This is a genomic window from Pseudomonas sp. A25(2017) (assembly GCF_002001065.1).
GTDB classification, from domain to species: Bacteria; Pseudomonadota; Gammaproteobacteria; order Pseudomonadales; family Pseudomonadaceae; genus Aquipseudomonas; species Aquipseudomonas kilonensis.
The window spans coordinates 57,672-173,014 of record NZ_MUOA01000061.1 but is presented as its reverse complement, the minus strand read 5'-3'; the positions used below and the strand labels follow the sequence as shown (position 1 = coordinate 173,014).

General features: G+C 59.9%; 95 protein-coding genes, 3 tRNA genes, 1 other RNA gene and 3 pseudogenes (2 of these 102 cut by a window edge). 42 read left to right on the top strand and 60 right to left on the bottom strand.

Annotated elements, in window-relative coordinates; genetic code table 11:
- The 3 genes from B0E42_RS14435 to kdgD form a co-directional block, all read right to left on the bottom strand.
- Nucleotides 1-1,019, bottom strand: partial view of an MFS transporter gene (locus B0E42_RS14435; RefSeq protein ID WP_077506701.1) — the 5' portion only. Its footprint begins 352 nt before the window's first position; only the first 1,019 of its 1,371 coding nucleotides appear in the window; its start codon is at nucleotides 1,017-1,019; the stop codon falls past the left edge of the window.
- Between the two features lie 84 nt (nucleotides 1,020-1,103).
- Entirely contained in the window at nucleotides 1,104-2,549 is a 1,446-nt protein-coding gene (locus B0E42_RS14430; protein WP_018601859.1) for an aldehyde dehydrogenase family protein, read from the bottom strand.
- Nucleotides 2,550-2,677: 128 nt separating this feature from the next.
- On the bottom strand, nucleotides 2,678-3,589 hold the full coding sequence (gene kdgD / locus B0E42_RS14425) for a 5-dehydro-4-deoxyglucarate dehydratase (protein ID WP_003177964.1): 912 nt from the start codon (nucleotides 3,587-3,589) through the stop codon (nucleotides 2,678-2,680).
- A gap of 368 nt (nucleotides 3,590-3,957) precedes the next feature.
- Between kdgD and B0E42_RS14420 the strand changes: the two genes are divergently transcribed.
- Nucleotides 3,958-4,311: a hypothetical protein gene (locus B0E42_RS14420; RefSeq protein WP_077506700.1), complete on the top strand. Its 354-nt coding sequence runs from the start codon at nucleotides 3,958-3,960 to the stop codon at nucleotides 4,309-4,311.
- Nucleotides 4,312-4,537: 226 nt separating this feature from the next.
- Here B0E42_RS14420 and B0E42_RS14415 read toward each other — a convergent pair whose 3' ends face one another.
- The 4 genes from B0E42_RS14415 to B0E42_RS14400 all read right to left on the bottom strand — a co-directional run bounded on the left by B0E42_RS14415 (nucleotide 4,538) and on the right by B0E42_RS14400 (nucleotide 9,065).
- Nucleotides 4,538-5,284 (bottom strand): FadR/GntR family transcriptional regulator, encoded by a 747-nt coding sequence (locus B0E42_RS14415; protein ID WP_018601868.1) that lies wholly within the window; start codon nucleotides 5,282-5,284, stop codon nucleotides 4,538-4,540.
- A gap of 144 nt (nucleotides 5,285-5,428) precedes the next feature.
- Entirely contained in the window at nucleotides 5,429-7,156 is a 1,728-nt protein-coding gene (locus tag B0E42_RS14410) for an ABC transporter ATP-binding protein/permease (RefSeq protein ID WP_053179958.1), read from the bottom strand.
- Nucleotides 7,157-7,248: 92 nt separating this feature from the next.
- Nucleotides 7,249-7,809, bottom strand: coding sequence for a response regulator transcription factor (locus tag B0E42_RS14405; RefSeq protein WP_003177957.1), 561 nt, complete (start codon nucleotides 7,807-7,809; stop codon nucleotides 7,249-7,251).
- A complete protein-coding gene (locus B0E42_RS14400; protein ID WP_018601873.1) occupies nucleotides 7,806-9,065 on the bottom strand; it encodes an ATP-binding protein in 1,260 nt (419 codons plus the stop codon). Before B0E42_RS14400 ends, B0E42_RS14405 begins: the two co-directional genes overlap by 4 nt.
- A 364-nt stretch (nucleotides 9,066-9,429) precedes the next feature.
- Between B0E42_RS14400 and B0E42_RS14395 the strand changes: the two genes are divergently transcribed.
- Complete coding sequence (locus B0E42_RS14395; RefSeq protein ID WP_077506699.1) at nucleotides 9,430-10,155, top strand: SIMPL domain-containing protein; 726 nt, start codon at nucleotides 9,430-9,432, stop codon at nucleotides 10,153-10,155.
- Between the two features lie 240 nt (nucleotides 10,156-10,395).
- Nucleotides 10,396-10,563 carry a nucleoid-structuring protein H-NS gene (locus tag B0E42_RS30215; protein ID WP_139353156.1) on the top strand — a complete coding sequence of 56 codons (168 nt, stop codon included), beginning with the start codon at nucleotides 10,396-10,398 and terminating at the stop codon, nucleotides 10,561-10,563.
- Between the two features lie 333 nt (nucleotides 10,564-10,896).
- Here B0E42_RS30215 and B0E42_RS31150 read toward each other — a convergent pair whose 3' ends face one another.
- On the bottom strand, nucleotides 10,897-11,100 hold the full coding sequence (locus B0E42_RS31150) for a nucleoid-structuring protein H-NS (RefSeq protein WP_156331379.1): 204 nt from the start codon (nucleotides 11,098-11,100) through the stop codon (nucleotides 10,897-10,899).
- A 312-nt stretch (nucleotides 11,101-11,412) separates the two neighbouring features.
- Between B0E42_RS31150 and B0E42_RS31770 the strand changes: the two are divergent.
- The 9 genes and pseudogenes from B0E42_RS31770 to B0E42_RS14350 form a co-directional block, all read left to right on the top strand.
- Nucleotides 11,413-11,606: pseudogene (locus tag B0E42_RS31770) on the top strand (ABC transporter substrate-binding protein); the annotation flags it as partial.
- A 341-nt stretch (nucleotides 11,607-11,947) separates the two neighbouring features.
- Nucleotides 11,948-13,573 (top strand): ABC transporter substrate-binding protein, encoded by a 1,626-nt coding sequence (locus B0E42_RS14385; protein WP_018604499.1) that lies wholly within the window; start codon nucleotides 11,948-11,950, stop codon nucleotides 13,571-13,573.
- 397 nt (nucleotides 13,574-13,970) lie between these two features.
- A complete protein-coding gene (locus B0E42_RS14380) occupies nucleotides 13,971-15,572 on the top strand; it encodes an ABC transporter substrate-binding protein (RefSeq protein ID WP_077506698.1) in 1,602 nt (533 codons plus the stop codon).
- A gap of 173 nt (nucleotides 15,573-15,745) precedes the next feature.
- Nucleotides 15,746-17,119 carry an OprD family porin gene (locus tag B0E42_RS14375; RefSeq protein WP_018604496.1) on the top strand — a complete coding sequence of 458 codons (1,374 nt, stop codon included), beginning with the start codon at nucleotides 15,746-15,748 and terminating at the stop codon, nucleotides 17,117-17,119.
- A gap of 75 nt (nucleotides 17,120-17,194) precedes the next feature.
- Nucleotides 17,195-18,790, top strand: a complete 1,596-nt coding sequence (locus tag B0E42_RS14370; RefSeq protein WP_077506697.1) for an ABC transporter substrate-binding protein — start codon at nucleotides 17,195-17,197, stop codon at nucleotides 18,788-18,790.
- Between the two features lie 74 nt (nucleotides 18,791-18,864).
- On the top strand, nucleotides 18,865-19,875 hold the full coding sequence (locus B0E42_RS14365) for an ABC transporter permease subunit (RefSeq protein ID WP_014336601.1): 1,011 nt from the start codon (nucleotides 18,865-18,867) through the stop codon (nucleotides 19,873-19,875).
- Between the two features lie 10 nt (nucleotides 19,876-19,885).
- Nucleotides 19,886-20,797: an ABC transporter permease subunit gene (locus tag B0E42_RS14360; protein ID WP_077506696.1), complete on the top strand. Its 912-nt coding sequence runs from the start codon at nucleotides 19,886-19,888 to the stop codon at nucleotides 20,795-20,797.
- Nucleotides 20,798-20,807: 10 nt separating this feature from the next.
- Entirely contained in the window at nucleotides 20,808-21,776 is a 969-nt protein-coding gene (locus B0E42_RS14355) for an ABC transporter ATP-binding protein (RefSeq protein WP_014336599.1), read from the top strand.
- Nucleotides 21,776-22,756 carry a peptide ABC transporter ATP-binding protein gene (locus tag B0E42_RS14350; protein WP_014336598.1) on the top strand — a complete coding sequence of 327 codons (981 nt, stop codon included), beginning with the start codon at nucleotides 21,776-21,778 and terminating at the stop codon, nucleotides 22,754-22,756. Before B0E42_RS14355 ends, B0E42_RS14350 begins: the two co-directional genes overlap by 1 nt.
- 178 nt (nucleotides 22,757-22,934) lie before the next feature.
- Here the strand turns inward: B0E42_RS14350 and B0E42_RS14345 are convergent, their stop codons facing one another.
- Nucleotides 22,935-23,204: a hypothetical protein gene (locus B0E42_RS14345; protein WP_053179968.1), complete on the bottom strand. Its 270-nt coding sequence runs from the start codon at nucleotides 23,202-23,204 to the stop codon at nucleotides 22,935-22,937.
- A gap of 970 nt (nucleotides 23,205-24,174) precedes the next feature.
- On the bottom strand, nucleotides 24,175-25,758 hold the full coding sequence (locus B0E42_RS14340) for a peptide chain release factor 3 (RefSeq protein ID WP_018611329.1): 1,584 nt from the start codon (nucleotides 25,756-25,758) through the stop codon (nucleotides 24,175-24,177).
- Between the two features lie 331 nt (nucleotides 25,759-26,089).
- Between B0E42_RS14340 and B0E42_RS14335 the strand changes: the two genes are divergently transcribed.
- The 6 genes from B0E42_RS14335 to B0E42_RS14305 all read left to right on the top strand — a co-directional run bounded on the left by B0E42_RS14335 (nucleotide 26,090) and on the right by B0E42_RS14305 (nucleotide 34,414).
- Nucleotides 26,090-26,806: an ABC transporter permease gene (locus B0E42_RS14335; RefSeq protein ID WP_018611332.1), complete on the top strand. Its 717-nt coding sequence runs from the start codon at nucleotides 26,090-26,092 to the stop codon at nucleotides 26,804-26,806.
- A gap of 26 nt (nucleotides 26,807-26,832) precedes the next feature.
- A complete protein-coding gene (locus B0E42_RS14330; RefSeq protein ID WP_077506695.1) occupies nucleotides 26,833-27,735 on the top strand; it encodes a glycine betaine ABC transporter substrate-binding protein in 903 nt (300 codons plus the stop codon).
- Nucleotides 27,736-27,750: 15 nt separating this feature from the next.
- Entirely contained in the window at nucleotides 27,751-28,404 is a 654-nt protein-coding gene (locus B0E42_RS14325) for an ABC transporter permease (protein WP_018611336.1), read from the top strand.
- The gene (locus B0E42_RS14320; RefSeq protein ID WP_053185680.1) at nucleotides 28,401-29,558 is read left to right on the top strand and encodes a betaine/proline/choline family ABC transporter ATP-binding protein; all 1,158 of its coding nucleotides are present in this window, start codon (nucleotides 28,401-28,403) and stop codon (nucleotides 29,556-29,558) included. Before B0E42_RS14325 ends, B0E42_RS14320 begins: the two co-directional genes overlap by 4 nt.
- A gap of 541 nt (nucleotides 29,559-30,099) precedes the next feature.
- On the top strand, nucleotides 30,100-31,263 hold the full coding sequence (locus B0E42_RS14315; protein WP_018611340.1) for a type III PLP-dependent enzyme: 1,164 nt from the start codon (nucleotides 30,100-30,102) through the stop codon (nucleotides 31,261-31,263).
- A 625-nt stretch (nucleotides 31,264-31,888) separates the two neighbouring features.
- On the top strand, nucleotides 31,889-34,414 hold the full coding sequence (locus B0E42_RS14305) for a sulfite reductase flavoprotein subunit alpha (protein WP_139353158.1): 2,526 nt from the start codon (nucleotides 31,889-31,891) through the stop codon (nucleotides 34,412-34,414).
- Between the two features lie 153 nt (nucleotides 34,415-34,567).
- On the opposite strand, the gene B0E42_RS14300 is transcribed toward B0E42_RS14305, so the two are convergent.
- From B0E42_RS14300 to ptsP, 4 genes are all read right to left on the bottom strand, one after another.
- Nucleotides 34,568-36,109, bottom strand: coding sequence for an alkaline phosphatase (locus B0E42_RS14300; protein ID WP_077506692.1), 1,542 nt, complete (start codon nucleotides 36,107-36,109; stop codon nucleotides 34,568-34,570).
- Between the two features lie 190 nt (nucleotides 36,110-36,299).
- Nucleotides 36,300-38,045, bottom strand: a complete 1,746-nt coding sequence (locus tag B0E42_RS14295) for a PTS fructose-like transporter subunit IIB (RefSeq protein ID WP_077506691.1) — start codon at nucleotides 38,043-38,045, stop codon at nucleotides 36,300-36,302.
- Nucleotides 38,046-38,059: 14 nt separating this feature from the next.
- Complete coding sequence (gene pfkB / locus B0E42_RS14290; protein WP_018612826.1) at nucleotides 38,060-39,001, bottom strand: 1-phosphofructokinase; 942 nt, start codon at nucleotides 38,999-39,001, stop codon at nucleotides 38,060-38,062.
- Complete coding sequence (gene ptsP, locus B0E42_RS14285; protein WP_077506690.1) at nucleotides 39,001-41,865, bottom strand: phosphoenolpyruvate--protein phosphotransferase; 2,865 nt, start codon at nucleotides 41,863-41,865, stop codon at nucleotides 39,001-39,003. Before ptsP ends, pfkB begins: the two co-directional genes overlap by 1 nt.
- A gap of 288 nt (nucleotides 41,866-42,153) precedes the next feature.
- Between ptsP and cra the strand changes: the two genes are divergently transcribed.
- Both cra and B0E42_RS14275 read left to right on the top strand, forming a co-directional pair.
- Entirely contained in the window at nucleotides 42,154-43,149 is a 996-nt protein-coding gene (gene cra / locus B0E42_RS14280) for a catabolite repressor/activator (RefSeq protein WP_014336586.1), read from the top strand.
- 20 nt (nucleotides 43,150-43,169) lie between these two features.
- The gene (locus B0E42_RS14275) at nucleotides 43,170-43,946 is read left to right on the top strand and encodes a TatD family hydrolase (RefSeq protein ID WP_024618443.1); all 777 of its coding nucleotides are present in this window, start codon (nucleotides 43,170-43,172) and stop codon (nucleotides 43,944-43,946) included.
- A gap of 150 nt (nucleotides 43,947-44,096) precedes the next feature.
- Here B0E42_RS14275 and B0E42_RS31765 read toward each other — a convergent pair.
- The 4 genes and pseudogenes from B0E42_RS31765 to B0E42_RS14255 form a co-directional block, all read right to left on the bottom strand.
- Nucleotides 44,097-44,669 (bottom strand): annotated as a pseudogene (locus tag B0E42_RS31765) (methyl-accepting chemotaxis protein); the annotation flags it as partial.
- Nucleotides 44,670-46,354: 1,685 nt separating this feature from the next.
- Entirely contained in the window at nucleotides 46,355-47,191 is an 837-nt protein-coding gene (gene ampE, locus B0E42_RS14265) for a regulatory signaling modulator protein AmpE (protein ID WP_077506689.1), read from the bottom strand.
- Nucleotides 47,188-47,748, bottom strand: a complete 561-nt coding sequence (gene ampD, locus B0E42_RS14260) for a 1,6-anhydro-N-acetylmuramyl-L-alanine amidase AmpD (RefSeq protein WP_018612836.1) — start codon at nucleotides 47,746-47,748, stop codon at nucleotides 47,188-47,190. The genes ampE and ampD overlap by 4 nt, the downstream gene beginning before the upstream one ends.
- Nucleotides 47,749-47,812: 64 nt before the next feature.
- Nucleotides 47,813-50,026, bottom strand: coding sequence for a DUF1631 domain-containing protein (locus B0E42_RS14255; protein ID WP_077506688.1), 2,214 nt, complete (start codon nucleotides 50,024-50,026; stop codon nucleotides 47,813-47,815).
- A 226-nt stretch (nucleotides 50,027-50,252) separates the two neighbouring features.
- Here B0E42_RS14255 and nadC point away from each other — a divergent pair, with 226 nt between their 5' ends.
- The gene (nadC, locus tag B0E42_RS14250; RefSeq protein ID WP_018612840.1) at nucleotides 50,253-51,101 is read left to right on the top strand and encodes a carboxylating nicotinate-nucleotide diphosphorylase; all 849 of its coding nucleotides are present in this window, start codon (nucleotides 50,253-50,255) and stop codon (nucleotides 51,099-51,101) included.
- A gap of 38 nt (nucleotides 51,102-51,139) precedes the next feature.
- Here nadC and B0E42_RS14245 read toward each other — a convergent pair whose 3' ends face one another.
- Nucleotides 51,140-51,445, bottom strand: coding sequence for a DUF6388 family protein (locus B0E42_RS14245; RefSeq protein ID WP_018612842.1), 306 nt, complete (start codon nucleotides 51,443-51,445; stop codon nucleotides 51,140-51,142).
- Between the two features lie 306 nt (nucleotides 51,446-51,751).
- On the opposite strand from B0E42_RS14245, the gene B0E42_RS14240 reads away from it, so the two are divergent.
- Entirely contained in the window at nucleotides 51,752-52,300 is a 549-nt protein-coding gene (locus B0E42_RS14240) for a hypothetical protein (RefSeq protein WP_018612844.1), read from the top strand.
- A gap of 9 nt (nucleotides 52,301-52,309) precedes the next feature.
- Here the strand turns inward: B0E42_RS14240 and B0E42_RS14235 are convergent.
- From B0E42_RS14235 to rlmE, 16 genes are all read right to left on the bottom strand, one after another.
- Nucleotides 52,310-52,385, bottom strand: a tRNA-Thr gene (locus tag B0E42_RS14235).
- A gap of 125 nt (nucleotides 52,386-52,510) precedes the next feature.
- The gene (gene pnp, locus B0E42_RS14230) at nucleotides 52,511-54,616 is read right to left on the bottom strand and encodes a polyribonucleotide nucleotidyltransferase (protein ID WP_003197725.1); all 2,106 of its coding nucleotides are present in this window, start codon (nucleotides 54,614-54,616) and stop codon (nucleotides 52,511-52,513) included.
- Between the two features lie 194 nt (nucleotides 54,617-54,810).
- On the bottom strand, nucleotides 54,811-55,080 hold the full coding sequence (gene rpsO / locus B0E42_RS14225; RefSeq protein WP_018612847.1) for a 30S ribosomal protein S15: 270 nt from the start codon (nucleotides 55,078-55,080) through the stop codon (nucleotides 54,811-54,813).
- A gap of 143 nt (nucleotides 55,081-55,223) precedes the next feature.
- Entirely contained in the window at nucleotides 55,224-56,141 is a 918-nt protein-coding gene (gene truB, locus B0E42_RS14220; RefSeq protein ID WP_018612849.1) for a tRNA pseudouridine(55) synthase TruB, read from the bottom strand.
- A gap of 3 nt (nucleotides 56,142-56,144) precedes the next feature.
- Nucleotides 56,145-56,546 (bottom strand): 30S ribosome-binding factor RbfA, encoded by a 402-nt coding sequence (gene rbfA / locus B0E42_RS14215; protein WP_003177871.1) that lies wholly within the window; start codon nucleotides 56,544-56,546, stop codon nucleotides 56,145-56,147.
- A gap of 159 nt (nucleotides 56,547-56,705) precedes the next feature.
- Nucleotides 56,706-59,234 carry a translation initiation factor IF-2 gene (gene infB, locus B0E42_RS14210; protein WP_018612853.1) on the bottom strand — a complete coding sequence of 843 codons (2,529 nt, stop codon included), beginning with the start codon at nucleotides 59,232-59,234 and terminating at the stop codon, nucleotides 56,706-56,708.
- 27 nt (nucleotides 59,235-59,261) lie between these two features.
- Nucleotides 59,262-60,743 carry a transcription termination factor NusA gene (gene nusA / locus B0E42_RS14205; protein WP_003177868.1) on the bottom strand — a complete coding sequence of 494 codons (1,482 nt, stop codon included), beginning with the start codon at nucleotides 60,741-60,743 and terminating at the stop codon, nucleotides 59,262-59,264.
- Between the two features lie 59 nt (nucleotides 60,744-60,802).
- Nucleotides 60,803-61,261 (bottom strand): ribosome maturation factor RimP, encoded by a 459-nt coding sequence (gene rimP / locus B0E42_RS14200; protein WP_024617718.1) that lies wholly within the window; start codon nucleotides 61,259-61,261, stop codon nucleotides 60,803-60,805.
- A 140-nt stretch (nucleotides 61,262-61,401) separates the two neighbouring features.
- Nucleotides 61,402-61,478: transfer RNA gene (locus B0E42_RS14195), tRNA-Met, on the bottom strand.
- Between the two features lie 97 nt (nucleotides 61,479-61,575).
- Nucleotides 61,576-61,661: transfer RNA gene (locus tag B0E42_RS14190), tRNA-Leu, on the bottom strand.
- A gap of 21 nt (nucleotides 61,662-61,682) precedes the next feature.
- Entirely contained in the window at nucleotides 61,683-62,066 is a 384-nt protein-coding gene (secG, locus tag B0E42_RS14185; protein ID WP_025211789.1) for a preprotein translocase subunit SecG, read from the bottom strand.
- 4 nt (nucleotides 62,067-62,070) lie between these two features.
- The gene (tpiA, locus tag B0E42_RS14180) at nucleotides 62,071-62,826 is read right to left on the bottom strand and encodes a triose-phosphate isomerase (RefSeq protein ID WP_018612860.1); all 756 of its coding nucleotides are present in this window, start codon (nucleotides 62,824-62,826) and stop codon (nucleotides 62,071-62,073) included.
- Between the two features lie 66 nt (nucleotides 62,827-62,892).
- Nucleotides 62,893-64,230: a phosphoglucosamine mutase gene (gene glmM / locus B0E42_RS14175; protein WP_018612862.1), complete on the bottom strand. Its 1,338-nt coding sequence runs from the start codon at nucleotides 64,228-64,230 to the stop codon at nucleotides 62,893-62,895.
- Between the two features lie 16 nt (nucleotides 64,231-64,246).
- Nucleotides 64,247-65,098: a dihydropteroate synthase gene (gene folP, locus B0E42_RS14170; RefSeq protein WP_077506687.1), complete on the bottom strand. Its 852-nt coding sequence runs from the start codon at nucleotides 65,096-65,098 to the stop codon at nucleotides 64,247-64,249.
- A gap of 8 nt (nucleotides 65,099-65,106) precedes the next feature.
- A complete protein-coding gene (ftsH, locus tag B0E42_RS14165; protein WP_018612866.1) occupies nucleotides 65,107-67,017 on the bottom strand; it encodes an ATP-dependent zinc metalloprotease FtsH in 1,911 nt (636 codons plus the stop codon).
- Nucleotides 67,018-67,217: 200 nt separating this feature from the next.
- Entirely contained in the window at nucleotides 67,218-67,850 is a 633-nt protein-coding gene (rlmE, locus tag B0E42_RS14160; RefSeq protein WP_003177853.1) for a 23S rRNA (uridine(2552)-2'-O)-methyltransferase RlmE, read from the bottom strand.
- 105 nt (nucleotides 67,851-67,955) lie between these two features.
- On the opposite strand from rlmE, the gene B0E42_RS14155 reads away from it, so the two are divergent.
- Nucleotides 67,956-68,264, top strand: coding sequence for a YhbY family RNA-binding protein (locus B0E42_RS14155; RefSeq protein WP_003177852.1), 309 nt, complete (start codon nucleotides 67,956-67,958; stop codon nucleotides 68,262-68,264).
- Between the two features lie 10 nt (nucleotides 68,265-68,274).
- Here the strand turns inward: B0E42_RS14155 and B0E42_RS14150 are convergent, their stop codons facing one another.
- The 8 genes from B0E42_RS14150 to grpE all read right to left on the bottom strand — a co-directional run bounded on the left by B0E42_RS14150 (nucleotide 68,275) and on the right by grpE (nucleotide 78,752).
- Nucleotides 68,275-68,679, bottom strand: coding sequence for an MFS transporter (locus B0E42_RS14150; protein ID WP_077506686.1), 405 nt, complete (start codon nucleotides 68,677-68,679; stop codon nucleotides 68,275-68,277).
- Nucleotides 68,680-68,707: 28 nt separating this feature from the next.
- Nucleotides 68,708-69,184, bottom strand: coding sequence for a transcription elongation factor GreA (greA, locus tag B0E42_RS14145; protein WP_027911987.1), 477 nt, complete (start codon nucleotides 69,182-69,184; stop codon nucleotides 68,708-68,710).
- A gap of 2 nt (nucleotides 69,185-69,186) precedes the next feature.
- Nucleotides 69,187-72,408 carry a carbamoyl-phosphate synthase large subunit gene (gene carB / locus B0E42_RS14140; protein WP_014336571.1) on the bottom strand — a complete coding sequence of 1,074 codons (3,222 nt, stop codon included), beginning with the start codon at nucleotides 72,406-72,408 and terminating at the stop codon, nucleotides 69,187-69,189.
- Nucleotides 72,409-72,513: 105 nt separating this feature from the next.
- Nucleotides 72,514-73,650, bottom strand: coding sequence for a glutamine-hydrolyzing carbamoyl-phosphate synthase small subunit (carA, locus tag B0E42_RS14135; protein WP_018612875.1), 1,137 nt, complete (start codon nucleotides 73,648-73,650; stop codon nucleotides 72,514-72,516).
- A 255-nt stretch (nucleotides 73,651-73,905) separates the two neighbouring features.
- Nucleotides 73,906-74,712, bottom strand: a complete 807-nt coding sequence (gene dapB, locus B0E42_RS14130) for a 4-hydroxy-tetrahydrodipicolinate reductase (protein WP_014336570.1) — start codon at nucleotides 74,710-74,712, stop codon at nucleotides 73,906-73,908.
- A 9-nt stretch (nucleotides 74,713-74,721) separates the two neighbouring features.
- Nucleotides 74,722-75,846, bottom strand: coding sequence for a molecular chaperone DnaJ (gene dnaJ / locus B0E42_RS14125; RefSeq protein WP_014336569.1), 1,125 nt, complete (start codon nucleotides 75,844-75,846; stop codon nucleotides 74,722-74,724).
- A 321-nt stretch (nucleotides 75,847-76,167) separates the two neighbouring features.
- Nucleotides 76,168-78,120, bottom strand: coding sequence for a molecular chaperone DnaK (gene dnaK, locus B0E42_RS14120; RefSeq protein ID WP_256211756.1), 1,953 nt, complete (start codon nucleotides 78,118-78,120; stop codon nucleotides 76,168-76,170).
- 65 nt (nucleotides 78,121-78,185) lie between these two features.
- Nucleotides 78,186-78,752, bottom strand: coding sequence for a nucleotide exchange factor GrpE (gene grpE, locus B0E42_RS14115; RefSeq protein WP_018612879.1), 567 nt, complete (start codon nucleotides 78,750-78,752; stop codon nucleotides 78,186-78,188).
- Nucleotides 78,753-78,993: 241 nt separating this feature from the next.
- On the opposite strand from grpE, the gene recN reads away from it, so the two are divergent.
- The gene (recN, locus tag B0E42_RS14110; RefSeq protein ID WP_077506685.1) at nucleotides 78,994-80,667 is read left to right on the top strand and encodes a DNA repair protein RecN; all 1,674 of its coding nucleotides are present in this window, start codon (nucleotides 78,994-78,996) and stop codon (nucleotides 80,665-80,667) included.
- 75 nt (nucleotides 80,668-80,742) lie between these two features.
- Here recN and fur read toward each other — a convergent pair whose 3' ends face one another.
- Complete coding sequence (gene fur, locus B0E42_RS14105) at nucleotides 80,743-81,147, bottom strand: ferric iron uptake transcriptional regulator (protein WP_003197684.1); 405 nt, start codon at nucleotides 81,145-81,147, stop codon at nucleotides 80,743-80,745.
- A gap of 97 nt (nucleotides 81,148-81,244) precedes the next feature.
- Between fur and B0E42_RS14100 the strand changes: the two genes are divergently transcribed.
- Complete coding sequence (locus tag B0E42_RS14100) at nucleotides 81,245-81,772, top strand: outer membrane protein assembly factor BamE (protein ID WP_053178149.1); 528 nt, start codon at nucleotides 81,245-81,247, stop codon at nucleotides 81,770-81,772.
- Between the two features lie 60 nt (nucleotides 81,773-81,832).
- Here the strand turns inward: B0E42_RS14100 and B0E42_RS14095 are convergent, their stop codons facing one another.
- Genes B0E42_RS14095 through B0E42_RS14085 form a run of 3 tightly spaced genes read right to left on the bottom strand, consistent with a single transcriptional unit; the run spans nucleotide 81,833 to nucleotide 83,986 of the window.
- A complete protein-coding gene (locus tag B0E42_RS14095) occupies nucleotides 81,833-82,135 on the bottom strand; it encodes an RnfH family protein (RefSeq protein ID WP_077506684.1) in 303 nt (100 codons plus the stop codon).
- Entirely contained in the window at nucleotides 82,132-82,575 is a 444-nt protein-coding gene (locus B0E42_RS14090) for a type II toxin-antitoxin system RatA family toxin (protein WP_024617726.1), read from the bottom strand. Before B0E42_RS14090 ends, B0E42_RS14095 begins: the two co-directional genes overlap by 4 nt.
- Before the next feature lie 7 nt (nucleotides 82,576-82,582).
- Nucleotides 82,583-83,986 (bottom strand): sodium-dependent transporter, encoded by a 1,404-nt coding sequence (locus B0E42_RS14085; protein ID WP_077506719.1) that lies wholly within the window; start codon nucleotides 83,984-83,986, stop codon nucleotides 82,583-82,585.
- A 118-nt stretch (nucleotides 83,987-84,104) separates the two neighbouring features.
- On the opposite strand from B0E42_RS14085, the gene smpB reads away from it, so the two are divergent.
- On the top strand, nucleotides 84,105-84,587 hold the full coding sequence (gene smpB / locus B0E42_RS14080) for an SsrA-binding protein SmpB (protein ID WP_003197663.1): 483 nt from the start codon (nucleotides 84,105-84,107) through the stop codon (nucleotides 84,585-84,587).
- A 113-nt stretch (nucleotides 84,588-84,700) separates the two neighbouring features.
- Here smpB and B0E42_RS14075 read toward each other — a convergent pair whose 3' ends face one another.
- On the bottom strand, nucleotides 84,701-85,468 hold the full coding sequence (locus B0E42_RS14075) for an FCD domain-containing protein (protein WP_018612898.1): 768 nt from the start codon (nucleotides 85,466-85,468) through the stop codon (nucleotides 84,701-84,703).
- 263 nt (nucleotides 85,469-85,731) lie between these two features.
- Between B0E42_RS14075 and B0E42_RS14070 the strand changes: the two genes are divergently transcribed.
- From B0E42_RS14070 to B0E42_RS14035, 8 genes are all read left to right on the top strand, one after another.
- Nucleotides 85,732-87,426 (top strand): lactate permease LctP family transporter, encoded by a 1,695-nt coding sequence (locus tag B0E42_RS14070; RefSeq protein WP_018612900.1) that lies wholly within the window; start codon nucleotides 85,732-85,734, stop codon nucleotides 87,424-87,426.
- A 150-nt stretch (nucleotides 87,427-87,576) separates the two neighbouring features.
- Entirely contained in the window at nucleotides 87,577-88,401 is an 825-nt protein-coding gene (locus B0E42_RS14065; RefSeq protein WP_018612901.1) for a (Fe-S)-binding protein, read from the top strand.
- The gene (locus B0E42_RS14060; protein ID WP_077506683.1) at nucleotides 88,398-89,855 is read left to right on the top strand and encodes a LutB/LldF family L-lactate oxidation iron-sulfur protein; all 1,458 of its coding nucleotides are present in this window, start codon (nucleotides 88,398-88,400) and stop codon (nucleotides 89,853-89,855) included. Before B0E42_RS14065 ends, B0E42_RS14060 begins: the two co-directional genes overlap by 4 nt.
- Nucleotides 89,852-90,523, top strand: a complete 672-nt coding sequence (locus tag B0E42_RS14055; protein WP_018612904.1) for a lactate utilization protein — start codon at nucleotides 89,852-89,854, stop codon at nucleotides 90,521-90,523. The genes B0E42_RS14060 and B0E42_RS14055 overlap by 4 nt, the downstream gene beginning before the upstream one ends.
- A complete protein-coding gene (locus tag B0E42_RS14050; RefSeq protein WP_077506682.1) occupies nucleotides 90,520-93,387 on the top strand; it encodes an FAD-binding and (Fe-S)-binding domain-containing protein in 2,868 nt (955 codons plus the stop codon). The genes B0E42_RS14055 and B0E42_RS14050 overlap by 4 nt, the downstream gene beginning before the upstream one ends.
- Nucleotides 93,388-93,483: 96 nt before the next feature.
- Nucleotides 93,484-93,774 carry a hypothetical protein gene (locus tag B0E42_RS14045; protein WP_018612910.1) on the top strand — a complete coding sequence of 97 codons (291 nt, stop codon included), beginning with the start codon at nucleotides 93,484-93,486 and terminating at the stop codon, nucleotides 93,772-93,774.
- Nucleotides 93,775-93,870: 96 nt separating this feature from the next.
- Nucleotides 93,871-94,266: a transfer-messenger RNA gene (ssrA, locus tag B0E42_RS14040) on the top strand.
- A 693-nt stretch (nucleotides 94,267-94,959) separates the two neighbouring features.
- Nucleotides 94,960-96,318 (top strand): DUF4041 domain-containing protein, encoded by a 1,359-nt coding sequence (locus B0E42_RS14035; RefSeq protein ID WP_077506681.1) that lies wholly within the window; start codon nucleotides 94,960-94,962, stop codon nucleotides 96,316-96,318.
- Between the two features lie 334 nt (nucleotides 96,319-96,652).
- Here B0E42_RS14035 and B0E42_RS14030 read toward each other — a convergent pair whose 3' ends face one another.
- The 12 genes from B0E42_RS14030 to B0E42_RS13975 form a co-directional block, all read right to left on the bottom strand.
- Complete coding sequence (locus tag B0E42_RS14030; RefSeq protein WP_077506680.1) at nucleotides 96,653-97,447, bottom strand: hypothetical protein; 795 nt, start codon at nucleotides 97,445-97,447, stop codon at nucleotides 96,653-96,655.
- 100 nt (nucleotides 97,448-97,547) lie between these two features.
- Nucleotides 97,548-98,525 carry a GTP pyrophosphokinase family protein gene (locus B0E42_RS14025; protein ID WP_077506679.1) on the bottom strand — a complete coding sequence of 326 codons (978 nt, stop codon included), beginning with the start codon at nucleotides 98,523-98,525 and terminating at the stop codon, nucleotides 97,548-97,550.
- A complete protein-coding gene (locus B0E42_RS14020; protein WP_077506718.1) occupies nucleotides 98,522-99,616 on the bottom strand; it encodes a nucleoid-associated protein in 1,095 nt (364 codons plus the stop codon). The genes B0E42_RS14025 and B0E42_RS14020 overlap by 4 nt, the downstream gene beginning before the upstream one ends.
- A 704-nt stretch (nucleotides 99,617-100,320) precedes the next feature.
- Complete coding sequence (locus B0E42_RS14015) at nucleotides 100,321-100,605, bottom strand: DNA-binding transcriptional regulator (RefSeq protein WP_053178128.1); 285 nt, start codon at nucleotides 100,603-100,605, stop codon at nucleotides 100,321-100,323.
- Complete coding sequence (locus B0E42_RS14010) at nucleotides 100,595-100,912, bottom strand: transcriptional regulator (protein ID WP_077506678.1); 318 nt, start codon at nucleotides 100,910-100,912, stop codon at nucleotides 100,595-100,597. The genes B0E42_RS14015 and B0E42_RS14010 overlap by 11 nt, the downstream gene beginning before the upstream one ends.
- Nucleotides 100,913-101,069: 157 nt before the next feature.
- Complete coding sequence (locus B0E42_RS14005; protein ID WP_077506677.1) at nucleotides 101,070-101,438, bottom strand: RidA family protein; 369 nt, start codon at nucleotides 101,436-101,438, stop codon at nucleotides 101,070-101,072.
- A gap of 26 nt (nucleotides 101,439-101,464) precedes the next feature.
- On the bottom strand, nucleotides 101,465-102,697 hold the full coding sequence (locus tag B0E42_RS14000; protein WP_077506676.1) for a D-amino acid dehydrogenase: 1,233 nt from the start codon (nucleotides 102,695-102,697) through the stop codon (nucleotides 101,465-101,467).
- Nucleotides 102,697-104,124 (bottom strand): amidase, encoded by a 1,428-nt coding sequence (locus tag B0E42_RS13995; protein ID WP_077506675.1) that lies wholly within the window; start codon nucleotides 104,122-104,124, stop codon nucleotides 102,697-102,699. Before B0E42_RS13995 ends, B0E42_RS14000 begins: the two co-directional genes overlap by 1 nt.
- Before the next feature lie 4 nt (nucleotides 104,125-104,128).
- A complete protein-coding gene (locus B0E42_RS13990) occupies nucleotides 104,129-104,812 on the bottom strand; it encodes an amino acid ABC transporter permease (RefSeq protein ID WP_077506674.1) in 684 nt (227 codons plus the stop codon).
- Nucleotides 104,809-105,465 (bottom strand): amino acid ABC transporter permease, encoded by a 657-nt coding sequence (locus tag B0E42_RS13985; RefSeq protein WP_053178122.1) that lies wholly within the window; start codon nucleotides 105,463-105,465, stop codon nucleotides 104,809-104,811. Before B0E42_RS13985 ends, B0E42_RS13990 begins: the two co-directional genes overlap by 4 nt.
- Nucleotides 105,465-106,253 carry an amino acid ABC transporter ATP-binding protein gene (locus B0E42_RS13980; RefSeq protein WP_077506673.1) on the bottom strand — a complete coding sequence of 263 codons (789 nt, stop codon included), beginning with the start codon at nucleotides 106,251-106,253 and terminating at the stop codon, nucleotides 105,465-105,467. The genes B0E42_RS13985 and B0E42_RS13980 overlap by 1 nt, the downstream gene beginning before the upstream one ends.
- Nucleotides 106,254-106,331: 78 nt before the next feature.
- Nucleotides 106,332-107,201 (bottom strand): ABC transporter substrate-binding protein, encoded by an 870-nt coding sequence (locus tag B0E42_RS13975; RefSeq protein WP_077506672.1) that lies wholly within the window; start codon nucleotides 107,199-107,201, stop codon nucleotides 106,332-106,334.
- Nucleotides 107,202-107,359: 158 nt separating this feature from the next.
- Between B0E42_RS13975 and B0E42_RS13970 the strand changes: the two genes are divergently transcribed.
- From B0E42_RS13970 to bcsA, 8 genes and pseudogenes are all read left to right on the top strand, one after another.
- Nucleotides 107,360-108,388: a GlxA family transcriptional regulator gene (locus B0E42_RS13970; protein ID WP_256578307.1), complete on the top strand. Its 1,029-nt coding sequence runs from the start codon at nucleotides 107,360-107,362 to the stop codon at nucleotides 108,386-108,388.
- A 156-nt stretch (nucleotides 108,389-108,544) separates the two neighbouring features.
- Nucleotides 108,545-108,657, top strand: a pseudogene (locus B0E42_RS31760) (LysR family transcriptional regulator); the annotation flags it as partial.
- A gap of 403 nt (nucleotides 108,658-109,060) precedes the next feature.
- The gene (locus B0E42_RS13965; protein WP_077506670.1) at nucleotides 109,061-110,602 is read left to right on the top strand and encodes a BcsE family c-di-GMP-binding protein; all 1,542 of its coding nucleotides are present in this window, start codon (nucleotides 109,061-109,063) and stop codon (nucleotides 110,600-110,602) included.
- Nucleotides 110,599-110,790, top strand: coding sequence for a cellulose biosynthesis protein BcsF (bcsF, locus tag B0E42_RS13960; protein ID WP_018612952.1), 192 nt, complete (start codon nucleotides 110,599-110,601; stop codon nucleotides 110,788-110,790). Before B0E42_RS13965 ends, bcsF begins: the two co-directional genes overlap by 4 nt.
- Complete coding sequence (bcsG, locus tag B0E42_RS13955) at nucleotides 110,777-112,405, top strand: cellulose biosynthesis protein BcsG (RefSeq protein ID WP_077506669.1); 1,629 nt, start codon at nucleotides 110,777-110,779, stop codon at nucleotides 112,403-112,405. The genes bcsF and bcsG overlap by 14 nt, the downstream gene beginning before the upstream one ends.
- Nucleotides 112,375-112,617: a cellulose biosynthesis protein BcsR gene (gene bcsR / locus B0E42_RS13950; RefSeq protein WP_053178112.1), complete on the top strand. Its 243-nt coding sequence runs from the start codon at nucleotides 112,375-112,377 to the stop codon at nucleotides 112,615-112,617. Before bcsG ends, bcsR begins: the two co-directional genes overlap by 31 nt.
- Nucleotides 112,614-113,336: a cellulose biosynthesis protein BcsQ gene (bcsQ, locus tag B0E42_RS13945; protein WP_018612957.1), complete on the top strand. Its 723-nt coding sequence runs from the start codon at nucleotides 112,614-112,616 to the stop codon at nucleotides 113,334-113,336. Before bcsR ends, bcsQ begins: the two co-directional genes overlap by 4 nt.
- Nucleotides 113,333-115,343 carry the 5' portion of a UDP-forming cellulose synthase catalytic subunit gene (gene bcsA / locus B0E42_RS13940; protein WP_018612959.1) on the top strand. The gene runs 584 nt beyond the window's last position, so the window shows 2,011 of its 2,595 coding nt (coding positions 1-2,011); the start codon lies at nucleotides 113,333-113,335; its stop codon lies off the right edge, out of view. Before bcsQ ends, bcsA begins: the two co-directional genes overlap by 4 nt.

Here is a 115,343-nt window from a genome sequence, read left to right as displayed (position 1 = left end):
ACGTAGTTGCACGCGACGATACTGCTGGACACCAGCAGGCCGGCGATGATCGGCGTCTTGCGGGCGAAGGTCAGCGAGTGGCCCTTGCGCAGCAGGTAATCGGAAATCACCCCGCCCAGCACGCCGCCGATAAAACCGCAGATCGCCGGCAAGGACGCGATGAAACCGGCCTTGAGGATGGTCATGCCGCGTTCCTGCACCAGGTACACCGGGAACCAGGTCAGGAAGAAGTAGGTGATGCCGTTGATGCAGTACTGGCCCAAGTACACGCCGAGCATCATGCGGTTGGTCAGCAGTTGGCGGATGTAGTCCCACTTCGGACCGTCGGCTTTCTTTTCCTTTTCCTTGCCCTTGTCCTGGTCCATGTCGACCATCGCGCCGTTGGCGGCGATGTGATTGAACTCGGCCTCGTTGATCATCGGGTGCTGGCGCGGACCGTAGATCACTTTCAACCAGATCAGCGAGAACACGATGCCAATCACGCCCATCACGATGAACACGTGCTGCCAGCCGAAACGGTAGACGATCCAGCCCATCAGCGGTGCGAACAACACGGTGGCAAAATACTGCGCCGAGTTGAAGATCGCCGAGGCGGTGCCGCGTTCTGCGGTCGGGAACCAGGCGGCGACGATCCGTGCATTGCCCGGGAAGGACGGCGCTTCGGCCAACCCCACCAGAAAGCGCAGCATGAACAGTGCAACCACGGCCGTGGACATGCCGAATTCACCGACATAGCCTTGCAGCACGGTGAACAGCGACCAGGTGAAAATGCTCAAGGCATAGATTTTTTTCGACCCGAAACGATCGAGCAGCCAGCCGCCGGGAATCTGCCCGGCCACGTAGGCCCAGCCGAAGGCGGAGAAGATATAACCGAGGGTGACGGCATCGATGCCGAGGTCTTTTTGCAGGCTGGAGCCTGCGATGGCGATGGTGGCACGGTCGGCGTAGTTGATCGTTGTCACCAAAAACAGCATGAGCAGGATCAAATAGCGGACGTGAGTCGGCTTGGTCGCTTGCATGTAACAGTACTCCCACTATTTATTTTTATGCGGGTCAGCAGATTGTACGGCCGGGCTGGAAATCCAACCCGGCCGGTGTTGCGTTTACGAGCCGATGTAAGCGGTCTTCACCACGGTGTAGAACTCTTGCGCGTAGCGACCTTGCTCACGCGAACCATAGGACGAACCTTTGCGCCCGCCGAACGGCACGTGGTAATCCACGCCGGCGGTCGGCAGGTTGACCATCACCATGCCCGCCTGGGAATGGCGCTTGAAGTGGTTGGCATACTTCAACGAGGTGGTGGCGATACCGGCCGACAGACCGAACTCGGTGTCGTTGGCCATCGCCAGCGCCGCCTCGTAGTCGGCCACGCGCACGACGTTGGCCACCGGGCCGAAGATCTCTTCGCGGCTGATGCGCATCGAGGCTTCGCTGTCGGCGAACAGGGTCGGTGCCAGGAAGTAACCTTCGGTGTCGCACGTCACCAGGCCGCCACCGCTGACCAACCGCGCACCTTCGCTCTGGCCGATGTCGATGTACTTCAAGTCCTGGCTGAGCTGGGCTTCGGAAACCACCGGGCCGATATCGGTGCCGGCCTTCAATGCATGGCCGACCTTGATCGACTGCATGCGCTCGGCCATGGCCTCGACGAACTTGTCGTGGATGCCGGCGGTGACGATCAGGCGACTGGAGGCCGTGCAACGCTGGCCGGTGGAGTAGAACGCGCTCTGTACCGCCAGCTCGACGGCCTGCTTGAGGTCGGCGTCGTCGAGGATGATCTGCGGGTTCTTGCCGCCCATCTCCAACTGCACCTTGGCCTGGCGCGACACGCAGTTGACCGCGATCTGCCGGCCCACGCCCACCGAACCGGTAAAGCTGATGCCGTCGACTTTCGGGCTGTTGACCAGCACTTCGCCGACCACACGGCCGCTGCCCATCACCAGGTTGAACGCACCGGCCGGGAAACCGGCGCGGGAGATGATCTCGGCCAGGGCCCAGGCGCAGCCCGGCACCAACTCGGCAGGTTTGATCACCACGCAGTTGCCGTAGGCCAGGGCCGGGGCGATTTTCCACGCGGGAATGGCGATCGGGAAGTTCCACGGGGTGATCAGGCCGACCACACCGAGGGCTTCGCGGGTGACTTCGACGTTGACGCCCGGGCGCACCGACGGCACGTAATCGCCCGACAGGCGCAGGCATTCACCGGCGAAGAATTTGAAAATGTTACCAGCGCGGGTCACTTCGCCGATGGCTTCGGGCAGGGTCTTGCCCTCTTCCCGGGCCAGCAATTGGCCGAGTTCTTCGCGGCGGGCGAGGATCTCGCTGCCGACTTTGTCCAGCGCATCATGACGGGCCTGGATGCCCGAGGTCGACCAGGCCGGGAAGGCGGCGCGGGCGGCTTCAATGGCGGCATTGACTTGCGCTGCGTCAGCCTTGGCGTATTCACCGATGACATCGGACAAGTCAGACGGGTTGATGTTGGTGCAATAGTCGGCACCGGCCACCCACTGACCGTTGATGTAGTTATCGAAACGCTTTGAATCTGCCACGGAGCTACTCCTTCTACAAAAGCGATCTGGGGACGCAGAGCGTCCCTGGCGGCATTCCCACGCAGAGCGTGGGAACGACAAGCCTTACGCAAAAAGCCGCTGATTACTCAGCGGCCTCATCGGGTCTGTTACTGCTTGCCTTGCTTGTCGATCAGCGCGGCCAGGGCTTCGTATTCTTCTGGCAGCAGGTCGGTCAGCGGGGTGCGCACAGGGCCGGCGTCATAACCAACGATCTTCGCGCCGGCCTTGACGATGCTCACCGCGTAACCGGCCTTGCGGTTGCGGATGTCCAGGTAAGGCAGGAAGAAGTCGTCGATGATCTTGCCGACGGTCTCGTGATCGTCGCGGGCAATGGCGTGGTAGAAATCCATCGCGGTTTTCGGGATGAAGTTGAACACCGCCGAGGAGTAGACCGGTACGCCCAGGGCCTTGTAGGCCGCGGCATAGACTTCAGCGGTCGGCAGGCCGCCCAGGTAGCTGAAGCGGTCGCCGAGGCGGCGACGGATCGACACCATCAGTTCGATATCGCCCAGGCCATCCTTGTAGCCGATCAGGTTCGGGCAGCGCTCGGCCAGTTGTTCCAGCAAAGTGGCGTTCAGGCGGCAGACGTTGCGGTTGTACACCACCACGCCGATCTTCACCGATTTGCACACGGCTTCAACGTGGGCGGCAACGCCGTCCTGGCTGGCTTCGGTCAGGTAGTGCGGCAGCAGCAACAGGCCCTTGGCACCCAGGCGCTCGGCTTCTTGAGCGTATTCGATGGCCTGGCGGGTAGCACCGCCGACACCGGCAAGGATTGGCACGCTGGTGGCGCAGGTATCGACGGCGGTCTTGATGACTTGGGAATACTCGCTGGCGGCCAGGGAGAAGAATTCACCGGTGCCGCCCGCCGCGAACAAAGCAGAGGCGCCATACGGGGCCAGCCACTCGAGGCGCTTGATGTAGCTGTCGCGATTGAAATCGCCTTGGGCAGTAAAGTCGGTGACCGGGAACGACAGCAGGCCAGACGAGAGGATGGACTTCAGTTCTTGTGGATTCATTATTCGAACACCCTGGACGCAAATGATGTGTTGTAGGAAACGGTTCAGCTTCACGTGAAGTTGTAGGTCATCGTACAACTTAAAATATGAACGTCAACTGCATTTCGTCTTTTGTCGGGGGTCAGGACCGGGGCGTTTGTCGTGAAGCCTTGTAAATCGGGGGTTTGAGCGGGATTGGAAGACGGATGAAACTTGCCGCCCGAGCATCAGGACCGCTCGTCGTCACTGTCAACTTTGCCAGTAGGCGTCGTCAGGGCAAGGGGGCATAACCCAGGCATGGCTGTGCTGGGCACGGCCGTAGTCCTCACAATCTTTTAAGTGAGCCGCCCGTACGCGACGATCAGGGCGGCCTCACAGGGAGTGACATCATGACGACGTATGCGAAACCCACGCTCAAGGATTTTCCAACCGCAGGGGAAATCACAATCAGCCTGTCAAAGACAACGACGTTAATCGTGAAGATTCCGGATACAGCTTTCGCACCGTACTCGAACGCCCAACTGACTTTGGGCGTCGGCTCGACGCCTCCTACTCCGGCAGGCGCGTTTACACCTCTGACCGAGGGCGAAGAAGGTACGCCGCGCAAGGATGTGACAGTGACTGTAACCAACGCCGAGTTGACCGCTTACCTCGGCAAATTGGTTGAGCTTCGTTACGAGGTTAGTTACGAGAGCTGGGATCCCGATACATCCGATCCGCAAATGTTGCGGGTCAACGCGTAGGACCACGCGCCTACGACTCGTCAGACGGGCACACAGATACAAAGCCGGACACCGCTCCCCTGTGGCGAGGGGATTTATCCCCGCTGGGTTGCACAGCAACCCCAGAGGCGGTGACTCAATCCGATCTGACACACAGAGGCGTCAGTGTGGGGCTGCTTCGCACCCCAGCGGGGATAAATCCCCTCGCCACAGAAACAGCGACTCACCTCATCTCAACTGACAGCAGCTAGCCCTGCGCCTGCGCCTCTTCATGGGCCTGGCGCAGCCTTTCGCGGCTGTTGGTCAGGTGCAAGCGCATGGCCGCACGGGCCGCCTCGGAGTCCTGGCGGGCGATGGCGTCGTAGATCTCCTCGTGCTCACGGCTCAGGCGGTTCATGTAGCGCTGCTGGTCATCGTGGGCCAGGCGCGCCGAGTTCACCCGGGTACGCGGAATGATGCTGGTGCCCAGGTGGGTCATGATGTCGGTGAAGTAGCGGTTGCCGGTGGACAGGGCGATTTCCAGGTGGAAGGCGAAGTCCGAGGCCACCGCATCGCTGGCGTGGGCGGCGCTTTCGTTCAAGGCGTCGAGGGCGGCGCGCATGGCGGCCAGTTGCTCGTCGCTGCGGCGCTGCGCCGCCAGCCCGGCGGACTCCACTTCCAGGCTGATGCGCAATTCCAGGATCGCCAGCACGTCACGCAAGGTGACCACGGTGGCCGGGTCGATGCGAAAACCGCTCGGGCTCGGCGTGTCCAGCACGAAGGTGCCGATGCCATGGCGGGTTTCCACCTGGCCGGCCGCCTGCAAGCGGGAAATCGCCTCGCGCACCACCGTACGGCTGACGCCATGGGCTTCCATGATCGCCGACTCGGTGGGCAATTTATCGCCACGCTTGAGCAGGCCGTCGCGAATCTGCTCGGTCAACACCGTCACCAGCTCCTGCGCCAGGCTGCGGCGCTTGCGGGGAAAGCGTGGTACGTCGATCGGGTTTTCCATGGGGCTGTGTCTCGGTAAACGGCTGAATGGCAACATCATAGCGCAACGTGGTTGTACGATCACCGTGGGAGCAGTGGCGAGTCGGGTGCTGACACCGAGTCGGCTTCATCGCGAGCAGGCTCGCTCCCACAGGTTTTGTGGTGTTTATGCGGTTACGGTGCGCTCCACCAGTTGGCCATTTTCGATACGCACATGTCGCGGGTGGAAACGTTTCAAACTGCTTCGGTGGCCGACGCTGACGATGCTCAGGCCCGGCAACTGGTCGATCAGCGCCTGGTACAGCGTTGCTTCGTCTTCTTCATCCATCGCCGACGTGGCTTCGTCCATGTACAACCATTGCGGCGCATAAAGCAATGCCCGGGCAAACGCCAGGCGTTGTTGCTCGCCGGGCGAGAGCATGCGTTGCCAGTGGTTACTCTCATCCAGCCGCGAGATCAGGTGCGGCAGGCGGCAGGTTTCCAGCACCTGTGCATAACGTTCGTTGGGGTAGATATCGCCGGCCTGTGGATAACTCAATACCTCACGCAGGCTGCCAATCGGCAGATAAGGCTTCTGCGGCAGGAACAGGTAACGCGCGGCCGGAAGCCGGATCGTCCCGTGCCCCGCCGGCCACAAGTGCCCCATCGCGCGCAGCAGGGTCGATTTACCGCTGCCTGAACGGCCACTGAGCATCACCCGCTCGCCCGGCTCCACGGTCATGTCGGCGTTATCGAGCAGATGGCGACCGTCGGCCAGGTCCAGCCCCAGGTGATGAACCTTCAACCCATCACCCTGGTTTTGCACATCGATGGCCGGCACACGGTCTTCGTTGTCGCTCATGGCCTGGCGGAAACTCAGCAGACGATCGCAGGTGGCGCGCCACGCGGCGAGGTCGGCGTAGGCGCTGATGAACCAGCTGAAGTTCTCCTGCACATTGCCGAAGGCCGAGTTGATCTGCATGAGCTCGCCCAGTTGGATCTTGCCGGCGAAGTAGCGCGGTGCGGCGACGATGAACGGGAAGATGATCGCGATCTGGCCATAGCCGGAGGTGAAGAACGTCAGGCGCTTGGACACCCGCATGATGTCCCAGAAGTTATGCCAGACCAGGCCAAAACGCCCGCTCAAGCGACGGTTTTCGTTCGGTTCGCCGTTGTACAGGGCAATGCTCTCGGCGTTTTCGCGCACCCGGACCATGGAGAAACGCAGGTCCGCTTCGAAGCGTTGCTGGTTGTTGTTCAGACCGATCAGGCGACGGCCGATCAGGTGCGTCAGCCAACTGCCCACCGCCGCATATACCAGCGCACACCAGAACATGTAGCCAGGGATGGTGTAGCCGAACACCTCGATGCTGCCTGACACGCCCCACAAAATGATCGAGAACGACACCAGGCTGACCACGGTACGCAGCAACCCCAGGCCCAGGCTCAGGGTATTGCTGGTAAAACTGTTGAGGTCTTCGGAAATCCGCTGGTCCGGGTTATCGGTATAACCGCCCTGCTCCAGTCGGTAATAGTTCTTGTCATTGAGCCAACGGGCAAAATGCTGCTCGGTCAGCCAGGCCCGCCAGCGAATGGTCAGCATCTGCGTGAGGTACAAGCGATAGACCGCGCCGAGGATCGCCACCGCCGCGATGCCGCAGAAATACAGGATCAATTGCCAGAACGCCGCGCTGTCCTTCTCTTGCAGGGCGTTGTAGAAATCCTTGTACCAACTGTTGATCCACACCGAAATCGCCACGCTGAACAGCGACAGCGCGATCACGGCGATCAACAGCGTCCAGGCCTTGCCCTTCTCCTCACTGCGCCAGTACGGCGTGGTCATTTGCCAGACACGGCGGAAAAACTGCCCGCGCACCGCGTCATTGACCGCGGAATATTCAGCGTTCTGATTCATGGTTAAGGCTCAATAGGGAAAAGAACTCGGGCCGATCATAAAGCAACGGCCCGAGGTGTCGCGAGGGTGGACAGCATTCGTTCAGCGCAGGTTCAGCGACGCACGGGACGCTTTTGCAATTTGCGCTGCAAGGTCCGCCGGTGCATGCCCAGGGCGCGGGCCGTGGCGGAGATATTGCCTTCGTGCTCGGTCAGCACCCGCTGGATGTGCTCCCATTGCAGGCGATCCACCGACATGGGGTTTTCCGGCACCAGGGTGTCGAGGTCGGCGTGCTCGGACAACAACGCCGCCAGTACATCATCGGCATCCGCCGGTTTGCACAGGTAATTGCAGGCACCGCGCTTGATGGCCTCGACCGCGGTGGCGATGCTCGAGTAACCGGTGAGGATCACCACGCGCATCTCCGGGTCCAGCTCCAGCAGCTTGGGCAGCAGCACCAGGCCCGAATCGCCGTCCATTTTCAGGTCCAGGGCGGCGTAGTCCGGCAGGTCGGCCTGGGCGATGGTCAGGCCTTCTTCGGCAGAACCTGCGGTGCTGACGCGAAAACCGCGACGGGACATGGCGCGGGCCATGACGCGGGTAAACGTGGCGTCGTCATCTACCAGCAACAGGTGCGGCAGCTCTTCGCCGTCGACTTGGATCTCGTCACTCATGTTTCGTCTCCTCGGTCGGCATGGGGCAGGCGCAGCTCGGTGAGCGTGCCGCCTTCCTCATGGGGGTAGAGTTTCACCGAGCCGCCGGCGCGTGTCACGCTGGCTTTGCTCAAAAACAGGCCCAGGCCGAAACCTTTGCCCTTGGTGGTATAGAACGGTTTGCCGATCTGCTCGGCAATCGCCAGCGGCACACCGGCGCCATGGTCGCGAATACTGATGGTCAGATCATAGACATTCCAGTCCAACGCCACTTCCAGCCCTTCGGGGCAAGCATCGGCGGCGTTGTTGAGCAGGTTCAGCAGCGCCTGGGTCAGGTCCGGCGGCGGCGCCATGCGCGGAACCGCCCCCTGGCCCAGGCGCTGGAAGCGATAACTGGCTTCCGGGCGCATCAGGTGCCAGCGGTTCAGCGCTTCGTCGAGCCAATCGGTGACGTCTTGCATGTCGATGGCCAGCCGGCGATTGGCCTCGGCCGCACGCACCAGGTATTGCAGGGTTTCCTTGCACAGCTTGACCTGGTCCTGCAGCACGCTGAGATCATCCTGCAGCGCCGGGTCGTGGTGATCCTGGCGCATCTCCTTGAGCAGCACACTCATGGTCGCCAGCGGCGTGCCCAATTCGTGAGCGGCGCCGGCGGCCTGGGTCGCCACGGCCAGCAATTGCTCGTCCCGCAAGCCCTCTTCACGACGGATGGCCCGCAGCTCTTCCTGGCGGCGCAGCTCCTCGGCCATGCGCGCGGCAAAAAACGTGATGACCCCCGCGGCCAGGGCGAAACTCAGCCACATGCCGTAGATCTGCAGGTTTTCCCGGGCGATGGGGAAGGTTTCCAGCGGATAGAAGCGCGCCAGCAGCAAGGTGTACAGCGCCAGGGCGATACCGGAAAGAATCAGCGAATAGCGCCACGGCAACGTCACCGCGGCGATGGTCAGTGGCACCAGGTAATAGGAGACGAAGGGGTTGGTGGAACCGCCAGAGAAATACAGCAGCGCACTGTGGATAAACAGGTCGCCGGCCAGTTGCACGGCGTATTCCAGCTCGGTCACCGGCCACGAGGTGCGCAGGCGAATCGCCGTCAGCGCACAGAGCACGCTGGAACAGACCAGGGTGATCGCCAATTGCAGCCAGGGCAGCGGCAGCAGGTCGAACCAATAGGCGAGCCCAACGGACCCAGCCTGGGCCGCCAGGACCAGAATGCGGATGAATGTCAGGCGCCAGAGGTTCTGGCGAGAGGCGGATGTCATTTGCAAAGGGGCGAGCATGAGCTCTCCTGATGAGCGCTCCAGGCGGATCGAACGGAGTATAACCAAGGCGCGGCTTGCAGCGGCAGATCTGCGGCAAAGCGCCACAGCCTCCAGCCTCGCTGCATGCCCTTGTGGCGAGGGGATACTGTGGGAGCAAGGCTTGCCCGCGATGAAGGCGCTGCGGTCTTCCATAGAGGAAGGTGCCCTTTCGCGAGCAAGCTTTGCTCCCACAGCGGGGATAAATCCCCTCGCCACAGAAAGCCTTTCACCGTGCATGATCTGTATAGAAGTTGTAACTGTGCGAACCCACCCATAAAAGCTAGAGTCTTAACGTTCACGCAGGCCCGGACCTCACCCCTGCACATCATCCCAAGGAGCTTTCATGCACACGTTCAGTCGCCCCGCCGCCCTGCTCGCCCTGCTCGCCCTCAGCCTCGGCACCGTCGCCAGCCTGCCGGCCCTGGCCGCCGATGAGCTGCACTACAACCAGATTTCCCTGCGCGCCGAAGCCAGCCAGGAAGTGGCCCGCGACCTGATGATCGTCACCCTCTACACCGAAGAACAGAACACCGACCCGGCCAAACTCGCCGCCGCCGTCAGCACCACGCTGAACAAAGCCATCGGCCAGGCCAAAGAGGTCAAGGCCATCAACCTGCGCCAAGGCAGCCGCAACAGCTACCCGATCTACGACAACAAAGGCGGGAAAATCACCGGCTGGCGCGAACGCGCCGAACTGCGCCTGGAAAGCGCCGACTTCGCCGCCCTGTCCAAACTCACCGGTGAACTGCTTGCTGATATGAAAATGGCCGGCATGGACTTCACCATCGCCACCGCCACCCGCAAGACCAGCGAAGACGCCCTGCTCAAGGACGCCGTCAACGCCTTCAAGGCCCGCGCCCAACTGGCCACCGACGCCCTGGGCGGCAAGGGTTACAAAATCGTCAACCTGAACTTCAACACCAACGGTTATCCACAACCGTACATGCGCCCGCAGATGATGATGAAAGCGGCGTCCATGGATGCTGAGTCGGTGACGCCGGAAGTTGAAGCGGGCACCAGCCAGGTGACGATGACGGCGGATGGGGTGGTTGAGGTGTTGATGCAGTGATGATCGGCGGTGGTTCAGCCAGTCACTGACTGAACCACCGAAGCCGAGCGACAAAACTCTCGTGGCGAGGGAGCTTGCTCCCGCTAGGCTGCGCAGCGGCACCTTTTCAGAGATGTGTGTATATCCTTTTTTTTGTGACGGCGACTAATGGTTCCGCCCTTACGGCGGGTCACTTTCGAAAAGCGCGAAAGTAACCAAAGCGCTTCAGCCCCACCACTCGGCACCTCGCTTAGGCTCGGTGTGCCCTCACTCCGGCATTGCTCCGTGGGCCGCCGCGAAGGGCCATCCATGGCCCAGCGCGGCTACCTCGGCATCCATGCCGAGGTGCCCACGGATCAATGCCTGCGTTCGGCCATCGTGGTTAACGGGGCGCCCGAGATCAACGTCCACCGCGAGGCGGCCTTATAGCCGACCTGGCTCTTGGTGAGACCGCGCTTCTCCTGTGGGAGCAAAGCTTGCTCGCGATGGCGGTGGTTCAGTCACATGCATGTTGAGCTTACTGGCCTCATCGCGAGCAAACTCGCTCCCACAATTTGGGTTGGGGACAGCCGAAGAAACAGACCGGCTGTAAGGCCGCCTCGCGAGCAAGCTTTGCTCCCACAGGTCCTGCTCACACAAGTCTGGTTGGGGTACAGCTGCATGAGCCAGGTCGGCTATAAGGCCGCCTCGCGAGCAAGCTTTGCTCCCACAGATTCTGCTCACACAAGTCTGGTTGGGGTACAGCTGCATGAGCCAGGTCGGCTATAAGGCCGCCTCGGCGTGGACGTTGATCTCGGGCGCCCCGTTAACCACGATGGCCGAACGCAGGCATTGTGGAGTGGGCATCCCGGCATGGATGCCGGGATAGCCGCGCTGGGCCATGGATGGCCCTTCGCGGCGGGCCCACGGAGCAATGCCTTCGTTCGGGCATGCCGAGCCTAGGCGAGGCACCGAGTGGTGGGGCAAGAGCGTTTTGCTTACTTTTGACTGGGCCGGCTCCCGGGCTTCTCAAAAGTGAGCCGCCGTCAGGGCGGAACCCTAAGCAGCCGTTACCGCAGCAATGGATATGTACTCAGCCAACAAAACCCTGACCGGCTGTCAGGCCGCCATCGCGAGCAAGCTCGCTCCCACAGGTTGATCGAAGTACAACCGGGAGAAACAGGTCGGCTATTAGGCCGCCTCGCGAGCAAGCTTTGCTCCCACAGACTTGACGGGGGTACGGCCGGGAGAGACAGCCTCGCCCCCGAAACAACAAGGCGCCACCCAGGAAAACCGCAGGTTGCGCCGAGTACCACCCTCAACGTATGGGCAATGACGGTGCAACGCACATCCCACCCTAACGCACGAATGCCAGCACAAATGCTCCAGCAGAATTGGATCAAGACCATCGTCAGCATGAATGAAGCAAGCACATCAAGCGCGCAAAAAATGGCGAACATGCTGCAATGATTTACATCTGCCCCCCCGATAACCGACAACTGACTGGAACGATAAACAGGGATTTCAAACTCAGCCCATGGTCCTAATACCCCTCTACGGCGCGGGTTTTAAGAGGTAACACCCGCCCATTCCCGGTGCACTACAGCCGAAAAACGCCCCCGAAAAGAGCGCTATTTACCTCGAAAAAACACGCGCAAACGATCAAATGCGTCGAAAGTTACACAGATGCGACATTAAGGTACGTTCGTGCCACTGTTTCGGGCTTGTGGCCGCTCTGGATCTTGCATTGGGTATGGGGCCTGCATAAGTATCCGCAGGACGACTCACGAGGTCGCCCTCAAATCCAAAAATGACAACAAATCATGAGGCCAACATGCTTAAACAAGCGGTCATTCCGTTTTTAGTCGGCGCAAGCTTATTAGCCAGCGCACCTTTCGCCCAAGCCGCGACTAACCTGGTGTTCTGCTCCGAAGGGAGCCCGGCCGGTTTTGACCCTGGTCAGTACACCACCGGAACCGACTTCGACGCCTCTGCAGAGACCATGTTCAACCGCCTGACCCAGTTCGAACGTGGCGGCACCGCCGTGATTCCTGGCCTGGCGAACAAGTGGGATATTTCCGAAGACGGCCTGACCTACACCTTCCATCTGCGTGAAGGCGTCAAGTTCCACACCACCCCGTACTTCAAGCCGACCCGCGAATTCAACGCCGACGACGTGCTGTTCACCTTCAATCGCATGATCAGCAAGGATGACCCGTTCCGTAAGGCCTACCCGACCGAGTTCCCGTACTTCACCGACATGGGGATGGACACCAACATCACCAAGATCGATAAAGTCGACGACCACACTGTCAAGTTCACCCTCAAGGATGTCGACGCCGCGTTCATCCAGAACATGGCGATGAGCTTCGCCTCGATCCAGTCCGCCGAATACGCCGCCCAGTTGCTCAAGGAAGGCAAGGCCTCCGACATCAACCAGAAGCCAGTCGGCACCGGCCCGTTCGTGTTCAAGAGCTACCAGAAAGACTCCAACATCCGCTACACCGGGAACAAGGACTACTGGATACCTGACGACGTGAAGATCGACAACCTGATCTTCGCCATCACCACCGACCCGTCGGTGCGCATGCAGAAACTCAAGAAAAACGAATGCCAGATCACCCTCTTCCCACGCCCGGCCGACCTCAAGGCCCTGAAGGAAGATAAAACGCTGAAGATGCCTGACCAGGCGGGTTTCAACCTGGGCTACATCGCCTATAACGTGATGGACAAGATCAAGGGCAGCAACGAGCCGAACGTGCTGGCTGACCTGAAAGTCCGCCAGGCGCTGGACATGGCGGTCAACAAGCCGCAGATCATCGACTCGGTGTACCAGGGCGCCGGCCAGTTGGCCGTCAACGCCATGCCGCCAACCCAATGGTCCTACGACACCACCATCAAGGACGCCAAGTACGACCCTGAGAAAGCCAAGGCGCTGCTCAAGGAAGCCGGCGTCAAGGAAGGCACCAACATCACCCTGTGGGCGATGCCGGTGCAGCGTCCATACAACCCGAACGCGAAATTGATGGCCGAGATGCTGCAGTCCGACTGGAAGAAAATCGGCCTGAACGTCAACATCGTCAGCTACGAATGGGGCGAGTACATCAAGCGTTCCAAAGGCGGCGAGAACCAGGCGATGATCATCGGCTGGAGCGGTGATAACGGTGACCCGGACAACTGGCTCAACGTGCTGTTTGGCTGCGACTCGCTGGCCGGCAACAACTTCTCCAAATGGTGCGACAAGAAATTCGACGATCTGGTCAAGCAAGCCAAGCGCACCTCCGACCAGTCCAAGCGCACCGAACTGTACAAACAGGCACAACACGTCCTCAAGGACGCCGTGCCAATGACACCTATCGCTCACTCGACGGTGTATCAACCCATGCGCGCCAACGTGCAGGATTTCAAGATCAGCCCATTTGGCTTGAACTCCTTCTACGGCGTCAGCGTCAGCAAATAAGGTGACCTGTGGCGAGGGAGCTTGCTCCCGCTGGGCCGGTCCGACGCTTCGGGCGTAGCGGCTCCTTTTTAAGCGCGATGGCGGTGTACCAACAACACCATCGCGAGCAGGGCTCGCTCCCACGGCATGCCGTTGCTTTAAGCCAAGACTCAGGAAATCGCCTACATCCAAAAGCACTGCGTACCACAGCAGTTGGTTTAGGACGTATCGCCTTTTCCCACAAGTCTTTCAGGCATTACGCATTTACCCCCAGGCCCACGACTCATACCGTCGGGGCCTGGACGGCTTGCTGATCCTGCGGCATCGCTACGCAATGGAATGAGCTCAGTGCTCCGGACCTGCCCTCGGACAGACACCGGCTCACTGGTAAAACACCCCGAACGAGAGAGGGAGCGTCATGCGCCATACCTTGGTTTTATCCGCATTGCTGGGCACCGGCCTGTTGGCCGCGACATCCGCAGCCCAGGCTGCTGGCGGCAGCCTGGTGTTCTGTTCCGAAGGCAGCCCCGCCGGTTTCGACACCGCGCAATACACCACGGCCACCGACAACGATGCCGCCGAGCCGCTGTACAACCGCCTGGCCGAGTTTGAAAAAGGCGCGACCAATGTCGTCCCGGGCCTGGCGACCAGCTGGGACATTTCCGAAGACGGCCTGAAGTACACGTTTCACCTGCGCGAAGGGGTGAAGTTTCATACCACCGATTACTTCACACCGACCCGGGATTTCAACGCCGACGACGTGCTGTTCACCTTCAACCGCATGCTTGACCCGCAGCATCCGTTCCGCAAGGCCTACCCCACCGAGTTCCCGTACTTCAACGGCATGAGCCTGAACAAGAACATCGCCAAGGTGGAAGCGACCGGGCCGTTGACCGTGGTCATGACCCTCAACAGCGTGGACGCCGCGTTCATCCAGAACATCGCCATGAGTTTTGCCGCGATCCTGTCGGCCGAATACGCCGACCAGTTGCTCAAGAACGGCAAACCGAGCGACATCAACCAGAAGCCGATCGGCACCGGGCCGTTCGAGTTCAAGAGTTACCAGAAAGACTCCAACATCCGCTACGTTGCCAACCAGCAGTACTGGGCGCCGGAACGGGTCAAGCTGAACAACCTGATCTTCTCCATCAACACCGACGCCTCGGTGCGGGTGCAGAAGCTCAAGGCCAACGAATGCCAGGTCACCCTGCATCCGCGTCCGGCCGACGTACCAGCCTTGAAGAACGACCCCAAGTTGCAGCTGATCGAGAAGCCCGGCTTCAACCTGGGCTACATCGCCTATAACACCCGCCACAAGCCGTTCGACCAGGTCGACGTGCGCCGGGCGCTGGACATGGCGGTGAACAAGCAAGGCATTCTCAATGCCGTGTATCAGGGCGCGGGGCAACTGGCGCAGAACGCCATGCCGCCGACCCAATGGTCTTACGACGACACCATCAAGGACGTGCCCTACAACCCGGAAAAAGCCAAGGAGCTGCTCAAGGCCGCCGGGGTCAAGGAAGGCACCGAAATCACCCTCTGGGCCATGCCCGTGCAGCGCCCGTACAACCCCAACGCCAAGCTGATGGCCGAAATGCTCCAGGCCGACTGGGCGAAGATCGGTCTGAAGGTGAAGATCGTCAGCTATGAATGGGGCGAGTACATCAAGCGCACCAAGAACGGCGAGCACGACATCAGCCTGATCGGCTGGACCGGCGACAACGGGGACCCGGACAACTGGTTGGGCACGCTGTACAGCTGCGATGCCATTGGTGGCAACAACTACTCCATGTGGTGTGACCAGGACTACGACAAGCTGATCAAGCAGGCCAAGGTCGTCACCGACCGCGACCAGCGCACCGTGCTCTACAAACAGGCCCAGCAGTTGCTCAAGCAGCAAGTGCCGATCACCCCTGTTGCCCACTCGACGGTCAACCAGCCGCTGAGTGCCAAAGTCGAAGGGTTCAAAGTCAGCCCCTTCGGTCGTAACGTGTTCTCGGGCGTCAGCCTGAACCCATAACCGTATAGCCACACAGCGAGGGTTTCCTTTGGAAGCCCTCACGCAGACGTCTTGCCTGAATTCGCCGATCAGGCGCCATGCAAACGTTTGCTAGCTGTGAATGAGTTGCAAAAACCGATAGCCGTATCACCAAAAAAGAACGGCATTAAAAAGAAAGAAAAGGAGCGTTACCCATGAAACTGAGCAGCACCGCGATACTGGCCCTGGCCATCAGCAGCATTAGCGCAACAGCGTTCGCAGAATCCCAGAGCCAGGATTTCGTTCCGACCGAACTGGCGAGCACCAGCGCCCAATCCGAAGCCAAGGGTTTCCTCGATGGCCAAAGCCTGTCAGGCACCACGCGTAACTGGTACGCCAACGAGCTGCTGAAACGGGGCAATTTCAGTTACCAGAAACACGGCGAGACACGTCCCACCGATCGTCGTATCAACTGGGTTCAGGGCACCATCCTCAATTACACCTCGGGCTTTACCCAAGGCACCGTAGGCTTCAGTACCGAAGTCGCTGCCTACAACGCCGTGGTCTTGGACCGCAGCCGCAAGGATATCGCCAACGGCGGCAACCGTACGCTGGCCGAGAACAACGGCGAGGCCGTGGACCAATGGAGCAAGCTGGGCCTGGCCAACGTCAAGGCGCGGGTTTCCAATACCACGCTGACCGCCGGTCGCCAGAACTTCAGTACCCCGATCGTCGATGTGATCGGCAACCGTGCGCTGCCTTCGAGCTTCGAAGGTGTAAGCCTGCACAGCGAAGAGTTCAGCAACCTCTCGTTCGACGCCGGCGTGTTTGACCGCGTATCTCCACGGACCGAACAGAGCCTGTCGAAATTCCGCTCCGAATACACCAACAACAATGCTGAAACCGATAAGGTCAGCGTCGTCGGCCTGAACTATCAGCCGCTCAAGAGCCTGAAGACCAGCCTGTACGCGTCCAAGGTCGAAGATTTCTGGAACCAGTACTACTTCGGCGCCACCCACGAGTTGGGCGACGCATCGGTGCTGGCGCTGACGACCGGTCTGAACTACTACAAGACCGTGGATGAAGGCAAAAAAGAGATGGGTGAAATCGACAACGATACCTACTCTCTGTCGTTGGGCCTGACCCACCAGGCTCACAGCTTGACCTTCTCTTACCAGGCCGTGAACGGTAACGAATACTTCGACTACCTGCACGAAACCAACGGCATCTACCTGGCCAACTCCCTGCTGTCGGACTTCAACGGCCCGAACGAGAAATCCTTCCAGATCGCCTACGGCATCAACATGGCCGAATATGGCGTGCCAGGCCTGAAGTTCAACGTCTACCGCGCTCGCGGCTGGGGCATCGACGGCACCCACTACACCGGCACCGCCTATGACGTGCGCGGCCTGAACGATGAAAACCACTATGAAACCGGCGTCGGCGCTTCCTACGCCGTACAAAGCGGTCCTCTGAAGGCCACGGCGATCCGTGCCACCTACACAGAACACCGCTCCAGCCGTAATCAGCTCGATGGCAGCATCAACGAGTTCCGCCTGGTCACCACCATCCCGTTCAACATTCTCTAAACTGCCACCGGGCGGTCGACTCACAAGGTCGCCCGTCCGGTCTTTTGCCAATTACCCGATTGCAGAGGATTGACGATGAACATGATTCCCCTACGCGCCGTCATCGCCGCCGCGTTGCTGAGTGTCGCCGTTGGCGCCACGGCCAAACCCCTGGTGGTTTGCACAGAAGCCAGCCCGGAAGGCTTCGACATGGTCCAATACACGACTGCAGTCACCGCCGACGCCGTGGCGGAAACCATTTTCAATCGCCTGGCCGATTTCAAGCCCGGCACCACCGAAGTGATTCCGGCCCTGGCCGAATCCTGGGACATCAGTGACGATGGCCTGACGTACACCTTCCACCTGCGCAAGGGCGTCAAGTTCCACACCACCGAATACTTCAAGCCGACCCGCGACATGAACGCCGACGACGTGGTCTGGAGCTTCCAGCGCCAGCTGGACCCGAACCACCCGTGGCACAAACTGTCGAGCGTGGGCTTCCCCTACTTTGAAAGCATGGGCTTCAAGGAACTGCTCAAGAGCGTCGAGAAAGTCGACGAACACACGGTCAAGTTCAGCCTGACCCGTCGCGAAGCGCCGTTCCTGGCTGACATCGCCATGGCCTTCTCGTCGATCTACCCGGCCGAATACGCTGACCAGTTGCTCAAGGCCGGCAAGACCGGCGATCTCAACAGCAAGCCAGTCGGCACCGGGCCGTTCGTCTTCCAGCGCTACAACAAGGACGCCCAGGTTCGCTTCAAGGCCAACCCGGACTACTTCCGGGGCAAGCCGCCGGCCGATGCGCTGGTATTGGCCATCGCCACCGACAACAACGTGCGCATGCAGAAGCTCAAGACCAACGAGTGCCAGATCGCGCTGTATCCAAAACCCGATGACATCCCCAGCATCAAGAAAGACCCGAACCTGAAGGTCGCCGAGCTGGACGCGATGACCGTCTCCTACACCGCCATGAATACCAGCCACAAATACATGAGCGACGTGCGGGTGCGCAAAGCCATCGACCTGGCGTTCGACAAGGAGGCCTACGTCAACGCGCTGTTCGGCAAGGGCAACGCCACCGCAGCGGTCAACCCGTACCCGCCGACCCTGCTGGGCTTCAACCACGACCTGAAGAACCCGACCCGCGACCTGGACAAGGCTCGCCAGCTGCTCAAGGAAGCCGGCGTGCCGCAAGGCACCGTGTTCACCCTGTTCACCCGCAACGGCGGCGGCCCGACCAACCCCAACCCGATGCTCGGCGCGCAGATGATGCAGGCGGACCTGGCCAAGGTCGGGATCAAGGTCGACATCCGCGTGATGGAATGGGGCGAAATGCTCAAGCGCGCGAAAAACGGCGAGCACGACATGGTGTCCGCCGGATGGGCGGGCGACAACGGCGACCCGGACAACTTCCTGACGCCTATGCTCAGTTGCGAGGCCGCCAAGAACGGCGAAAACTACGCGCGTTGGTGCAACGAGAAATTCCAGGCGCTGATCGACCAGGCTCGCGCCACAGTGAACCCCGAGGAGCGCATCAAGCTCTATGAACAGGCCCAGGTGATTTTCAACCAGGACCAACCCTGGATCAGCATGGCCCACACCCGCATGTTCACTGCAATGCGCAACAACGTAGAGGGCTACGTGATTAGCCCGCTCACCACCAACAACTTCGCCACCACCCAGGTGAAGTAGATAAGAAGACGCCCGGCGCCCCTACCCCAGGGATTGCCGGGCACGCCTAACCGGCTGATGAGGTACACCTGAAGATGTTTAGTTTTATTGCCCGCCGACTGGGATTATTGATCCCCACGTTCTTCGGCATCACCTTGCTGACCTTCGCGTTGATTCGCATGATCCCCGGCGACCCCGTGGAAGTGATGATGGGCGAACGTCGGGTCGATCCCGAAATGCATGCACAGGCAATGGAACGCCTTGGCCTCAACAAACCGCTGTATGCCCAGTACCTGGACTACATCGGCAAACTGGCCCACGGCGACCTCGGCGAATCGCTGCGTACCCGTGAAAGCGTATGGACCGAGTTCAGTTCACTATTTCCCGCGACCCTGGAACTGTCCATGGCCGCGCTGTTGTTCGCCGGTATCCTGGGCCTGCTGGCCGGGGTGATCGCGGCACTCAAGCGAGGGTCCCTGTTCGACCATGGGGTGATGGGCATCTCCCTGGCGGGGTATTCGATGCCGATCTTCTGGTGGGGCCTGATCCTGATCATGTTCTTCTCGGTGTCCCTGGGCTGGACGCCGGTGTCGGGACGGATCGACCTGCTCTACGACATCGAGCCGAAAACCGGCTTCATGCTGATCGACACGCTGCTGGCCGATGAGCCGGGCGCGTTTCTCGATGCGCTGCATCACCTGATCCTGCCGGCCATCGTGCTGGGCACCATTCCGTTGGCGGTGATCGCCCGCATGACCCGCTCTTCGATGCTCGAAGTGCTGCGCGAAGACTACATCCGCACCGCCCGCGCCAAAGGCCTGTCGCCGTCGCGCGTGGTGTTCGTGCACGGCCTGCGCAACGCGCTGATCCCGGTGCTGACCGTGGTCGGCCTGCAAGTCGGCACGCTGCTGGCCGGTGCGGTCCTGACCGAAACGATCTTCTCCTGGCCGGGCATCGGCAAGTGGCTGATCGAAGCCATCGGCGCCCGGGACTATCCCGTGGTGCAGAACGGCATCCTGTTAATCGCCTGCCTGGTGATTCTGGTCAACTTCGTCGTGGACATCCTCTACGGCTTTGCCAACCCACGCATCCGTCACCAGCGCTGAGATCAAAACCATGAGTACTCCAACTACCGCGGTAGCAGTCGATCAAAGCCTGCTGTACCCATCCCCGTACAAAGAATTCTGGCACGCGTTTTCCCGCAACAAGGGCGCCGTGGCCGGGCTGCTGTTCATGACCTTGATCGTGTTCTGCGCGCTCTTCGCGCCGTGGGTCGCGCCTCACGACCCGAGCGAGCAGTACCGCGAATTCCTGCTGACGCCGCCGGCGTGGCTTGAAGGCGGGCAGATCCAGTTCCTGCTGGGCACCGACGAGCTGGGCCGTGACTTGCTGTCGCGCCTGATCCAGGGTTCGCGCCTGTCGCTGCTGATCGGCTTGTCGTCGGTGGTGATGTCGCTGATCCCGGGCATCCTGCTGGGGCTGTTCGCCGGATTTTTCCCGCGCCTGCTCGGCCCGACCATCATGCGTTTGATGGACATCATGCTCGCCCTGCCTTCGCTGCTGCTGGCCGTGGCGATCGTCGCCATCCTCGGCCCAGGCCTGATCAACACCGTGATCGCCATCGCCATCGTCTCGTTGCCGTCCTACGTGCGCCTGACCCGTGCCGCCGTGATGGGCGAACTGAACCGCGACTACGTGACCGCCGCCCGCCTGGCCGGTGCCGGCCTGCCGCGCCTGATGTTCATCACCGTGCTGCCCAACTGCATGGCACCGCTGATCGTCCAGGCAACGCTGAGCTTTTCCTCGGCGATCCTCGACGCCGCCGCCCTGGGCTTCCTCGGCCTCGGCGTGCAGCCGCCGACCCCGGAGTGGGGCACCATGCTGGCTTCGGCCCGCGACTACATCGAACGCGCCTGGTGGGTCGTGAGCCTGCCTGGCTTGACCATTTTGCTCAGCGTGCTGGCAATCAACCTGATGGGCGACGGGCTGCGCGATGCGCTGGACCCGAAACTCAAGAATGCCGCCTGAGGAGATTCCCATGTCACTGCTAGAAATCAAGAATCTCAACGTCCGCTTCGGCGACGCCACCGCCGTGCCGGTGGTCGACGGCCTCGACCTGAGCGTGGAAAAAGGCGAAGTCCTGGCGATCGTCGGCGAATCGGGCTCGGGTAAATCCGTGACCATGATGGCGCTGATGGGCCTGATCGAGCACCCCGGCATCGTCACCGCCGACGCGCTGAACTTCGACGGCAAGAACATGCTCAAGCTGAGCAACCGCCAGCGCCGGCAGATCGTCGGCAAGGACCTGGCGATGGTCTTCCAGGACCCGATGACCGCGCTCAATCCCAGCTACACCGTGGGTTTCCAGATCGAAGAAGTGCTGCGCCTGCACCTGAAGATGTCCGGCAAGGCCGCCCGCAAGCGCGCCATCGAACTGCTGGAAAAAGTCGAGATCCCCGGCGCCGCCAGCCGCATGGACGCCTACCCGCATCAACTGTCCGGCGGCATGAGCCAGCGTGTGGCGATTGCCATGGCGATTGCCGGCGAGCCGAAGCTGCTGATCGCCGACGAACCGACCACCGCCCTGGACGTGACCATCCAGGCGCAGATCATGGACCTGCTGCTGGCCCTGCAAAAAGAACAGGACATGGGCCTGGTGCTGATCACCCACGACCTCGCGGTGGTGGCTGAAACCGCCCAGCGCGTGTGCGTGATGTACGCCGGCCAAGCCGTGGAAGTGGGCCAGGTGCCGCAGCTGTTCGACATTCCGGCCCACCCCTACAGCGAAGCGCTGCTGGCGGCGATTCCAGAGCACAGCATGGGCGCCGAGCGCCTGGCGACCTTGCCCGGCATCGTACCCGGTCGCTACGACCGTCCACAAGGCTGCCTGCTGTCGCCGCGCTGCCCGTACGTGCAGGACAACTGCCGTCAACAACGCCCGGCCCTCGATCCGAAATCCAACAGCCTCGCCCGCTGCTTCTACCCGCTGAACCAGGAGGTGGCGTGATGGCCGTCGTACTTACCGCCCGTGACCTGACCCGTCATTACGAAGTGTCCCGCGGCATGTTCAAGGGCCATGCGACCGTGCGCGCCCTCAACGGTGTGTCGTTCGAACTCGAAGCCGGCAAGACCCTGGCCGTGGTCGGCGAATCCGGTTGCGGCAAATCCACCCTCGCCCGGGCCCTGACGCTGATCGAAGAGCCGTCCTCCGGCTCCCTGAAAATCGCCGGCCAGGAAGTGACCGGCGCCAACAAGGCCGAACGCAAGCAATTGCGTAAAGACGTGCAGATGGTGTTCCAGAGCCCCTACGCGTCCCTCAACCCACGGCAGAAAATCGGTGATCAGTTAGCCGAGCCGTTGCTGATCAACACCAGCCTGTCGGCCACCGAGCGACGGGAAAAAGTCCAGGCCATGATGAAGCAGGTGGGCCTGCGCCCCGAGCATTACCAGCGCTACCCGCACATGTTCTCCGGTGGCCAGCGCCAACGCATCGCCCTGGCCCGCGCCATGATGCTGCAACCCAAGGTGCTGGTGGCGGATGAACCGACGTCGGCGCTGGACGTGTCGATCCAGGCTCAGGTGCTGAACCTGTTCATGGACCTGCAGCAGGAATTCAACACCGCCTACGTGTTCATTTCCCACAACCTGGCGGTGGTGCAGCACGTGGCCGACGACGTGATGGTGATGTACCTCGGCCGTCCGGTGGAAATGGGCCCCAACGAGTCCATCTACAGCCGCCCGCTGCACCCGTACACCCAGGCGCTGCTGTCGGCCACCCCGACCATCCACCCGGACCCGAACAAGCCGAAGATCAAGATCGTCGGCGAACTGCCCAACCCGCTCAACCCGCCGTCCGGCTGCGCCTTCCACAAGCGCTGCCCGTACGCCACCGAGCGTTGCAAGACTGAAGAGCCGGCCTTGCGTTTGCTGGATAACCGGCAGGTGGCGTGTCATTACGCCGAGCAGTTCCTCGAAGGTGCGGCGTAAGGCTAAAAGGCAGCAAAGCACTGAAGGCAGAAAAGCCCTTGTGGCGAGGGAGCTTGCTCCCGCTGGGCCGCGAAGCGGCCCCCAAAACAGCCTCCCCGGTGTATCAGCCTGACACATGAAAAAACCCTCCCCCGACCAGCTGTTTGATCGGGTAGGAGGGCTTTTTTTTCCAAGGGTCTTAAGTCTGGCTATCGCCCTCCTCTTCCCCCATGTCTCCACTCTCGTCGGAGGGCGCTCCGTCATCGTCCGGCTCGTCTGGACTCGAGTCGCCATCATCCTGCTCGTCGGAATCCGAATCCGCTGCCGCCAGCATCAACTCACCTTGAACCACCGAGCCACTCGACGCGTGCTTCTCATGCTCATCGCATTCGGCCCACGCAGCCGTGGAGCCCAGGGACAGCATCACCAACACCTTCAGCAAAAACATCATGCGTAGAAGCTTGTTCATAGCCACTTCCTTCTTTTCCGGATAAAGCCGGGGCCTGACGGCGCTCAAGAAAATCTAGTTCTGAACAGGCCGGTTCACCAGATAGGACGCTGCCGAACCACCATAAATGCCCCCGCCCGGCAGATTGGTTTCGAATAAGCGTTATCTCCAAACCTACTAACGCCAGGACCCCATGTGGGAGCAAGGCTTGCCCGCGATGGCGCCAGTACATTCAACACCCCGCTATCGCGAGCAAGCTTTGCTCCCACAGAGGGATCTGTGCCCAACACAAGTTTCTTGCCCACTGAAAATCCACAGGGGCTATGGATAACCGGGAGATTGAGGACTGACACAAGACCAGTGTGGGAGCGAGCCTGCTCGCGATGACGGCGGCACATCCAACATCCGGGCAAGCTGACCCACCGCCATCGCGAGCAAGCTTTGCTCCCACAGAGGGATCTGTGCCCAACACAAGTTTCTTGCCCACTGAAAATCCACAGGGGCTATGGATAACCGGGAGATTGAGGACTGACACAAGACCAGTGTGGGAGCGAGCCTGCTCGCGATGACGGCGGCACATCCAACATCCAGGCAAGCTGACCCGCCGCTTTCGCGAGCAAGCTCGCTCCCACAGGGGATCTGTGCCAAACACAAGTTTCTTGCCCACTGAAGATCCAGTGTGGGAGCGGGCTTGCTCGCGAAGAGGCCAGCACATCCAACATCCTGGCAAGCTGACCCACCGCTATCGCGAGCAAGCTCGCTCCCACAGAGGGATCTGTGCCAAACACAAGTTTCTTGCCCACTGAAGATCCAGTGTGGGAGCGAGCCTGCTCGCGAAGAGGCCAGTACATCCAACATCCGGGCAAGCTGACCCACCGCTATCGCGAGCAAGCTTTGCTCCCACAGTGAGTTATATATGCCCAGGATATGGGGCAGGCCATAAAAAACCCCGCAGCTTTCGCAACGGGGTTTCGGTTTCAACACTCAGCGCTTAGTGATGCTCGCGCGTCGCGCGGAATTTCACGTCCGGCCAGCGCTCTTCCATCAGCGCCAGGTTGACCCGGGTGGGGGCTAGGTAGGTCAGGTGACCGCCGCCGTCCAGCGCGAGGTTTTCCACGGCCTTGTTGGAGAATTCCTCGAGTTTCTTCTTGTCGTCGCATTCGATCCAACGAGCGGAGTACACGGTGATCGGCTCGTAGGAGCACTCGACCTTGTATTCCTCTTTCAAGCGGCTGGCGACGACGTCGAACTGCAGCACACCGACGGCGCCGAGGATGATGTCGTTGCTGCGCTCCGGGAAGAACACCTGGGTGGCGCCTTCTTCGGCCAGTTGCTGGAGGCCCTGGCGCAGTTGCTTGGACTTGAGCGGGTCCTTCAGGCGCACGCGGCGGAACAGTTCCGGGGCGAAGTGCGGGATGCCGGTGAAGCCCAGGGTTTCGCCTTCGGTGAAGGTATCGCCGATCTGGATGGTGCCGTGGTTATGCAGGCCGATGATGTCGCCAGCAAAGGCTTCTTCCAGTTGCTCGCGTTCCGAGGAGAAGAAGGTCAAGGCGTCGCCGATGCGCACGTCCTTGCCGGTGCGCACATGGCGCATCTTCATGCCTTTTTCGTATTTGCCGGAACAGATGCGCATGAAGGCGATGCGGTCGCGGTGCTTGGGGTCCATGTTCGCCTGGATCTTGAACACGAAGCCTGCGAACTTCTCTTCCACCGGCTCCACGGTGCGCTCGTTGGCGACACGGGCCAGCGGGCGCGGGGCCCAATTGACCACGGCGTCGAGCACATGGTCCACACCGAAGTTGCCCAGGGCGGTACCGAAGAACACCGGGGTCAGTTGACCGTCGATGAATTCCTGCTGGTTGAACTCATGGCAGGCGCCCTGCACCAGTTCCAACTGGTCGACGAAACGGTCGTACTCGTCGCCCAGGTGCGCGCGCGCTTCATCGGAGTCGAGTTTCTCGATGATCTTGACGTCGGTGCGCTCATGCCCGTGACCGGCGGTGTAGACGATGATGTAGTCGTCGGCCAGGTGGTACACGCCCTTGAAGTCGCGGTAGCAACCGATCGGCCAGGTGATCGGCGCGGCCTTGATCTTCAGGACCGCTTCGATCTCGTCGAGCAGTTCGATCGGGTCGCGGATGTCGCGGTCGAGTTTGTTGATGAAGCTGACGATCGGCGTGTCCCGCAGACGGCAGACGTCCATCAGCGCGATGGTCCGTGGCTCGACGCCTTTACCACCGTCGAGGACCATCAAGGCCGAGTCCACTGCCGTCAGGGTGCGGTAGGTGTCTTCGGAGAAGTCTTCGTGGCCCGGGGTGTCGAGCAGGTTGATCATGTGATCGCGATACGGAAACTGCATGACCGACGTGGTAATGGAAATACCCCGTTGCTTTTCCATTTCCATCCAGTCGGAGGTGGCATGGCGGTCGGATTTGCGAGACTTCACCGTGCCGGCGACCGCAATCGCCTTGCCCATCAGCAAGAGCTTCTCGGTGATGGTGGTCTTACCGGCATCGGGGTGGGAGATAATGGCGAAAGTGCGGCGTTTCGCGACTTCGGCGGCCTGTTTGGTCATGGGAAATCGCCTGGCAGGTGATTCAAAAAAGGGCGGCGATTATAGCTCAACTTGTGCCAGGAACCGAACCGTTGAGCACATCCAGGGTGGCCAGATCTTCCCCAGCATGGGAACCTTTTGCCGCGTGGAGGCGTCCACCCCCCTGTTACGGCTATTCGTCAGGGGCTGAAAAATCAGCAAGTTAGCCTGACGAGGCTGCGCTCATGGCTCGATTTACCTGCCGTTTTACCGGTATGAAAAGAGCTGCTTCTCGCGAACGTTTTCCCGGCAACCAGTGATGGTTTGCCGCCCAGGAACGCGTGCGCCGACTGAAAGACAAAGGAGTCCGCCTGTGGCTATCCGCTATGGCAAAGGGCTTATCGGGGGTGCGGTCGTCGTCGCGCTCCTGGCCCTGTTGGTCCACTGGATCGGCATCGATACGATCCAACGCTACCACGACGATCTGCTGTTCTACCTGCAAGCGCACCTGCTGCTTGTCCTGGCCTCCATGCTGGCGGCCCTGCTCGTGGGCATCCCCGCCGGCATCGCCCTCAGCCGCCCCGGCCTGGTCGGGCGCGCCGAACGCTTCATGCAAGTGTTCAACATCGGTAACACCGTGCCGCCCCTGGCCGTGCTGGCCATCGCCCTGGGCATCCTGGGCATCGGCAGCGGTCCCGCCATCTTCGCCCTGTTCCTCGCCTCGCTGTTACCCATCGTGCGCAACACCTATGAAGGCCTGAAAAACGTCCAGGGCTCCCTCAAGGAAGCCGCCGTCGGCATCGGCATGACCCCGCGCCAGGTGCTGTGGAAAGTCGAGTTGCCCAACGCCGTGCCGATCATCGTCGGTGGCGTGCGCGTGGCCCTGGCGATCAACGTCGGCACCGCGCCCCTGGCGTTCCTGATCGGCGCCAACAGCCTCGGTAGCCTGATCTTCCCCGGCATCGCCTTGAACAACCAGCCGCAGCTGTTGCTCGGCGCGGCCTGCACCGCCCTGCTGGCGCTGCTGCTCGACGGCCTGGTGACACTGGCCAGCCGTCTCTGGCTGGAACGCGGTCTGCGACCGTCATAAGCCCGGCTGGATAAAGGAAATCGTTTATGAAGAAGTTGAGCTTGATACTGGGCTGCGTCCTGCTGTTCGCAGGATTCGCCCAAGCCGCTGAAAAACCGCTGATTCGCCTTGGCGCCCGGGTGTTCACCGAGCAGACGCTGCTGGCGGAAATCACCGCGCAATACCTGCGCAGCAAGGGCTACGACGCGCAGATCACCGGCGGCCTGGGCAGCAACCTGGCCCGCAGCGCCCATGAAACCGGGCAACTGGACATGCTCTGGGAATACACCGGTGTGTCACTGGTGGCCTACAACCATGTCACGGAGAAACTCGACAGCGCCCAATCCTACGCCCGGGTGAAAGAACTCGATGCGAAAAAAGGCCTGGTCTGGCTGACGCCGTCGAAATTCAGCAACACCTACGCCCTGGCCCTGCCGGAAAAAATCGCCCGCCAATACCCGCAGATCAACAGCATCAGCCAGTTGAACACGGTGCTGCAGGCCGAAGCCGATGACAACCATCTGGTGGCCCTGGACACCGAGTTCGCCAACCGCTCCGATGGCCTGGCGGGCATGGTCGAGCAATACGGCATGAACCTGACCCGCAAGAACATCCGGCAGATGGACGCCGGCCTGGTCTACACCGCCCTGCGCAACGGCCAGGTATTCGCCGGCCTGGTGTACACCACCGACGGCCGGTTGAACGCGTTCAAGCTGAAGTTGCTCGAAGACGACAAGCATTACTTCCCCGACTACACCGCCGCGCCGGTGGTGCGCCAGGCGTACCTCGACACGCACCCGCAACTGGCCGCGCAGCTCAAGCCCCTGGCCGAACTGTTCGACGACTCAACCATGCGCCAGCTCAACGCCCGCGTGGACGTCAACCACGAAAGCCCTTCCACCGTTGCCGCTGATTTCCTGCGCCAGCATTCGCTGCTCTCAACCCAATGACCTGGAGGAAAAGCCATGGATTTTCTTGACGCCTTTTCCCATCTGGACTGGCCGCTGGTACTGCACCTGACTTGGCAGCACATCACCCTGGTGGGCATCGCCGTGACCCTGGCCATTGTTGTCGGTGTGCCGCTGGGCATCTTCATGACCCGCTTCCCGACGCTCGCCGGCCCATTGCAGGCCAGCGCCACGGTGCTGCTGACAATTCCGTCGATTGCGCTGTTCGGCCTGCTGTTGCCGTTCTATTCCAAGTTCGGCCAAGGCCTGGGCCCGATGCCGGCGATCACCGCGGTGTTTCTCTATTCGCTGTTGCCGATCATGCGCAACACCTACCTGGCCTTGACCGGCGTCGAACCGGGTATCCGTGAGGCCGCCCGTGGCATCGGCATGACCTTCGCCCAGCGCCTGCGCATGGTCGAACTGCCCATCGCCGTGCCGGTGATCCTGGCCGGCGTGCGCACCGCCGTGGTCATGAACATCGGCGTCATGACCATCGCCGCCACCATCGGTGCCGGTGGCCTGGGCGTGCTCATCCTCGCTTCCATCAGCCGCAGCGACATGTCGATGCTGATCGTCGGCGCCGTGCTGGTCAGTCTCCTGGCCATCTTCGCCGACCTGCTTCTGCAATGGCTGCAACGCTCGCTGACCCCAAAAGGACTCCTCAAATGATCGAACTTCAAAACCTCAGCAAAACCTTCAAGAGCAACGGCAAAGACGTCAAGGCCGTGGACTCGGTGAACCTGACCGTCAACGAAGGCGAGATCTGCGTGTTCCTCGGGCCGTCGGGCTGTGGCAAAAGCACCACGCTGAAGATGATCAATCGCCTGATCCCGCCGACCTCGGGCAAGGTGTTGATCAACGGCGAAGACACCACCGGCCTGGACGAAGTGACCCTGCGCCGCAACATCGGCTATGTGATCCAGCAGATCGGCCTGTTTCCGAACATGACCATCGAGGAAAACATCACCGTCGTCCCGCGCCTGCTCGGCTGGGACAAGCAGAAATGCCACGACCGCGCCCGCGAGCTGATGAGCATGATCAAGCTCGAACCCAAGCAGTACCTGCATCGCTACCCCCGTGAACTGTCCGGTGGCCAACAGCAACGAATCGGCGTGATCCGTGCCCTGGCGGCCGATGCGCCGCTGCTGCTGATGGACGAACCCTTCGGCGCGGTCGACCCGATCAACCGCGAGATGATCCAGAACGAGTTCTTCGAGATGCAACGGGCGCTGAACAAGACCGTGATCATGGTCAGCCACGACATCGACGAAGCGATCAAGCTGGGGGACAAGATTGCGATCTTCCGCGCTGGCAAGCTGGTCCAGTTCGATCACCCGGACACGCTGCTGGCGCATCCGGCCGACGAGTTCGTCAGCAGCTTCGTCGGCCAGGACAGCACGCTCAAGCGCCTGCTGCTGGTCAAGGCCGAAGACGCGGCGGACAACGCTCCGTCGGTCAGCCCCGAGACGCCAGTGGGTGAGGCACTGGAGTTGATGGACGAACATGACCGTCGCTACGTGGTGGTCACCTGTGCCGAGAACAAGGCCCTGGGGTATGTACGCCGTCGCGACCTGCACCGCCAGACCGGCACCTGCGGACAATACCTGCGCGAATTCAACGCCACCGCCGTCTACGACGAACATCTGCGGATCCTGCTGTCGCGCATGTACGAGTTCAACCGCTCGTGGCTGCCGGTGCTGGATGCCGAGCGGGTATTCCTCGGCGAAGTGACCCAGGAATCGATTGCCGAGTACCTGAGCTCCGGACGTTCGCGCGGGGGCAAGACCAGCATTGTCTCGCCGGCCGAGACTGCGTTGGCCTGATCGGCCACGACTGCTTTTGTGGCGAGGGAGCTTGCTTGTGGCGAGGGGATTTATCCCCGTTGGGCTGCGAAGCAGCCCCAAAACTCTGGCAACACGCTTATTCAGATAGGACGAACCAACCGGATGGGGCTGCTGCGCAGCCCAGCGGGGATAAATCCCCTCGCCACAAAGGCAAAAGCCATATTGAGCAAGGTCGAATACCAATCCAAGGGAACATCAATCTGTCACGCAGGTCGGTTACATCATGAGCTGTCGCGGGCCGCACGACGGATGTGTGCAAAAACGCGACATTTTTAGTTGATCTCAGGCCCCTCACGCCCTAAAGTTCGCGCCGAACGTCCATGCTGGAAACGATCCATCCGGCTCAAGTACTGACGACGAGACAGCAAGGCCAAGGGAATCACGCATCCCGTGGCCTTTTTGCTTTCGGCGACATGCCTTGGGAAGTAGGCGAACCAAAGTGGGGATACGGAGGACGTTCACGAGGGCTGCTTGCCCTCACACCCATTGATCCTGATGTTTGCCAGTAGGAGTCCCAAGTATGTCGATCCAGGTCGAAGATTATTTCGCGCGCGAAACCTTCCAGAAAATGAAAGCGTTCGCCGACAAGCAGGAAACCCCGTTCGTGGTGATCGACACCGCGATGATCTCCAAGGCCTATGACGACCTGCGCGCCGGTTTCGAATTCGCCAAGGTCTACTACGCCGTCAAGGCCAACCCGGCGGTGGAAATCATCGACCTGCTCAAGGATAAAGGCTCGAACTTCGACATCGCCTCGATCTATGAGCTGGATAAGGTCATGAGCCGTGGCGTCGGCCCGGACCAGATCAGCTACGGCAACACCATCAAGAAATCCCGCGACATTCGCTACTTCTACGAGAAGGGCGTGCGCCTGTATGCCACCGACTCCGAAGCCGACCTGCGCAACATCGCCAAGGCCGCGCCGGGCTCGAAAGTCTATGTACGGATCCTCACCGAAGGCTCGACCACCGCTGACTGGCCGTTGTCGCGCAAGTTCGGCTGCCAGACCGACATGGCCATGGACCTGCTGATCCTGGCCCGCGACCTGGGCCTGGTGCCGTACGGCATTTCGTTCCACGTCGGCTCGCAACAACGCGACATCAGCGTCTGGGACGCGGCCATCGCCAAGGTCAAGGTGATCTTCGAGCGTCTGAAGGAAGAAGACGGCATCGTCCTGAAGCTGATCAACATGGGTGGCGGCTTCCCGGCCAACTACATCACCCGTACCAACAGCCTGGAAACCTACGCCGAGGAAATCATCCGCTTCCTCAAGGAAGACTTCGGCGACGACCTGCCGGAAATCATCCTGGAGCCGGGCCGTTCGTTGATCGCCAACGCCGGTATCCTGGTCAGCGAAGTGGTGCTGGTGGCGCGCAAGTCCCGTACCGCCGTCGAGCGTTGGGTGTACACGGATGTGGGCAAGTTCTCCGGCCTGATCGAAACCATGGACGAAGCCATCAAGTTCCCGATCTGGACCGAGAAGAAAGGCGAGATGGAAGAAGTGGTCATCGCCGGGCCTACCTGTGACAGCGCCGACATCATGTATGAAAACTACAAGTACGGGTTGCCGTTGAACCTGGCTATTGGGGATCGCCTGTATTGGCTGTCGACCGGGGCCTATACCACTAGCTATAGCGCGGTGGAATTCAATGGCTTTCCGCCGCTGAAATCGTTTTACGTGTGATGTGTTTGGGCGCTTGAGCTTATAGTTCTTGCCCTGTTGCGTAATGAAAAACGGCGCTTTTTCCAGAAATGGAAAGCGCCGTTTTTTTTGGATGGTTGGCGTGCATATCCGTTGCTGCGGTAACGGCTACTGGCGGTTCCGCTCTTACAGCGGGTCACTTTCGAAAAGCCCGGAAGCCGGCCCAGTCGAAAGTAACCAAAGCGCTTGTGCCCCACCACTCGGTGCCTCGCCTAGGCTCGGCATGCCTGAACGAAGGCATTGCTCCGTGGGCCGCCGCGAAGGGCCATCCATGGCCCAGCGCGGCTAACGGGGCGCCGAGATCAACGTCCACCGCGAGGCGGCCTAACAGCCGACCTGGCTCTCCCAGTCGTACACCCATCAGATCTGTTTGAGCAGGACCTGTGGGAGCAAAGCTTGCTCGCGAATGCGGTGTTCCAGTCAATGAAGATGTTGGATGTGCCGGCCTCTTCGCGAGCAGGCTCGCTCCCACAGGATTCTTCGCTCACGCCATCACTGCCCCGCTCATGCAAATGATCGAGGCTTTTGGGTGTGTTTATGAATGCTTCTCGATAACACACGGCATAATGCACGCCGTGATGAACAGTAAATGAACAAGGCGAGCGACGTGTTGAAGAAAACCCTGTTCCAGTTGCACTGGTTTTTCGGCATCAGTGCCGGGCTGGTCCTGGCGTTGATGGGCGTTACCGGGGCGGTGGTGTCGTTCCAGGATGAAATCCTGCGGGCCTTGAACCCGCAGGTGCTGATGGTCGAGAAACAGCCGGCCGGCGTCCTGCCGCCTGCCGAACTGGTGGAACAGATCGAAGCCACCTCCGGCAAGACCGTCGCCATGCTCTGGGTCGAGACCGACAGCGGCAACGCCGCGCGGGTGATCTTTGCGGCGCCTGCTGGGGAAAAACGTGGCGCCATGCGCTATTTCAACCCTTACAACGCGCAGTTCATGGGCGATGTGACGGGCCAGGACTTCTTCGGTTTTATGCTCAGGTTGCACCGCGTCCTGACCCTGGATGATGTCGGTCGGCAAATCACCGGTGCCTGCACGCTGATCCTGGTGTTTTTCTGCCTGTCCGGACTGTACCTGCGTTGGCCGCGCCAATGGAAAAGCTGGCGCGCCTGGCTGACCCTCGACTGGGGGAAAAAAGGTCGGAGCTTCAATTGGGACCTGCACTCCGTGGCGGGCACCTGGTGCCTGGTGTTCTATCTACTGGCGGCCCTGACCGGGCTGACCTGGTCCTACGAGTGGTACAACAAAGGCGTGACCCGCCTGCTCTCCGATTCACCGAAAGAGGAACGGGTGCGCAATCGTGGCCCGGCGCCAAGCGGCCCACTGCCCGTGGCCGATTACCGGGCCATGTGGAGCAGCATCTACAGCGCCGCCGGCCCGGGGCTGTCGGCCTATAACGTGCGCATGCCGCCCGTGGCCGGACAACCGGCGACCGTGTTCTACCTGCTGAAAAACTCGCCGCACGACCGGGCGCTGAACCAGCTAACCCTCGACCCGGCCACCGGCGTCATCAGCCGGCACAGCCGCTACAGCGACAAGAGCTTCAAGGCGCAGTTGCTGACCAGTGTCTATGCCCTGCATATCGGCAGTTACTTCGGCCTGGTCGGGCGGATTCTGGTGACCGTCGCCGCGCTGACCATGCCGCTGTTCTTCATCACCGGCTGGTTGCTGTACCTGGACCGCCGCCGCAAGAAGCGCCACGTCAGAAACGCCCGTCAGGCCCTCATCGCCAACCCGGGCAATGCGCCGGCCTGGCTGATCGGCTTCGCCAGCCAAAGCGGTTTCGCCGAGCGACTGGCCTGGCAGACCGCCGGCCAACTCCAGGCCGCCGGCTTGCCCGTGAAGGTCCAGCCACTGGCCGGTGTGCGTGAGCAGGACCTGAACGACGCCACCCATGCGCTGTTTGTCGTCAGCACCTTTGGCGACGGCGAAGGGCCGGACAGTGCCCGCGGTTTCGAACGCAAGGTGCTGGGCCAGGCCTTGAGCCTGGAGCGTCTGCAGTATTCGGTGCTGGGCCTGGGCGACCGGCAGTATGAACACTTCTGCGGCTTCGCCCGGCGCCTGCACGCCTGGCTGGCGGAACACGGCGGCAAGACCCTGTTCGCGCCGGTGGAAGTGGACAGCGGCGACCCTTACGCCCTGCGTCACTGGCAACAACAATTGGCGGAGCTGACCGGCCAAGCCCCGCTGGACACTTGGCAGGCGCCAAACTTCGAAAACTGGAGCCTCAGCCAGCGCACCCTGCTCAACCCCGACAGCAGCGGCTCGGGGGTATACCTGCTGGGCCTCACCGCCCCCAGGCCGAGCAGTTGGCTGGCCGGTGACCTGGTGGAAATCCTGCCGCGCAATGACCTGTGGGCCATCGAACATTTCCTCGACGGGCTCGGCCTCTCCGGCCAGGCGCGCGTGCAAGTCGACGGCCTGTCCCAGAGCCTCGATCAAGCCCTGGCGACCCGCCAACTGCCGGAAAACCGTGCCCATCTGGTCGGCCTGCATGCCCAGGCGCTGGTGGATGCGCTGGCACCGCTGGCGATACGCGAATACTCCATCGCCTCGATCCCGGCCGACGGCGTACTGGAACTGATCGTGCGCCAGGAACGTCACGCCGACGGCAGCCTGGGCGTCGGTTCCGGCTGGCTGACCGAACACGCACCACTGGGCAGCGCCGTCAGCCTGCGGCTGCGCCGCAACAGCAGCTTCCACCTGCCGGCCCAGGGTGTGCCGATGATCCTGCTGGGCAACGGCACCGGCCTGGCCGGCCTGCGCAGCCTGCTCAAGGCGCGCGTCACCGAGGGCATGCAGCGCAACTGGCTGCTGTTTGGCGAGCGCAACCGCGAACACGATTTCCACTGCCGCGATGAGTTGCAGGAATGGGTGACCTCGGGCGACCTGGAACGCCTGGACCTGGCCTTTTCCCGGGATCAGAAGCAGAAAGTCTACGTCCAGGACCGCCTGCTGGAATCGGCCGCGCTGCTCAAGCAATGGCTGGCCGACGGCGCGGTGATCTATGTCTGCGGCAGCTTGCAGGGCATGGCATCCGGGGTGGATCACGTGCTCAACAACGTGCTGGGGCGCGAGGAAGTGGAGCGGCTGATCGAGCAGGGGCGGTATCGGCGGGATGTCTACTGACAGACACCCATCTTAAGTACCCCTTGTGGGAGCAAAGCTTGCTCGCGATAGCGGACTGTCAGTCAGCCATTTATTGACAGATATACCGTTATCGCGAGCAAGCTTTGCTCCCACAGAGGCTTTTCCCACAGAGGCTCCTGGCGCGACTGACAGTCAAACCGGCTGCAACTTCTTCTCGAACACCGCCACGCCTTCCAGGTCCCGCAACACCACGCTCATCTCCCCGCTCTGCCCGTCGATGTTCACCTCGCCAAAGAACTGATACCCGGCGAACGGCGAGGTGTTCTGGGCCGGGGGCGCTTTCTGGAACACCACTTCCGGGCCAAAGGTCTTGTCCAGGGCGTTGGGCCCGAAGCTGCCGGCGTTCAATGGCCCGGCGACGAACTCCCAGAATGGTTCGAAATCCTGGAACGCGGCGTGTTCGGGGTGGTAGTGATGGGCGGCGCAATAGTGGACGTCGGCGGTGAGCCAGACGTAGTTGCGCACCTGATGCTTGCGCAGGTAGCCAAGCAGTTCGGCGACCTCCAGTTCACGCCCCTGGGCCGCGCCCGGGTCACCGTTGGCGACCGCTTCCCAGCGCGGCACGCCGGGGCTGACTTCGCCATCCGGCACACCCAGGCCAATGGGCATGTCGGCGGCGATGACTTTCCATTGGGCACGGGACTGCTTCAATTCGCGCTTGAGCCAATTCAACTGCTCACGCCCCAGGAACGGTTTGGCCGCGCCGAGGTTGGCGTCGTTGGCTTCGCGGTAGCTGCGCATGTCCAGCACGAACACATCCAGCAGCGGCCCGTAACCGAGCTTGCGGTAGATCCGTCCACCGCCGTCGGCCTTCTGCAGGCGCATCGGCGCGTATTCCAGCCAGGCCTGTCGCGCGCGCCCCACCAGGCTGTGGATATCCTTGGTCTGGTAGCGCTCGTCCAGTTGCTTGCCCGGCGACCAGTTGTTGACCACCTCATGGTCGTCCCACTGCCAGATCTGCGGCACTTCGGCGTTGAAGCGACGGACGTTTTCGTCCATCAGGTTGTAGCGATAGTTGCCGCGATACTCATCCAGGGTCTCGGCAACCTTGCTCTTGGCTTCGGTGGTGAGGTTGCGCCAGATGCGCCCACCCTCGGCGGTGATTTGCGTCGGCACCGGGCCGTCGGCGTAGATGGTGTCGCCGCTGTGGATAAAAAAATCCGGCAGGCGCAGGCGCATGGCTTCGTAGATGCGCATGCCGCCGATGTCCGGGTTGATGCCGAAGCCCTGGCCGACGGTGTCGCCACTCCAGACAAACCGGATGTTGCGCTTGAACTGCGGCACGCTGCGCAGGTGGCCGAGCCAGGGTTCGCTGGCAACCCCGCTTTGGGCGTCTTCGAAATGTACACGGTAGAAAATCGCCTGGTCGCGGGGCAGCCCGGTGAGTTCGACCCGGGCAGTGAAATCGCTGCGGGAATCGACCATGGGCGAGACGAAGCGGCGCGGATTGCTGAACGTGCTGCGGGTGTCCCACTCCACCACCATCCGCGCCGGACGGTCGCTGCGGCTCCAGATCATCGCCCGGTCGCCCTGCACGTCGCCCGACTGCACACCGTCGGTGAGCACCGGCCGATCCTTGACCGAAGCCATCACCGCCGGCGCCAGCCCCGGCAACAACAACCCCGCCCCCACGGCTTGCATCACCCGACGACGACCCAGGTCAAATTCGCTCATGGTGTTCTCCCTTGAAATGGGAAAACTTAAGCATGGCTCTGTGAAGTGGGTGTGACAGGACCTCATGAACTCAGCAGAACGAAATGTGGGAGCGAGCCTGCTCGCGATAGCGGTGTATCAGTCGACAAACAGGCTGTCTGACACTCCGTTATCGCGAGCAGGCTCGCTCCCACAGTAGGCACAGCAGTGATCAGGCCTTGGCCGGCTCCAACGCCATCTCTACCACCTCAGGCCGCTTGAGCAGCGCATACGCCACCCCCGTCAGCAGGCTCCCCGCCACGATCGCCAGCAGGTACAACAATGCATGGTTGATGGCGTTGGGGATCAGCATCACGAACAGGCCGCCGTGGGGGGCCATGAGCTTGCAGCCGAAGTACATCGACAGCGCACCGGTCAGCGCGCCGCCGGCAATGCTGGCCGGGATCACCCGCAGAGGATCCTTGGCCGCGAACGGGATCGCACCTTCGGAGATGAAGCACAGCCCCAGCACCAGCGCGGCTTTACCGGCCTCGCGCTCGGTCTGGGCGAATTTGCGCCGGGCGATGAAGGTGGCGATGCCCAGGCCAATCGGCGGCACCATGCCGGCGGCCATGGCCGCGGCCATCGGTGCATAACTCTGGGAAGCCAGCAGCCCCACCGAAAACGCGTAGGCCGCCTTGTTGATCGGCCCACCGAGGTCGACGCACATCATCGCCCCCAACAACACGCCCAGCAGAATCGCATTGGTGGTGCCCATGCTGTCGAGGAAGTGGGTCAGGGCGTCGAGCATGCCCGCCACCGGTTTACCGACGATGTAGATCATCACCAGGCCGGTGAACAGGCTCGCCAGCAGCGGAATGATCAGGATCGGCTTGAGCGCTTCCAGGCTCTGGGGCAAACGCGCATAGCGATTGATCGCCTTGGCCGTGTAACCGGCCAGGAAACCGGCGATGATCCCGCCAATGAAGCCGGCGCCGAGGGTGCTCGCCAGCAACCCGCCGATCATGCCTGGCGCCAGGCCTGGCCGGTCGGCGATGGAATAGGCGATGTAGCCGGCCAGCAGCGGCACCATCAATTTGAACGCGGTTTCGCCGCCGATCTGCATCAGCGCGGCTGCGAGGGTTCCAGGTTCCTTGAAGGCCTCGATACCGAATACGAACGACAAGGCGATCATCAAACCACCGGCCACCACCATCGGCAACATGAACGATACGCCCGTCAGCAGGTGCTTATAGGCACCGCTTTTTTCCGCTTTCGCCGGCCCCGAGGCGGCGCCGTTCGCCGCGCTTTCCTGGCGCCCTTCGGCCAAGGCTTTTTTCAGCGTGGCTTCGGCCTGTTTCAAGGCAATGCCGGTGCCACAACGATAAATTTTCTTGCCGGCAAAACGTTCGGTGGCGACTTCGATATCAGTCGCCAGCAGTACCACATCGGCCTCGGCGATTGCCTCGGGGCTCAACGGATTACGCGCGCCCACCGAGCCTTGGGTTTCGATCTTCAGGTCGTAACCCAAGCGCGCCGCCGCCTGCTGCAAGGCTTCGGCGGCCATGAAGGTATGGGCAACGCCCGTTGGGCATGCGGTGATGGCAACCAGGCGCGGCGCACGCTCGGTCGACACCGCGGGGGCCTCCTCCACGACATCCGAGGCGAGAAAAACCTCGGCCTCTTCGGCGCCACGACGCAGCACCGCATCAACGTCCTGGAGAGCCAGGGCCGGTGTGCTGCGGAACACCCGCTTGCCAACAAACCGCGACAGGTCCACCGGGCCGCTGGCGACCAGCAACACCCACTCGGCCGCTTCGAGGGTCGCGGCCGACAACTGGCGCTCCGGATGGGCCGCGTCATGGACTTCGACACTGGTGCTCCAACCCTGGCGCTGCGCCGCAGCGTCCAGCAGGCGGGCGCACAACACACTGGTGACCATGCCGTTCGGGCAGGCCGTCACAATGGCTAGTTTCATTCTTGCTAACCCTCTTATTGTTCTGTCAGGGGGCGCACGCGCACGCCCTGTTCAAGCGACGCCAGCAACGCGGTGTCGTGGATGCCAAAACCGATCTGCGTGACCGCCATGGCAGCGATGGCCGTGGCGGTGCGCAACGTTTGTTCCGGGGTGTCGGCGCTGAGCAGGCCGTGCAGCATGCCCGCCAGCAGCGAATCCCCGGCGCCCACGGTGCTGGCGACGCTAACCTTGGGTGGCGAGGCATGCAGCGCCGTACCGACACTGAACCAATTCACGCCATCGGCACCGTGGGAAATCACCACATGCTCGACGCCCTGGGCGTGCAGGCGCTGCGCCGCTTGCGCCTGGGCCAATTCACTCACCACCTCGCAACCCAGCGCATCGGCCAGTTCTTCGGTGTTCGGCTTGATCAACCAAGGCCCCGCCGCCAGGGCGACACGCAAGGCTTCGCCACTGGTGTCGAGGGCCACGTTCAGGCCGAGTGTTTTCAAACGCGTGATCAAGGCCTGCAACCACTGCGGGCTGACACCCCGGGGCAAGCTGCCCGCCACCACAACCACGTCGTGACCGGGGGCGATTTGCTCAAGGCGCGCCAGCAAGGCGTGCTGTGCGGCTTCATCAACCACCGGGCCCGGGCCGTTGAGGTCAGTGATGCGTCCGTCCTGCTCAGCCAGTTTGATATTGCTGCGAGTTTCGCCGGGAACACGGATAAAAGCATCGACAAAACCACGCTGGGCAAACAGCGTCTCGAACACCTGGGCATTGTCTTCGCCCAGAAAACCACTGACCGTCAGCGTATGGCCGAGATCGGCCAACACCTGGGCCACGTTCACGCCCTTGCCGGCGGCGTGGGCGTGCATGCCGTCGCTGCGGTTGACCTGGCCCGGCTCCAGGCGCGCCAACTCCACCGTGAGGTCGAGCGCCGGGTTGAGGGTCAGGGTAAGAATCTTCGCCATTACAGCGCCTCCACTAATGCGCGCACATCATCGGCGCTGCCCACGGCCAAGGCCTCTTGGGCCAGGGTTTGTACTTGCGCCAGGCTCAATTCGCGGACCCGCGCCTTGACCTCGGCAATGCTACGGGCCGAGACACTCAGTTCGTCCACGCCCAGGCCCACCAGCACCGGCACCGCCAGTGGGTCGGCCGCCAGTTCGCCACACACACCGACCCATTTGCCATGGGCATGGGCGGCGCGCACGGTGATGTCGATCAGTTGCAGCACGGCCGGGTGCAAGCCATCGGCCTGGGCCGACAGGGTCGGATGACCACGGTCGATCGCCAGGGTGTATTGCGTCAGGTCGTTGGTGCCGACGCTGAAGAAGTCGACTTCCTTGGCGAGCACCGGCGCCAGCAATGCGGCGGACGGCACTTCGATCATGATCCCCAGTTGCAGGTCTGCCACGGGGATTTCCCGGCGCAGGCGCTCGGTCATGTCCCGGGCCTGGCGCCACTCATCGACGCTGCCCACCATCGGGAACATGATCCGCAGCGGACGGCTGTCCGCCGAACGCAACAAGGCCCGCAGTTGCGCTTCCATGACCTGCGGACGCTGCAAGGTCAGGCGGATGCCACGCACGCCGAGGAACGGGTTTTCCTCTTTCGCGATCGGCCAGTACGGCAGTGGCTTGTCACCGCCAACATCCAGCGTACGCACCACCAGCGGTCGACCGGCCAGGCCGTCGAGCACCTTGCGGTATTCGGCTTCCTGGGTCGCTTCATCCGGCGCCTGGGTGTGAGCCATGAAAATCAGTTCGGTGCGCAACAGGCCAATGCCTTCGGCGCCCTGCTCCACCGCGCTGGCGACGCCGGCGCTTTCGCCAATGTTGGCAAACACTTCCACGGCATGACCGTCACGGGTCACCGCCGGTTCGTGACGCTGCTCGGCGGCCACCTTGAGGCGCTGCTCGCGGGTGTCGCGCTCTTCAGCAGCCCGTTGCAAGGTGGCAACGTCAGGGTCCACGTGCAGGCGACCGCGCTGGCCATCCAGCAGCAAGGACGTGCCCGGCGCCAGCAACAATACCGCCGCACCGGCGCCCACCAGCGCCGGAATGCCCAAGGCCCGGGCGACAATGGCGCTGTGGGCGGTGGCGCCGCCACGGGCGGTGAGAATCCCCGCCACCCGCGTCGGGTCCAGGCGGGCCACGTCGGACGGGCCGACTTCGTCCATCACCAGGATGTAGGGTTGATCGGGTTCGTTCGGGGTTTCGACGCCGCACAGTTGCGCCAGCACCCGACGGCCGACGTCTCGCAGATCGGCGGCCCGTTCGGCCAGCAAGGCGTCCTGCAAGGCTTCCTGTTCTTTCGCGGCGGCTTCAACCACCCCCATCCACGCCGCTTGCGCACTCTCGCCCAGCTTCAAGCGAGTGTCGACTTCGTCGCTCAGCTCCGGGTCGTCGAGCATTTCCTGGTGGGTGATGAAGATCTCGCGGATGGCCTTGGCCTTGGCGCGTTCAATCAGGCCTTGGATATCGCGGCGCACCTGGTTCAAGGCGTTTTGCAGGCGCTCGCGCTCGATGGCCGCCGATTCACCGCGCAACGGGTAGTCGATGGCCTGCAATACCTGGATGTGGGCCGGGCCGATGGCGATGCCCGGGGCGGCGGCGACGGCCTGGATCAGGCTGCCAGATTCGGGCGCCAACACGACAGTCGCCACTTCGGCCATCACGGTTTCCCGCGGCGCACTCGGCGGCGGCAGCGGTTCGACTTCTTCGCCAAGGCCTTCTTCGATGGCCGCCAGCAGTGCCGGCAACGCATCGGCGGCAATGCTCGGCTCAGCAATGAATTCCAGGACCTGGCCGCGACGGGCGCCCAGGCTCAACAGCTTGCTCAGGCTCTTGGCCGACACGGCGCTGTCCTGGCCGTCGACGATGCGCACGCGGATCTCGCCTTCGAAGCTTTTCGCTAACTGGGCGAGGATCTTCGCCGGGCGTGCATGCAGGCCATGGGCATTGGCCAGGCCGATGCGCGCGCTGGGCCAATCGGCGGGCAATTCGCCGCCGAGCACTTCCAGTACTTTGCGGCTGCTGGTGGCGCGACCCAGTTCGTGGCCGCGGCCTTCGATCAGCAAGGCACAGAGCCTTTCCAGCAGGGCCTGGTGAGCCTCGCCGAGACTGGCGAGGCAGAACAGACCGCTCAACGGTTGACCCAGGTAGCGGATGGGCTTGTCCGGCGTGACGAACGCCAGGCCCGGACGCTTGACGGTCTGTTCGCTGTGCAGCCACCACAAGCCATCGCCCAGGGGCAGCGCATCGACTTGTTGCAACACCCCGGCAAAGCCGTTGCTCACGCAATCGGCCTGGCGCAGCAAACGGGCGCCGCGCCATACCAGCTCTTCGAAATCGTCAGCCGACACACCGAGGCCGATCATCTGGGCATCCAGGGCCAGTTCCTGCGGCGCGCCTTGCAACAGCTTCAGCAACGCTTCGGCGGAACCGGCACGGCGCAAGGCCTGGCCCAGGTCCGTCTCGCCGAGGGCGCGGGTCAGCAGTTGCAGCAGGCGCAGGTGTTCGTCGGACTTGGCCGCGATGCCGATCGCCAGGTAGACGATCTGACCATCGCCCCAGTCCACGCCCTCGGGGAATTGCAGCAGGCGCACACCGGTCGAATGAACCAGCTCGCGGGTCTGCGGGGTGCCGTGGGGGATGGCAATACCTTGGCCAAGAAAGGTCGAGCCCTGGGCTTCGCGAGCCTGCAAGCCGGCGAGGTAACCCTCAGCCACCAAGCCATCGGCCACCAGTTTGTCGGCGAGCAGTTGCAGTGCAGCGTCTTTATCCACAGCCGTCTGAGCCATGGATATCTGCTCTAGAGTGAGCTCGAGCATGCTTTCTCCTTTTTGGCGTCCGGTTGGCGCCAGGTATTGTTTTGAATGAATCAGCTTAGCGTTGCAGGATGATTTTTGGCGTGATCACGGCAGAAGGGCCAAAAATGCTGCTAGCCTTGAAAATACGCTTGCTGAAACGTTTAATCTAGAAAGATTGGCACGTTACTCGATAATCTCTCATCCTTGAAGTGCAACTTGTCGTAAGCGCTTGGACGGTGACCGTCGGCTTGAATCGGGTAGGATGGCCCTTATCGTCGGGGCTAACTCGAAAAAACAAGGAAAACCGGGTTGAAACTCAGTGATATTGCCCAACTGGCCGGTGTGTCCGTGACCACCGCCAGCTATGTCATCAACGGCAAGGCCGAACAGCAACGCATCAGCAGCGCTACCGTCGAACGGGTGCGGGCGGTGGTCCAGGAACACGGCTTCACGCCCAATCCCCAGGCCGCTGGGCTGCGCAGCCGCCACACCCGTACCCTGGGCTTCATCTTGCCTGACCTGGAAAACCCAAGTTACGCACGCATCGCCAAGTTGCTGGAGCAAGGCGCGCGGGCGCGGGGCTACCAGTTGCTGATCGCCAGTTCCGACGACGCCCCCGACAGCGAACGACAGCTGTTGCAGTTGTTCCGCGCCCGGCGCTGCGATGCGCTGATCGTCGCCAGTTGCCTGCCGGCCGGCGACGACAGCTACCAGCAGCTGCAGGCCAAGGGCATTCCGATCATCGCCATCGACCGGGTGATGGAGCCGGCGCATTTCTGCTCGGTGATCAGCGACGACCGCCAGGCCAGCCTGCAATTGACCCGCAGCCTGTTGGAGACCCACCCTCGACAAATCGCGCTGATCAGCGCCCGTCCCGAGCTGAGCATCAGCCAGGAACGGGCCGCAGGCTTTCGCGAGGCCTTGGCCGGGTTCGAGGGCCAGGTGCTGATCGAGCATGGCGAGTCGTTCAGCCGTGAATGCGGCCGCCAGTTGATGGAGGAAATGCTCGCGCGCCTGGGGCATCTGCCCGACGCGCTGATCACCACGTCCTACGTGCTGCTGCAAGGGGTGTTCGACGCCCTGCACGATTTCCCGCTCAAGTCGCGGCCGTTGCGCCTGGGTACGTTTGGTGACACGCAGTTGCTGGATTTCCTGCCGCTGCCGGTCAATGCCATGTCCCAGCAGCACCAACTGATCGCCGACAAAGCCCTGGAACTGGCCCTGGCGGCCATCGAAAACGATGACTACCAGCCAGGCGTGCAGGCCATCGCGCGGACGTTCAAGCAGCGTATTCACCAAGGCTGACGCTTCTTCAGGATTGATCCATGGAGTTGATCGACACCCACACCCACCTGGATTTTCCAGACTTTGATGCAGACCGCCCGGCACTGCTGGCCGAAAGCCGCGCCTTGGGCGTGCGGCAAATGGTGATACTGGGCGTGTACCGGGACAACTGGCAGCGGGTCTGGGACCTGGTGCAAAGCGACCCGGACCTGCATGCCGCACTGGGCCTGCACCCGGTGTATCTCGATCAGCACCGACCCGACGACGTGGCGCTACTGCGCGAGTGGCTGAGCCGCCTGGCCGGACATCGGCAATTGTGTGCGGTAGGGGAAATCGGCCTGGATTACTACATCCCCACCCTGGATCGCGAACGCCAGCAGGCACTGTTCGACGCACAACTGCAACTGGCAGTGGAGTTCGAACTGCCGGCGCTGATCCATGTGCGCCGCAGCCATGCCGACGTGATCGCGACCCTCAAGCGCATGGGCTCCAACCGCGCCGGGATCATCCACGCCTTCGCCGGCAGCTTCGAAGAGGCCCGCGAATACATCAAGCTCGGCTTCAAACTCGGCCTGGGCGGTGCCGCGACTTGGCCCCAGGCCTTGCGCATGCACCGGGTGCTGGCGCAATTGCCGCTGGACGCGGTGGTGCTGGAAACCGATTCCCCGGACATGGCCCCGGCGATGTTCCCCGGCCAACGCAACAGCCCGGCGCATTTGCCGGCGATTTGTGAGGCGCTGGCCGGGATCATGGGTATCAGCCCGGAACGCTTGGCCGAGGCCAGTACGGCCAATGCCCGCCAACTGTTCAACTGGTAAAAAAACCTGTGGGAGCGAGCTTGGTGGGAGCAAAGCTTGCTCGCGATCCAGGCACCGCAGCACTCAAGAGACCGCGGTGTTTTCATCGCGGGCAAGCCTTGCTCCCACCAAGCTCGCTCCCACATTGGACCTGCGGTGAATCAGCGGCAATCACACCCGAAACGCATTGATCAACTGCTTGAGCTGCACCACCTGGGCAGACAATTCGCGGCTGGCGTCTTCGGTCTGGTGGGCACCTTCGGCGGTGCGTTCGCCGGCGCGGTTGATTTCGACGATGTTCTGGTCGATGTCATGGGCCACGGCCGTCTGCTGCTCCACAGCGGCGGCGATCTGCTGGTTCTGGTCGACGATCATGCCGACGGCACCGAGGATATTTTCCAAGGCCTGCTGGACCTTTTCCGATTGGCTGACCGTGCCGCTGGCCATCTCATGGCTGGTGCCCATCGCCTTGACCGCGGCGCCGACACCACCGTGCAGGCGGGTGATCATCGCTTCGATTTCTTCGGTCGATTGCTGGGTTCGCTTGGCCAGGGTCCGCACCTCATCGGCCACCACCGCAAAGCCGCGCCCCTGCTCACCGGCCCGGGCCGCTTCGATGGCGGCATTGAGGGCCAGCAGGTTGGTCTGCTCGGCGATGCTCTTGATCACATCCAGCACGCGACTGATGGCCTGGCTGTCGGTCGCCAGTTGATTGATCACCTGCACCGACTGATCGATCTCGCTGGCCAAGCGGGCGATGCTGCCCTGCTGGGATTCCACCAGCCCGCGCCCGCTGAGGGTCTCGTCGTTCACGCTGTGGGCACTGCTCACCGCTGCAGCGGCACTGCGGGCCACTTCCTGGGCCGTGGCCGACATTTGGTTCATCGCCGTGGCCACCAGTTCGATCTGGCTGCGCTGGCCGGCGACGGCCTGGTTGCTCTGGGCCGATACCGTTTCCACCTGCCCGGCCTGGCGTTCGACTTCGGCGACGGTGCGGCCGACCTGTTCGATCAGGTCATGGATCTTCGCCACCGTACCGTTGAACACTTCACCCAGCTCACCCAGTTCGTCTTTGCTGCGCGCGACGAAATTGACCGTCATGTCCCCCGCCGCCACCTTGTCCATCATCTGGCCCAGATGCTGAAGCGTGGTGCGGGTCGAGGCGTAGAAACCGGCGTACAGGTAAAAAATCAACAGGAACACCAGCACCAGCGCCACAGCTTGCAGCACCATGTGACTGCGATTCTGTTCCAGGCGCTGCTGCAACTGCACGCCGAGAAAGCCCTGGGTCGCTTCGTTCAGCCGATAAGTCTGCTCCATCAGGCCGCTGACCTGCTCAAAGAATGCCGGCCAGGGCGCATCGAGGGTGTCGGCCATCACCACCTGCTCCTCGATCAGTTCCGAGGCCTTCTTGAGGGCACTCTTGCTGCCGCTGGCCTGGGCGGCCAGGGTTTGTCCAGCCGCCTGGCTGGAGCCGAGGGCGTCCTGCAGTTTCAAGTCGTACTCGCCCTGGAGCTTTTCGATCTGCGCCAGCAACTCGTCGAAGCGGGTGCTCGACGCCGAGTTGAGAAACCCCAGCCCCAACGAGGACGCGCCCAGCGCTCGGCCTTCACCGAGAATCTGGGTGACCTTGGGGGTCGTGCCGATGATCAGCTCACTGAGCTGGCGGATGTCGCTCTGGTTGTCGCGGCTCAGCCCCGCCTGGCTGGCGATGATCTGGCCGAACATCTGGGCGCTGTTGAGCAACTTGCCGATCAGCGCACTTTTGCTCTGCAGGGAGCTTTCGGCCTGCTGGGCCTTGAAAGCACCGATCATTTCGTCGCGCTTGGCCTCGAAGGCACTGACCTGCTCAGGCTCGATGGCCATGGCCGTCATGCCTTGCAGCCGTGCGAGGACCTGTTGTTCCAGGCTGCCGATCTTCGCTTCGACATCACCGGCCTTGCCGGATTGGCCCAGGCTGGCGTTGATCTGCACCAGATTATTGAGGGTTTCCAGGTCCCGGCGCAGGGTCAGGCTGCTGCCCAGCAGGTCGAGGCTTTGCAGCTCCACTTGGGTGCCCTGGAATTCCCGATAGGAATCGCGCACCAGAAAGAAGTTGGTCACCAGCATGGGCAGCAGGAACAGCACGCTGATCAGGCTGAACTTCATGCCGAAGCTCAGGCGGTTCATCAGCGCGACGGCGGGCCAGAGCAAACTCTTCACAAGGAAGTCTCCCGGTAGTGTTCTTATTGTTATGAGCTCGCGCACGGAGACAGCAGAAAGCCACTATTCGGGCGCTGCTCTTGTATAGCCTAAATTGGCGGGGAGATTTGTAACTTAAGGTTAACGAGAAGGACTGACACGGTTCAGCTGTGGCTAGGGGATTTATCTGTGGGAGCAAGGCTTGCTCCCACAGAATCCCTCGCCACAAGGAAATGTGTTGGTTGTTCTCAGGCCAACACCGTCCACAACGCAAACCCGGCATACCAGAGCACCGCCGCACGCAGCAACAATTCCCAGAGACGGTCCAGGCTGTTGATGCCGTCCGGCCCGGCGACGGGCCGGGGGATCTCGCCCGCCACCAGGCCGACCTTGTCGATGAGGGCGGCGGCGCTGATGTTCCAGTTCAGCAGCTCATGCAGCATGACCCGGCTGACCGCAACGAAATTGCCCACCAGGGCGAAGCTCGCCGCCAGCAACCGCACCGGCACCCAATCGAAGGCATGGCGCATTTGTGCTGCCCGCTCGGCCACGCCGGGGTTCTGGCTGTGCTCGGCGGCTAGCGCCAGCAGCCGATAACTCAGGGCGGCGACCGGGCCCAACACGAAGTACCAGAAAATTACCGCGAAAAAGCTCTGGTAGGCCTGCCACAACAAATGCCCTTGGACCCGCTCCAGCAACTGCTCACCGTCATCGGCTTCAATGTCCAGGTCGCGCTTGGCCACATGGGCCGCCGCTTGCAGGTCTTCCCGACGCCACGCGTCGCGAAACGGCCCGAGGCCGGCCAGCAGATCACCACGCCCCAGGCTGTAGATCACCACCAGCAAATGCACCGGCAGCGCCAGCAGACCATAGGCCACCGGCTCCAGCACCCACAAAAGCAACGCCAGCAGCGCCACGGGCAGCATCACCATCAGCGTCAGCACCAGCCAGGGTCGGCTGAGCCAACGCGGGCTCGCCTCGAGCTTGTTCAGCTCGAGCAGCCAGCCGCCGTCGCGCTGGACCCGCTGGCGCAAGGCCGAGAACTTCTCGATCCAGACGGCCAGCAGCAACACCAGAAAACTCATTGTCCTTCCCCTTCTGTCAGGGCCGCGCGATAGCGCACCCAGTCGAATGCCGGTCCCGGATCGGTCTTGCGTCCCGGTGCGATGTCGCTGTGCCCGCAGATACGCTGCACAGTGATCGCCCTGAACGCCGCTTGCAACTGCCGGGTCAGGTCCACCAATGCGACATATTGCGCGTCGGTGAACGGCAGATCATCCGTGCCCTCAAGCTCGATGCCCAGGGAAAAATCGTTACAAGTCTCACGCCCCTCGAAGCACGAGACACCCGCATGCCACGCGCGATCCAGACAAGAGACAAACTGGGTCACGGCGCCGTCACGCTCAATCAGAAAATGCGCAGAAACGCGAAGGTCGGCGATACCCAGAAAGTAGGGATGTTCCGTGACATCCAGACGATTCTGGAAGAATTCCTGCACCTTGCCCGTGGCGAACTGTGCCGGTGGCAGGCTGATGTTGTGGATCACCAGCAGGGAGATTTCGCCTTCCGGGCGCGCATTGAAGTTGGGCGATGGGCAATGACGCACCCCCTCGCACCAACCGCTCGCGGAGTCCAACTGCATACAGGTTCCTTCGATGACGACGCTGAATGCCGCCAGTATGCCGTGATCGGACCGGGCTGCGCGATCACTTGCCGCGATTGAGCTGGCGCAGATTGCCCAGCACCGACTCCAGCGCGCGGTCGAACAACAGGGTGTCGTCCAACAGCCGCGCCGCTCCCCGGCGAAATTCCAGGGCCAGGCTGGTGCGGCTATGCTCCAGCACCTTGAGGCCGGTGCGATTGACGAAGACGTATTTGCCGGTGGCCTCGATGATCGCCGCCAGCTTGCAACGCAGGGTGTTGTCATCGTCCTCCTGGAACTCGACCCAGCTTCCCAGGTGCAACTGGTCGACCTGCAGCAGGCCCACATCATCGGCCGGCAAATGCACCGCCACGCTCTCTCCCGCCGATTTCTGCGGGGCACGCAGGACGATTTTTTCCAGCACCTCGACCATGGCCGGCGAATCGAACGACTGGGCCTGATCCGTTGCCTGGCCCATGCGCTCGAGCGCCTGGACATGCAGGAGTTCCAGTTCACTGAAAAACTCGCTGGTGGCAAACGGGTCGAACGCCGAACGGCTCAGGCCTTCACGCAGCGCCTTGAGCAGTTCGGGCACCATTGCCAGCAAGCGCAGGCCGGCGTCGGGTTCGTCGTGAGGCTGGACGCTCCAGATCAATTGCTCCAGGGTCAAGACGTCGGCCTGCCATTCGGCGGAATACTTGCCATGCTTGAAGCACGTCAGCAGCAACACTTGGCTCCAGGCGTGTTGCACGAACTCCACCACGGCTTGCGGCAAGACTTTGCCCAACATCACCTGGTTCAGCGCCCCTTCAACGCGATGGCGCGCCAGTTCGGCCTTGGCCCGGCCCTCTTCGGCGTCGCGAATACGCTGTTCAAGCAATTCGCTGCGGCGGCGCTCGTCACTGGTGAAGGCCAGGAAATCGGCCAACAGCTCGGAGAAAATCGCCGGGTCATCGACGAAGTCGTTCAGCAGGCGCTGCACCACCTGCTCGATGCGCAGGTACAGGCTGTCGCGCTGATGGTCGTCGCAATCGCCCCAGCCCATGGCCGCGGCCGCGATTTCGTTAAGCAGTCGCCGAGCCGGATGATTGCCACGGCTGAAGAAGCTCTTGTCCTGCACCGCGACCTTGAGCATCGGGATTTGCAGGCGGCCGATCAGGGCCTTGAAGGAGTCTGGCAGGTTGTGATCGTCGAGGATGAATTCGAACATCATCGAGATCAGGTTGATCACGTCTTCATCGGCGCCTTCGACCACCCGGGACTTGCCACTGCGCACGCTGACCCGGGTCAACAATTGTTCGAGCTGGCTACGCAAATCGAACTCGTCGTGAACGGTAGGCGCCGGTACGTATTGCTGCAAATGAGAGAGCAACCGTAGCAGGTCACGGGTAGAAATCGGCTGGGGCGGTACGCTGGGTTCCAGGGTCGGCGCCACGCTGCCACGCACCTGCATCAGCAGTTTCTGCAAGGCGGCGAACACTTCCTGCACGCTGTCATCGACCTCGGCATCGCCGGGCTTGTCAGCGACCTCGGCGCTGGGCCGCAGAGTTTCCTCGGGGCGATCCGACGTCCGGCGCGCCGGCGTAACCTTGAGCTCCGGCAGCACGCCTGTGGCGGCCAGCAACTGGTTGGCCTCGGTATAGAGTTGGTCGCAATCGCTAAGCACATAACGCTCGAACAGCTTGAGCAGGATCAGCTTGACCTTGATGCCCACGCCCAGGTTGCGCCCGGCCTGCAGGAACTTCTCGCACAGCAGTGCCGGGCTCAGGGGATTGTGCTGATTGGCCAGCGGTCGGCCCAGCAGCGCACCGAGCCGGGCCGTCAGTTGCTCCAGCGCCACGCCATCGCGCCTGAACACCCGAGTGACCATCGCCTCGACCGCCAAATGGCGCTCCAGCTCGTCCTGGGAGCGCTGGGCTTGGCTGTCCGGCGCCAGGGTGGGCGCCAAGCTGGTGTGGGTCAGGTCGTACTGGGCAAGGCTGACGAAGGTCTCGAAAAACTGCTCGATGAATTCACGTTCAATGCTTTTGCGCTTCAGGCGCAGGTCGCGCATGGCCTCGAAGTACAGGTTCTGCTCGACGTCGTCGCGTGCCCGGTCGGCCATTTCAAACAAGGTGTCGTCGGCGTTATCGAACAGCCCTTGCAGGCCCAGGTGCAACTGCTGGGCAGCCTTGTCGCGAACCTGAAGCAGAATCACAGGCAGGCGGGCGAGCGGCGAGGGATTCGCCTGATCGGTAGCGACCTTGTGCAAAGGCACTACATTCCCGTCGTTGTGCATCCTGGCCTCCTGAAACGGCTTTCTTCGGCTCGCAACGTCAAAGCTATGACGTCAATCGAAAGGCGGATTATCGGGTAAAACAACCCTGTCGTACCAGCACACTCTGTGATCCATCTCGAAATACGGCGCAATAAGTGACCCGGGAAATGAGGAAATGTTGCGAGGACGCGACCAAATGCAGGTTTCGACACCCTATAATCAGGCCACTTTGTTTGTGGAGCCCGTTATGCCGAATCTACGCCTCGCCGATCTGACCGCCGAAATCGAAGCCAACGTGCGCCGTGCGTTGCTTGAAGACATCGGCAGCGGCGACATCACCGCGCAACTGATCCCCGCCGAACGCCTGGCCAAGGCCACCATCATTACCCGCGACGCGGCGATCATCAGTGGCACGGCCTGGGTCGATGCCGTGTTCCGGCAACTGGACCCGCGTGTCGCGGTGCATTGGCAAGTGCGCGACGGCGACCGGGTCAACCCCGATCAGGTGCTGTTCCACCTGGAAGGCCCAGCCCGCTCGCTGCTGACCGGCGAACGCAGCGCGCTGAACTTCCTGCAAATGCTTTCCGGCGTTGCCACGCGGGCCCGTTACCTGGCCGACTTTGTCGCCGGTACCCAGGTCAAGCTGCTGGACACCCGCAAGACCCTGCCCGGGTTGCGCCTGGCCCAGAAGTATGCGGTCACCTGCGGTGGCTGCCACAACCACCGCATCGGCCTGTACGATGCCTTCCTGATCAAGGAAAACCACATCGCCGCCTGCGGCGGAATCGCCCAGGCCATCGCGGCCGCCCACAAGATCGCACCGGGCAAACCGGTGGAAGTCGAAGTGGAAAGCCTGGCGGAATTGAAAGAAGCGCTGGCGGCTGACGCCGACATCATCATGCTCGACGAACTGAGCCTGGACGACATGCGTGAAGCCGTACGCCTCAATGGCGGCAAGGCGAAGCTGGAAGCCAGCGGCGGGATCAACGAAAGCACGTTGCGCCCGATTGCCGAGACTGGGGTGGACTACATCTCGATCGGCGCAATGACCAAGGATGTGAAGGCAGTGGATCTGTCGATGCGCTTGAGCCTCTGACAATAAAAAACGCCAGCCTTGAAGGCTGGCGTTTTTTTTCAGACCACCAGATTGTTCATCTCGCAGTACTCATCCCATTCCACACCCAGCACCTCGGCCGCTTCCTTGTGCAACGCAAGACGCTGCGCCTCGAATTCTTCAGGTGGGCTGGTGTACTTGAGCGTCAACTCCCAAGGCTGCAAGCCCTGGGCTTCGGCCTCGTCCTCGAACGCCCATTGGATCTGGTCTTTTTGATCATCGGCAGACAAGTCCTTGATCTCTTCCAGCAACTGGGGCGCATCCAACACATACTTCTTCAGCGCTTCTTCGTGCCTGGCTTCCTGGGTCAATTCTTTAACAGTCATGGCGTTCTCGTTGATCTGGGGAATGGAAGATGGATCTGGATCATCAAGGATCTCTCTGACGCAAAAAAACCGCTTGAAGCCCGGTTTATCTGGCCTTCAGAACCATTCGGGGATCATCTGAAAACTGCTGGGCGATGCACATGCAGGCAATGAATATAGGACGTTTTGCCGACGATTTACACGGTTCTTTACATCTATCCCACAAAAAAACCATGCGCCTGAGAAACCAGGGAAGCTTGGGAACATCTGTCAAAATAACCAGTCATAGCCATGTGCCATGCTGGCACTTCACAAGGAACCCCAGTGATGCGCAGCTTTTCGAAACGTTCGTTGACCCGGCTTGCTACCGCGACCTTGCTGCTCGGCAGCCTGACCTTGACCGGCGTTGCCCAGGCGGCTGTTGAAGTCTCCTCCGATGGGCCGTCTTCCGACGACACCATTCCTGCCCTGCGTTTTGACCGATTTGATAAGTACGTACTCGTCAAGACCAACGTCAACGTCAGTGCCTTGGAAAACCTGCCAAAAACCGTGAAGAACAACGCCGAGGAACTGGAAAGCCAGAAACGCACCCTCAGCGAGCAGGCCCGTCAGATCGAAGAACTCAAGCGCAACAGCGGCTCCAGTTCCACCTCCAGCAGCAAGGAAATTGACGAGCTCAAACGCACCATAAAGGAACAGGAACGCGACCTGAACGATCTGGGCAAGCAAGTGGAAGAACTCAAGCGCAATAGCGGCTCCAGTTCGAGTTCGAGCAACAGCGAGATCTCGTCCCTGAAACGGGAGCTCAGCGATCAGGATCGCGAGATGGATCAGCTCAAACGCACGGTCGAGGAGCTGAGCAGGAAAGTGAAATAACGAGGGGGATGGTGCCCGAGACAGGAATCGAACCTGCGACCTTCGCGTTACGAGTGCGCTGCTCTACCGACTGAGCTACACGGGCGGTGGCTAAACCTAGCACCGTCCCCTGTGGCCAGGCAACCCGCGACACAGGGATTTTCACCGCACAGCAAAACGCCCCGAACCAGTCGGGGCGTTTGCTTGTTCAGCGGTTAGGCTACGGGGTGATTAAACGCCCGATGCCTTGGCTGCTGCGACGTCCTTGATGGACAGTTTGATACGGCCGCGGTTGTCCACGTCCAGTACCAGCACTTCCACTTCCTGGCCTTCTTTGAGGATGTCGGTCACTTTCTCGACGCGAGCATCGCTCAGCATGGAGATGTGAACCAGACCGTCCTTGCCCGGCAGGATGTTGACGAACGCGCCGAAGTCGACGATGCGCTCAACCTTGCCGACGTAGATCTTGCCGATCTCGGCTTCTGCGGTGATACCCAGGACGCGCTGGCGTGCTGCTTCTGCCGCTTCCTTGGTTTCGCCGAAGATCTTGATCGAACCGTCGTCTTCGATGTCGATCGAAGCCTTGGTTTCTTCGCAGATCGCACGGATGGTCGCGCCGCCTTTACCGATGACATCACGGATTTTGTCGGTGTCGATTTTCATCGCGATCATCGTCGGAGCGTTTTCCGACAGTTCGGTACGGGACTGACCGATGATCTGGTTCATCTGGCCGAGGATGTTCAGGCGCGCTTCCAGGGCCTGGCCCAGGGCGATTTCCATGATCTCTTCGGTGATGCCCTTGATCTTGATGTCCATCTGCAGTGCGGTGACGCCTTTGGCGGTACCGGCCACTTTGAAGTCCATGTCGCCCAGGTGGTCTTCGTCACCCAGGATGTCGGTCAGGACGGCGAATTTCTCGCCCTCTTTAACCAGACCCATGGCGATACCGGCAACCGGCGCCTTCATCGGCACACCGGCGTCCATCAGGGCCAGGGAAGCGCCGCAGACCGAAGCCATCGAGCTCGAACCGTTGGACTCGGTGATTTCCGATACCACGCGAATGGTGTACGGGAACACGTCAGCGGCAGGCAGCATGGCCTGGACCGAACGACGGGCCAGACGGCCGTGACCGATTTCGCGGCGACCGGCGCCACCCATGCGACCACACTCGCCCACCGAGAACGGAGGGAAGTTGTAGTGCAGCATGAACGGGTCTTTCTTTTCGCCTTCCAGGGTGTCCAGCAGTTGCGCGTCACGGGCGGTGCCCAGTGTTGCAACGACCAGCGCCTGGGTTTCGCCACGGGTGAACAGCGCCGAACCGTGGGTCTTTGGCAGAACGCCGACTTCGATGTTCAGCGGACGTACGGTACGGGTGTCGCGACCGTCGATACGTGGCTTGCCGTTGACGATGTTTTCGCGAACGGTGCGGTATTCGATTTCACCGAAAGCGGCTTTGACGTCGCTGGCCGATGGTTGGCCTTCTTCGCCGGACAGCTTGGCAACGACCTGGTCTTTCAGCTCGCCCAGGCGTGCATAACGGTCGGCCTTGACGGTGATGGTGTAGGCCTGGGAGATGGCTTCGCCGAACTCGGCACGGATCGCGCCCAGCAGCTCGGTGGCTTCGGCTTGCGGAGCCCAGGTCCAGGTTGGCTTGGCGGCTTCGGCGGCCAGTTCCTTGACGGCGTTGATCACCACCTGGAACTCGTCGTGGGCGAACAGCACGGCGCCCAGCATCTGGTCTTCGGTCAGCTCTTTGGCTTCGGATTCAACCATCAGCACGGCTTCGGAAGTACCGGCCACGACCATGTCCAGGCTCGACGCCTTCAGTTGCTCGTAGGTCGGGTTCAGCAGGTAGCCGGTGCTTTCGTGGAACGCGACGCGGGCAGCGCCGATCGGGCCATCGAAAGGAATGCCGGAGATCGCCAGGGCAGCCGAGGTACCGATCATCGCAGCGATGTCCGGATCGGTTTTCTTGCTGGTGGAGACGACGGTGCAGACAACCTGCACTTCGTTCATGAAGCCTTCTGGGAACAGCGGACGGATCGGACGGTCGATCAGTCGGGAAGTCAGGGTTTCTTTCTCGGAAGGACGGCCTTCGCGCTTGAAGAAACCGCCAGGGATCTTACCGGCAGCGTAAGTCTTTTCCTGGTAGTGGACAGACAGAGGGAAGAAGCCCTTGCCTGGATCGGCTTGCTTGGCACCGACAACGGTCACCAATACGCTGACGTCGTCGTCAACGGTGACCAGCACTGCGCCGGAGGCCTGACGGGCGATACGGCCAGTCTCGAGGGTAACGGTCGACTGACCGAACTGGAATTTTTTGATTACCGGGTTCACGGTGTCCTACCTTCTTTGTGGCTCTTGGGGAACTTGTCTTCTTGCGAAATTCTTGGGCAATGGCGGGAATCGGCCCGACGTCTGTCCAGGGTAAAACGTGTATCCAGATAAAACTTGAGGCTGGGAGCCTGCCATGCGCCAGCGGGAAACCCACTGACGTACGACAGACCACCAACCTCTAGCGCAATCGCTGATTAGCGACGCAGACCCAGGCGAGCGATCAGAGCGCTGTAACGGCTCAGGTCCTTGCCTTTCAGGTAGTCCAGCAGCTTACGACGCTGGTTTACCATGCGGATCAGACCACGACGGGAGTGGTGATCTTTACCGTTGGCCTTGAAGTGACCTTGCAGTTTGTTGATGTTGTGGGTCAGCAGTGCAACTTGCACTTCTGGCGAACCAGTGTCACCAACAGCTTGCTGGTAGTCAGCTACGATTTGAGCTTTTTCTTGAACGTCGAGAGCCATGAGGCAATCCTTTTAGTCAGGAAACTGTTTCAAGGAAACAGCTTCAACAGGCCAGGGACAAATCCCTGTATCTATAAATGAGTAGTGACCGTGCCTGTTAACAGCCACACTCGCCAACCTGCTGTTACGCAGGCTGGTTCCGGTCATTCCGACCGAATCAGTCGACGCGGCGCAATGCGCCCGTCTTCGCTCACTTCACCGATACCGATGAAGCGACCATTATGATCCTGCACCCGGACCATGCCGAACTTCGGCGCATCCGGGGCACGTACCGGCTGGCCGTTGAGCCAGTAGAACGCACTGTGTTCCGAGAACTGCAACAGCGGCCAATCCAGCAACCCGCTGTCCGATGGCATCAGGAAACGGTCGACCGCTTCGTTGCCGCCTTCGGCATGTACCGCTTCAAGCTCTTCCAACGTGACCGTCTGGGCCAACGTGAAAGGCCCGGCCTGGGTCCGTCGCAATTCTGCCACGTACGCGCCACAGCCGAGCTGTTCACCAATATCCTCCACCAGGGTGCGGATATAGGTGCCCTTGCTGCAATCCACGACCAGCCGCGCAGTATTACCGTCAAAGGCCAGCAATTCCAAGCGCGCAATAGTAACAGAACGCGGTTCACGCTCCACTACTTCGCCTGCACGAGCCAGTTTATACAGCGGTTGGCCATCACGCTTCAGAGCCGAGTACATCGGCGGTATCTGACTGATTTGCCCGCGAAATTTCGGCAACACCGCTTCGATATCGGCCTGACCAACGGTCACCGGGCGCTCCAGCAAAACCTCACCTTCGGCATCCGCCGTGGTGGTGGTCTTGCCCAGTTGCGCCAGGGTTTCATAACCCTTGTCGGAATCGAGCAGGTACTGGGAGAACTTGGTCGCCTCGCCAAAGCACAGCGGCAGCACGCCGGTGGCCAGCGGATCGAGGCTACCGGTGTGCCCGGCCTTTTCAGCATTGAGCAGCCAGCGAACCTTCTGCAACGCCGCGTTGGACGTGAACCCCAGCGGCTTGTCGAGCAGGATGATACCGCTGACGTTACGACGGATACGTTTGACCTGAGCCACCGATTACTCCTTGGTGTCTTCGGGTTCAGCCGCAACCGGGTGCTGACTGTCTTCAGCCACGGCGCGTTCGATCAGGGCCGACAGATGCGCACCACGCACGACGCTTTCGTCGTAGTGGAAGTGCAGCTGTGGAACGCTGCGCAGCTTCATCTCCCGGGCCAGCTGCATACGCAGGAAGCCGGCGGCCGAGTTGAGCACCTTGATGCTCTGGGCGATTTCTTCGGCGCTGTCCTGGCCCATCACGGTGATGAAAATCTTGGCGTGACCGACGTCACGGCTGACTTCCACTGCGGTAATGGTGACCAGGCCGACGCGCGGGTCTTTGACTTCACGACGGATCAGTTGGGCCAGCTCACGCTGCATCTGATCGCCGATTCGTTGGGTACGGCTGTATTCTTTTGCCATGTCTTGTTACCTGTTACTGCCCCACGGTGAAACCCGCGAGGTCTGAAAGCGGCAAACGCCCGGCCTGGCAAAAGCCAGACCGGGCGTTGCGTTTAGAGTCCGCCAGCAAGGCAGCGCATGTTCATGCGGCTGCCCGGCGCGGCTCTTGAAGTGCGCGAGTCAGAGGCTGCGAGCAACCTGGACCTTCTCGAAGACTTCGATCTTGTCGCCGACCTTGACGTCGTTGTAGCTCTTGACGCCAATACCGCATTCCATGCCAGCACGTACTTCGGAAGCGTCATCCTTGAAGCGGCGCAGGGATTCCAGCTCGCCTTCGAAGATCACGATGTCTTCACGCAGTACACGGATCGGACGGTTACGGTGAACAACACCCTCGATCACCATGCAGCCAGCGATCGCGCCAAACTTCGGCGAACGGAACACGTCACGCACTTCAGCGGTACCCAGGATGTTCTCGCGAACATCGCTGCCCAGCATACCGGTGAGGGCTTTCTTGACGTCTTCGATGATGTCGTAGATCACGTTGTAGTAACGCATATCCAGGCCTTCCTGCTCGACGATCTTGCGAGCGCCGGCATCGGCACGCACGTTGAAGCCGAACAGTACAGCGTTGGAGGCCAGTGCCAGGTTGGCGTCGGACTCGGTGATACCACCGACACCGCCACCGACAACACGCACTTGCACTTCGTCGTTACCCAGGCCGTTCAAGGCACCGTTCAACGCTTCCAGCGAACCACGGACATCGGACTTGAGGACGATGTTAAGCGTCTTCTTCTCTGCCTGGCCCATGTTCTCGAAGATATTTTCCAGCTTGCCGGCGTGAGCGCGAGCCAGTTTGACTTCGCGGAACTTGCCTTGACGGAACAGAGCCACTTCACGGGCCTTCTTCTCGTCCGACAGCACGCTCATCTCGTCGCCAGCGTCCGGGGTACCGTCCAGGCCGAGGATCTCGACAGGGATGGAAGGACCGGCTTCCTTGATTGGCTTGCCGTTCTCGTCGAGCATGGCACGTACACGGCCATAGTTCGAACCGACCAGCACCATGTCGCCTTGGCGCAGGGTACCGTCTTGAACCAGAACGGTAGCAACCGGACCACGACCTTTGTCGAGGCGCGATTCAACCACGACGCCTCGGCCTGGAGCCGAAGGAGTCGCTTTCAGTTCCAGAACTTCAGCTTGCAGCAGAACAGCTTCCAGCAACTCGTCCACACCAGTACCGACTTTCGCCGAAACCGATACGAACGGGGTGTCGCCGCCCCACTCTTCCGACGTCACGCCGTGAACCGACAGTTCGCTACGGATGCGATCGAGATCAGCGCCCGGCTTGTCGATTTTGTTCACTGCAACAACCAGTGGAACGCCGGCAGCCTTGGCGTGCTGGACCGCTTCAATGGTCTGCGGCATTACGCCGTCGTCCGCTGCAACGACCAGAATCACAATGTCAGTCGCCTTGGCACCACGAGCACGCATTGCGGTAAACGCGGCGTGACCCGGGGTATCGAGGAAAGTGACCATGCCGCGGTCAGTTTCAACGTGGTACGCACCGATGTGCTGAGTGATACCGCCGGCTTCGCCAGCAGCTACCTTGGCACGACGGATGTAGTCGAGCAGCGAAGTCTTACCATGGTCAACGTGGCCCATTACGGTCACGACTGGCGCACGGGAGAACGTCTCACCTTCAAACTTCAGGGACTCAGCCAGGGAGTCTTCAAGGGCGGTATCGCTGACCAGGGTCACTTTGTGGCCCAGTTCTTCGGCTACCAGTTGAGCAGTTTCCTGATCAAGCACCTGGTTGATGGTCGCTGGAGTACCCAGTTTGAACATGAACTTGATGATTTCAGCAGCCTTGACCGACATCTGATTGGCGAGATCGCCAACAGTGATGGTCTCGCCGATCTGCACATCACGCACGACAGGGCCGGTAGGGCTCTGGAAACCGTGGGCGTTGCGCTTCTTCAGCTTGGCCTTGCCGCGACCACCACGACGGAAGCCATCGCTTTCTTCGTCGGTAGTACGTGGGGCAACGCGTGGAGCAGGCGCTTTCTCTTTGACCGAGGCACGATGCGGAGCGTTTTTGCGCTCACCATCACCGCTACCACGACGACTGTTATCGTCGGCACGTGGCTTGTCCGGACGGCGCTGTTCGTTCTGCTTGTTGCGAACGTCAGCAGACGGTGCTGGAGCAGCGGCTACAACCGGTGCGCTTTCGCGTACTGGCTCGGCAACTGCAGCAGGCGCTGCAACGGCGTCGTTAGTAGCGGCTTGCGCAGCAGCAGGCTGGCGGCGCGCTTCTTCTTCGGCGCGACGCTTGGCTTCTTCTTCAGCCTTCTGACGAGCAGCATTTTCTACTGCGCGACGTTCTTCCTGTTCGCGTTTGCGCTCGGCTTCGATTTCTTCCGGGCTGCGCTGTACGAAGACTTTCTTCTTGCGTACTTCAACGCTGATGCTTTTGCTACCGGCAACACGCAGGGTGCTGGTGGTTTTACGCTGCAGAGTGATCTTGCGCGGTTCTTCCACTTTCGCCTTGTGACTGCTCTTCAGGTGAGTCAGCAGGGACTGCTTCTCACTGTCGGTCACATGTTCCTCGGCGGCGGTGTGCGGCAGACCTGCCTCACGCATCTGCTGCAACAGGCGCTCTACCGGTGTTTTGACCTCATCGGCCAGTTGTTTCACCGTGACTTGCGTCATGCACTTCTCTCCTCAGGCCGCGCCTAATTACTCGAACCAGTGGGCTCGGGCGGCCATGATCAACTTGCCGGCACGATCATCGTCAATGCCGTCGATGTCGAGCAGATCGTCAATAGACTGCTCGGCCAGGTCTTCGCGGGTAATTACGCCGCGCACCGCCAGTTCCATCGCCAAATCCTTGTCCATACCCTCAAGCGAGAGCAGGTCTTCGGCCGGATGGGCGTCTGCCAGCTTTTCCTCAGTAGCGATGGCTTTGGTCAACAAACGATCCTTGGCCCGAGCGCGAAGCTCGTTGACGATCTCCTCGTCAAAGCCGTCGATGTTGAGCATTTCCTCCACCGGTACGTAGGCAATCTCTTCCAGGCTGGTAAAGCCTTCATCCACCAGCACCTGTGCCAGCTCTTCATCGACTTCAAGCTCTTCGATGAAGTTGCGCAGGATGTCACCGGTTTCAGCTTGCTGCTTAGCCTGGATGTCCGATTCGGTCATCACGTTCAGGGTCCAGCCAGTCAACTGGCTGGCCAGACGCACGTTCTGACCACCGCGACCGATGGCCTGAGCCAGATTGTCTGCGCCAACGGCGATGTCCATGGCGTGGGCATCTTCGTCGACGATAATTGCCGCCACTTCAGCAGGCGACATGGCATTGATCACGAACTGAGCCGGGTTGTCGTCCCACAGGACGATGTCCACGCGCTCGCCGCCCAACTCGCCGGATACGGCCTGGACACGCGAACCACGCATGCCGATGCAGGCACCTTGCGGGTCGATGCGCTTGTCCTTGGAGCGGACCGCGATCTTGGCACGCGAACCCGGATCACGGGAGGCGGCCATGACTTCGATCAGGCCTTCGGCAATTTCCGGCACTTCGATGCGGAACAACTCGATCAGCATTTCCGGCGCTGTACGCGACAGGATCAGCTGCGGGCCGCGGTTCTCGGTGCGGATTTCCTTGAGCAGCGCACGCAAGCGCACGCCAACCCGGAAAGTTTCGCGAGAGATGATGTCTTCGCGAGCCAGCAACGCTTCGGCGTTGTTGCCCAGGTCGACGATCACGTTGTCGCGGGTCACTTTTTTCACGGTACCGGAGATGATTTCCCCCAGGCGCTCGCGATAAGCGTCGACGACTTGCGCGCGTTCGGCTTCGCGAACTTTCTGCACAATAACCTGCTTGGCAGTCTGTGCAGCGATGCGACCGAACTCAATGGACTCGATTTTTTCTTCTACTACATCACCGACCTTGGCGCCCGGATGCGTTTCTGCAACCTTGCTCGGCCAGGTTTCGATAGCCGGATCGTCCAGGTCGGCTTCCTCGACCACCGTCCAGCGACGGAAAGTCTCGTAGGCACCGGTGTGGCGATTGATTTCCACACGCAAATCAACTTCGTCTTCAAACCGCTTCTTGGTAGCAGTGGCCAGAGCCAGCTCCAGCGCTTCAAAAATAACGTTAGCCGGTACGCCCTTTTCATTGGATACCGACTCAACAACCAGCAGTACTTCTTTGCTCATCGTACGCCTCGCCTTTCGCAAGCCATTGGATCCGCGGGATCCGCAGTATCTGGCACGTATCAGTCAAAACTGGGAATAATGTTGGCCTTGTCGATCATATCGATCGGCAACAGGAACTCATGGTCATCTACCTGCACCACGACGTCCTGCTCTTCTACACCGCGCAGAAGGCCTTGGAAGTTGCGTCGACCTTCGAAAGGCGAGCGCAGCTTGATCTTCACTTGTTCACCGGCAAACGAAGCGAACTGTTCAATTGTGAACAGGGGGCGCTCCATGCCAGGCGAGGAAACTTCAAGGGTGTATTCGGAGGTGATTGGATCTTCAACATCCAGTACACCGCTGATCTGACGGCTGACGATGGCGCAATCATCCACCAACACGCCGCCTTCCTTATCGATATAAACGCGCAACAGTGAGTGGCGACCTTGAGCCGAGAACTCAATACCCCAGCATTCATAGCCAAGGGCCACGACCACCGGGGCCAACAAGGCCTGCAACTGTTCTAGCTTGCTCGACACCTGAACCCCCTCGTGCATGTTTGTGCATGCTGTGCAAATAAAAAAAAATGGGCGAATCGCCCATCCCTGAAACGCCGTCGAACAGCGGCGTTGTAAAGTGTCCAGCTAACAAAAAGCCCCTTGGAAGGGGCCCCTGAAACTGGTTGCGGGAGCCGGATTTGAACCGACGACCTTCGGGTTATGAGCCCGACGAGCTACCAGACTGCTCCATCCCGCGACAAAGCTGGGGCGGAAGTATACGACCGATCCCTTACAGGGTCAATGTAACCCTTCCACCTACAAGAAAGCCCGCAATCGCGGGCTCTCCTGATAATTGGTACCGAGAAGGGGACTCGAACCCCTACACCCTATGGGCACAACCACCTCAAGGTTGCGTGTCTACCAATTCCACCACCTCGGCAATACAGCGTTTGAAACCTTCTTACTTCTGCTCTTGAGCTGGAGGTACGTCAGTCGCCGGGTTGGCCGACTTTTGCTCTTGAAGCACCGGGACATCATCAGAAGCCGGTTGTTGCTTTGGCGCTTCCAGTACCGCTGGGTTTGGCAAACCTACTTGAGTCAGCTCATGAGCTTTCTCTTTAGCAAAGTAACCTAACCCTAAGCTGGTTATGAAGAAACCGGCGGCAAGTATAGCAGTAAACTTACTAAGAAAGGTAGAGGAACCTTGGCTTCCGAACACAGTATTTGAAGCACCTGCACCGAAAGACGCACCAGCATCCGCACCTTTACCCTGCTGCAGCAATACGAGAGCAACTACGCCCAGTGCACCCAGCAGATGAAAAACGACTACGACTGTTTCCAGCATTTTTTCAGTTTCCCGCGGCGCGACAAATCGCACCGAACTCATCTGCATTCAGGGACGCTCCACCAATGAGCCCCCCATCGATATCCGGCATGCCGAACAGTTCGACCGCATTGGCCGCCTTCACGCTGCCGCCGTATAGAAGCCGCACACCTCGTGCCACTTCAGAATTCTCTGCCGCCAACTGTGCGCGGATGGCTGCATGCACATCCTGCGCCTGTTGCGGCGAAGCAGTCAGCCCGGTGCCAATGGCCCAGACCGGCTCGTAAGCAATGACCGCCTTTGCAAAAGCACCGACACCCAGGTCTTCGATGATGCTGCCCAGCTGACGCCCGACAACTTCAAGGGTCTTGCCGGCTTCACGCTGCTCGAGGGTTTCCCCTACGCACAACACCGGAATCAGACCGCAGGCCTGAGCCGCAGCAAACTTGCGGATCAAGGTCTTGTCCTGCTCGCCCATGATCTGGCGACGCTCGGAGTGCCCGACCAGGACCAGGGAGCAACCTGCATCCACCAACTGACTCGGCGCAATCTCGCCTGTCAGCGCACCTTGCATGGATTCCACCGCAGAATTCTGCGCACCGACCGAAATCGATTTACCTTTCAAGCCATCAACCACTTGGTTGATATACAGGCAAGGCGGGAATACCGCGACATCAACACCGCTAGGCAAGGCCAGATGACGAAGGCCATTGATCAGCTCAGCGACGCTGGCGCGGGTACCGTGCATCTTCCAGTTACCAGCTACCATAGGGCGACGCATGCTGTACCTCGTCGGTCAAAGTGGGCGCAGATGTTACCCAACCGATTCATGACTGGCAAGCCGAATTCAGGCAGAAACTTCAGTAACCAGTTTTGCCAGCTCTTCGGCATAACCGCGAACTTGCGCTTCATCCTCTCCTTCGACCATGACACGCACCAAAGGCTCTGTGCCGGACTTGCGCAACAACACGCGCCCACGCCCGGCCATTGCCTGCGTCACACGCTCACTGGCCTGCTTGACCTTCGCATGCTCGAGAGGATTTACACCGCCACCGAAACGCACGTTGATCAACACTTGCGGGCATTTGCGCAATGCCTGGCGCGACTGCGCAAGCCCTTCGTTACGCGCCTTGAGTGCCATCAGCACTTGCAGGGCCGCAATGATCGCATCACCCGTGGTGGTATGGTCGAAGCACACGATGTGGCCGGAGTTCTCGCCACCGATCACCCAGTTGCGCTCCAGCAGCTCCGAGATCACGTAGCGGTCACCCACGTTAGCCCGCACGAACGGGATATCCAGGTCCGCCAGGGCCAGTTCAAGGCCGAGGTTGCTCATCAACGTACCGACCACGCCGCCCTGCAGCTTGCCACGCCCATGCAGGTCGCGAGCAATGATGAACAGCAGCTCGTCACCATCGACGACCGTACCGGTATGGTCAACCATCAGGACCCGATCACCGTCGCCATCGAAAGCGATCCCCAGATCAGCCTGCTCGGCCAGCACCGCAGCCTGCAACGCCTCGGTATGGGTGGAACCACAGTTGTCATTGATGTTCAGGCCATTAGGCTGGGCGGAAAGCACCACCACCTCGGCGCCCAGCTCGCGAAAGACGCTCGGCGCGACCTTATAGGTTGCCCCGTGTGCGCAATCGACGACGATTTTCAGGCCGGAAAAACTGGTGCCGGTCGGCACACTGCCTTTGCAGAACTCGATGTAGCGCCCCGACGCATCGTTGATCCGCGACACTTTGCCGATCTTGCTCGACTCAACCACAGTCATCGGCGTGTCCAGCAACTCTTCGATCATCAGCTCGATATCATCCGGCAGCTTGGTACCCTGGCCGGAGAAGAACTTGATGCCGTTGTCATCATGCGGGTTGTGCGAGGCACTGATCACGATGCCTGCCTGGGCCTGGAACGTACGCGTCAGGTAGGCAATGGCTGGCGTCGGCATCGGGCCCAGCAGCATCACATCGGCACCCGCCGATGTCAGGCCGGCTTCGAGTGCCGATTCGAACATGTAGCCGGAAATTCGCGTGTCCTTGCCGACCAGCACCTTGCACGCGCCCATTTTGCGGAACGCCATGCCGGCCGCCCAGCCGAGCTTGAGCATGAAATCAGGGGTAATAGGGTATTCGCCGACCCGACCACGAATACCGTCGGTGCCAAAGTATTTCTTGCTCATAAGTGCTCCGTCATTCTTATTCGACTGAATCCACAGCTGCGATCATCCGCACGACATCCATCGTCTCGGCTACATCGTGCACACGCAATATGCGTGCACCTTTGGCAAGGGCCAAGGCCGCAAGGGCGAGACCGCCATACAGGCGCTCGCCCACCGGGCGGCCCAAGGCATTGCCTATCATGCTCTTTCGCGAGACCCCAACCAACAGGGGCCGCCCCAGGGCATGCAAGGCTTCCATATGCTTGAACAGGCTCAGGTTGTGAGCCAGAGTCTTGGCAAAGCCGAACCCGGGGTCAAGAATGATCCGCTCGGCGGGAATGCCCGCGGCGGCACACTGGTCCAGACGCTCCGCCAGGAATTCACTCACTTCCCTGGTTACATCATCATAGTGCGGGTCATTCTGCATGGTCCCCGGCTCACCGAGCATATGCATCAGGCACACCGGCAACCCGGTGGCCGCCGCCGTATCCAGGGCTCCATCGCGCCGCAAGGACCGAACATCATTGATCAGGCCCGCCCCCAGTCGCGCAGTCTCACGCATGACCGCAGGCGTGGACGTATCGACCGAGATAATGACATCAAGTTCGCGATGGATACGCTCGACAATCGGCGCCACTCGCTCCAACTCTTCGGTAGGCGAGACCGCACGTGCGCCCGGCCGGGTCGATTCACCACCCACATCGATCAGCGTTGCGCCCGCAGCCACCATGGCCTCGGCATGCCGCAGCGCAGCATCGCGCTGGCTGAATCGACCACCATCGGAAAAGGAATCAGGCGTGACATTGAGAATGCCCATGACATGCGCATGGGCCAAATCAAGAACCCGGTTGCCGCAAGGCAACCGGGTCGAGGACTGAACAGAAGTCATTTCAAGCCTTAGACATCAGCGGCCGGACCGCCAATCGGTGTTTCCGGACGCTCACCCTGTACCGCCGGAGGTGTACCGGAGGTTCCAGTACCACCCGACCAGTCACGAGGCTCGCGAGGTACGCGACCCGCCATGATGTCGTCAATCTGCTCGGCATCGATGGTTTCGTACTTCATCAGGGCATCGGCCATGGCATCGAGCTTGTCACGGTTGTCCGTGAGAATCTGCCGGGCTGTGCCGTAGCACTGGTCGATGATGCTGCGCACTTCGGAATCGATCAGCTTGGCCGTTTCGCCAGAGAAGCTTGCATGCTGGCCACCGCCACCACGACCGAGGAATACTTCCCCCTCTTCTTCGGCATACATCAGCGGCCCCAACTTCTCGGACAGGCCCCACTTGGTGACCATATTCCGGGCGATCTGACTCGCACGCATGATGTCGTTGGACGCGCCAGTGGTCACACCGTCGAAGCCCAGCGTCATCTCTTCAGCGATACGGCCGCCGTACAACGAACAGATCTGGCTGATCAATGCACGCTTGGACAAGCTGTAGCGATCTTCTTCCGGCAGGAACATGGTCACGCCCAGGGCACGACCACGCGGGATGATCGAGACCTTGTAGACCGGATCATGCTCAGGCACGACACGACCGACGATCGCGTGACCCGCCTCGTGATACGCAGTGTTCTGCTTTTCTTTCTCCGACATGACCATGGATTTGCGCTCCGCGCCCATCATGATCTTGTCCTTGGCCAGCTCGAATTCCTTCATTTCCACGACGCGCTTGCCGGTACGAGCAGCAAACAGCGACGCTTCGTTGACCAGGTTCGCAAGGTCGGCGCCGGAAAAGCCTGGCGTACCACGCGCGATGACTGCCGGGGCGACGTCGTCACCCATTGGCACCTTGCGCATATGAACCTTGAGGATCTGCTCGCGGCCGCGAATATCCGGCAACCCCACCACGACCTGACGGTCGAAACGACCTGGACGCAGCAGCGCAGGGTCAAGTACGTCAGGACGGTTGGTGGCGGCAATCACGATGATGCCGTCGTTCATTTCGAAACCGTCCATCTCGACCAGCAACTGGTTGAGGGTCTGTTCACGCTCGTCGTGACCGCCACCCATGCCGGCGCCACGGTGGCGACCGACGGCGTCGATTTCGTCGATGAAGATGATGCATGGCGCGTGTTTCTTGGCCTGCTCGAACATATCGCGAACACGACTGGCGCCCACGCCGACGAACATTTCGACGAAGTCGGAACCGGAAATCGTGAAGAACGGCACCTTGGCTTCACCGGCAATCGCCTTGGCCAGCAAGGTTTTACCAGTACCTGGTGGGCCCACCATCAGTACGCCGCGCGGGATACGGCCGCCCAGACGCTGGAACTTGCCCGGATCACGCAGGAACTCGACCAGCTCGCCCACTTCTTCCTTGGCTTCGTCGCAACCTGCGACGTCGGCCAGGGTGGTTTTCACCTGGTCTTCGGAAAGCAGCCGAGCCTTGCTCTTGCCAAAGCTCATCGGCCCGCCCTTGCCTCCACCGCCACCCTGCATCTGGCGCATGAAGAACATGAACACGGCGATGATCACCAGGATAGGGAAGCTGGCGACCAGGAGCTGGGTCCAGATGCTTTGCTGCTCAGGCTGCTTGCCTTCGACCACGACACGGTTGTCCACCAGATCGCCGATCAGGCCATTGTCCTGGATTGCCGGACGAATGGTCTTGAAGCTGTCGCCATCGGTGCGCTTGCCGGTAATCACATAGCCATCAACGGCTACACGCTCGACCTTGCCATCCTTGACCTGCTGGATGAAGTCGGAATAGTTGAGGGTCTGCGGCTCGTTAGGACTGGAGAAGTTGTTCATCACGGTCACAAGGACAGCGGCGATGATCAACCACAGGATCAGATTCTTTGCCATATCGTTCAATTAACTACCCTCTGAAGCAAGCTCCGCTACTGGCGCGTGCTTCGCATGATATTCACCGGCCTAACTTACTACATTACCTACGACTCTGGCAGGCGCCGTCTGTAACCCTTTGTGAAACACTTTCTACACAGTATTCGCTAATGCTCACGGGACGAAATACGAAAAACCTATCGCCCCGGTCGAAAAACCTCTTATTCCTCACTGCGACCACGGAAACCACGGCCCAGCAGGTACTGCTCACGGGAGCGATCACGCGATGATTTCGGCTTGCGCGTCGTGACCTTCTCGAACTGCTTGCGCACGCTCTTGTGGTATTCGTCGAAGCCTTCACCCTGGAAGACCTTGATCAAAAAATCACCACCTGGCTTCAACACCCGAGTCGCAAGATCCAGTGCCAACTCGCACAGGAACATCGATCGCGGCATATCAACAGATGCCAGTCCACTCATATTGGGGGCCATATCGGAAATCACAAGGTCCACCTCGTTTTTTCCAACCGCTTCAAGGATCTGCGCCAGTACGGCGTCTTCGGTAAAGTCGCCCTGAATGAAGGTCACATCCGGGATGCTGTCCATTTCCAGGATATCGGAAGCGATCAGTGTGCCTTGCCCACCAATCAGACGACTGGTCACTTGGGACCAGCCACCCGGGGCGGCGCCCAAGTCGATCACGCTCATGCCTGGACGGATCAAACGGTCTCTTTCCTGAATCTCCAGCAGCTTGTAGCTGGCACGGGAACGATACCCGTCTTTTTGCGCCATTTTCACGAATGGGTCGTTGAAATGCTCTTGCAGCCATTTAAGACTTGTCTTGGAACGGGCCACGGGCCACCTCAAAAATAAAACGGGTCGTGATTAAGTGGGCGGTCCCGGACTTGCTCGGGTAAACTGGCCGCCGCTTTTTACAAGATCAGACGCAGGGGTCAGATTATGCCGCTCACTCAAGAGCAGAAGAAACAATACAAATCCATTGGCCACCATCTGAAACCGGTTTTGACTGTGGCTGACAACGGTTTGACTGAAGGTGTACTCGCCGAACTGGAACGCGCATTGGGCGATCACGAGCTGATCAAGATCAAGCTCAACATCCTCGATCGCGAAGCCCGCCTGGCTGCCGTTGCCGAACTGTGCAAGACCGGCAAGGCCGACCTGGTGCAGGTCATCGGCAAGATGGCACTGATTTATCGCAAGAATTTCAGCGTCAACAAGCAACTGTCGAACGTTCACCGCTTCAAGTGATGTCAAAGGGTCAAGGGTGTGCTTCGCGCACCCTGCCACTCCAGCCGGGAACCGGTTGCAACACCAGCACCAATCCGGAAAAACCCAGCACCAGGTAACTGAATGCCTGCCACTGGCTCGCATCCGGCCAGCCGAGACGCACCGCGAAGAACATCCCGCACGCGTACAACGACATGAGCAACAATTGCCCACGAATGTCGCGCCATAGACTGGCAAGGCCCTCGGCCTGAACCAGCACCAAAGCCTGAAACATTACGCACACCGCGGAAAACCCCACCAGCAGCGCCGTCAGCATGCCTGCGATTTCATCGATGAGCAGCGGTGCCAGGCCGACTCGACCCAGCACCGGCAGCAAACCGACGTGCAACAACCAGACACCGCCCACCCACAACATCTGGGTGAGCTGCCAGAGCATGGCGCCCGCTCGCAGCGGGCACCTTCGTTCAGATGTGACGGACTTCGACAATCTCATACTCGATGACACCACCTGGCGTCTTCACCACCACCACATCGCCCTCTTCCTTGGCAATCAAGGCGCGAGCGATGGGCGAACCAACGGAGATCTTGCCGAGCTTGATGTCTGCCTCGTCCTCACCCACGATCTGGTAAGTGACGCTTTCATCGGTCTCGACGTTGGCGATTTCCACGGTAGTGCCAAAGATCACCTTGCCGGTGTGCGGGATCGTCGTGACATCGATGATCACCGCATTCTGCATGCGACCTTCGATATCACGGACACGCGCCTCGACCATCCCCTGCTCCTCTCGGGCAGCGTGGTATTCAGCGTTTTCCTTGAGATCGCCCAGCTCACGCGCTTCACCAATTGCCTGGCTCAAGCGGGGACGCTCGACCTTGGTCAGGAAAGCGTGTTCTTCTTCCAGGGCCTTCGCGCCCTGAACTGTCATCGGGTACTTGGTTATGCTCATGCCTTCAATCCTGCATGTAGATCCTGCAAGCGACGCACGGTCTTCTCGGGACCGAACTTGAGCGCTTCGCAGATCGCTTCGCCCGCAGCAATGGTCGTGGTGCAGTAGATCTTGTGCTGCAGCGCATTGCGACGAATGGAGTAGGAGTCGGCGATCGACTGGCGACCTTCGGTGGTGTTGATGATCAGCGTGACTTCGTCATTCTTGATCATGTCGACCACGTGCGGACGCCCCTCGGTCACCTTGTTCACGCGGCGCACTTTCAGGCCTGCCGCTTCGATCAGCCTGGCAGTACCGGCAGTGGCGACCACTTCGAAGCCCAAGTTGATCAGATCACGGGCTACGCCTGCAACCAGTGGCTTGTCGTCATCACGCACGCTGATGAACGCCGTGCCGCCAGTCGGCAACACTTCGCTGGCACCCATCTGGGCCTTGGCGAAGGCTTCACCAAAGGTATCGCCCACACCCATCACTTCACCGGTGGACTTCATCTCTGGGCCGAGGATCGGATCGACGCCAGGGAACTTGGCGAACGGGAACACCGCCTCTTTCACACTGTAGAAGTTCGGAATGATTTCCTTGGTGAAATTCAGTTCCTTCAGGGTTTTGCCCGCCATGACCCGTGCAGCGATCATCGCCAGGGAAACACCGATGCACTTGGAGACGAATGGCACAGTCCGGGAAGCGCGCGGGTTGACTTCGATGACGTAGATGTCTTCGCCCTGCAGGGCCAGTTGCACGTTCATCAGGCCGATAACGCCCAGTTCCAGGGCCATTTTCTTGACCTGCTCGCGCATCTCGTCCTGGATGTGCGCCGGCAGCGAGTAAGGCGGCAGCGAGCAAGCGGAGTCACCGGAGTGAACGCCCGCTTGTTCGATGTGCTGCATGATCGCGCCGATCACCACGTCCTTGCCGTCGCTGACCGCGTCCACGTCCATTTCGATGGCGCAGTTGAGGAAGTGATCCAGCAACACCGGGCTGTCGTTGGAGACCTGGACCGCTTCACGCAGGTAGCGCTTGAGCTCGTCTTCCTGATAGACGATTTCCATCGCACGGCCGCCCAGTACATAGGACGGACGCACCACCAGCGGGTAACCGATCTTGGCGGCGGCACGAATCGCTTCGTCTTCGCTGCGCACGGTAGCGTTTGGCGGCTGGCGCAGGTTCAGGCGCTCGACCATTTGCTGGAAGCGCTCACGGTCTTCGGCGCGGTCAATCGCATCCGGGCTGGTGCCAATGATCGGCACGCCGGCGGCTTCAAGGGCACGCGCCAGTTTCAGCGGGGTCTGGCCACCGTACTGGACGATCACGCCTTTTGGCTTCTCGACGCGGACGATTTCCAGCACATCTTCCAGGGTCACTGGCTCGAAGTACAGGCGATCGGAGGTGTCGTAGTCGGTGGACACGGTTTCCGGGTTGCAGTTGACCATGATGGTCTCGTAACCGTCATCGCGCAGGGCCAGTGCCGCGTGTACGCAGCAGTAGTCGAACTCGATGCCCTGGCCGATCCGGTTAGGACCGCCACCCAGGATCATGATCTTGTCGCGAGTCGATGGCGCGGCTTCGCACTCTTCTTCGTACGTGGAGTACAGGTACGCGGTGTCGGTGGCGAACTCGGCCGCGCAGGTGTCGACGCGCTTGTAGACCGGGAACACTTCCAGCTTGTGGCGATGCGTGCGCAGGCTCTTCTCGGTCACACCCAGCAGCTTGGCCAGGCGCATGTCGGAGAAGCCTTTGCGCTTGAGGCGGTACATCATGTCGCGGTCGATGCTGGACATGCCCAGGGTCTTGACCTTCTCTTCTTCCTTGATCAGATCTTCGATCTGTACCAGGAACCAAGGGTCGATCATGTTCATGCCGAAGATCTGCTCGACGGTCATGCCGGCGCGGAAGGCGTCGGCCACGTACCAGATGCGCTCGGCGCCCGGCACGGTCAGCTCGCGCTTGAGCACGCTCATGCTTTCCGGGTCGGCCAGGTCCAGCTTCGGATCGAGGCCGCAGACGCCCACTTCCAGACCGCGAAGAGCTTTCTGCAAGGACTCCTGGAAGGTCCGGCCGATGGCCATGACTTCACCGACCGACTTCATTTGGGTAGTCAGGCGGGCGTCAGCCTTGGCGAACTTCTCGAAGGCGAAGCGTGGCAGCTTGGTGACGACGTAGTCGATGGACGGTTCGAAGGACGCCGGGGTCTTGCCGCCGGTGATGTCGTTCGACAGCTCGTCCAGGGTGTAGCCCACGGCCAGCTTGGCCGCGACCTTGGCAATCGGGAAACCGGTGGCCTTGGACGCCAGGGCCGACGAACGGGATACCCGCGGGTTCATCTCGATGACCACCATGCGACCGGTGTTCGGGCAGATGCCGAACTGGACGTTGGAGCCGCCGGTTTCCACGCCGATCTCACGCAGCACCGCCAGGGAGGCGTTACGCAGGATCTGGTATTCCTTGTCGGTCAGGGTCTGGGCTGGTGCGACGGTGATCGAGTCACCGGTGTGCACGCCCATCGGGTCGAAGTTCTCGATGGAGCAGACGATGATGCAGTTGTCCTTTTTGTCGCGGACAACTTCCATTTCATATTCTTTCCAGCCGATCAGGGATTCGTCGATCAGCAGTTCCTTGGTCGGCGACAAGTCGAGACCACGGGCGCAGATTTCTTCGAACTCTTCACGGTTGTAGGCGATGCCGCCACCGGTGCCGCCCATGGTGAAGGACGGACGGATGATGCACGGGAAGCCAAGGCGTTCCAGGACAGCGTTGGCCTCTTCCATGCTGTGGGCGATGCCCGAGCGTGGGCAGTCCAGGCCGATGGATTTCATCGCCTTGTCGAAGCGCGAACGGTCTTCGGCCTTGTCGATGGTGTCGGCGTTGGCGCCGATCATTTCCACACCGAACTTCTCCAGGACGCCTTCGCGTTCCAGGTCCAGGGCGCAGTTCAGCGCGGTCTGGCCGCCCATGGTCGGCAGCAGCGCGTCCGGGCGTTCCTTCTCGATGATCTTGGCAACGGTCTGCCACTTGATCGGCTCGATGTAGGTGGCGTCGGCCATGGCCGGGTCGGTCATGATGGTGGCCGGGTTGGAGTTCACCAGGATGACGCGATAGCCCTCTTCGCGCAGGGCTTTACAGGCCTGGGCGCCGGAGTAGTCGAATTCGCAGGCCTGGCCGATCACGATCGGGCCAGCGCCGAGAATCAGGATGCTTTTTATGTCTGTACGTTTTGGCATGGGTTTGTCACTCAAATCCGCAGGTCAGTCGGCTAGGCCGTCGAACAATCTTTGAAGCGCCCGAAGGGGCCGCCGCGCTCGGGGCCGCCCTCGGGCTTCTCGCGGTCAGCGTCGCTTGGCCATCTCGTTGATGAAGCGATCGAACAGCGGCGCCACATCGTTCGGGCCCGGGCTGGCTTCAGGGTGGCCCTGGAAGCTGAACGCGCTCTTGTCGGTACGCTCGATACCTTGCAGCGTGCCGTCGAACAGCGACTTGTGAATCGCGCGCACGTTGGCCGGCAGGGTGGCTTCGTCCACCGCGAAACCGTGGTTCTGGCTGGTGATCATCACCACGCCGGTGTCCAGGTCCTGCACGGGGTGGTTGGCACCGTGGTGGCCGTGGCCCATCTTCAAGGTCTTGGCACCCGAAGCCAGAGCCAGCAGCTGGTGACCGAGGCAGATACCGAATACCGGGATCTCGGTTTCCAGCACGTCCTTGATCGCCTGGATCGCGTAGTCGCAAGGCTCCGGGTCACCCGGGCCGTTGGACAGGAACACACCGTCGGGCTTGAGGGCCAGGACGTCGGCAGCCGGGGTTTGGGCCGGCACCACGGTGACGCGGCAACCACGCTCGACCAGCATGCGCAGGATGTTCAGCTTGACGCCGTAGTCGTAGGCCACCACGTGGTAAGGCAGCTCGCAAGCCTCGATCGTCGCGTGACTGTCGGTCTTCAGGTCCCAGACCGTGGAGCGCCATTCGTACTGCTTCTTGGTGCTGACGACTTTCGCCAGGTCCATGCCCTTGAGGCCAGGGAAGCCCTGGGCCGCGGCGATGGCGGCTTCTTCGGAAATGTTGTCGCCGGCCATGATGCAGCCGTTCTGCGCGCCTTTTTCCCGAAGGATGCGGGTCAGGCGACGGGTGTCGATACCGGCGATCGCCACGACGTTGTTGGCTTTCAGGTAGTCGGACAAGGACATCGTGTTACGCCAGTTGCTCGCTACCAGCGGCAAGTCACGGATGACCAGGCCGGCGGACCAGACACGATCAGACTCGGCGTCTTCCGGCGTGGTGCCGGTGTTGCCGATGTGCGGGTAAGTCAGGGTAACGATTTGTTGGGCGTAGGAAGGATCGGTAAGAATTTCCTGATAGCCGGTCATTGCGGTGTTAAACACCACCTCACCAACGGTCTGACCGTCGGCTCCAATGGCTTCGCCGCGAAAAATGCTGCCATCAGCAAGGGCGAGTATGGCTGGCTTAGTCAAGAAGACCTCCCGTAAATAAAGCCTGAAAGGGCGATCGCAGATTGTAAAAAAGCGGAGTGACGTATGGACACGTCACCCCGCTTGTTCACTGAATTATTCTGCGCGCTTTTAGTGGACACACTAAAGCTGTAGCTTACAGAAAAAGGCTTTTTTGGTCCACCGCTAATGAGCCTTAAAGGCAGGGGAATGCGACAGGACGTCGCGAAGCGGTGTAAAACGGGGCCCAGTATAACCTGAACCCCGCACTTAAGGGCATCAACGCAGGTCGAGAACGTCCTGCATATCGTACAAACCAGGCTCGCGGCCATCCAGCCACAGCGCGGCACGTACCGCCCCCTTGGCGAAAGTCATCCGGCTCGATGCCTTGTGGGTGATCTCCAGGCGCTCGCCTTCAGTGGCGAACAGCACGGTGTGGTCGCCCACCACATCACCGCCACGCACAGTGGCGAAACCGATGGTGCTGCGCTCACGCGCACCGGTGTGCCCCTGGCGCCCATACACGGCCACTTCCTGCAGATCGCGACCCAGCGCATCGGCAATCACTTCGCCCATGCGCAAGGCCGTTCCCGAAGGCGCGTCGATCTTGTGCCGGTGATGCGCCTCGATGATTTCGATATCCGCATCGTCACCCAAGACCCGGGCCGCCATGTCCAGCAGCTTCAGCGACAGGTTCACACCCACGCTGAAGTTCGCCGCGAACACGATCGGAATATCTTTGCCCGCATCGGCCAGCAATTGCTTCTGGGCAGCATCCAACCCCGTCGTACCGATCACCATGGCCTTGCCGTGCTTGCGGCAGATCGCGAGGTTTTTCAGCATCACGTCCGGCAGGGTGAAGTCGATCAGCACGTCGAACTCGTCGAGCACCTTCTCCAGGCCGCCGGACATCGGCACGCCGATACGCCCCAGCGAGGCCAGCTCGCCCGCATCGGCGCCCACCAGCGTACTGTCGGGCCGAACGATGGCCGCCGTCAGGCCGGAAAGCGGCGAGCGCTGCTGCACCGCCTCGACCAGTGCCTTGCCCATGCGCCCCGCAGCGCCCATCACAGCTATACGTCGCATGCGAACTCCTTACAGGTCGCCGAAGAAGCGTTTCACGCCTTCGAACCAACCGGTGGTTTTCGGGGAGTGGCTGTTGTCATCCGCCAGCGAGTTGCGGAATTCTTCCAACAGCTCACGCTGACGCCGACCCAGGTTGACCGGAGTCTCCACCGCCACGCGGCACATCAGGTCGCCCGCACCACCGCCACGCACTGGCGCGACGCCTTTGCCACGGATCCGGAACTGCTTGCCGGTCTGCGTGCCCTCGGGGATCTTCAGCTTGACGCGACCGTCGAGGGTCGGGATCTCAAGCTCGCCACCCAAGGCCGCATCGACGAAGCTGATCGGCACTTCGCAGAACAGGTGCTTGCCGTCGCGCTGGAAAATCGCATGTTCGCGCACGTTGATGACCACATACAGGTCGCCGGTCGGGCCGCCCTGGGCACCCGCCTCGCCTTCGCCGGACAGGCGAATGCGGTCACCGGTGTCGACACCGGCCGGTACTTTGACCGACAGCGTCTTGTACTCTTCGACACGCCCTTCGCCGTGGCAGGAGTCGCACGGGTCGGAAATGATCTTGCCTTGGCCATGGCAACGCGGGCAGGTCTGCTGCACCGAGAAGAAGCCCTGCTGCATGCGAACCTGGCCAATACCGCCGCAGGTTGGGCAGGTAACAGGCGAGGAGCCCTTCTTGGCACCCGAGCCATCGCACGGCTTGCAATTGACCAGTGTCGGAACACGGATATTGACGGTGGTACCGCGCACCGCTTCTTCCAGGTTCAACTCCAGCGTGTAGCGCAGGTCACTGCCACGCTGGGCGCCACCACGGGCACCGCCGCGACCACCGCCGAAGAAATCGCTGAACACATCACCGAAAATATCGGAGAAGTTCTGGCCGCCAAAACCGGCACCGCCGCCGCCCATGCTCGGGTCGACACCGGCATGCCCGTACTGGTCATACGCCGCGCGCTTGCTCGAATCAGACAGTACTTCGTAAGCCTCGTTGGCTTCCTTGAACATCTCTTCCGACGCTTTATCGTCGGGATTACGGTCCGGGTGGTGCTTCATCGCCAGGCGACGATAGGCCTTTTTCAGGTCCGCCTCGCTGGCCCCCCGCTCGACACCCAATACTTCGTAAAAGTCACGCTTTGCCATTGGTCTTTGCACTCTCATGGACGTCCGGCAAACCTCTCCTGAACCTTGCCAAACTCGTTGAGCCCCAATACAGGCCCGGACCCAACTCACGTCAATTCAACGATCCTGGTCATATTTCTTTCAGCCAGGGACCCGGCCAAAACGCGGTGCATGTCGCTCGGAAAGCAGGAGCATTCCCGAACACACCGCCAGCACCCGAACACCGTCGCATGCTGTAAAAATTCATTAGCTCCAGACACGCCAACGCGGGAGCAAGCTCCCGCGCGGCGACATCCTACCAGCCACCGCACAAATGCAGTCAACCGGCCGACCAACAAGCGATTACTTGTGGTCTTTCACTTCTTCGAACTCGGCGTCAACGACGTCGTCGGCTTTCTCGGCCGATTCGCCCTGCGCAGCAGCGCCTTCGGCAGGCTGAGCCTGTTCGGCGTACATCTTCTGAGCCACTGGCGCGGAGACCTTGGACAGCTCTTCGATCTTCGCCTCGATGGCCGCCTTGTCGTCGCCTTTTACAGCAGCTTCCAGGGCAACCACGGCCGCTTCGATGGCGGTTTTCTCTTCCGCGGTCACTTTCTCGCCAGCATCAGCGATCATCTTGCGGGTCGAGTGCACCAAGGCATCGCCCTGGTTGCGGGCGCTGGCCAGCTCTTCGAACTTGCGGTCTTCCTCGGCGTTGACTTCAGCATCGCGAACCATCTGCTGAATTTCTTCCTCGGACAGACCGGAGTTGGCCTTGATCACGATCGACTGAGTCTTGCCGGTAGCCTTGTCTTTCGCGCCGACGTGCAGGATGCCGTTGGCGTCGATGTCGAAGGTCACTTCGATTTGTGGCACGCCACGTGGTGCTGGTGGAATCTCGGCCAGGTCGAACTTGCCCAGGGACTTGTTCTGTGCGGCTTGCTTACGCTCACCTTGCAGTACGTGAATGGTCACTGCACCCTGGTTGTCGTCGGCCGTCGAGAACACTTGCGATTTCTTGGTAGGAATCGTGGTGTTCTTCTCGATCAGCGCGGTCATCACGCCGCCCATGGTTTCGATACCCAGGGTCAGCGGGCTGACGTCGAGCAGCAGAACGTCTTTCACGTCACCAGCCAATACCGCGCCCTGGATAGCAGCACCCATGGCAACAGCTTCGTCAGGGTTGACGTCTTTACGTGCTTCTTTACCGAAGAAATCGGTCACCAGTTTCTGAACCAGTGGCATACGGGTCTGACCGCCAACCAGGATCACGTCGTTGATCGAACCAACGTCGATACCGGCGTCTTTCATGGCGATGCGGCAAGGTTCGATGGTGCGCTGAACCAGGTCTTCCACCAGCGCTTCGAGCTTGGCGCGGGAGATTTTTACGTTCAGGTGCTTAGGACCGGTGGCGTCTGCTGTGATGTACGGCAGGTTCACGTCGGTCGACTGGCTCGAGGACAGTTCGATCTTGGCTTTTTCAGCGGCTTCTTTCAGGCGCTGCATGGCCAGCGGGTCACCCTTGAGGTTCATGCCGCTTTCTTTCTTGAACTCGTCGACGAGGTAGTCGATCAGGCGGATGTCGAAGTCTTCACCACCGAGGAACGTGTCACCGTTGGTTGCCAGCACTTCGAACTGGTGCTCGCCATCGACTTCAGCGATCTCGATCACGGAGACGTCGAAGGTACCGCCACCCAGGTCGTAGACGATCACAGTGTGATCGCCCTTGGCCTTGTCCATACCGTAGGCCAGAGCGGCCGCGGTTGGTTCGTTGATGATACGTTTTACGTCCAGGCCCGCGATGCGGCCGGCGTCTTTGGTCGCCTGGCGCTGGCTGTCGTTGAAATAGGCAGGAACAGTGATGACCGCTTCAGTCACCGCTTCGCCGAGGTAATCTTCGGCGGTTTTCTTCATTTTCTTGAGGATTTCAGCCGAGATCTGTGGCGGCGCCATTTTCTGGCCGTTCACTTCAACCCAGGCGTCGCCGTTGTCAGCCTTGGCGATTTTGTAAGGCACCATCTTGATGTCTTTCTGGACGACTTCTTCGTCGAACTTGCGACCGATCAGACGCTTCACCGCGTACAGGGTGTTATGCGGATTGGTCACTGCCTGACGCTTGGCCGACTGACCAACCAGAATCTCGCCATCATTGGCGTAAGCGATGATCGACGGCGTGGTACGCGCGCCTTCAGCGTTTTCGATGACTTTGGCCTTGCCGTTTTCCAGCACGGAGACGCACGAGTTGGTGGTCCCCAGGTCGATACCGATAATCTTGCCCATGTTAACTCTCCCGGAACTTGGATTTGGTTGCCGCAGCAGTGGTGGCTAACTGCGGTAGCACTTAAACGCTTGACATATAGATGGGGCCACTACGACCGATTTCAAGCCTGCTCATCAATAGAAGGCGAAACCGGCGCTGGCGTCTTGCTGACCACGACCATGGCCGGGCGCAGCAGGCGACCGTTGAGCAGATAGCCCTTCTGGAAAACCTTCAGCACACTGTTTGGCTCGACGTCGGCACTTTCCTGCATCGCCATGGCCTGGTGATGCTCGGCATTGAACGGTTCGCCATGCGGATCAAGGGTTTCGAGCTGATAACGCTTGAGAGTGTCCTGGAACATTTTCAGGGTCAGCTCGATGCCTTCACGCATCGGACGAATGTTTTCGTCATCCGGGTTGGACAGCTCAAGGCCGCGCTCCAGGCTGTCGATGATCGGCAGCAGGTCGCCGGCGAAACGCTCCAGGGCGAATTTATGAGCCTTCTCTACATCTTGCTCGGCGCGACGGCGGACATTCTGCAGGTCGGCTGCTACACGCAACGCCTGATCCTGCGCACCGGCCAGTTGCTCCTCGAGCACTTGTACACGTGCCGCCAGGTCTTCACCGCAAACCTGGGAAGCCTGATTGGCGTCTTGATTTTGCGTGTCCTGAGTCTGTTCGTCAGCCATAGATTTCTCCTCTCAACTTCGTCCGCGAGCTCGACTCGCGCTTCTGCCCCGGTATATGGGGTCGGGTTTTTCAGCTTCAAGGGCCACCTGACGAATTAACCCTACAAAAAACAGCTGCATAACCATTCCTCGCCGCGCTAAGAAAATCATTTGCCCAAGCAAATCGAGCTAAGCGAGGGCATTGTCAGGCCGAAACAAAACACTGTATAAATAACCAGACCTAAAGCCTGGGAGCGGCCTTATGCTGGTGCACCTGTCCGTACACAACTACGCCATCGTCGAACATCTCGACCTCGAACTCGATCGAGGCATGAGTGTGATCACCGGTGAAACCGGCGCAGGCAAGTCGATCATGCTCGATGCCCTGGGCCTGACACTGGGCGATCGCGCCGACAGTGGCGTGGTGCGCCCCGGAGCGGACAAGGCCGACATCCTGGCGACGTTCGACCTGGTCGACATCCCCGAGGCCAGCGCCTGGCTGGCCGAACGCGACCTGGACACCGACGGTTTGTGCATCCTGCGCCGGGTCATCACCGCCGAAGGCCGCTCCCGAGGCTACATCAACGGCACGCCCTGCCCCTTGGGCGATCTCAAGGCCCTCGGCGAGCTGCTGATCGACATTCACAGCCAGCATGAACACCAATCCCTGCTCAAGACCGACACCCATCGCCGCCTGCTGGATGAATACGCCGGCGCCACGGACCTGGCCCGGCAAGTCCAACTGGCGGCCCAACGCTGGCGCCAAACCCGGCAGGAACTGGATCGACTCTCCAATTCCGGCGACGAGCAGCGCGCCCGCCACCAGTTGTTGAGCTACCAGCTCGAAGAGCTGGAGAACCTGGCCCTGGGTGAAAATGAACTGGAAGAACTGGAGCAGGAACACAAGAACCTGACCAACGCCGAAACCCTGCTGGGCATCTGCCGCCAGGTGGTCGAACAATGCAGCGAGAGCGATTCGGGCAATGTCCTCAATGCACTGACAGCGAGCCTGAACCGACTCTCCAGCGTGAACAATTCGGTGGGCGCCTTGAACGAAGCGACCAACCTGCTGACCAGCGCGCAGATCCAGGTCGAAGAGGCCGTCGGGGAGTTGAACCGGTTCCTCGATCATTTCGATGCCGACCCGGCCCGGCTGCAATACCTGGAAGAGCGCCTGGACACCATCTATACACTGGCGCGCAAGCACCGCATCCAGCCGACCGATGTTGCCGAACTCCAGCAGCGGCTGCTGGAAGAACTGGAAACCCTGAACGCCAACGATGAGTCCATCGAGCGCCTGGGGGACGAACTGGCGTCCTATGCCCGTCATTACCAGGAAAAGGCCAGGGAGCTCAGTGAATTGCGGCAGCATGCCGCAACAGGGCTGGCCAGTGCCGTCGAGCAGGAAATCCAGCGCCTGGGCATGCCGGGCGGGCGCTTCACCATCGAATTGCGCCCCAACGCTGGCGGCGAGCTCCAACCCAATGGGCTGGAACAGGTGGAATTGCTGGTCAGCGCCAACCCCGGACAACCGCTCAAAGGCTTGGCTAAAGTCGCCTCCGGCGGTGAGTTGTCGCGAATCAGCCTGGCCATCCAGGTCATCACCGCACAAACCTCTCGCGTACCGACGCTGGTATTCGACGAAGTGGACGTGGGTATCGGTGGCCCTACAGCGGAAATTGTCGGCCAGTTGCTGCGTCGGCTGGGGGAACGTGGCCAGGTGCTGACCGTCACTCACCTGCCTCAGGTCGCCGCCCAGGGACACCAGCATTTATTTGTGCACAAGGTGCGCGGCGAGGACGCGACTCGTACCGCCGTGTCCAAGCTCAACAAAAACGAGCGCGTGGAAGAGGTGGCACGAATGCTCGGGGGCATCGACCTCACCAAGGAATCCCTGGCCCACGCGAAAAAAATGGTCGTTACCGCGAAAATCTGAGAACGGCAGAAAGCACGAAGACGACCCTGGGGTCGCCTTCGTTCGTTTCGCGAACCTTAAGTCCGCGCGACATGCTTACTTTTTCTTGCGTACGTACAGCACAAGATTGTGATCAACCATCTCGAAGCCATACTTGTCGACGATTGCTTTCTGCAGCCGCTCGATTTCTTCGTCGAAGAATTCGATCACTTCACTGGTCTCGACGTTGACCATATGGTCGTGATGCTTGCCGTCGTCCAGCTCGAAGACCGCATGGCCTCCGTCGAAGTTGTGTCGCACCACAAGGCCAGCTGCCTCGAACTGGGTCAGAACACGGTAAACCGTGGCCAGACCGACGTCCTCGCCAGCCTCCATCAGCGCCTTATAGACATCTTCAGCACTCATGTGGCGTTGCTCGGCGGAATCGAGCATTTGTAGAATCTTGACCCGTGGCAGGGTCACTTTGAGGCCGGCTTTGCGTAGTTCGCTATTTTCAACCATGGTCAGCTTTCTCGCGATGCTGCTTCGCAGCTTCTCTTAATGCGGGTATGATCGGCGTTTACGTTGTCCCAGCCAAGATAGTGGAAGTCGCCCACCGATGCAAAACACCAAGCTCTTGCTAACCAGTTTCACCTTTGTGGGACTGCTCGCACTCGCCGGTTGTTCATTCCCCGGGGTTTACAAAATCGACATCCAGCAGGGCAATGTCGTCACGCAGGACATGATAGACCAGTTACGCCCGGGAATGACCCGCCGGCAAGTACGGTTTATCATGGGCAACCCCCTGCTGACCGACACGTTCCATGCCGATCGCTGGGATTACCTGTACAGCTTGCAGCCAGGCGGCGGTGAGCGCCAGCAGGAACGCATCAGCGTTATCTTCAGCCCTGACGACCAACTCGTCAGCCTCTCGGGCGATTTCATGCCTGGCGTGAGCCGCGACGAGGCCATCATGGGCAAGGACAGCGGCACCACCGTGACCGACCCGGCCCAGAATGCCGAACAGCCAAAACCGGAAAAACCGGCCAAGCCAGGTTCGTTGCAGGACCAGATCCAGAAGGACGTGGACCAGGTCGAGACTGTACCCGTCCCGACGCCAGAGCCTCTGGACACCTCGCCGCAATAAATCGCGACAATAAAAAAAACCGGCATGCCGGGTTTTTTATCGCCTGCCATTGCGGCCAGGTTATTGCTCCGATTGGCGCGCCTGGGCAGCCTTGGCCGCGCGCAGGCGCCGAATTTCCTTCGGATCGGCCAACAACGGGCGGTAAATCTCCAGTCGATCAGCCGTCTGCACCACCTGGTGCTCTGGATCGGCAACCTGCTTGCCAAAAATCCCCACCGGGCAAGTCGCCAGGTCCAGCTCCGGGAATGCATCGGCAATCCCCGAGGCCACCAGCGCTGCGCGAACACTGGTGCCTTCCTGCACCACGCATGCGCGCAAGACCTGACGCTCCACCGAGGCATACACCACTTCTATCTCAATCAACGCTTGAGCTCTGCATTCTGCTTGGCCCGCTGGCAGAACGCGTCGACCAGGGTATTGGCAGCCTGATTGAACAGCGGCCCCAACGTCGCCCGCACCAGTGGGCCGGCGTAGTCGAACGACAGGTCCAGGCTGATCTTGCAGGCCTTTTCACCCAGCGGCTTGAACACCCAGACACCGTGGAGCTGATTGAAAGGCCCTTCTTCCAGGTTCATCTCGATGGACTGCCCCGGCACCAACGTATTGCGCGTGACGAAGCGCTGGCTCAAGCCACTCTTGGCAATGTTGAGGCTGGCGCGCATATGGGTTTCAGAGCTCTCCAGCACCTCGGCCGACGAGCACCACGGCAAGAACTCCGGGTAGCTCGCCACATCGTTGACCAGGTCATACAGCGCCTGCGCCGGGTAGGGCAGCAAGGCCGAGCGTTGAATATGTGTCGTCATGTAAGCGTCACTTCCACAGCTGGGCGGCAAACACTACAAGAATGCCAATGGGCGCCACGTAGCGCATCAAGAACAGGCTCAAACCAAACAATACCGGGCTGCGCAGCGACAGTTCATCACGCACCGCTTCACGCCCCATGATCCATCCTGCAAACACTACGAAACACAAACCACCCAATGGCAGCATGATCCGCGAGGTGAAGAAATCAATCACGCCGAAGAAATCCAGCCCTCCGGGTGCGCCCCACTGGTAGAGATGGAACAGCCCGTCTTCGTTCACGAAAAACTTCGCCTGCTTCCATATATTGAAGGAAAACACCGTACCCAGGCCGACAAACCAGCAGGTGAAGGCCAACCAGAAGGTTACCCAGGCGCGGCTGAGCCGGGTCCGTTCAACCAGGTAAGCCACCATGGGCTCCAACAGGGAGATGGCCGAACTCCAGGCCGCGATGGCCACCAGGAGGAAAAACACCACGCCCATCACTTGACCGAAGGCCATGCTGCCGAAGGCAAAGGGCAGGCTGACAAACATCAACCCCGGCCCTTCGCTGGGGTTCAGGCCGGCCGCGAACACAATCGGAAACAATGCCACACCCGCCAGCAGCGACACGAAGGTGTCCAGCAGCGCGACGCCGAAGACAGTCCGGGTCAGGGAGGCGTTCTTGGGCATGTAGGCGCCGTAGATCATGATCGAACCGACCCCGACGCTGAGGGAGAAAAACGCATGCCCCATGGCCGGCAGCAGGCCGTCGAGGACTTTCTCCGGCCGGAAGTCGAACATGAAATGCACGCCTTCCATGAAGTGTCCGGTGGTCATGCTGTAGCCCAGCAACACTAGGATCATCACGAACAGCAACGGCATCATGATCCGCAGGCTGCGCTCAAGCCCGGCCACCACGCCCCGGGCAATCACCACCGCCGAGAGCACCATGAAGATCGTGTGCCAGAGGGTCAGCCGCCAGGGATCGGCGATCACATTGCCGAAGTAGGCGCCCACCTGATCCGGCGTGGCCCCTTGGAAATCCCCGCGGCCCATGTCGATGATGTAGTCCAGCGACCAGCCACCGACCACGCTATAGAAAGACAGGATCAACAGCGCCGTGATCATTCCGGCGAAGGCGCCCCACGACCACTTGGGCGAATGCCCTGCTTCCACCGCCAGCACCTTCAGGGCATTGGCCGGGCTTTGCCGGGCACGACGACCGATCAGGGTTTCGGCCAGCATCACCGGTGCGCCGATGAGCGCAATGCACGCCAGGAACATCAATACGAAGGCACCGCCACCGTAGACGCCGACCATGTACGGAAACTTCCAGATACTACCCAGCCCCACGGCGGAACCGGTGGCCGCGAGTATGAAGACCCAGCGGCTAGCCCAACTGCCGTGGACAGAAACCTTGTCTGTCGACATCGTGATCACGCCCAAGCGTTCGAAAAAGAGGCCGCATTGTCCGGGATTCACTCAACGTGCTCAAGCACGCAGCTTCACCGTAGCCGACACGCACGCAACTGCCTATAATGCCGCCCCTATGGCTAAACAGAAGAAACACCCCACAGGGACCATCGCGCAAAATAAAAAGGCGCGACACGATTACTTCATCGAACAGCGTTTCGAGGCTGGCATGGTCCTGGCCGGCTGGGAAGTAAAGAGTCTGCGTGCCGGCAAGGCGCAACTGGTCGACAGCTACGTGCTGCTCAAGGACGGCGAGGCCTGGCTGCTGGGCAGTCATTTCACGCCGCTGACCACCGCCAGCACCCACGTGATCGCCGACCCGACGCGCTCGCGCAAGCTGCTGCTCAACAAACGCGAGCTGGAAAAACTCTTCGCCTCCGTGCAACAGAAGGGCTACACCTGCGTCTGCACGTCGTTGTACTGGAGCAAGCACTTGATCAAGTGCGAAATTGCCCTGGGCAAGGGCAAGAAGGAATACGACAAGCGCGATACCGAACGCGAACGAGATGCCGGCCGCGAACTGCAGCGCGCGGTGCGCAACAAGGGCAAGGAAGACTAGCCCGGGATCAACTGTGGGAGCCGAGCTTGCTCGCGATGGCGTCGACACATCCGGCATTGATGTGTCAGACAGACCGCTATCGCGAGCAGGCTCGCTCCCACAGGGTTCGTGCGCTACATGCCTTTACGCCGTTCCGCCCGCGCCACGCGCTGCACTTCCTGACGCACCTCCTCCAAGACTTCCTGCACATACAAGATATGCCGGCTGGACACTTCCCGCGCCTGTTCGGCATGCCCGTCCATGATGGCTTGGTACAGCTCTCGGTGCTGGCTGATCAGCATGTCGCGAGTTTCACTGCGCTGCTTGTACATGCCGCCGATGTTGGTGACGACGTTGCGCTTGAGCAGGTCGAACAAGCCGCGGATGGTGTGCAGCAACACCGCGTTATGACTGGCCTCGGCGATCGCCAGATGAAACCGGGCATCCGCCGCGCCCTCCTCCGCCCGGCTTATCTCGTCGTGGCGCGAGTAACAATCCTGGAGCTCGTCGAAGGCCGCCGTCAGCCGCTCGCGATCCACCTCCGTAGCCCGCAATGCCGCGTAATAAGCGCAGGACGCTTCCAGGGTGTGACGGAACTCCAACAAGTCACGCTGCGCTTCGGGATTGCTTTCCAACAGCTGCAGCAGCGGATCACTGAACGTCGAGCCCAGCGACTCCACCACATAGTTGCCGCCGCCCTGACGACTGACCAACAAGCCTTTGGCCGCCAGTTTCTGGATCGCCTCGCGCAACGAAGGACGTGACACGCCGAACTGCTCAGCCAGGGTCCGCTCGGCAGGCAACCGCTCACCGGACTTGAGCGTGCCCTCAAGGATCATGCCTTCAAGCCGCTCGACAATATCGTCAGACAAACGGCGCTGACGAATCTGATCAAACCCCATAACTCAATTCTCCACGATCCCGACGGCTCGCCGGGCTCTCTATTCTGGCCCATCCGGGCCTTGTCCACACCCATCAAAAGCTGTTTTCACCACCGGATCAGATGCCCTCTGCACCGCTTATTCGACGAAAGTTTCAGGGCGGCAAATTGACACACGACAACCAAGGCTTTTACCCTAGCCAACAGCGCTTGTAAATTGGTATTACCAATTGCCCAAAACCGCTGACCAGTGCCTGACCAACAACAATTAGGGGCCCACCCATTATGCAAACCTGGCAACAGCTCTACAGCCCGCTCGGCAGCCTCGGCTTGTCCGCCCTCGCGGCCGTTATTCCCATCGTATTTTTCTTCCTGGCCCTGGCGGTGTTTCGCCTCAAGGGGCATGTGGCCGGCAGCATCACCCTGGCGCTGGCGATTGCCGTGGCGATCTTCGCGTTCCAGATGCCGGCAGACATGGCCTTTGCCGCCGCCGGCTATGGCTTTGCCTATGGCCTGTGGCCCATCGCCTGGATCATCGTCGCCGCCGTATTCCTCTACAAACTGACGGTCAAGAGCGGCCAGTTCGAGGTGATTCGCAGCTCGGTGCTGTCGATTACCGATGACCAGCGTCTGCAAGTGCTGCTGATCGGCTTCTGCTTCGGCGCATTCCTGGAAGGTGCCGCCGGTTTTGGCGCACCGGTGGCGATCACTGCCGCCCTGCTGGTCGGCCTGGGCTTCAACCCCCTGTACGCCGCCGGCCTGTGCCTGATCGCCAACACCGCCCCAGTGGCGTTCGGCGCGCTGGGCATTCCGATTATCGTGGCCGGCCAGGTCACCGGAATCGACGCCTTCAAGATCGGCGCCATGACCGGTCGCCAACTGCCCTTGCTGTCGTTGTTCGTGCCGTTCTGGCTGGTGTTCATGATGGACGGCCTGCGCGGTGTGCGGGAAACCTGGCCAGCTGCACTGGTGGCAGGCTTGAGCTTCGCCATCACCCAATACTTCACGTCCAACTTCATCGGCCCGGAACTGCCGGACATCACCTCGGCCCTGGCCAGCCTGGTTTCCCTGACGTTGTTCCTGAAAGTCTGGCAACCCAAGCGCACCGCAGGCGCCCAGATTGCCGGCGCCACTTCCAGCGCAGCCATCACCGCCAGCGCCGGCGGCTTCGGCCAGCCTCGTAGCACCGTGGCCTCGCCCTACAGCCTGGGGGAAATCATCAAGGCCTGGTCGCCGTTCCTGATTCTTACCGTGCTGGTGACGATCTGGACCCTCAAGCCGTTCAAGGCGATGTTCGCCGCTGGCGGCTCGATGTACGGCTGGGTGTTCAACTTCGCCATCCCGCATCTGGACCAGATGGTGATCAAGGTCGCGCCAATCGTCGTCAACCCGACGGCGATTCCGGCCGTGTTCAAGCTTGACCCGATTTCCGCCACCGGCACGGCGATTTTCTTCTCGGCACTGATCTCGATGCTGGTGCTCAAGATCAACATTAAAACTGGTCTTACCACTTTAAAAGAGACCTTCTACGAACTGCGCTGGCCCATTCTTTCCATTGGCATGGTGCTGGCATTCGCCTTCGTCACCAACTTCTCCGGCATGTCCTCGACCATGGCCCTGGTCCTGGCGGGCACGGGCGCGGCGTTCCCGTTCTTCTCGCCATTCCTTGGTTGGCTGGGCGTGTTCCTGACCGGTTCCGATACCTCGTCCAACGCGCTGTTCGGCTCGCTGCAAGCCACCACCGCGCATCAGATAGGCGTCAACGACACCCTGCTGGTGGCGGCCAATACCAGCGGCGGCGTGACCGGCAAGATGATTTCGCCACAATCGATCGCGGTGGCCTGCGCCGCGACCGGGCTGGTGGGCAAAGAATCGGATCTGTTCCGTTTCACCCTCAAACACAGCCTATTCTTTGCAACGATTGTCGGCCTGATCACGTTGGCCCAGGCCTACTGGTTTACCGGCATGCTGGTTCATTAAGTCCTACACGTAATACTGGAAAAACCGACGCCGAACCGTGATTCGGCGTCTGCTATTCACAACCGGGTCTGCAAGGCTGCTGAAAGATTTCCTGGCTATATTCAGCAGCCTCAGCGGACGGATAACCGGGACCACCCGGAGACACGCCTGATGAGCGAGCTTTTTTACAACGCCGTGCCGAACGCGACCCGTGTCGCCCCGCCATTGCCCGAACCTCGGCAGTACCCCAGCGAAAAACCGCAACGGGTCTACCTGTTCGGCACTTGCGTGGTGGACCTGTTCTATCCCGAAGCCGGGATGGATGCGATTCATCTGCTGGAGCGCGAAGGAATCCGGGTGGACTACCCGCAAGGGCAAAGTTGCTGCGGCCAACCGGCCTACACCTCGGGCTACACCGAGCAGGCGCGGACGGTGGCACGGGCGCAGTTGGCCCTGTTTGCCGAAGACTATCCGGTGGTCGTGCCCTCGGGCTCCTGCGCCGGCATGCTGCGCGAGCATTACGCCGACCTGTTCAAGGACGAGCCGCAAACCCTCAAGCAGGTCCAGGCCCTGGCGGCCCGCACCTATGAGTTGGCTGAATTCCTGCTGTTTGTCTGCAAGGTGCAGTTGAACGACAGCGGTGAGCCAGTGAAGGTCGCGCTGCACACGTCCTGCTCGGCACGGCGTGAAATGAACACCCACCTGCACGGCCGCGCGTTGTTGGCGCAGTTGCGCAATGTGGAGCGAGTCGAACACAGCCACGAAAGCGAATGCTGTGGTTTTGGTGGGACGTTCAGCGTTCGCATGCCGGATATTTCCGGCGCGATGGTGGCCGACAAGACCCGAGCGCTGAAGGAATCCGGCGCGCACAAGGTCATCAGCGCCGATTGTGGCTGCCTGATGAACATCAACGGCGCACTGGAAAAACAGCAGGAGGCGTTACGCGGCCAACACCTGGCGAGCTTCCTCTGGCAGCGTAGCGGAGGTGTCGCATGAGCACGCCGACGCTGATTCCGACCGTTGAGGTGCAGGAAGATTTTCGCGCCCGAGCCCACAAGGCCCTGGACGACACGCAACTGCGAAACAACTTTCGCAGCGCGATGGATTCACTGATGACCAAACGGGCAACGTCCTTCAGCGATGCCCACGAAAGAGAACACCTGCGTGTGCTGGGCAATGCCGTCCGCGCCCGTGCGTTATCCAAGCTGCCCGACCTGCTCGAGCAACTTGAAAGCAACCTGACCCGCAACGGTGTGAACGTGCACTGGGCGGAAACGGTGGACGAAGCCAACGGCATCGTCCTCTCGATCATCCGCGCTCACGAGGCGCGGCAAGTGATCAAGGGCAAATCGATGGTCAGCGAAGAGATGGAGATGAACCATTTCCTCGAGGCTCGGGACATTGAATGTCTTGAGTCCGACATGGGGGAATACATCGTCCAGCTCGACCACGAGAAGCCTTCACACATCATTATGCCGGCGATCCACAAGAATGCCGGTCAGGTCGCGTCCTTGTTCCACGACAAACTCGGCGTGGAGTACACCAAGGACGTTGACCAACTCATTCAGATCGGTCGCAAGGTATTGCGGCAGAAATTTTTCGAGGCCGACATCGGCGTCTCCGGCGTCAACTTCGCCGTCGCCGAAACCGGCACGCTGCTGCTGGTGGAAAACGAAGGCAACGGGCGGATGTCCACCACCGTGCCGCCGGTGCACATTGCCGTGACCGGCATCGAAAAAGCCGTCGAGAACCTGCGCGACGTCGTGCCACTGCTGTCGCTGCTGACCCGTTCGGCCCTCGGCCAGCCCATCACCACCTACGTCAACATGATCTCCGGCCCGCGCAAGGCCGACGAACTGGACGGCCCCCAGGAAGTCCACCTGGTCCTGCTCGACAACGGTCGCAGCCAGGCGTTTGCCGACAGTGAATTGCGCCAGACGCTGAACTGCATTCGCTGCGGCGCGTGTATGAATCATTGCCCGGTCTATACCCGAATCGGCGGTCATGCCTACGGCGAGGTTTACCCGGGACCCATCGGAAAAATCATCACGCCGCACATGGTCGGCCTGGCCAAGGTGCCGGACCACCCGAGCGCGTCTTCACTGTGCGGTGCCTGCGGTGAAGTGTGTCCGGTGAAGATTCCGATTCCGGCTTTGCTCCGGCGGCTGCGGGAAGAAAACGTCAAGGCGCCGGACAGCCCCCATCAGGTGGTGCGCGGCCAGGGCAGCAAATACTCGCCCAAGGAACGCTTCATCTGGAATGCCTGGGCTCGGCTCAACAGTTCGCCACGGTTGTATCGGCTGTTCGGGTTCCTCGCCACGCGCCTGCGCGCCCTGACGCCCAACAACATCGGCCCATGGACCCAGAACCACAGCGCCCCCAAACCCGCCGCCCGCTCATTGCATGACCTGGCCCGCGAACACCTGAACCAGCAGGGAGACCGCCGATGAGCGCCAAGGACAATATCCTCGCCAAGCTGCGTAAAAGCCTGACCGGCGCCACGCCCGTTGCCGACAACTTCGACGTCGAGCTGGTGACGCAAACCTATCGCTATGCGCCCGAGGAGCGTATCCCGCAATTGCGCAAGCTGATGGAGGCGGTGCACACCGAAATCCATCTGACGTCCGACGAAGGCTGGCCGGCCCTGCTCGCGCAATTGCTGCGCGACCGTCAATTGCCGAGCCTGCTCATCGCCCCGACCACCGCGCACGGGGAAAAAATCACACAGTTCTGGGCGAACCATCCGGACCTGCCAACCCTCAAGGCCTACGACCGCCCGGTAGAAGAGTGGAAAGCCGAGTTGTTCAACGACACCCCCGCCAGCCTCACCGGAACCCTTGGCGCCATCGCCGCCACCGGCAGCCTGATTCTCTGGCCAACCCGGGAAGAGCCGCGACTGATGAGCCTGGTGCCACCGGTGCATTTCGCCCTGCTCAAGGCCAGCGAAATCCGTGACAACTTCTATGAAGTGCAGCAGGAATTCGAGTGGGCCCAAGGCATGCCCACCAACGCCCTGCTGGTATCGGGCCCGTCGAAAACCGCCGATATCGAGCAAATCCTGGCCTATGGCGCCCATGGTCCGAAGGATCTGGTGGTTTTGATTCTGGAGGACCAATGACCCTTCCGGCCCCTTTCCTACACGACGTCCAACAACTGATCCCGCAGAAACGCCGTTTCGACGATCCGCTGTCGACCTTGGCCTTCGGCACCGACGCCAGTTTCTACCGGTTGATTCCGAAACTGGTGGTGCGCGTCGAATCCGAAGATGAAGTGATTGCGCTGCTGAAACTGGCCCAACGCGACCAGGTCCCGGTCACGTTCCGCGCCGCCGGCACCAGCCTGTCCGGGCAAGCCATCAGCGACTCGGTGCTGATTGTGCTCGGGGATAACTGGAACGGGCGCGAGGTTCGCGAGCAAGGCCTGCAGATTCGTTTGCAACCCGGCGTGATCGGCGCCCAGGCCAACGCCTGGCTGGCGCCGTTCGGGCGCAAGATCGGCCCAGATCCGGCGTCGATCAATGCCTGCAAAATCGGCGGCATCGTCGCCAACAACGCCAGCGGCATGTGCTGCGGCACGGCACAGAACACCTATCACACCCTGGCCGGCATCCGCCTGGTGCTGGCCGACGGCACGCGTCTGGACACTGAAGACAACAGCAGCGTGGCGGCTTTTCGTACGAGCCATGGCGAACTGCTGGAACGCCTGGCGACTCTGGGCCGCGAGACCCGCGCCAACACTGAACTGGCTGCGCGAATCCGGCATAAATACCGTCTGAAAAATACCACCGGCCTGTCACTCAATGCCCTGGTGGACTTCGACGAGCCTGTGGATATCTTGAGCCACCTGCTGGTCGGCTCCGAAGGCACCCTCGGCTTCATCAGCGCGGTGACCTACAACACCGTTATCGACCATCCGAACAAGGCTTCGGCCCTGATTGTGTTCCCCGATGTGGAGACCTGCTGCAACGCCGTCACCGTGCTGAAAAGCCAGCCAGTCTCGGCCGTGGAGCTGCTGGATCGCCGCAGCCTGCGCTCGGTGCAGGACAAACCGGGCATGCCGGATTTCGTACAGCATCTGTCGACCAATGCCTGCGCCTTGCTGATCGAATCCCGCGCCGCTTCCTCGCCTTTACTGCAAGAACAACTGGCCCGGATCATGGCCTCACTGGCCGGTTTCCCGGTGGAAAAACAGGTCGACTTTACCGAGGACCCACGGGAAAACGCCCGGCTCTGGGCGATCCGCAAAGACACCTTTCCAGCCGTCGGAGCAGTACGCAAAACCGGAACCACGGTAATCATCGAAGACGTGACCTTTCCGGTGGAACAACTGGCCATTGGCGTGAACCGCCTGATCGAGCTGTTCGACAAACATCACTACGACGAAGCGATCCTTTTCGGACACGCGCTGGAAGGCAATCTGCACTTTGTCTTCACCCAAGGCTTCAACAACCCTGAAGAAGTCGCACGCTACCAGGCGTTCATGGACGACGTGGCGCAGTTGGTGGCAGTGGAATTCGGCGGCTCGCTGAAAGCCGAACACGGCACCGGACGCAACATGGCGCCGTTCGTCGAACTGGAATGGGGCAGTGACGCCTATCAGTTGATGTGGCAGCTCAAACGCCTGCTCGATCCCAACGGCATCCTCAACCCGGACGTGGTGCTCAGCGAAGACCCGCAGATCCACCTCAAGCACCTCAAACCGCTGCCGGCCGCCGATGAAATTGTGGATAAGTGCATCGAGTGCGGTTTTTGCGAGCCGGTGTGCCCGTCCAAGGACCTGACCTTGAGCCCGCGCCAGCGCATCGTGATCTGGCGGGATATCCAAGCCAAAAAACGCGCCGGCACGGACACCACCGAACTGGAACGTGCCTACCAATACCAGGGCATCGATACCTGCGCCGCCACGGGCCTGTGTGCACAGCGTTGCCCGGTAGGCATCAATACCGGCGAACTGGTGAAAAAACTGCGCAGCCGTGACGCGACGAAGACGAAAACCGCCAACTGGATTGAAGGAAATTTCGCCACCACACTGCAAGGCGCGCGCTTCGCCCTCCACGTCGCCAACGGTGCGCGCATGCTGCTGGGCGCGCCTCGCCTGGCGAGACTGTCGGCCTCATTGACGCGCCTGTCCAAGGGCCAGGTGCCACAGTGGACCAACGCCATGCCCCAGTCGGAAAAGGCCATCCGTTTCAGCCCCGCCGTGTCGGACGAACGTCCGAGGGTCGTGTACCTGGCGGCATGCGTGTCGCGGGTCATGGGCCCGGCAGCAGCGGACAAGGAGCAGATGTCGCTGTACGACAAGACCCGCGGCCTGCTGGAAAAGGCCGGTTATCAAGTGGTCTTTCCAGACAACGTGGACAGCCTCTGCTGCGGCCAGCCCTTTGCGTCCAAAGGCTACACGGAACAGGCCGAGCACAAACGCCAGGAACTGATCGGCGCCTTGCTGCACGCCAGTCGTGGCGGGCTCGACCCTATCTACTGTGACACCAGCCCCTGCACATTGCGGCTGGTCCAGGACCTTGGCGACGTGCGCCTGGATCTGTATGACCCCGTGCGCTTCATCCGCACCCATCTGATGGATCGTCTCGACTTCACCCCCCAAGAAGCGCCCATCGCCGTGCACGTCACGTGCAGCACGCAGCACCTTGGCGAAAGCCAGGCGCTGATCGACCTGGCGCGCCAGTGCAGTAAAAACGTGGTCATCCCCGAAGGCATCCATTGTTGCGGTTTCGCCGGCGACAAGGGCTTCTCCACGCCAGAGCTCAATGCCCACTCGCTGCGCTCACTGAAGGACGCGGTACAGCATTGCAGCGAAGGGATTTCCACCAGCCGCACCTGTGAGATCGGTCTTACCCAACACGGCGCAATTGACTACCACGGGCTGGTGTATCTGGTAGACCGTGTCACCCGTCCCAAACCCGCCAACGGTGAGGGCCCGACAATGGGACTCGAAGAAAAATCGAATTCCTGCGCGTCGCTGTAGTCACTTGAATAGGCCCGGCTGCGCTGGGCCATCCACCGACTCGGCCTGGCCGCGACTGTCCAGCGGCACCGAGACCCTACGTTCAAGGAGATACACATGAAGCGCACCGCACTTGCTGGCTTGTTCATTTCCGCTGCGATGTTGGCCTCTCCGGTGTTTGCAAATAGCCAGGCAGACCTTTGCCAGATCAATCTGCAAAAAATCAGGGATGCGAAAGTCAGCACCGAGCAGATGAGCGAAAGCATGAAAACCGATATCGACGCCACCGTCGGGCAGGCCACGGCCGAACAAGCCAAAGGCACCGAGGAAGGCAGCAAGAATTGCATCTCGCTGACCACCCAAGCTCTTCAGAAACTGCAGAACAACACCAAAGGCGATCAGCAGTAATGTCGCGTGCGGCCAACCTTCGGGTTGGCCTCAGACGCGGATTGGCGTACACTGCAAATGCCTGTCACTCCTCCAGCTTCATGGAGCGACAGGTTCGGGGCCGTTTAGGATTCGACGCCGGTTGCGAAACTTTAGGTGCATGCCGAGTTGGTAACAGAACTCGTAAATCCACTGTTGCAACTTCTATAGTTGCCAATGACGAAAACTACGGCCAGGAATTCGCTATCGCTGCGTAAGCAGCCTTAGACCTGAGCTTCTGGTACCTTCGGGTCCAGCAATCATTAGGGGATGTCCGTAAACCCAAAGTGATTGTCATATAGAACGGAATCGCCGTGCAGTACGTTGTGGACGAATCGGCTAAAACTTACACAACTCGCCCAAAGCACCCTGCCCGTCGGGTCGCTGAGGGTTAACTTAATAGACACGGCTACGCATGTAGTACCGACAGCGGAGTACTGGCGGACGGGGGTTCAAATCCCCCCGGCTCCACCACTTCATCATCTAAAGACGTCCACGGACGTCTTTTTTTGTGCCTGAAATCCAGTAAATACGGGGGTTTCAGGGCCATTGAGCTCCACAGCGCTTCAGGCAGATCCATTTTGAAATGTATTCCAAGGCGTATTCCAAGCCCATGACTGGTAAATTTTGGAATACACAAACAGCGTTGGAGTACCCATGGGAGCCCGAGCCACACGCCTTTCAGACATAAAAATCAAAGCCGCCAAGTCTAAGCCTTTGAGTGGACACTGCCTTTTTTAATGCACGTACCATCTCTTCTGCATCCGCACCCCATACGTTATCTACCAACTCTTTAAGAGCTTCTCCTGTCGTTGAGTAATTTTGGCTTAGCAAACGTTCCCGGCCGGGAGTCAACCTGAAAACTTGCTTGCTGCGTCGCGCATTCCATCATGGAAGGTTGTCAGCCCCAAGCACATCAACGATTTGCACGAATGGCTGTTTCAGCTCATTCTAGCCAGGTATGGCCTAATAATGGCGCGCCACACAAGGAAAGAAGTCTCTGCATTTTCGCCTTCCTTCCTGACGAGCCCCACCCCGACCCGATGCATATCAACGCTGAAAGCGATTGAATCACTATGCAGCCGGCCTTCACGCTTTGCGCTGTAAAGGCAGCTGCGTTGGTTTGGAACTGAAAGACCATTTGATTCAGAAACGAGGAAGGAACCCGTGTCCCTTAGCGACTATTGGAAAGGCCCCGCCCACCGGCAACGCGCGGATGATTTGGAAGCCCAGCTTGCGGATCTCCAAACGCAATATGCGCAGCTCCAAGCGCTCACTACGAAGATCGGCGCCATGGACGTCTTGGAGGTTCAGAAGCTAATCGAGCAAGAGAAAGAGAGGCTTACTGCCGTCCGCCAAGAAGCTCTGCGCGCTGAGCAGGAGGTGGCTGCGCTAGCGCAACGCTCCTCTGATTTGCAGGGGCAGATACTCGTATGGGAGGAGACGTTACTGCTGGAAAGCTTTGCGCTCTATGAACCCAAGTTCAAGCTAACCACCAGCCAAGAATACAAGTCCCGACTGGAAAGTGTCCGCGAGCGTCAGAAAGCGATGATTAAGGGCGGGGAGGCAGCGACCGGGAACATGGACTGGACGGTCAACGACAGCAAGGCTCAAGGTCGGAAGCTCGTTAACGACATGATCAAGCTGGTGATTCGCTCGTTCAACAACGAAGCCGATGTCTGTGTGGACAACGTTAAATTTGACAACGTCGAACTGGGCGAGAAACGAATTCTCAAATCGTTCGAAACCTGCAACCGCCTTGGCAAGATTATGAGCGTAGAGATATCGCGCGCTTATTTGAGCCTCAAGCTCGATGAACTGCACCTTGCCCAAGAGTTTCAGATCAAGAAGCAAGAGGAAAAGGAAGAAGCGAAGCGCGCCCGAGAAGAGTTGCGAGAACAACAGAAGCTGGAGCAGGAGATTCGCGCAGCCCGGGAGAAGATAGCCAAGGAGCGCAAACACTTTACGACCGCCATGCGCGACCTCCAGGCTCGCCTGGACAAAGTAGGATCTGAAGAAGAGCGTGCCGCCTTACTGGCGAAGCTAGCCGAGGTCGAAGCGGGCCGAGCCGAGCTAGAGAGCGAAGAAAAGCTCATTGACTATCGCGAACAGAATGCCAAGGCCGGCTATGTGTACGTGATCTCCAACCTAGGGGCATTCGGAGAAGGGATTTACAAGATCGGTATGACACGCCGCTTGGAGCCCATGGATCGAGTTGATGAGCTGGGTGATGCGTCGGTACCGTTTTGGTTTGACGTGCATGCGATGGTCTTCTCGAATAACGCTCCCGCATTGGAAGCAAAACTGCACGAACGCTTTGCCGTAGGTCGCCTCAACAAGGTTAACGGGCGCAAGGAGTTCTTCCGCGCGGACATTGCTGAGATTGAGTCGGTCATTCGAGAAAATTACGATTCTGTTGTCGAGGTTACCCACGAAGCACCGGCGGAACAGTATCGCGAAAGCCTGCGCATGGCATTGCCAAAACCCGCAATCCAGCAATCGGAACGACTTGCGGCACAAAGCTGAAATTACCGATTGGAAGCACGTTTGTTGGGCTCGGGTTGCGACGGGCCCATCCAACAAGCACAAAGACGGAAACGCCCCCTTTAGGCCGATTGTGTTGAAAAAGTCGGTCCTTCCAGACTGCCCGCATACCGACTGCTGAAAACGCCCTTTTTGCACGCAGCCATGAGGAATCTGAGCCCGGAATCCTCTGCTCAAAGTAAAGATTTCAATCTCAAGCGCGTACTTTTCTGCCATGGAAACCATGACCGTTTTTTTCAACAGAATCGGTCAAAAGCAGATATCTAAAGCGTCTACTAAACTGGGGGCGTGTCTCCCGGTCATCCCCGACTTCGCTCTAGTTCAGCCAAGCTCTGACCGACTTATTCCATCGCGTTAACAGTGGAGAGAGCCAGTGTAAAATTTTTCTTAGCCAGCTTTTACGGCACGTCTGAATACGATTCCTTCCAACTTTTATTAAAGGTATAGGGCGAGTGGCTTTCCCATCCCGACTTAATTTATCGCCGACCTGCGTGGTGAATCCTTGGAGATGCCAGTACGCTTTTTGGGCTGCTTCAAGGTCATAGGTAACACCGCGGCGTATTTCCGCATGTAGATGAATCGCATTTCTCATGCTGTAGACATCGCAGATCACGCCCTTAATCTTTAGATCGATGAGGCCCAACTGCCTCGCCGTTTCAGCTTTGTCTTCAAATACGATTTTTCGCTCATCTACACTGCGCTTCTCATTTTCGAAAACTGAGATAGCACCTACAGGGTTATATTGCGTTTGAATTCTCCCAAGGATAACCTGAGAAACATTAATTCGTTTTTTATGTTCGTACGTCGTAAGATTTATAACCTCAGGTGTAGATGCGTAATCTTGTAGCAGTATATGGTGGAGGACTGCCTCATAAATGGATGCATAAAGCAATATTTGGATCTTGCATTGAGCCACCAAGAGCTCATCCTTAACTTGCAGCCCCTCCAGTAGCTTATAGATATATCTGGCAGTTTTGAATTCGTCTGCGAGACGTATTTTTAGCGCAGCGTCGGAAATAAACCAAAAGTAGTTTTTATAATACTCCTCATCTGGGAGGTGGGCCTCCACATAGGAAGCTATTTTTTGTTTGGTTTTCTTTTGAAAGGCCATGATTTATTCTTAGTGAGGATTGTTGTCTGGATGTAGAAAAAAGGAGATTGATTTATTCTCAGAAAATAAATCAGCCCCCTTTTATGCTAGAATCAGGAGCTCATTCATTCAGGCTAACGCCCGCATCGTTAGCAAGCATATTTAATATTGACTCATCCAACGGCCAATCTTTAATCAATCTCTGTTTGCGCTTAAGCAACATCCAATACAAAAAGAAAACAACGGATTGCTGATAGAATACGTTTATCGAATATTTTTCAGAAACCCTATCAACTAAGTCCGGCCTTTTAGCCAGCAATTTAGCTATGCCATCAACTAAATCAGCACTAATAAAATACTCGTACTCACTCCAAACAACGAATGAGGATTTCTGATTATGAGCCATAAGCCCCACCAAATTTTTGTAGATCGAGTCCAATCGACCACCTATCTCAAACTCCTGAAATGGCCCATAATTAATTAACTTAGTGGCCTGCGAGAAAAACTCGTCAGTAGTCTCAATGAGAGCCATACTTTTGGCTACAGTCCGATGCACTTCCGGACGAACTTCACGCTCAGACTTATAGATAGAGTCATGAGTAAGCTCAGAGTGTGCATGCTGTAGCAAAGTGCGAATCTGCAACTCACAGGCAACATCCGCATGTATCACAAACCCATTATACTCAAAATCTTTCTTCGGCCGCAGAATATAATGGACAGATTTATATGTAAACAGTAAAGGATTAGTCCTCATATCCTCTTTGAAATTCTTACATGCGTCAAACGCCCAATCGCCTAGATCCTGGACCACGCTGCATATCAGATCAACATCATCAAGCAAGAGAACAACGAAGCGAGCGCCTACCTTGTCCTCGATATCATTATAGGGATCTTTGTAAGATTTCTTACGATTAAAAGCTTTGTCTATCAACGACGAATCATCTTTGAGCCTAGTTTTAGCAGGCACCTTAAGGAAGACATTTACATCTTTTCCGAGAGAGGTTAATTCATTGCTAATCTTGGCTACAACATAATCCCCCCAAGCCTGATACACGGGCTTCTCATTATGCCACCTAGCTTTGAATTCCTCTTCGTTCATTCTTGACCGACCACTTTTTCTTTGATAATCACCTTAGTCCACTCTGTAGGATTTCCGGCCTCATCAGGATCGCCATCGATAGTTTCAATAGTGACCAAATTTTTAAATGCTTCAGATGGCGCGGTAATTTTAACATTACCACCAAAATTAACCTTTCTAAATTTTAGCTTGCTCTCAATTTGGGCAGTGTCTTTGGTGAAAGCGATTTCGGGAATTCCAGCCTCATACATATAATCGCAGAAAACGTCTTGAGTATCCACATCAAAATACTGGGAGGCAAAATCCACACAGCTAACCGTGGAAGAGTTGCTGACCTTCAAATATGTCGTCAGGGCGTTTAAAAAATCGTTTTTATCTGAAGCTGAAACTTGCAAATTCGAAATAAACTCGCTCGCTTCCTCATAAAACTGACGGGTTGTCCTGGCGCTAGTTTGCGGATATCCACATCCTAAAAAGCCCGAATAAAAGTATTGAGCTGCAGCTTTGCCGTCTGCCTGGCTGATCTGATTATCGGAGACCATTACTACCCATCGCGCATTAAGGTCCTCATTAGAAGCCTCGATAGTAGCCCTTTCAAAAAATCCAGCTGTTTTGTAAAGCTTTGTACCAGGCGTCAACAAAACCTCCTCAACAAACTTCAATGAAATCTCGTTAGTCCGTTGATTTACTTCTTTCTCATAAGCACTATGAATTTCAGCTTTAATTATACCAATGAAACTCTTTAATGGGTGACCCTGGCGTCCCGAAAATACAACAACAATCCCCCCCGGAATAGCCTTCCGATGCTGAGCATCGTTGAGTTTGGTTGCTACGTCGTATGAGGTAAAGGCAAAATCCGCATCATTCATATCAACCAAACGATCAATGATAACTGGAAGGTCATTTGCCCCCTGGTTGACAATCTCCATTTGGACTGCTTTTGAACCACTGCCAAGAGCATCACGAACCCTGCCCTTAAATGCCTCCATTGCAGTTAGATCGAACCGAGTAAAATCACGACTCCGGATAGGTTCTATTTTTTCCGCATCTTCACCCCGGCGAAAAATCTGATGAATGATAATTCTACCTATTGTTAGATTTGAAAGCTCCATACCCACCCCGGACATTACGACATTATAATTATTAAAATGTAAAAAACAGGCGCTATAAATAGCAGCCCAATAGACACTAGAAAGAGTGATGGTTTATTCTTGGCAGGAAGATATCTTTTAATCAAAAACTAATCCTTGAACCCATCAGTCCTTATGGCATTTAGCCACCCATTCAAATGTACTACCCTGCTTAGCCATCGGCAAGGGGAAAAGGTTTGCCCAGGGCCAAGCAGCGACCACGCAATCGTTTCGCATAAAATCGTGCTGTTTTTTTGCGGGAGAGACCAGTTGTCGAGTGGGACTATGTGGCTCGCGAGCACCAGATAGAAGGTGAGTTCTATGCCCAGCCTGAATTGGGTGGTCGCTGCGCTCAATGTAGCTAAGGCCTTCGTGTTACGTCACAAGCGCCGGTAACTGCTGAGATGCTCGAAAACAGAGGTGGGCTATTTTACTTTTTCGATCTCCCTTCCGCTCTCATCTCACGGAGTAAGTACTTTTCCCCCGGTGAGCTGCAACTCCGGGCAGGGTATTGGCTTTGAGTATTCCAAATGGTATTCCATCAAAAAATGCGATATTAATATATCAATTAAAATCAAATGGTTACCTCCTTATTTCAGATTACCCCGGCCCACCAACTCGATAAAAAAGACGTCCACGGACGTCTTTTTTTGTGCCTGGAATTCACGGCTCGACGTAATTAAACGTCAGATGGCTTGAAGGTCTCGCAGTGCTTCTGGGTGCTGGCTTGCAACCCTTAATAGGGTTTGTGCCGCACCGGCAGGTCGCCGACGACCTTGCTCCCAATCCTGCAATGTACGCAGGCTGACTCCCAGCAGCTCGGCAAATGCACTTTGAGATACACCGACTTTAGCCCTGGCCTCAGCCGCAGCCGAAAGCGTCACCTCGGTTGTGCGTGCCGCCTTGCCAGCTTTCATTTGGCGTACCGAAGCCAACAAGTCTTTTTGAAAGTTCTCCATTTCATGATCCATTGCTGATCTCCTCTTTCAATTGATTCAGGAAGGCGGTCGGCAGGTTGTCGAACTTCGCCTTGGCGTAGGCTATCAGCAACCAGATGTGGCCTTCAGGAAGCGCGTTGTAGTAGATAACCCGCGTACCACCACGCTTACCCATCCCGCCACGAGACCATCGCACCTTGCGCAACCCACCACAGCCGGGAATCACATCGCCAGCTAACGGGTTTGCAGCCAACCAGGTGATGAACTCCTGACGCTCGTCATCACGCCATATCGATTCAGCGTAACGTTTGAAAATTTCGGTTTCGATGATCGTATACATTGCCAAAAATATACGGCATGGCCGTATAGCCATGCAAGACGCGCTGGTCGGATGCTTCCACGTTTATCATCCAGGTCACCTTCCTGTGGCTCAGGCACTTAGCAGCTAACGCAAGTGCCTTTTTTGTGCCCGAATGAATGAATCGCCCCGCCCCCTCTCAAACACCAGAAGCAGATCTCACTGCTACAACCATAATCTCCACCAGCAACTCAGGCCGCGCCAGACGTGCCTGAACAGTGGCCCGTGCCGGAGCACTGTCCGCTGGCAGCCAGGCGTCCCACACCGAATTCATCAGCGCGAAATCACGATCAATCTCCTTGAGCCAGATCTGTGCGCTCAAAAGCTGGCCCTTGTCGCTGCCCGCCAGCGACAACAAGGCTTCGATCTTGGCCAGCACCTGCTGCGTCTGCTCTTCAATGCCAACCTGTAGATCAGTGGGCACCTGGCCGGAGAGGTAAAGCAGATCGCCGTGACTGACCACACCGGACATCCGCACGCTGCTCTGAAAACGTTGAATCGTTGCCATCGGGTTTACTCCCTGAATTGAGAACGTTAAGGCGCTGCGCTACCGATCAACCGGACCAGACGCTGGGCACTACCAAATGCCAAGGTCATGCCCAGCGCACCCTGGCCGCTATTGACGTACAGGTTGTCACAACCACTGACCGCCAGAATCGGCCGCCCGGTGGGGGTCGCCGGACGCCAACCGGTCCAGGGCTGACAATCATCGGTGTTCCATCCCGAACCGAACAATGCCTGCGTCGAGGCTTTCAGTTGTTCGATACGCTTAACGGGAATCGACGCGTCCAGCCCACACAACTCGACCATCCCTGCGACGCGTAAGCGATCACCGATCCGGGCGAACACTGTTTTACGCCGCATGTCAGTGACGCTGACCGTCGGTGCATTCATCGAATCAGTGATCGGCAACGTAATGCTGTACCCCTTGAGCGGGTAGACCGGCATGCGCACACCGAACGCAGATAACAACCCCGCACTGTAAGCACCAGCCGCCAGCACGACCGCCTGCGTTCCTAAAAGCGCTGGGCCTTCGATGGCGTGGTGGATCTCCAACGCGGTGATGCGCCCGCGTTCACGTCGGAAAGCGGCAACCTCACTGTCGAACAGAAAACGCACACCCTGCTTGCTCAATAATCTCGCAAGCTCCTGGCAAAGCTTGCGCCCATCGACCGCGCATTCGCTGTCGGTATGGATCGCGCCGTGAAACGCCTTTTTATAGCCCTCAAGTGCAGGTTCGATCGACAAGGCTTCGGCGGGGCTGAGGATTTTTTGTTGTTTGGCGCCTTGGGCGGCCTGGAATTTCACCTGATCGCCGGCCTTGCGCAGGCTTTCCGCATCGGGGTAGAGAACCAGTTTTCCGGTACGGGCGAAATCGCATTGCACCTTTTCCTGACTGATGAAGGCGTCCAGCGCCAGCCGACTTTCCTGCGCCAGTTCCAGCAGCTCGACAGTGGTCTGGCGCGAAATGGACGTACGGCAGGCCGCGAGAAACGCCACACACCAGCGCCATTGTTCCACGCTCCATTGCGGCGAAAACTTCAGCGGTCCGTTGCGCGCCAACAGCATTTTCGGAATGCCCGGCAACAGAGAGGGATCAGCCAGCGGTTGCACATAGCTGTAACTCAATTGCGCTCCATTGGCAGCGCTGGCTCCCATGCCTGCCTCCCCCGCACGATCGATAACGGTAACGTTATGACCGGCCTTGTGTAAAAACCAGGCACTGCTCAAGCCAACGATTCCAGCGCCGACGACACAGATTTCCATTACGCCACCACCCTGTCCGAGAGGTCCCAACCCACAGGCCGCCGTTGGTGCCAATCACTGACTTGCTGGTAAGCGTGGGCGATCCGCAGGGCCAATGGTTCGGCGAAAGCACGCCCGACGATCTGCATCGAGACCGGCATACGTTGTTCGTCGAAGCCCACCGGCAGCGCCACTGAACAGAGATTGAGCAGGTTGGCGAAACGGCCGAGCAAGGCCAGCGGCGTACCGTACTCATCGACCTGACTCAACGGCACACTGCCAATGGCGTTGGTCGGGAATACACAGGCATCGACATTGGACATGGCCTCGTCCATGGCTTGACGGGCAACACGTCGCTGATTGTGCAAATGGATATAAGCCGCCGCGTCGATGGCGCGCCCGCTCAGTACCCGACGCTGCACATGAGGATCGAAGCGCAGATCATCGCGTTCGAACAGGCTACCAAGGCTGGCGTAGCCTTCGGCACTCATGAGGCCACCGGCGACGCGCATGCACTGCTCCAGCGAAGTCGGTAGCGGCTGTTCGACCAGATGCATGCCCAGTGCGGCCAATTGCTCAAGCCCCTGGTCATAGGCTGCCAATACGCCAGGCGCAATGTGCACGCGTTCGGCCTGTGGCAGTACCCAGATGCGCAAACCGGCCACCGGAAGGTTCAAAGTGGCTGCGGCGCTGAACACTGGCGACTTGGCCGAAACCGGATCCAGCGGGTCCGGCCCCAGCAGCGCGTCAAGCATCCACGCGGCGTCTTCGACGGTGTGGGTAATCGGCCCCACCGAATCCAGCGATGGACACAATTCAATCAAACCGTGACGGCTAATCAACCCACGCGTGGTTTTCAAGCCAACCAGACCACACATACCCGCAGGAATCCGCACCGAGCCGCCGGTGTCGGTGCCCAATGCCGCGCTTGCCAACCCGCCGGCCACAGCCACCGCTGAACCACTGCTGGAACCGCCTGGAGCACGATGCACATCGGCGTCCCATGGGTTCCACGGCGTGCCCATCACGGCATTTGTGCCCCACCCTCCGAAAGCAAATTCAACGGTGTGGGTCTTGCCCATGATGATCGCCCCGGCACGCTCCAGTCGCTGGACGGCCGTGGCGGTGAGCCGCGAGATACGCGGCTTCTGTGCCAGCGAACCACCGGTTATGGCCTTGCCGTCGATCTCGAACAAATCCTTGATCGCAATTGGAATGCCATGCAATGGCCCCAGGTTGACACCGGCAGCCCGCTGCCGATCGGCCGCGATGGCGGCACCGAGCGCACGCTGGGGATAGGCCTCGACATAAGCATTGAGTTGACCGTTGAAGCGCTCGATCCGCTCCAGTTGCGCGCAAACCAGGGACTCGCTCGTGAGCGCTCCGGACTCCAGCGCTTGCCGCAACTGGCCAATACTGTGGGAAGCGGTTCGATCCATGATGTTCATGTGTTCAACCTCGAATGGTTTTGCGTCCGCGAGAAAATCGTACTTCCAGCACTCGCGTTAACAGAGAAAGAGGGAAAGCGATGACGAAATAGAACAGCCCCACCAGCAGGAAAATATGCATCGGCAAAAAGGATTCGGACGCGATGGCCCGGGCCGCCAGCATCAACTCATCGGTGGCGATCAGGGCGCACAGGGAGCTGTCCTTCAGAATCGACACGTAGGCATTGAGCAACGGCGGCAACATGCCGCGAATGGCTTGCGGAAAGATCACGGCGGTGAAGGCTTGCAATGGCGTCAGGCCGGTGGCGATGGCCGCCTCACGCTGGCCTCGATGCAAGGAGTCCAGTCCACCGCGCAGGATTTCCGCGACGTAGGCCGAGCCCTGCAAGCCCAGACCGATGGCGCCGGCCCAGTAACCCGATAGCGTCAGCCCGAGGCTGGGCAAGGTGAAATACAGTGCCAGCAGCAACGCCAGGAGCGGCACCGCACGCATCCCCTGGATGAAGAACACCGCCAGACGCTTGAGCAGTACGCTGGGACTTTTCATCGCCCAGGCCAGTAACGCGCCCAACAGCGCCGCCAGGGCGAAGCCTGTCAGGGACAGCTCGGCGCTGACCCGTGCGCCGAGTAGCAGGCGCGCGATCCAGTCGCTCCAGTATTCCGGGTATTGCTGGAAAAAACTGATCATCGCGCCGCCCCCAGATGACGTTCAAGTCGGATGAAGCCCACGCCAATTGGCAGGATCATCGCCGCATAGATGCACATCACCGCCAGATAAATCAGCGAGGTCTGGAACGTGGATGTCACCAGATTGCGTGCCAGGAACATGATTTCCGGCACGGCAATGGCCGAGGCGATGGACGTGTCCTTGATCAGTTGCGTGACGTAGTTGGCATAGGCCGGCAACGCAACGCGCAGGGCCTGGGGCAAGAGGATGTAACGCAGAATTTGCATACGGTGCAGGCCGATGGCCTGCCCGGCTTCATGCTGGCCGACGTGCAGCGATTGCAGGCCAACTCGGAAAGTATCGGCCAGCACGGCGCTGCCTACCAGGCTCAAACCGACGATGGCCGCCAGCCACGCGGGCAGATTGATTCCCAGATAGGACAGCCCAAAGTAGATCAGAAACAGATGCGCCAGCGCAGGCACATTGCGCATCCATTCGATGAAACAGGCGATGGCGCCGTGTACCAGTCGCGATCGGCTGAACGTCAGTAAAACCGCCAGCACCAGACCGCCCGCGCTGGCCAGCACCAAGGTGCAGAGGGCGATTTCCAGCGCGTTCATTGCGCCTTTCAACAGCAGGGGCAACAGCCCGAGGAAAGTTTCCAGATTCGCCATCAAGCGCTCTCCACAGCCATGCGCCCAAGAAAACTGCGGGTGCGTTCGTGACAAGGGTTGTCGATCACTTGCGCCGACGGCCCCTGTTCGACAATGCGCCCGCCGTCCATGAAGATCACCCGATCCGCCACATCGCGGGCAAACCTCACTTCGTGGGTGACCATGATCATGCTGCGACCCTCTTGCGCCAGCTCGCGAATCACGGCCAACACTTCGCCGACCAACTCGGGATCCAACGCCGAGGTCGGTTCGTCGAACAGAATCACTTTCGGTTGCTGGGCCAAAGCCCGGGCGATGGCGACCCGCTGCTGCTGACCACCCGATAATTGCTCGGGATAAGACTCGGCCTTGTGCCGCAGATGGACTTTTTCCAACATCGCGTCGGCCAACTCATACGCCTGCTTGCGCGGCATGCCTTGGGCCTTGATGGGACCGAGCGCGACGTTATCGCGCACGTTCAAGTGCGGCCAGAGATAGAACAACTGGAACACCATGGCGATCTCGCGGCGCTGCGCAGCCATCTCCCGGTCACTCATCAGGCGCAAACGCTGACCGTCCTTGACCTGCCCGATCAGCTCGTTCCCCAGCCAGATCTCGCCACTAGTCGGTTTTTCCAGGTAATTGATGCAACGCAGGCAGGTGGACTTTCCAGATCCGCTTGGGCCAATCAGCGACAGGGTCTCACCGGGCTTCAACTCCAGGCTGATGCCCTTGAGCACTTCCAGATCGCCATAGTTCTTGTGTAATTCGTGCACGCGCAGCAAGGCGGCGTCAGACGGGCTCGACATTTTGACTAACCTCTTTTTGTTATAGGCATGGCGATGAGTCGGAGCATCCGCAGGAATCCGCCCCATCGCCGCACACACTTATTTGCAGCCGGGCAGCGTCCAGTCCGCCGGGCGGTCGACGCCCAGGCGCAGGTCCTTGCCTTCGGGCATGAACCAGACATCCTGAGTCAGGCCGTAGCGAGCACCGATCTTGCGCATCTCACAGTTTTTCCAGAGCGTCTGAATCTGTGCGTTGACCGCCGTCACCAGTTCCGGACTGGCCTTGTTGAAGCCGAACACCACCTGACCCAAGCCAGTCAGCAATGGGAAATTCGGATCGTTGTCGACGAAGGCGTTGAAATGCAGGTGCCATTGCTCATTGCGGGAAATGGCGTATTGCATGACGGGTGGGTCGCCGATCACCGCATCGATGCGTCCGGCGAGCAGATCGCGAACGGCCGCGTCGGACGTGTCGTACAGGGCGACTTGCAGGCCATCGATCTTGCGCATCTCAGGGATGAACGAAAAACCGGTGATGGTGCCGACTTTTTTGCCTTGCAGATCCTTGAGGCTGTTCCAGTTGGTCTTGTCTGTCTGAGTGATACCGTTCTTGAAGTAGTGGATCGGGTCGCTCAAGGCCATGATTTTCGAGCGTTGTTCGGTCCAGCCCATCGTGCCTGCCATGACATCCACGCGCTTGGACTGCACCGAGGCAATCGTCCCTGACCACTCCATTAATGCCGGTTTGACCTTAAGGCCCAGTTTTTCGGAAATTTGTTGAAGGATTTCACCGTCATAGCCGACCATCCGACTATCTTGATACCCTGTTCCTGGCATATCACCACTGAAGGCGATGGTCAGGCTTCCCGGCGCTACTGTCTCCAATGCGAACACCGGTGCCGCAGCCAGCACGGACACCAGAAAACCGGCACAAATAGCGGAAAAACGCTGAACTTTGGACGTCTTCATCGGTTGCTCCTCGATCGTTTCTATGGTGGCAGCAGAACGTTTCGCATCGGCCCATCGTAGTGGGAGCGGCGGTATAACTTGTTGGATGCTTTGCACGAATGATTGAATATTTGCGACATTCTGGCGGCACAGAGCCTGTGCCCCCCCAGGAAAGCCTCGTGGACGGGCTCGATCATGGGCAGGCGCGTCATCCACCCATGCGCCGCGGCACCGCCGAGTTGTCTATTGGCATCATGTTGTGGCCACGCTTCCCCTTGCTGTCGCTGTCAGGGCTGACCGATGCGTTGCGGCATGCCGCCGATACGGGTGATCAAAGCCGCCCCATCCGCTGCCAATGGAAAGTACTCGGCACGCCCGGGCAAAGAGTCATTTCCAGTAGCGGACTGGACGTACCGATCGACAGTGAACTCGCTGACCCGGAGCGTTTCGACTACATCGTGGTGATTGGTGGATTGCTCGATTCCATCGAGGCGGTGCCGAAAACCTATCCCGCGTTCCTCCACCAGGCCGCGGCCGCACAGGTGCCGTTGATCGGCCTGTGCACCGGCAGCTTCGTGCTCGCGCAACATGGCCTGATGGAGGGGCGAACGGCGTGTGTCCACGCCTACCATGGCGACGACTGGAAGCACCGCTTTCCCACGTTGCGCTTTGTCATCAACAGGGACTTTCTGATCGACGGGGACCGGATTACCTGCGCGGGCGGTGTTTCAGTCATCGAGTTGGCGCTTCATCTGATCGGCCTGCATTGCGGGCCGGATCGTGCGGGCAAAGTTGTGCATCAGATGACGGTGGCAAAGAACACGTCCAACAGTTTCGTCGACCGACGCAAGGCGCTCGGATACGCCAGTTCATCCAATCGTCGATTGCACGAAGCCGTGATGTTGATGGAAAAACACATGGCCCCCCCCCTGGATATCGAGGCCATTGCGCATCTGCTCGGCACCAGTAAACGGCAATTGGAGCGCCTGTTTGTCGCTGAAACCAACAACAGCCCAGCCCAGTTCTACCGCCAGGTCCGACTCCGGTTCGGCAGATGGCTGCTGGTGAGTTCCGATCGCCAGATCGGCGAGATCGCCTTTGAATGTGGCTTCGCGGATGCGCCGCATTTTATTCGGCACTTTCAGAGCATGTTCGGCATGTCGCCAGGGAAATTACGCAAGGCCCTGATGCAACAAGATGGGAAATAACGCGGCAAGTAACCGACACCGACGTAGACCTCGCCTTGGCGACCCAGGAATAAAAAGACCACGGTGGCAGTGAACAGCGTGAACGTCGCCAGCAGTTGCAACAAGGTGCTGAACCCGGCGGTATAGGCCGAGCGCCGTATCGTCAGCGGGATTTGGCTGGTGTCGATGCTCGACGGTCACAGCGAAGATCAGGGCAGTTCTGGGCATTGTGGCCGTCCAGTCGCCATCTTTCACCGAAAATCCGCGTATCAATCAGCGTGTTGAAATGAGGCTGCCCGGCCAGTTCGCCAATAAAATGGCGAAACGATCACCTCGACCGTTTATGCTCAATATTTGAGCTAATTTATTACAATTTATTGACACTATCAGTCCGACGTCATCACAATTGCGCGCCATCACCGAGGCATAAGAGAGTCTGGCAATGGTGATCGGCGGAGAATGCGATGTTTCGTCCTCTTCCAGCCGCTCGATACTGTTTTGAAAGCTCGCGTCCTGAACATCATGGGGGCTGCTTGGCAGTGCAACATCCTATTCATGCTGACAAAGTCTGACACTGAGCCCGGCTCGGAGAGCTTGTGCTAGTCGTCAGAAACGTGACGCATTTGAAAAACTGTAACGCCAGGGAAGGTGCTGATCGCGCCGCATCCGATTTAAAGGAAAAGGGAGTTTCATTTGAGTCAGGTCACCTTAGACATCCGCCATCTGCGCGATGAGCAGATATTGTTACGTGACGGCGGGCTCTATTGGGTGGCAGTGGATCAGGCGAGCGACTCTGCCGCGCTGGCGGTCCAGTGCCTGGCAGCGATGCCGGCCCATGCGCAAGGGATGTTAGTGTGCTGCGGACATTCAAGTCAGGACCTGGCCCAGGAACTGGCGGCAGATACCGGTCCTGGTCAGCTGAAGCTGTTTGACATCAACAAAGACGACATTGGCCTGACCCTCAAATCGCTGGTCGGCGAGCTGACCCGTGCCGCTCCGGTTGCCGGCACTACCATTGTGTTGATGCTGCCGGGGAGCGCATGGCAGGACGACGTCGCACCGCAGCTGCGGCATTGCTGTCTGTCCCTGAGGCAATGGCTGGGCGCACGCCAATGCTCCCTGTTGGTGATCAGCCATGGCCAGACACCTCAACTGCATGACGGTTTGTTGCGGCTCAACGATACGCTCTCCGGGCTCGCTCAGCTCTATCGCCGTGATGGTGGTATTCGCTATCAATTGCACTACTGGCGCAGCGAACTGGGCGTGTGCAGCGGGCAGGAGTTCGAGCTCGAGTTGCTGGTGGACGGTTTTGCGCTGTCGGTCAATGAGCAGGCCAATGTGCAAGTGCCTCATACCGACGACCAGCGGATCTACCTGACCCAGCGTTCTGTGCTTGAAGGCTCGCCGCCGTTGTCGGATCAGTGGAGGCTGTTCGAGAGTCGCGAGGACTTGCTCCAGCAAGCCAGTCACGCGCGTGCTGCCAGTATCATCGTGGCCATCGACAGCAACCTGCACGTCGAAGCGTTGGCTCGTCAGATTCACGCCCTGCGCGAGCGCTGCGGTATCGCACTGAAGATCATCATCCGCGAGATGGAGCCCTGCCTGCGTTATCGGGACGAGCGTTTGCTGGTGTCCTGCGGTGCCAACATCACCGTGCCCTATGGGACGACGCTGGCGCACTTCTTCAGCATCATCGACAGAGCCCAGGGCCAGACCTGGCGCCAGAGCCGCACCACCAACTTCCAGTCTCTGTTCGAACGTCTGCGGCCGCCCCCCGAGCGCGGTCTGTTAACGCCCCAGGAATTCATCGGCATGGTGGAGCGCGTCTATAACGGCGCCTCTGGAGAAATCAGCCACCAACTGCTCAAGCTGATGCCGCGCGGTGGCCTGGAAATCGAGCAGTACTTTAGTCAAATCGGCTTGCGTCGTTTTGGTGACGTCGCCTGCGTGGTCAACGGTGCCTTTTATCTGTTCCTGTTTGGCTGTCGCGCGGACGGACTGGAACCGGCATTGGGGAATATCTGTCGGCTCGCCTGGCGCGATCTTTTCAGCAGTTTCCAGATTCTCCAAAGCGTTGAAGCGTTGCCGCGCGAGGACTTCCTCGCGGCGCCCTTGCTGCCTCCCACGTTCGCTCTGGCAGAAGAACGCACGGCCAGTAGCGCCGCCGAAGCTGCCGGCCGTGTTGCCTATTCGCCTCGACGCACCACACTGCCCATTACGGACCCTTGTTCATGAGTTATTCCCAGCTGATCCAGGTGATTGGCCTCAGCAGCCTGCTGACCCTGGCACTGATCGTGGTACTGATCAGGTTCGGTCGCCATTTTCTATCTGTCGTGCAGGGTCTCTTGCCCCCGCGTTACCTGAAGTCCCGTGGTGTGCGTCGTCGTGCCCCAGCCCAGAGCGAGCCCAATGAGCCAGTTTGAAGTCATTAACCCGGCGTCAGTGCGCGTCTGGCCGGGCCTGGGCCCCTGGAATCTGTATTTCATCCTCAAGTTCGTATTGCTGTGGGCGGGTTACCTGAACTTGCAGGTATTGCCCAACCTGGTATTCGCGGCGGCGTTGCTGCTGCCGTTGCCGCATCGTTATCTGCGTATCCTGCGCACAGTCATCGCGATCCCCGTGGGTGTTGCGTTGTTTTACCAGGACACCTGGCTGCCGCCCTTCAGCCGCCTGCTGAGCCAACCAGGCGTGCTGGATTTCAGCGGTGCATACATCGTCGAACTGATGGGTCGCTTCATTGACTGGAACCTGTGCGCGCTGCTGGCGCTGTTGGTGGTGGTCTACGCCTTCGTCCGGCACTGGCTGCGCCTGACCACTCTGAGTGTGCTGGGTTTAGCCTGGCTGGCCAGCGCGAATGTGCTAGCCCTGAGCCCCAGCAACGAGCCGGTCGCGGCGGCGGCCAGTGGCGCTCCCATTGCAGCGGTGAGCACGGCCCCCCCGGACAGCGCGACACTGGAAGCCTACCTGCAGAAGTTCTATAGCACCGAGGCTGGACGGCAGGTGGAGTTCAAACCTGCGACCTCTGCAGCGCAGCCTTTCGACCTGTTGCTGATCAATATCTGCTCCATGGCCTGGGATGACCTGGAAACCGTGGGGCTGCGCGATAACACGCTGTTCCAGCAGATGGACGTTATTTTCGACAACTTCAACTCGGCCACTTCCTACAGCGGCCCGGCGGCGATCCGCCTGTTGCGCGCCAGTTGTGGACAGGTTCCGCACAAGCAGCTCTATGGCACCGCCCCGGAGCAGTGCAGGTTGATGGACGACCTGAGCAAGCTGGGCTTTTCCAGCGAAGTCATGCTCAACCACACGGGGCAGTTCGAAGGCTTCCTTGACGAAGTCCGCGCCCAAGGGTCATTGCCGAGTCCCGCGATCAGTACCAGCAAATTACCGCGTGCCTTGGTGGGTTTCGACGGTTCACCGATCCTGCGCGATGCCCAGGTACTGGACGCCTGGTGGAAGCACCGCGAAGCAGAAAAGAACGATCGCGTGGCGCTGTTCTACAACACCACCACACTGCATGACGGCAACCGTGTGCTGACCGCTGATGGCGGCACCAGCAGCAGCGATTACAAACAGCTGGCCCAAGGGCTGATCGATGACCTCAATGGCTTCATCAAACAACTGGAACTCAGTGGCCGTCGGGTAGTGGTGGTGATTGTGCCGGAGCATGGTGCGGCGCTGCATGGCGACCGTATGCAGATCGCCGGCATGCGCGAGATCCCGAGCCAGGCCATTACCCTCGTGCCGGTCGGCATCAAGTTGGTGGGCATGGGGCATAACCCCGGTTCTGCCCCCCTGCACATCACCGATCCGAGCAGTTTCCTGGCCCTGTCGGAAATCATCAGCCGCTTGTATAGCGCCCAGCCCCAGGGGGATGGCCAGGGTCTCAACTGGTCGGCCCTGCTGAGCAATCTGCCGCAGACAGCGGCGGTCTCCGAAAACGCTGGCACGGTGGTCGTTGACTACGCCGGGAAACCTTACATACGAATCAAGGAGAAAGCAGAATGGCTGCCTTACCCACAGCGCTTCAAGTGAAAGCCAGGGTGCAGTCGCGTGCGGATCGTGCCGATGACATCGCCCGCCTGAAACTGACGCTTGAGCTGCCCGAACTGGACTACGTGGACACCTCGGCACAGATCGAGTTGCAAAAGGCCCTGCATCGCTGGCCGCTGCTGGCAGAGATGGAACGCCAGCAGCCGACGGCCCTGCCGATGATACGTGAGTGCGGACTGGAGATGCTGTCGTGACCGCACTGAGCCTGCGTGGTCTGCGCGGCGGCGTCGGCACCAGCTCGCTGCTGGCGGCCACAGGCTATGCATTGCATAGCCTGGGCGAGCGCGTGCTGCTGGTCGACATGTGCCCGGAAAACCTGCTTCGCCTGCACTTCAGTGTCAGCTTCGGCGAGCGCGGTGGCTGGGCGCGCGCCATGATCGAAGGTAAGGGCTGGAACACCCAGGCCTGGACCGTGGAACCGGGATTGAGTGTGTTGCCTTACGGCCGCCTGAAACGGGAAGAGCAGGACCACATCGAGCAGCGCCTGCTAAACGAGCCGAATCTATGGCGCCGCCGACAGGCCACCCTTGCCGAACACTTTGACTGGATCCTGTTCGATGTGCCCTTGCGACTGCCCGGTCATGCTTGTGTCGGACCCTGTGCGTTGCGCCTGCAGATTGTCGAGGCGGATGCTGCCTGTCACGTGCTGTTGCAGCAGGAGGAAGACCCCCGCGAGCATCTGCTGATCAACCGCTTCGACCCGGTCAGCCAATTGCAGCGCGACCTGCTGCTGATCTGGCGCAAACAATATGGTGCCCGCCTGCTGCCTCTCAACGTGCATCAGGATGAAGCGATGCGCGAAGCCCAGGCGTTCAAGATGCCGGTGGGGGCTTATGCCCAGGCCAGTCTGGTTGCCCAGGATGTGCTGAGCCTGGCCACCTGGTGCCTGACCCAACGCATGGGGACGGCATGATCGCTCGCATTTTCCCTTACGCTCACCTGCGTCGGCGCTATGACCGTACTCCGCCAGTTGCGTTGCTGCTGGCGACAATGAACGCCCTGGCATGGCTGTTGTTGCGTCTGGAGTCACCGAGCTGGCGCGCAGTGCTCAATCAGCCAAAGCGCTGGTATCCACAACTGAGCAACAAGGCTCCGAGCCTGGGCGATCCGTTGCGCTATGCGGTACAAAGCCTCTGGCTACTGCTGGTTCGCCCGGCCAGGCCGCGGGTGTGGACGCTGTCGACCCCTGCCTGGCTCAAACGCGTCGGAGCGCTGTACCTGCGGCAGTGGACGCGGATTGGCAAGGTGCTGGAAGCGTTGCCCCAGCGCGCCGAGTCCAGCCAGCACATTCGTCAGAGCAGCCATTGGTGGAAAGGCCTGGACCGTCACAGCCAACGATTGATCAACGCGGCCATCGGTGTCGTCGCCTTCGTTTTTACGTTGCTGTGCATCACCGAGCCCTTCGGCTACGTCTCCCAGTTGGTATTCGTCTTGCTGCTGTGGGGCTTGGCCCTGCTGGTGCGGCGGGTTCCGGGCCGCTTTGCGACGTTGTTGATGGTAGTACTGTCGACCATCGTCTCGTGCCGTTACCTGTGGTGGCGCTACACCTCGACCCTGAACTGGAACCAGCCCCTGGACCTGATATGCGGGATGATCCTGCTGGTGGCCGAAACTTATTCCTGGGTAGTGCTCATCCTGGGGTACATCCAGACGTGCTGGCCCTTGGGCCGAAAACCGGCGCCGCTGCCGCGCGACACGCGCCTGTGGCCGAGCGTCGACCTGTTGATCCCGACCTACAACGAAGACCTGTCGATCGTGCGAGGTACGGTGTACGCGGCCATGGGCATCGACTGGCCGGCCGACAAGCTGAACATCTACATTCTCGATGACGGCAAACGCGAGAGTTTCCGCCAGTTCGCCGCCGAAGTGGGGGTGGGCTACATCACTCGCAGCGACAATCGTCATGCCAAGGCCGGTAACCTCAACCACGCGCTGAAGCAACTGAACGGCGAACTGGTCGCCATTTTCGACTGTGACCACATACCTGTGCGCTCTTTCCTGCAGATGACCACCGGGGGCTTTTTGCGTGATCCGAAACTCGCGCTGGTGCAGACCCCGCACCATTTCCTGTCACCGGACCCCTTCGAGCGAAACCTCAATGTATTCCGCGAGCACCCCAACGAGGGCGAGTTGTTCTACGGGTTGATTCAGGACGGCAACGACATGTGGAACGCGGCGTTTTTCTGCGGCTCGTGCGCGGTGCTGCGGCGCTCCGCGCTGGATGCGATTGGCGGCTTTGCCGTCGAGACGGTGACCGAAGACGCCCACACGGCGCTACGCCTGCACCGCAACGGCTGGAACTCGGCCTATATCAAATTGCCGCAAGCGGCTGGCCTGGCGACCGAAAGCCTGTCAGCGCATATCGGCCAGCGCATTCGCTGGGCCCGTGGCATGGCGCAGATCTTCCGCACCGACAACCCCTTGCTCGGAAAAGGCCTGACCCTCTTCCAGCGCATCTGTTACGCCAACGCGATGATGCACTTTTTGGCCGGCCTGCCGCGCTTGGTGTTTCTGATGGCGCCGCTGGCGTTCTTGTTCCTGCATGCCTACATCATCTACGCCCCGGCGCTGATGATCCTGCTGTACGTGCTGCCACACATGATCCACGCAAGCCTCACCAACTCGCGGCTGCAGGGCGACTATCGTCGGACTTTCTGGGGGGAGGTGTACGAGACCGTCCTGGCTTGGTACATCGCGCGCCCTACCACCGTGGCACTGTTTAACCCCAGCAAAGGCAAGTTCAATGTCACCGCCAAGGGCGGCCTGATGGAGCAGAACCAGTTTGACTGGAAAATCGCCCAGCCGTACCTGCTACTGGCATTGCTGAACATTACCGGCCTGGGTTTTGCCGTCTGGCGTCTGATCTGCGGCCCCCGCGACGAGATTGTCACCGTTGCGGTGAGTATTCTCTGGGTGATCT

What these genes read in the sequence shown, in the direction of transcription:
- kdgD (WP_003177964.1), bottom strand. Translation starts at nt 3,589, where the DNA reads ATGAATCCACAAGAACTGAAGTCCATCCTCTCGTCTGGCCTGCTGTCG.
- B0E42_RS14420 (WP_077506700.1), top strand. Translation starts at nt 3,958, where the DNA reads ATGACGACGTATGCGAAACCCACGCTCAAGGATTTTCCAACCGCAGGG.
- B0E42_RS14415 (WP_018601868.1), bottom strand. Translation starts at nt 5,284, where the DNA reads ATGGAAAACCCGATCGACGTACCACGCTTTCCCCGCAAGCGCCGCAGC.
- B0E42_RS14410 (WP_053179958.1), bottom strand. Translation starts at nt 7,156, where the DNA reads ATGAATCAGAACGCTGAATATTCCGCGGTCAATGACGCGGTGCGCGGG.
- B0E42_RS14405 (WP_003177957.1), bottom strand. Translation starts at nt 7,809, where the DNA reads ATGAGTGACGAGATCCAAGTCGACGGCGAAGAGCTGCCGCACCTGTTG.
- B0E42_RS14400 (WP_018601873.1), bottom strand. Translation starts at nt 9,065, where the DNA reads ATGCTCGCCCCTTTGCAAATGACATCCGCCTCTCGCCAGAACCTCTGG.
- B0E42_RS14395 (WP_077506699.1), top strand. Translation starts at nt 9,430, where the DNA reads ATGCACACGTTCAGTCGCCCCGCCGCCCTGCTCGCCCTGCTCGCCCTC.
- B0E42_RS14385 (WP_018604499.1), top strand. Translation starts at nt 11,948, where the DNA reads ATGCTTAAACAAGCGGTCATTCCGTTTTTAGTCGGCGCAAGCTTATTA.
- B0E42_RS14380 (WP_077506698.1), top strand. Translation starts at nt 13,971, where the DNA reads ATGCGCCATACCTTGGTTTTATCCGCATTGCTGGGCACCGGCCTGTTG.
- B0E42_RS14375 (WP_018604496.1), top strand. Translation starts at nt 15,746, where the DNA reads ATGAAACTGAGCAGCACCGCGATACTGGCCCTGGCCATCAGCAGCATT.
- B0E42_RS14370 (WP_077506697.1), top strand. Translation starts at nt 17,195, where the DNA reads ATGAACATGATTCCCCTACGCGCCGTCATCGCCGCCGCGTTGCTGAGT.
- B0E42_RS14365 (WP_014336601.1), top strand. Translation starts at nt 18,865, where the DNA reads ATGTTTAGTTTTATTGCCCGCCGACTGGGATTATTGATCCCCACGTTC.
- B0E42_RS14360 (WP_077506696.1), top strand. Translation starts at nt 19,886, where the DNA reads ATGAGTACTCCAACTACCGCGGTAGCAGTCGATCAAAGCCTGCTGTAC.
- B0E42_RS14355 (WP_014336599.1), top strand. Translation starts at nt 20,808, where the DNA reads ATGTCACTGCTAGAAATCAAGAATCTCAACGTCCGCTTCGGCGACGCC.
- B0E42_RS14350 (WP_014336598.1), top strand. Translation starts at nt 21,776, where the DNA reads ATGGCCGTCGTACTTACCGCCCGTGACCTGACCCGTCATTACGAAGTG.
- B0E42_RS14345 (WP_053179968.1), bottom strand. Translation starts at nt 23,204, where the DNA reads ATGAACAAGCTTCTACGCATGATGTTTTTGCTGAAGGTGTTGGTGATG.
- B0E42_RS14340 (WP_018611329.1), bottom strand. Translation starts at nt 25,758, where the DNA reads ATGACCAAACAGGCCGCCGAAGTCGCGAAACGCCGCACTTTCGCCATT.
- B0E42_RS14330 (WP_077506695.1), top strand. Translation starts at nt 26,833, where the DNA reads ATGAAGAAGTTGAGCTTGATACTGGGCTGCGTCCTGCTGTTCGCAGGA.
- B0E42_RS14325 (WP_018611336.1), top strand. Translation starts at nt 27,751, where the DNA reads ATGGATTTTCTTGACGCCTTTTCCCATCTGGACTGGCCGCTGGTACTG.
- B0E42_RS14320 (WP_053185680.1), top strand. Translation starts at nt 28,401, where the DNA reads ATGATCGAACTTCAAAACCTCAGCAAAACCTTCAAGAGCAACGGCAAA.
- B0E42_RS14315 (WP_018611340.1), top strand. Translation starts at nt 30,100, where the DNA reads ATGTCGATCCAGGTCGAAGATTATTTCGCGCGCGAAACCTTCCAGAAA.
- B0E42_RS14300 (WP_077506692.1), bottom strand. Translation starts at nt 36,109, where the DNA reads ATGAGCGAATTTGACCTGGGTCGTCGTCGGGTGATGCAAGCCGTGGGG.
- B0E42_RS14295 (WP_077506691.1), bottom strand. Translation starts at nt 38,045, where the DNA reads ATGAAACTAGCCATTGTGACGGCCTGCCCGAACGGCATGGTCACCAGT.
- pfkB (WP_018612826.1), bottom strand. Translation starts at nt 39,001, where the DNA reads ATGGCGAAGATTCTTACCCTGACCCTCAACCCGGCGCTCGACCTCACG.
- ptsP (WP_077506690.1), bottom strand. Translation starts at nt 41,865, where the DNA reads ATGCTCGAGCTCACTCTAGAGCAGATATCCATGGCTCAGACGGCTGTG.
- B0E42_RS14275 (WP_024618443.1), top strand. Translation starts at nt 43,170, where the DNA reads ATGGAGTTGATCGACACCCACACCCACCTGGATTTTCCAGACTTTGAT.
- ampE (WP_077506689.1), bottom strand. Translation starts at nt 47,191, where the DNA reads ATGAGTTTTCTGGTGTTGCTGCTGGCCGTCTGGATCGAGAAGTTCTCG.
- ampD (WP_018612836.1), bottom strand. Translation starts at nt 47,748, where the DNA reads ATGCAGTTGGACTCCGCGAGCGGTTGGTGCGAGGGGGTGCGTCATTGC.
- B0E42_RS14255 (WP_077506688.1), bottom strand. Translation starts at nt 50,026, where the DNA reads ATGCACAACGACGGGAATGTAGTGCCTTTGCACAAGGTCGCTACCGAT.
- nadC (WP_018612840.1), top strand. Translation starts at nt 50,253, where the DNA reads ATGCCGAATCTACGCCTCGCCGATCTGACCGCCGAAATCGAAGCCAAC.
- B0E42_RS14245 (WP_018612842.1), bottom strand. Translation starts at nt 51,445, where the DNA reads ATGACTGTTAAAGAATTGACCCAGGAAGCCAGGCACGAAGAAGCGCTG.
- B0E42_RS14240 (WP_018612844.1), top strand. Translation starts at nt 51,752, where the DNA reads ATGCGCAGCTTTTCGAAACGTTCGTTGACCCGGCTTGCTACCGCGACC.
- rpsO (WP_018612847.1), bottom strand. Translation starts at nt 55,080, where the DNA reads ATGGCTCTCGACGTTCAAGAAAAAGCTCAAATCGTAGCTGACTACCAG.
- rbfA (WP_003177871.1), bottom strand. Translation starts at nt 56,546, where the DNA reads ATGGCAAAAGAATACAGCCGTACCCAACGAATCGGCGATCAGATGCAG.
- infB (WP_018612853.1), bottom strand. Translation starts at nt 59,234, where the DNA reads ATGACGCAAGTCACGGTGAAACAACTGGCCGATGAGGTCAAAACACCG.
- nusA (WP_003177868.1), bottom strand. Translation starts at nt 60,743, where the DNA reads ATGAGCAAAGAAGTACTGCTGGTTGTTGAGTCGGTATCCAATGAAAAG.
- secG (WP_025211789.1), bottom strand. Translation starts at nt 62,066, where the DNA reads ATGCTGGAAACAGTCGTAGTCGTTTTTCATCTGCTGGGTGCACTGGGC.
- tpiA (WP_018612860.1), bottom strand. Translation starts at nt 62,826, where the DNA reads ATGCGTCGCCCTATGGTAGCTGGTAACTGGAAGATGCACGGTACCCGC.
- glmM (WP_018612862.1), bottom strand. Translation starts at nt 64,230, where the DNA reads ATGAGCAAGAAATACTTTGGCACCGACGGTATTCGTGGTCGGGTCGGC.
- folP (WP_077506687.1), bottom strand. Translation starts at nt 65,098, where the DNA reads ATGACTTCTGTTCAGTCCTCGACCCGGTTGCCTTGCGGCAACCGGGTT.
- ftsH (WP_018612866.1), bottom strand. Translation starts at nt 67,017, where the DNA reads ATGGCAAAGAATCTGATCCTGTGGTTGATCATCGCCGCTGTCCTTGTG.
- B0E42_RS14155 (WP_003177852.1), top strand. Translation starts at nt 67,956, where the DNA reads ATGCCGCTCACTCAAGAGCAGAAGAAACAATACAAATCCATTGGCCAC.
- B0E42_RS14150 (WP_077506686.1), bottom strand. Translation starts at nt 68,679, where the DNA reads ATGCTCTGGCAGCTCACCCAGATGTTGTGGGTGGGCGGTGTCTGGTTG.
- carB (WP_014336571.1), bottom strand. Translation starts at nt 72,408, where the DNA reads ATGCCAAAACGTACAGACATAAAAAGCATCCTGATTCTCGGCGCTGGC.
- dapB (WP_014336570.1), bottom strand. Translation starts at nt 74,712, where the DNA reads ATGCGACGTATAGCTGTGATGGGCGCTGCGGGGCGCATGGGCAAGGCA.
- dnaJ (WP_014336569.1), bottom strand. Translation starts at nt 75,846, where the DNA reads ATGGCAAAGCGTGACTTTTACGAAGTATTGGGTGTCGAGCGGGGGGCC.
- grpE (WP_018612879.1), bottom strand. Translation starts at nt 78,752, where the DNA reads ATGGCTGACGAACAGACTCAGGACACGCAAAATCAAGACGCCAATCAG.
- recN (WP_077506685.1), top strand. Translation starts at nt 78,994, where the DNA reads ATGCTGGTGCACCTGTCCGTACACAACTACGCCATCGTCGAACATCTC.
- fur (WP_003197684.1), bottom strand. Translation starts at nt 81,147, where the DNA reads ATGGTTGAAAATAGCGAACTACGCAAAGCCGGCCTCAAAGTGACCCTG.
- B0E42_RS14100 (WP_053178149.1), top strand. Translation starts at nt 81,245, where the DNA reads ATGCAAAACACCAAGCTCTTGCTAACCAGTTTCACCTTTGTGGGACTG.
- B0E42_RS14090 (WP_024617726.1), bottom strand. Translation starts at nt 82,575, where the DNA reads ATGACGACACATATTCAACGCTCGGCCTTGCTGCCCTACCCGGCGCAG.
- B0E42_RS14085 (WP_077506719.1), bottom strand. Translation starts at nt 83,986, where the DNA reads ATGTCGACAGACAAGGTTTCTGTCCACGGCAGTTGGGCTAGCCGCTGG.
- smpB (WP_003197663.1), top strand. Translation starts at nt 84,105, where the DNA reads ATGGCTAAACAGAAGAAACACCCCACAGGGACCATCGCGCAAAATAAA.
- B0E42_RS14075 (WP_018612898.1), bottom strand. Translation starts at nt 85,468, where the DNA reads ATGGGGTTTGATCAGATTCGTCAGCGCCGTTTGTCTGACGATATTGTC.
- B0E42_RS14070 (WP_018612900.1), top strand. Translation starts at nt 85,732, where the DNA reads ATGCAAACCTGGCAACAGCTCTACAGCCCGCTCGGCAGCCTCGGCTTG.
- B0E42_RS14065 (WP_018612901.1), top strand. Translation starts at nt 87,577, where the DNA reads ATGAGCGAGCTTTTTTACAACGCCGTGCCGAACGCGACCCGTGTCGCC.
- B0E42_RS14060 (WP_077506683.1), top strand. Translation starts at nt 88,398, where the DNA reads ATGAGCACGCCGACGCTGATTCCGACCGTTGAGGTGCAGGAAGATTTT.
- B0E42_RS14055 (WP_018612904.1), top strand. Translation starts at nt 89,852, where the DNA reads ATGAGCGCCAAGGACAATATCCTCGCCAAGCTGCGTAAAAGCCTGACC.
- B0E42_RS14050 (WP_077506682.1), top strand. Translation starts at nt 90,520, where the DNA reads ATGACCCTTCCGGCCCCTTTCCTACACGACGTCCAACAACTGATCCCG.
- B0E42_RS14045 (WP_018612910.1), top strand. Translation starts at nt 93,484, where the DNA reads ATGAAGCGCACCGCACTTGCTGGCTTGTTCATTTCCGCTGCGATGTTG.
- B0E42_RS14030 (WP_077506680.1), bottom strand. Translation starts at nt 97,447, where the DNA reads ATGGCCTTTCAAAAGAAAACCAAACAAAAAATAGCTTCCTATGTGGAG.
- B0E42_RS14025 (WP_077506679.1), bottom strand. Translation starts at nt 98,525, where the DNA reads ATGAACGAAGAGGAATTCAAAGCTAGGTGGCATAATGAGAAGCCCGTG.
- B0E42_RS14020 (WP_077506718.1), bottom strand. Translation starts at nt 99,616, where the DNA reads ATGGAGCTTTCAAATCTAACAATAGGTAGAATTATCATTCATCAGATT.
- B0E42_RS14015 (WP_053178128.1), bottom strand. Translation starts at nt 100,605, where the DNA reads ATGGATCATGAAATGGAGAACTTTCAAAAAGACTTGTTGGCTTCGGTA.
- B0E42_RS14010 (WP_077506678.1), bottom strand. Translation starts at nt 100,912, where the DNA reads ATGTATACGATCATCGAAACCGAAATTTTCAAACGTTACGCTGAATCG.
- B0E42_RS14005 (WP_077506677.1), bottom strand. Translation starts at nt 101,438, where the DNA reads ATGGCAACGATTCAACGTTTTCAGAGCAGCGTGCGGATGTCCGGTGTG.
- B0E42_RS14000 (WP_077506676.1), bottom strand. Translation starts at nt 102,697, where the DNA reads ATGGAAATCTGTGTCGTCGGCGCTGGAATCGTTGGCTTGAGCAGTGCC.
- B0E42_RS13995 (WP_077506675.1), bottom strand. Translation starts at nt 104,124, where the DNA reads ATGAACATCATGGATCGAACCGCTTCCCACAGTATTGGCCAGTTGCGG.
- B0E42_RS13990 (WP_077506674.1), bottom strand. Translation starts at nt 104,812, where the DNA reads ATGATCAGTTTTTTCCAGCAATACCCGGAATACTGGAGCGACTGGATC.
- B0E42_RS13985 (WP_053178122.1), bottom strand. Translation starts at nt 105,465, where the DNA reads ATGGCGAATCTGGAAACTTTCCTCGGGCTGTTGCCCCTGCTGTTGAAA.
- B0E42_RS13980 (WP_077506673.1), bottom strand. Translation starts at nt 106,253, where the DNA reads ATGTCGAGCCCGTCTGACGCCGCCTTGCTGCGCGTGCACGAATTACAC.
- B0E42_RS13975 (WP_077506672.1), bottom strand. Translation starts at nt 107,201, where the DNA reads ATGAAGACGTCCAAAGTTCAGCGTTTTTCCGCTATTTGTGCCGGTTTT.
- bcsF (WP_018612952.1), top strand. Translation starts at nt 110,599, where the DNA reads ATGAGTTATTCCCAGCTGATCCAGGTGATTGGCCTCAGCAGCCTGCTG.
- bcsG (WP_077506669.1), top strand. Translation starts at nt 110,777, where the DNA reads ATGAGCCAGTTTGAAGTCATTAACCCGGCGTCAGTGCGCGTCTGGCCG.
- bcsR (WP_053178112.1), top strand. Translation starts at nt 112,375, where the DNA reads ATGGCTGCCTTACCCACAGCGCTTCAAGTGAAAGCCAGGGTGCAGTCG.